This window comes from Pleomorphomonas oryzae DSM 16300 (genome assembly GCF_000422965.1).
Taxonomy (GTDB): Bacteria; Pseudomonadota; Alphaproteobacteria; order Rhizobiales; family Pleomorphomonadaceae; genus Pleomorphomonas; species Pleomorphomonas oryzae.
On the sequence record NZ_AUHB01000011.1, the window covers coordinates 1 to 109,728 of the forward strand.

A 109,728-nucleotide genomic window follows, 5' to 3' on the forward strand; every position below is an offset into this window, starting at 1 on the left:
AGGCCACTGCTGTCCGGTTTAAATTGCGAGCCCTGGGAGAACCATCTGGCTTGGGTCGATGACAGGCGGTTTTGGCGGTGTTTTGAGGTGGCAAATGGACCTCCTGTGCATGATGTTGACACGGACGAGGCGAGTAAAAGTGAGCAATCTGGAGACTTCGGTCTGGGTTGCCTGAGCCATCCTGATCAGGATGTAGGCGATGAGGGCGACGAAGATCTGGATGCGGATAGCGTTCTCGGAGGTGCCGAGGAAGTGCTTGATCCTGAGGTTCTGCTTGGCCCATTTGAAGAACAGTTCGATCTGCCAGCGCTGCTTGTAGAGGTCGGCGATCTCTTGGGCCGGGGCGTCGAGATCGTTGGTGAGGATGCGCAGGATCTTGCCGGTGGAGATGCGGACGGTGACTTCCCGCACCGGATCGCTCATGGGGTTCTGCCGTGACCAGGCGAGGCGCTCGGGCAGGAAGCCGATGCGATCGGTGAGCACGGAACCGGTCTCAGGCACCGGGTTGACCAGGCTCACCCTAAGCGGGGTGTGAGACTTGAAGCGAGTGACGATGCGGCATCCCTCGGCGTGGAGCCTGGCCCACCAGGCGAAGTCATAATAAGCGAGATCAAAGACATAGGTCATGCCGGGGATTGGCTTGAACGCCTTGGCCGGGGTGACGTCGTGTACCGTCTGGTCGGTCAGCGCGATTTCCATGGGGGCGTCGGCGTTGGGATCGTAGACCAGGTGCATCTTGGCGGCCCATAGGCCCTTGCGTTCGCTGAGCCAGGCCGCGTTGAGCGAGGACAGGCGGATGTGGGTGGCGTCGATGATCCGCACCGCCTCGCTCATCTGTCGGCGCGTCCGCTTGCTGGCCGCCTGCGCCATATGGGCGAACAGGTCGGCAAACAGCTGCCAAGGCCGCCTGGCATTGGCGTCGGACAGTGTCGATCGGGCGGGCAGCTTGGCACCGACATGGTAGAGTCGGCCTTGGTGGCTGCTCATCGCCGCCTCGATCTCGCGCAAGCTCACAGCGCCGGCCAATTGACCGAATAGAAGCGCCAGAAACTGGCTCTTGGACGGCAAACGACGGACGCGGTGGTCGGCTTTGTAGTCTTCCACAAGACGATCGAAGGTCGCCCACGGAATATGGCGCTGAATTTGATGAAAGACGCTATTGTGATGCTGCATGGCGTTGATCCCCTGCTCGTGTCCAGAACGCGGCCAAACGTCTGAAAACAAGTAGAATCAATGTCATGCACCCTGTCCAGACATTTAAACCGGACAGCAGTGGCGAAGGCGAAGGACCTCAGGCCGAAAAGGGTTCGAGGTTGATATAGGTCTCCGTCACCTCGTGAACCGCTCGACCAGCCACGGATGGACGGTCGGCGAAGCTGCTAGCACGGCGCCGGTTTTGGGGATGGCGTGGCCATCGAAGCCGCTCACCACGCCGCCGGCTTCCTCGACGATCAGCACCGAGGCGGCGTAATCGTAGGGCGCAAGCCCGTCCTCGAAGAAGGCATCGTGCCGGTTGGCGGCGACATAGGCGATCGACAGCGCCGCCGAGCCCATCCGCCGCATGGTGGCGGCATGGTCCATGATTTCCATCAGCACTTCGCGATAGCGGGCGACCGGCATGGATTTCACCTGGCCGGGGATCGGCAGGCTGGCGCCGATCACCGCATGGTCGATGTCGCGATCGATGCGGATGGTGAGCGGCGCGCCGTCGAGAAAGGCGCCCTTGCCGCGTTCGGCGTAGAACAGCTCGTCACGCATCGGGTCGTAGACGACGCCGGCGTCGATGCGGTCGCCGCTCAAGAGCGAGATCACCACGCCGAAGAAGGGAATGCCCCAGGCAAAATTGGTGGTGCCGTCGATCGGGTCGATCAGGAAGCGCGGCACGTCGGGGCCGCGGTCGCGGTTGCCGGCCTTCTCCTCGCCCTCGATCGACCAGCCGGGAAAGGCAGTGCCGAGCGCGGTGGCAATCGCCGCCTCCACCGCCACGTCGGCCGCCGTCACGTAGTCGCGCGCCCCTTTCTCATCCACCTTGGTCTGGCCGCAGGCGGCGAAATGCCGGCGGGCGATATCGCCGCCCAGGCGAGCGGCGGCAATCATGGTGGCAAGCAGCGGGGAGGGGGCGTCGATCTCGGGCATGGTTCGGACTCACCTGAAGCAATTCCAGCAAAAGTGGGAACCGGTTTTGCGTCCGGAATTGCGTGACAGCCAAAGGGATGAGCCTATTTGGCGAACAGTGGTTCGCCAGACAGACTCACGAGAAGGGTGCATCTACATGCGCCGGCAAGACGACAGTTCGGTGTCAGCCGGCGGGGGAACTCACGGCGCGGTTTGCTGTTATAATCTCAGGATATGCGGAGGGCCAAGCATGCTGTGGAAGGGACGTCGCCAGAGCGACAACATCGAGGATGTCCGCGACAGCGGCGGCGGTTTCTCCGGCGGCGGCATCCAATTTCCAAGTGGCGGCTTCGGCGGTGGCCGGCGCGGTGGCGGCCTCTCCATCGGCGGGCTGATCGTCGTCGGCCTCGTGCTGTGGTTCCTCGGCATCAACCCGCTGGTGCTGCTCGACGGCAGCATGGGCGGCGGCTCCACCATGGGCGGTGGCTCCCAGGCGATCGATCGACCGCGCGCCGGCCAGCATGACGAGATGCGCGATTTCGTCGCCACCGTGCTGGGCGACACCGAGGATACCTGGACGGAGATCTTCAAGGCGGAAGGCAAGCGCTATACGGCAACGCCGCTCAGGCTGTTCACCGGCCAGACCCAATCGACCTGCGGCTTTGCCAGCGCGGCGACCGGGCCGTTCTACTGCCCCAATGACGGCAAGATCTACATCGACCTCGGCTTCTATGATGAGCTGAAGCAGAAATTCGGCGCGCCCGGCGACTTCGCCCAGGCCTATGTGATCGCCCATGAAGTCGGCCACCACGTGCAGGACCTCTTGGGCCTGTTGCCGGCCTTCAACGAACGGCGCCAGCAGCTCGACAAGGCCGATGCCAATGCGCTGTCGGTGCGGGTGGAATTGCAGGCTGATTGCTACGCCGGCGTCTGGGGCCATTACGCCGAGAAGAAGGGCCTTCTCGAACGCGGCGACCTCGACGAAGCGCTGAACGCCGCCACCCAGATCGGTGACGACGCCATCCAGAAGCGGATGCAAGGTTACGTGGTGCCCGAGAGCTTCAACCATGGCACCTCGGCCGAGCGAAAGCACTGGTTCAAGGTCGGCTTCGATAGCGGCGACGTCAATTCCTGCGACACTTTCTCGACGGCGAAATTGTGAGGTTCTTGTTTTAAAACATATACATAGATTGTCATCCTTCGCGAAGGCGAAGGACCTCAGGAAGAAAAGAGCGAGTGAGATCTATCAGACTCTCCAGCTCGATATCGGCCGATCGCCCCATCCGGGCCGAGGTCCTTTACCTGCGCAAAGGATGACAGATTTATATATAGGAAACAAAAAGATAGCTGCCACATCGGATGCGCCTTAGGAAAGCGGCTTCGGCTTTGCGATGCTTCTCTCCGCCGTAAACCGCAGGCCGAGCACCAGCGGCACGGCGATCAGGTTGACGGCGACGGCCGACAGCCAGATCGCGCCCGGCCACGCGGGGCGGACCAGGAAATAGAGCGTCGAGAAGATGAGCGGTCCGACGACCGAGGCGAGGCTCATGGCCGAGGCCAGCACGCCCTGGAATTGGCCCTGCCTGTCATCGGCGACCAGGCGGGTGGCCAGCGACTGCAAGGCCGGCGTGCCTACGCCGGCGAGGGCGACGATGGGCATGATGACAAACACCACCCAGCCCCGCGTCGTAAAGGCCATCGCCACCAGGGCGGCGCAGGCGCCGACGAGGCCGGCGAGAACGGCGCCGCGCTCTCCCAGGAGCTTGACGGCCGGCCCCGGCAGGAAGGCCTGGGCTAGCGACTGGCAGACGCCGAAGGTCCCCAACGACAGGCCGATCCAGAGACCATTCCAGCCGAACACGTCGTTGCCCCAGAGCGCCCAGCAGGTGCCATAGACCTCGCCGGTGCCGCTCAGCACGAAGAACAGCAGGACGACCGGGGTGAGCGCCTTTGTCGACAGCGCCCATTGCAAGGGCGGCAACGGATTGAGGGCGGTGAAATCGATCCTCTCGCGGCTCGGCTGGCGCGACTCCGGCAGGACGAACAGGGCGAGCAGCAGATTGCCGGCGTTGAGCAGGGCGGCGGCGATGAAAGGAAGCCTGACCCAATAATCACCGAGGATCCCGCCGAGGACCGGGCCGAGGATGAAGCCGGCGCCGAACATGGCGTTGAACAGGCCGAAGCGCTTGGCGCGCCTATCTTCGGGCGTGATGTCGGTGATGTAGGCGGTGGCGACCGAGATATTGGCGCTGGTCAATCCGGCGATGGCCCGGCCGAGCAGAAGCAGCCAGAGCGACGGCGCGACCGCCATCATCGCATAGTTGACAGCGGCGCCGGCGAGCGAGATCAGCAGCACCGGCCGGCGGCCGAGGCGATCGCTGAGAGCGCCGAGAACAGGCGCGAAGACGAACTGCATCGCGGCATAGAGCGCGGCAAGGATGCCGATGGTGGGCGCCACGTTGACCGACTGCGTCACGTCCTCGATCAGCTTCGGCAGGATCGGGAAGATCAGGCTGATGCCGACCGCGTCGAGGCCGATGGCTGTGAAGATGACGACCAGGGGCTTGTTCATGCGAAAGCTGCGCTCACCGGTTTGCCGTCGCGGAAGACGCCGCCGGTCGGCCCATCGGCGGGAAGGGTGGCCGCCCAGACGACGCCGCGCGCAGCTTCAGCCGGCGAGCGGTCGTCGGCATCGTCACCGCGTTCGGGATGGCTGGCGACGGGACCGGGGTCGACGGCGTTGACCAGGATCGGCGTGTCGGTCAGTGCCGCTGCGAGGGTGGCGGTCAGGGCGTTGAGGCTATGTTTGGCGAGCGCGTAGGCCGGCGAGAAGACGGGGCCGCGCCGGCCGATCTGCTCGGCCGCCTCGCTGGTGAGGTTGACGATGCGGGCGGTGGGCGCCCGCCGCAGCAGCGGCAACAGTGCCTGGGTCAGGCCCCAGCAGCCGAACACGCTGACGGCGAAGATGGCGTGGAGCGCTTCGAGATCGACGTCGAGCGCCGAGCGGGTGCGGAAGTCCGGCATGGCGCTGGCGTTGTTCACCAGCACGTCGAGATGGTCGAAGCTGCCCGCGAGGCGGTCGGCCGCGTCGTGGATGCTGACGGGTTCGGAAAGATCGAGCCGCAAGGCGCTGGCGCTGAGGCCGGCGCGACGCAGTTCGGTGGCCAGTGCTTCGGCCTGGCTCAGGTCTCTCGCGGTCAGGATGACGTGGTGATCCTGCTCGGCGAGCCGGCGGGCCACGGCGAAACCGAGGCCGAGCGGACGGCTGACGCCGGTGATCAGGGCGATTTTGGATGTCATGAGGGGGCTCTTCGGAGGATGAAGTACACCGTTGATGTGTACTGAAACCAAATTTGTACTGAGTATATATATTGATAACCGAGCGCTGTCAATTCGCATGTACTCAGTACAGGAATCGGACTACCAATAGTGGCATGCAGACCCCACCCGACCGCCGATCCCGCAAGCGCCTGGCCACGCGACGGGCCATTTCCGAGGTTGCCGACCGCCTGTTCCAGGAGCGCGGCTTTGATAACGTGACGGTGGACGAAATCGCCGCCGCCGCCGATGTCGGGCGGATGACGGTGTTCAACCATTTCCCGCGCAAGGAAGACATGTTCTTCGACCGCGACGAGGAGGGGCGGGAGACAGTGCGCGCGGCGTTGCGCCAGCGGGAGGCGGGGGTATCTCCCGTCGAGACCCTGCGTCGGGTTGTCCATCGGCTGATTGCCGACAAGACGCCTTACTTGGAGTTTTCAAGCCGCAGCGAGGGCTTCATCGCCACTGTCGAAGCCAGCACCACGCTGAAGGCGCGGGCAAGGGCGATTCGCGACGAGCTCACAGAGGTCGTGGCCCTGGCCTTGGCGGAAAGCGTCGGTACGGCGCCCGATGATCCCGAAGTGCGAATGGCCGCCGGCCTCATCCTCGCCACCTGGACCGTGGCCTTCCTGGAGGCGCATCGGCATTTCCGCAAGACGGGGAACAGCGAGGCGGCAGCAGCGCTATTCCTGGCGCTGATCGACCGGGGAAGCGCCGGCGTGGCCGCCGCGCTGGCCGGCACGCCCTACGCGTGAGCGATGAGCTATCTCGGAGCGCTATATCGGCCGCCAGCCCAATTCTGCATGAGGTCCCCGCTTTCGCGGGGATGACAGATTTATACAAATGAAAACAGTTATATAGTTCTGTCATCCTCACGCATGCGAGGACCTCAGGACGAGAAGGCGAGGAGGGATGTATCAGGCTGCTCACGTGTCTTGAGCATCCTCAAGCCGAAGAGCGCGAAGCGCTGATACAGTGCCATCTCCTTCCTTGTTGACGTCTGCTTGCTCGATGACGTACATAGGTACATATGTACCAAACGGAGCAAGCTATGACCGGACCGGTGGTGGAGCGGGTGCAGACGGGCATTCGCATCGAGAAGCGTATTCTGAAGGTGCTGAAGGCACTGGCCGAGCATGCCGACATCACGCTGGGCGATCTCGTCGAGGGCATCGTGCTGCATGCCTTCGAGGGCAAGACGCCGTTCTCGCCAGAGACGCTGGAGGTGATCGCCCAGCTCAAGGCCATCTACGGCCTCGATCTCGATGCCGGCGCCAGCCACAAGCTGATCGAACGGGAGGAGGGCGACGGTGACTGACCTTCTCCTTGAAAACCGGCGGGCCAACGGTTTCGTGCTCAGCACCGCCTTCCTCGACGCGGCCGGCCTCGGCATGGTGCTGCCGGTGCTGCCGGCGCTGATCGCCGCGCTGACTGGCCAGGGCATGGGCGCTGCGGCGGTGGAGGGTGGACGGCTGACCTTCGTCTACGCGGCGATGCTGTTCCTGTTCTCGCCGCTGATCGGCGGCCTGTCCGACCGGTTCGGTCGGCGGCCGCTTTTGATCCTCGCCGTCGCCAGCTTTGCGCTCGACAATCTGATCTGCGCCCTGGCGCCGTCGCTTGCCTGGCTCTATCTCGGCCGTCTTCTATCGGGCATTTCCGGCAGCACCGGGCCTGTCATCGGCGCCTATATCGCCGATACCTCGGCACCCGATGATCGCGCCCGCCGGTTCGGTCAGGTCGGCATGGCCTTCGGCGCCGGCTTCGTGCTGGGGCCGGCTCTCGGCGGCCTCGTCGGCGAACTGTCGCCACGGGCGCCTTTCCTGGCCGCCGCTTTGTTGGCCGTCGTCAATGCGTTTGTAGGCTGGGCGTTCCTGAAAGAGAGCCTGCCGGTCGAGCGCCGGCGTCCGCTGGTTGTCGCCAAGGCCAACCCATTTGGCGCGCTGCGTTTCATCACCGGTGCCGCCGGCATCGGCCTGCCGATCGTCGTGCTGGTGCTGATGCAGGTCGCCCACGACTCGCTGCTGGCGGTCTGGACCTTCTCGCTGAAGGAGCGTTTCGGCTGGGGCGAGCGGGAGATCGGCCTCAGCCTGACGCTGGTCGGCGTCGTCATGACGGCGGTGACCGGCCTCGTCGTCGGTCCCTCGGTGAAGCGCTTTGGCGAACACGGCGCGGCGATGGTCGGACTTCTCGTTGCCGGTATCGGCTTCCTGGGCTTTGCGTTTGCCACATCCGGCCTGATGATCACGCCGTTTATCGCCGGCTTCGCCTTCATCGGCCTCGTCGGGCCGTCGCTCTCCGCGCTGATGAGCCGGCGCGTCGCCGCCGATCGGCAGGGTGAATTGCAAGGTGCGATCGCCGCGGTCAAGGGCGTCACCATGGCGCTGGCGCCGATCCCGATGACCGAGCTGTTTGGCTATTTCACATCGGACGCAGCGCCCATCCGTTTTGCCGGCGCCCCGTTCCTGCTGTCGGCTGTCTTGATGGCGGCGGCACTCGTCGTGATCCGGATCGATCGGAGGGTGTCGTCCCGATGAGTTGCGGCGAGGGGCGGCGGTCTGCAACATCACTCTAGTGTAGCGGAAACTTGTGGCTGCAGAAATCGTACTCACGCTTAATTTTCGAATACAATGAATGGTTTAATTGAAAATCATATGTAGTTATATGCGCGCGCTACTCTGATATAGCTTGTGATAAGCCGAAAGCTATTATGTGAATGATACTTACATCGACGAATTGATGTGGTGGTAACCCCTTCGAAAGATACTGTCCCCTATGATAGGACGTGTATAAGTTCTGCGACCAAGCCGGCACTACTGGGTGGTGCGGCGGTCTGAGATTGTTCGTCGAAGCTCTGCCCGAAGTCGGGCTTGTATTCGGCACTAATGCCTCTCCCAGACGGAGTCGCAGAAGGCGTTGCCGAAGGGCGAAACGACTTCACCGTCTAAAATGGCATCCCCACACATCGCGTACCGACCAGTCATCGGCGGTCGCGCAAGAAGGGTTCTATGCGGACGACCGAAGCCACCGAAATGGTGCCCACTGCTTTCTCTTTCACCTGCAATCGCTTGGTGATATTCGCCGTGCTCGCCTTTGCCGTGGTCACGCTCTCCTTGATCGCGCCGGGCCGGTTGATGCGCGCCAAGCGCGGCCGCTCGTGGATCAGTCTGCTCGATCCGATGGGCGACCCCGCCGCCCGCGCCGAATGGATCTGGAGAATCGTCGGATTTGTCCGCGCGCACGGCGGTGGGGCGGTGTTCTACCAAGTGGCGGCGCGCAAGCTCTCCCGCTATGTGGACTTGGGTCTGTCGGTTTTCAAACTGGGTGAAGAAGCGATCGTCGATCTCTCTGTGTTCGATATCAAAGGCTCGAGGCGCAGCAACATGCGGGATGGTCTCAACCCGCTGCTCGCCTTGGCCGATGTGATCTTCGTGATCGGTGGCGGCTTGCGAGGAGTGGTCGCCGAATGAAGCGCGTCCTGAGTCTTTTGGCCGGTTGCATCGTCACCCTTGTCATCGCCATCCCAATCGCCGCCTATTTCGTGCTGTTTGCCCGCCTCGACTCCGGCGATCCGAAAATGCTTGCGGTCGGCGAGGTGGTTGCACCACGCGGCGCGGCAAGCGGCATCGCCTTCTATTTGTCAGGCGCCGGCGGATACTCTCTATGGGACGGCATTGCCGCGAGACGGCTCGCCGCCGAAGGCAACATCGTTGTCGGCATCGATACGCCGAAGACACTCGAGAAAGGCGCCGGGGCGGCGAAAGACTGCGTCTATTTCGTCTCCGACATCGAACAGGTGAGCCACGACCTTCAGCGAACTCTCGCTTCGTCGCAGTATTATTCGCCGGTCATTGCCGGCGCCGGCCTTGGCGGCACGTTCGCGCTGGCGCTCGCCGCGCAGACTCCGGACGCCACCATTCTGCGCACGATCGCCGTCGATCCATTGCGCGTGCTGCCCATCGGCAAGGCGCTTTGTTCGGCCGCCCCGTTTGAGAAAGCCGCCGATGGCAAGGGCATGATTTACGGCTTGCAACCAGGGGTACTGGCCGATCCGATCGATGTCTATGCCACCACGGCCGCTGACTCTGACGGCCTTGCTCACGTCGATGCACTGCGCGCTGCCGGCTTCGATATCGGCCGACATGACACACAGCAGGCGGCGGCAACGGCATTGCGTCTGGCCATTGCCCGCGCCACCGATAGCGTCAAGACGGGTGACGATGCCTTTGCCAAGCTACCGCTGACGATCCTCGCCACCGAAGCCAAGTACGACACCATGGCGATCATCTTTTCCGGCGATGGTGGCTGGCGCGACATCGATGCCCAGATCGGAGGCGCCCTGAAGGCCGCGGGCGTGCCGGTCATCGGCGTGGATTCGTTGCGCTATTTCTGGAATGAGGTCCAGCCTGGCGAGGCCGCCGTTGACGTCAATGCCCTGATCACCGCCTACAGGACGAAGTGGCATGTCTCCAAGGTAGCGCTCATCGGCTATTCTTTCGGCGCCGACGCGCTACCGGCGATCTATGATGCCTTGCCGGTTACGTCGAAGCCGAGCGTTTCGCTGCTGTCGCTCTTGGGCTATTCGGGCGCCCGTCAGTTTGAAATTCAGGTCGCCGACTTCATCCCTCTGGCGTCCACCAAATCGGTGTCGACAACCCTCTCAGACCTCAGAAAGGCGCCCGCCTCGATCGTCCAGTGTGTCTACGGCCGTGACGACAAGGAAAGCCTCTGCGGCAAAATCGGTCTGTCCGCTGCCGAGTTGGTGCAACGTCCTGGGGGGCATCATTTCGATAATCACTATGCCCCCATCGCCGCCGCCATTCTGAAGCGGCTGATACCTGCTGCGCCGGATTCCAGTTCTTGGCCCCGGAACGATTTTGTCCAGATACGCGGAGACGAAGGGCATGCGGACGGCCGTCTGGTGCCCGAGTTCAGCGCCGAAGCCGGGCGAAAGCGACCGGTCGCGGGGGATGCCAAGCCAGCTACGGCGGGGTGACATCGTTCTTGGCCAACCGGAGAGGGCGCCGCGGCCGAGCATCACGCCGGAGATCGGTTGCGGAATTGGTGTTCCTAGCCGTTTGGACCGTCGGGAGACGCGGCGACAAGCTGTTGCAACAGCTCGATGAAATGGCTGGTGCGGATGCCCTTGGGGTTCTGCGCCTGATCGACGGTTTCAGCGACGACCAGATGCTTTGACGGCACGATGGCGATTGTCTGCCCGCCGAAGCCGGAGGCAAAGGCCGCTCCCAGACCGAATACGTCCGGATTCAACGTCCACCAAAGATAGCCGTATCCCTGGCTCGCGTGGTCGGTGCGGGAATAGGCGGTGGTGGATTGGCTCACCCATGAGGCGGGGACAATCTGTCGCCCACTCCACCGACCATCATCCAGATAGAGCTGCCCGAAGCGGGCTGCGTCTCTGGCGCTCAGCCGAAACGGATAGGCAGGGTGAATGGAGGACCGTTCGGTCACATACTCGCCATCCCCTGCCGAAAAATCCTCCATGCCGATCGGCGTGGCGATGCGCTCGGCGAAACTGCGGAAAATGTCCTCGCCGGTTTGTTGTCGGTAGATGGTGCCGAGGGCGTTGAAGTCCCAGTTATTGTAGAACCAGAAAGTGCCACGGGCATGGCTCCCGCGCTCCGGTCGCTTCTTGCGCATGTCGGCGGTTTCGTGGGCGGCGACATGGTAGATGCCCGATCTCGCCATCAGCAGATCGCGCACCGTCGCCTGCTTCTCCGCGGGCGTGAGAGACGGCGGCTTATCGTCGATGCCGAGATCGGCAACGGTACTGTCGAGCTTGATCCGTCCCTCGGATATCGCGATGCCGTAGAGGGCGCCGAGCAGGCTCTTGCGGACGGAAGCAAGGTTCACCTTGCGGGACACATCGCCCCAGCTGGCGACCACCTTGCCGTCCTGAACCACCATGACGGCCGTCGGCTTCAGGCTAGCGGCATAGTCCTCGGCGGCTTTCAGCTTCTCGATGGACCACCCCGCCGACGCGGGATCGACGCTTTGCCATGGCTGGGCCTGAGCGGCGCCAGCCTGAACGACCATCAACAGGCAGAGAACGGTAACAATAATGCGCATCGTTGGCAGCCTTGGGTCGTCCGATTGAAAACGGGTTCATCGGGATACTCCAGGCAATTTAAGGCACAATTCCGGACGCAAAACCGCGACCCATTTTGCTTGGACAGCTCCAGTGACCGGCCTGCCGGTGAATCCGGCCGTCGCGGTCAGCGCTGATGAGTCGAGGCGATTGCCGTCGTCAAGGGCATCACATGGAGCTGGCACCCATCCCGATGAACGGGCTGTTCGGCTATTTCATCTCCGACGCCGCGCCCATCCGCTTTGCCGGCGCGCCGTTCCTGCTGTCGGCGGTGCTGATGAGAATGGCGCTCGCGGTTGTCGTCGTGGATCGGCGGGCGCATCGTCATGAATTACATAACGAAAACAGGATATGATATCCGGCTTCCCGTGTGTCGCAAGGCGAGGGTATGACTTGTTATCCACACGCAGGGCGCTTAAGTGGAGGCTGGCCTCCTGCGAGGGCCGGGCATTCTGAGTGCCGAAAATGCTCCTGACCTTGTGGATTGTCGTGGTCTTGTCAGCGATCCTTTTCTCATATCTCTATGCCGATACGCGGCTCGTCATAAGGCAATTTATCCCGCTGGAATTCCAGGGCCCAAATATCTATCCATTTCATATTCAATATTACTTATTCTCGTCTGGCGTTCCTTTGAATGTACAGAAGAAATATTTACTGTCAGAGGCATTTTCGATCGTTTTGTTTTTTTGTGTCGCCGCGCTTTTCGCTATTTACGGGAATTATATCCTGTTCGCTCTGTATGGAGTGGTGTCCATATACGGACTCTGGAACCTGATCCGCGATTACCGGCGCTTTCTCAAATCAATTTCATGACGCTCAGCGGTTTGGTCTAGTTGGGCCGGTGTCGCCAATACACTCTCCTGCTGGCGTCAGCGTTGACGGTGCCGGCACTCGCGGCGATTCCATCGGCCGGGCGGCGCACAAATGAAAACCGGCCCGAAAGCGCGAGGCTTCGGGCCGGTTTACCGTCATTGAGGAAATGGATCACGCCCGCTCGGGCACCGGGGCTTCACCCTTCTTCTCGCGGATCAGGTTGACGAAGCGCTTGAAGAGATAGTGGCTGTCCTGCGGGCCGGGGGAGGCTTCGGGGTGGTATTGCACCGAGAAGGCTGGCTTGTCCTTGACGCGCAGGCCGCAGTTCGAGCCGTCGAACAGCGACACGTGGGTCTGCTCGACGTTATCCGGCAGACTGTCAGGATCGACGGCAAAGCCGTGGTTCATCGAGGTGATTTCCACCTTGCCGGTGGTGTAGTCCTTGACCGGATGGTTGGCGCCGTGGTGGCCCTGGTGCATCTTCATGGTCTTGCCGCCGAGGGCGAGGCCCATCATCTGGTGGCCGAGGCAGATGCCGAAGGTGGGCACGCCGGCATCGATAACCGCCTTGATGGTTGGCACCGCATAGTCGCCGGTGGCGGCCGGGTCGCCGGGGCCGTTCGACAGGAACACGCCGTCGGGCTGGTGGGCGAACACCTCTTCCGCCGTGGCGGTGGCCGGCAGCACTACCACCTCGCAGCCCTCGTCGACCAAGAGGCGGAGGATGTTGCGCTTGATGCCGAAGTCGAGGGCGACGACCTTGTACTTCTTGTCCTGCTGGTGGCCGTAGCCCTTGTTCCAGGCCCAGCTCGCTTCCGTCCAGTCGTAGCTCTGCGGATTGGTGACCTCGATGGCGAGGTCGAGCCCCTCGAGACCGGTCCACGCCTTGGCCTTGGCCTTCAGCGCCTCAAGATCGAACTTGCCGTCGGGCGAGTGGGCGATGACGGCGTTGGGCATGCCCTTGTCGCGGATCAGCGCGGTGAGCGCCCGCGTGTCGACACCGGTGATGCCGATGATGCCGCGCGAGGTCAGCCAGGCGTCGAAGCCCTTCAGCGAGCGGTAGTTGGAGGGGTCAGTGACCTCGTCCTTCAGCACCACGCCGCGCACGCCGCTTTCGGCCGCCATGTTGACGGTCTCGATGTCCTCGTCGTTGACGCCGACATTACCGATGTGCGGGAAGGTGAAGGTGACGATCTGGCCGGCGTAGGAGGGGTCGGTGAGGATCTCCTCGTAGCCGGTCATAGCCGTGTTGAAGCAGACCTCGGCCACTGCCTCGCCTCGCGCGCCGATGCCGAAGCCCTCGATGACGGTACCGTCGGCGAGCACCAGGACGGCGGTGGGCGTGGGTTCCTGCCAGGCGGCGGTGGTCATGGCGGACGCTCCTTTGGGCTGAAAAAGGCATCACGGATGGCGCGGCGGCGCACCAAAAGGCCGGCGCGGCGGACCGCCCGGCAGATCTGAGGCTACATAGGCGAGCGGGCCGGCGGCGTCAATGACGACGGCGCCTCAATGACGGGCAGTCTCATTTGCCGGTGGCGGTAACCGACCTTGTCGCGAGGCGAACGAGGAGACCGGCGGGTTGCGCCGAAGCCTGACCCGAGACCCCAATGGGACGGGTACCTCGTTTCAGGGCGATTAACCTGGCAAACTGTGGCGACCACTGCGATTCCGCGCCACACGAACAGGAGTACGTCATCATGACCTCAACCACCGCCGGCTCCTGCTTGTGTGGCACCGTCCAGTTTCAAATCTCAGGTGAGTTCGAAGCCTTCTTTCTTTGTCACTGCAAGCGCTGCCGAAAGGACACGGGGTCTGCGCATGCGGCCAACCTGTTCTCGGCAACGGCGAAGCTAAACTGGGTTTCCGGTCAGGACAGCGTCCGGACCTACCGGGTTCCGGAGACGCGTCACGAAAAGAGCTTTTGCGTGAAATGCGGATCGGCTCTTCCGGGTGTTCAGTCGGTGGGTATTTTGGCGGTCCCTGCCGGGAGTCTCGATGGCGCGATCGACATCCGACCCAATGCGCATATCTGCATTTCAAGCCGAGCGGAATGGGACGAGCATTTGGAAAACATCCCGAAGCTGGACGGTCTTCCAGGGTAGGTTCGCCACCAGGGAATCGGTTGCGGGGGAGCTCAGTTGCCTTTCAGGAATGGGCCCATGGTTTCGATCTTGTTGGTCCAGACATAGCCGTCGAAACCCTCGGGGATTTTGGCGGCCAGCTCCGGCGTGTCGATGCCGGCGGTGAAATCGCTGCCGCCATAGGGGCCGACCAGGATCACGTCGGTGTCGGCGTCGCGCATGCGCTGCATGAAGCGGTTGGGCCAGCCCCAGACATAGGGCGCGTAATCGATCGGCAGGGCAACGAGCGTGTTGCGGCAGGCGGCGGGCAGGATGCCGGTCCAGCCATAGGCCTCATAGGGAAGAAGGCAGGCCTTGAGGGAGGCCTTGTCGAACCCCTTGAGGCCAGGCACTGCTGCCTCGGCCGTCCGCGTCGGTTCCTCGCCGCCGTAGACGCCGAAGGTGGCGTCCTTTGCCTTGGGGTTGGCGTTGAGCAGGACGGCCAGCGCTTCGCCTTCCTCGACGCGGCGGCTCTTGAAGTTGACCAGGAAGGAGCCGTTGGGGAAGGCGGCGTAGACTTCGTCGAGGCGCGGCATCAGGCCGACGCCCTTGCCGCGCAAGGGATATGTCCTGCCGCCGTCGGCGGTGTAACCATAACCGACATCGAGCGTCTTCAGCACCGGCCAGGGCGTTTGTTCGGTGACGCCGTGGCCGTTGGTGCGGCAGTCAAGCGTCCAGTCGTGCAGCACGGCAAACACCTTGTCGGGCGTCAGGTGGATGTCGAGTTCGACCACGTCGGCGCCGGCGGCGAAGGCGGCGCGCATCGACGGGATGGTGTTCTCGATGAAGTCGTGGGTGGGCGGGGCGATGCGGTTCGCCGTGCAGGTCTCGGCATCGACGTCTTCATGCGAAAAGGTCTGGTGGACGCCGCGATGGGCGATGATGCGGGGCGAGTCGTTGCCGGCGGGCGCCGCCAGCCAGGAGGCGTTGAACAGATAGACGGCGCCGACGAGGACGACGACGCCCCCCAGGATTCTCTTGCCGCGCATGTCGAGCCCTCCGCGATGGACGAAGGGGTAAATTCCAAATGCGGCGCCTCTTCGGCGGTCAGCGCAGGATCCCGTCGAAGAGCGGCAGGCCGACGACGACGGCGAGGGCGATCAGGATGAGGCAGATGTGGCGGAACGTCATCTCGGAGGCGATGCCGAACAGGCGCGAGCCGCCCCAGAGGCCGAGGCCATAGGCGGGCGCCGTCATCAGGCAGAGCGGCACCAGGGCCGAAACGAACAAACCGCCCCAGAGGTAATTGAGCAGCGTCAGCGTCGTCGACACCTCGAAATAGAGCACGATGTTGGCGCGGACGATGTTGGCCGGAATGGCGCCGCCCAGCCAATAGGCGATCACCGGCGGTCCACCGACCTGGCTGGCGCCGGAGAACAGGCCGGACAGCGCGCCAACGCCGACGGTGAGTGGCGCCTTGGGCCGGCCGTGATAGCGCCAGCCGGTGAGCAGCAGGACCAGAAGAACGGCGCAGATGGCGATGATCGCCCAGCGGATGGTCAGCGGATCGAGGTGGGTGAGGAGGTAGACGCCGGTGGGCACGCCGACCAGCGCGCCGAGCGACATGACTGCCACCTCGCGACGATCGGCCCGGCGGAAGGCGTCCGGCACCAGGCCGACGGTGGTGATGGCGTCGATGATCAGGATCACCGGCGCGGCGAGGCGCGGGCCGATCAGTGCGCTTGCCACCGGCATGAAGATCAGTGCTGCGCCGAAGCCGGAAAAGCCACGGGCAAGGCCGGCGACGAAGGCGGTCAAGATAAGGAGCGTCAGCGTTGCGGGGGTAAGATCGGCGGGAATCCACATGAACGGCGACTCGGAACGGCGCCGGCGCGGCGTCCACCTGTCCTAGCGCATCGCCGGGAACCGTGGAAACCGGTTTTCGCGGGCCGGGCAGGCTGCCTAGAGCGCTGTTCGATCTGATTGAATCAGATCGGCGCTCTAGGCTCTTGTTTATCAAGCATCATCTTCTCGATCCTCGTTTCACTCCGGTCGGATGATGCTCTAGGCGATCTTCGCCGAGGCCGGTTGGCCGAGAGCGGCGCGGATGTCGTCGGCCATCTGGTGCTTCAGCGCGTAGCGGCGAAGCGTTTCCGCCCGTTTCTTCGAGGGGATATCTTCGACCGCCTTGAACTGCGTTTCCAGCGGCAGGACGAACTCGCCGTCGTGTCGCCGCTCGCCGCCGAGATCGGTCCAGAGGTCCTCGAAATCGGCTTTGACCAGGCCCTTCGGATCTTGGCCGGCCTGGACGTGCCGCTTTTGCGATGGGGCGAGGATGGCCGAGACGGCGAAGATGGAGCCGATGGTCTGCGCCGCCGCCATGGCGAGATCGCGCGGACGAAGCTGATGCAGATCCTTGGTCACCTCGCGGGTGAAATCCTTGGCTCCTTCGCCCTTGGCGCCCTGCAGGGTGCCGACCAGGAAGACGAGCTGGCCATCCCGGCGACAGAAGCTGCCGGCCAGGCAGCAGACGCGTCGCTGATCCCGGCGCAGTTCGATCAGCATCTCTCCCTCGCGCATATGCAGGGCGCAGGAGGTGAGAACCAGATGATAGTCGGCGCCGGAACGGCCGCGAAGGGAAGCGATCGTCGCCTCGCTGGCGCAAAGATCGAGCAGCCGCTGCCCGGCGGGGCAGGACAGCATGAGCTCGTAGTGGTCGCGCAGGCAGTTCAGGCGGTCGCGCAGCCGCCAGCCGAGGCGCATGTATCGAGAAAAGGGTTTGGCGGCGATGAAGGGATGGCTGGCGACATAGTCGCGTAGCGGCGCCGTGGCCTCGATATGGCGGAACCACTCCGACGCTGACCGCCGCCACCAGAGGCAGCGCAGGAGAAAATGCACCCGCCGCCGCAGCGCATCGCTGCGCATCGACGGGTAGAGCAGCGTCGCCCGATCAAGGCACATTCCGACGAAGGAGGGGTTCATGGTTGAGAAATATCTCTAAGTATCTATCCCGCAACCTTTTGGTGAGTTTCTTGGGGCGGAGTCAAGGACAGAAAGAAGAATTTTTCCTTTAAGACAGATATGTAGTGGGAATATGGCGAAACAACTTATGCTGGTTATGGCTAAGTAGAAGTACCGGATGACTTGCATGTGGCTCCAAGAGGGCTGGAAACAGTTTGCAGGGAAGCTCTGGGGCGGTCAAGCCGCGGTGGAACCGCCACGCCGGCGAGTGGCGACGCTGCGACCCGATCGTCGATGGGCTAGGTCGGACCGCTGGCGCGTGGCAGGCCGGAGACTACCTCGTCGAGCACCCGACGGACCCGTTCGGGGATGTGGCGGCGGGCTGGGAAGACGGCGTGGAGGTCGGCGCCCGCCGCGTGCCAATCGGGCAGGACGCGGACGAGGCGGCCGGTGGCGAGATCGTCGGCGACATCGAGCCAGGAGCGGATTTCGAGGCCGAGGCCGGCCAGCGCCCAATCGTGGATCACCTCGCCGCTGGTCGAGGAGAGATGCGCTTCGAGATGCACCGTCCGTTGCTCGCCGCCGGGGCCGACGAAGCTCTGGTCGCGCCCGGCGTCCGAGCCGATCAGCAGCATGCGTCGCGTCGTCAGATCGTCCGGCGAGCGTGGCGGTTCGGTGGCGGCTAGGTAGGACGGCGCGGCCGCGACAATGCGGCTGTTGGCGGTGAGGCGTCGCACCACCAGGCCCGGTCCGCCGGACACGCCGTAGCGAAAGGCCAGATCGATGTTGTCGCCGACCAGATCGACGATGGCGTCGGTCGGGTGGAGATGCGGCCTGAGTTCGGGGTGGGCGGCGGACAGGCGGGCCAGTACCGGCGCCACGAAGCGGCGGGCGAAGGCGACGGGCGCGGTGATGCGGATGGGGCCGGCCATGGCGCGCGCCGCGCCACCCACCGCCGCTTCCGCTTCGCCGAGGTCGGCGAGGATCCTCAGCGCGTCGGCATGAAAGCGCAGGCCCTCGGGCGTCGGCGCCTGCTCGCGCGAGGTACGGGCGATCAGCCGGGCGCCGAGGCGGCGCTCCAGGCTGGCGAGCTCCTTGCTGACGGTCGGCACCGACCGGCCGAGGGCGCGGGCAGCAGCGGAGAGGCTACCGCTCTCGACGATGCGCACGAAGGTCTCGATTTCCCGCAGCCGGTCCATCGCCATCCTTTCCGATTTCGAAAAGATCCATGTTCGGTTCGCTGTCTACCGCAGCTTATTGGAAAAGGCGATCCTGTCTCCATCAACACAGGAGATCGTCATGACCAAGCTTTCCAACACCCTCGCCCCTGCCGGCCTTTCGGCCATGGTCGCCTCGGCTGCTGCCTCCGACCTGCCGGTGCCCGCCCTATCGACGGTGCGCGGGCCGGCCGAGGTGGTGACCGCCGCTCGCACCTACGCCGCCTTCTGGAATACCGGCGATCCGGCGCTCGCCCATGCGGCGCTGTCGCCAGACTTCATGGACCGCACGCTGCCGGAGGGGCGGCCGCAGGGCGTCGCCGGGCCGATCGCCGCCTCCGCCGCCTTCCGCGCCGCCGTTCCGGATCTCAAGGCGGAGATCGAGGATCTGATCGTCGCCGACGATCGCGCCGTCGTCCGCTTGCATTTCACCGGCCATTTCAGCGGGCATTTCCAGGATCTGGTGGGCGACGGCCGCGCCATCGATTTCCACGCCATCGACGTCTATCGCGTTGCCGGCGGCCGCATCGCCGAGAACTGGCACCTCGAAGACAACCTGACGCTGCTCACCCAGCTGGGCAAGATCGGTAAGTGAGGATTTGAGGCCGGCGATCCCGAGGGCTGGCTCTCGGGATCGCAACGCTCATTTAGCGCCGGTAACGCGCCAGATCACATTGCCGACGTCGTCGGCGACCAGGAGGCCGCCGCGCCCGTCGGGTGTGACGCCGACCGGCCGGCCCTGGGCTTCCCCCTTGGCGTCGATGAAGCCGGTAAGCACGTCACGTGGGCTGCCGGCCGGCTTGCCGCCGCTGAACGGCACGAAGATCACCTTGTAGCCGGCGAACGGCTTGCGGTTCCACGAGCCATGCTGGCCTACGAAGGCACCGGCCTTGTAAGGCGCGGGCAGGCCGCTGTTGCCGGTGATCGACAGACCCAGCGAGGCGGTGTGGGCGCCCAGCGCGTAATCGGGCACGATCGCCTTGGCGACGAGATCGGGCCGTGGCGGATTGACGCGGCTGTCGACATGCTGGCCGAAATAGCTGTAGGGCCAGCCGTAGAAGCCGCCGTCCTTCACCGAGGTCATGTAGTCCGGCACCAGATCGCTGCCGATCTCGTCGCGCTCGTTGACCGAGGTCCATAGCGTGTTGCCGGAGAAGCTGAGGCCGTTGGGGTTTCGGAGGCCGGTGGCATAAGGGCGATGGGCACCGGTGCGGATATCCACCTGCCAGATCTGCGCCCGCCCGTCCTCGGCGGCCATGCCGTTTTCGCCGACATTGCTGTTGGAGCCGATGCTGGCGTAGAGGAAGCGGCCATCCGGGCTGGCGACCAGGTTCTTGGTCCAGTGATGGTTGATGGTGCCACCGGGCAAGTCGGTCAGCTTGGTGCCGGGGCTGGTGATGGCGGTCGCGCCCCGCTTGTAGGGGTAGCGCATGATGGCATCGGTGTTGGCGACGTAGAGATTGCCGCCGACCAGCGCCATGCCATAGGGCGAGTTCAGGCCGGTGAGGAAGGTGCTGCGGACATCGGCGACGCCGTCGCCGTTGGTGTCGCGCAGCAGGATGATGCGGTTGGCGCTCGGCCCGCCGGCGCCGGCATGGGCCATCAGGCGGCGCATGACGAAGCCCTTGAGGCCGGGGCTGTCGTCGGGCTTGGGCGGCGCCGCCGTTTCGGCCACCAGCACGTCGCCGTTCGGCAGCACCAGGACGTTGCGCGGATGGTCGAGGCCGGTGGCAAAGGCCGTGACCTTGAGGCCCTCGGCCGGCGTCGGCATGCCGCCAGCCGGCCAGCCGACGGCCGGCGCGACGTTGACGGTGGGGACGGCGCTTTTCACCGGTTGGACGATCTGCGGCGTCGGCCCGATGTCGGCACTGGGTGGCAGCAGCGAATGTTCGGCGCAGCCGGCGAGGCCGAGTGCGGCGAGCGGCAGAAGGAAACGCATCACCGGCGTGGTGACGCGCTCTGCAACACCGAAACCAGACATGCCCAGGTCCTCCGTCCCATAGGGGAAATTACGCTGGGCGCATTGGCGCGGACTGTCAAGCGTGAGGCGCGGTTGCCGCCGGCTCTTCCTCGCCTGTTGCCTTATTGCGCGGGAATGGCCTTATCCAGGAAAGCCGAGATCCGCTCGGCGACCTCACGGTGAATAGCTTCCCGGCCCCTCGTTCCGCCATCCTTGCAGACGATGCCGTCGCCGGGCGTGTCCTGCTCGATCAACTCGACGGCGCCCGGCTTGCAGAGCTGCATGAAGCTGAAATGCATGGCGTCCGGGATTTCGATGTAGGTTGTGGTTGTCTTCGGCAGATTCTCGGCGAGGTAGCCAGATTCCAGCTTGGCCGGCAGATCGCCGATGTCGATGCCTGCGCCGAAGATCAGCACCGGCACGTGGACGGTGGCGAGGCTTTCCGGGGTGAAGCCACGGGCCAGCCCTAGATCGAGCGAGACGACGGCGCCAATCCTGGCATCGCCCATGTAGGTGTCGAGGGAGGCGGCGTTTGCCTTGGTGATGCCGAGCTCGGCGGCAAGGCCGCAGGTGCGCGGGTTCGGCTGTGCCTTGCAGTCCTCAAGGAACCGGTCGGGGCTAAAGCGCGCGCCGGCCAGGGCGGCCACCGTCCAACCACCGAGAGAATGGCCGACGGCGGCGATGCGATGCAGCGCGATAGTCCCGGCCAAGGTTGGATCGCCGGTCAGCGCATCGATCACCCGGCTGAGATCGTGGGGGCGTTCCCAGAGCCTGGCGGCCTCGGTCGGGGATTTGTCGAAGGTCGTGGTGCCCGGGTGGTCGGGCGCGGCAACCACATAGCCCTGATGGACGAGCTCTCCGGCCAGCCAGTTGAGGTTCCGCCAGTTGCCGCCGTAACCGTGGGACAACACGACGAGCGGGCGCGCCTCGCCGAGCGGCTTGGCGTTGGTGACGGCGGAAATGCCGTGGAAGACGCGGTTGGCGCCGACCTCCGCGACTGGCTCCGCGTTATCGGTCGGATACCAGAGGCTGATGTGCAGCGGCCGGCTGCCGCCATTGTCCGGCAGGGTGGTTTCCTTGAAGCCGATGGCGTCGGCGGCTTGCGCGGCGGACACGTAAAAGGCGGCCAGCAGGATGGCGGGTAGGACGGATCTGCGCATGGGTTCCTCCGGCAAGGATTGAGTGGTTAGTCCTTGCCGGATGCCGAAGCAACCGGAGACCTCGAACATGATCGAGGACCGATTTGAGGCCGCGTTTACAGCGCCTTTTCGATCGCCGCGACGATGATGTCGGCGTCGGGGGCGGTGTCGGGGGAGAAGCGGTCGATGACCTTGCCGTCGCGGCCGATCAGGAACTTTTCGAAGTTCCAGAGCACTTCCGGCGCCTCGTTGGGCGTGATGCCGTGGCCGCGCAGGCGGGCGCGGAAATCGGCGCCGGGCAGGGCGCGCGCCTCGGGCTTCTCAGCGGTCAGCGCCTTGTAGAGCGGGTGCTTGTCCGGGCCGGTGACGGCGATCTTGGCGAACATCGGGAAATCGACGCCGAAGGTGGTCGAGCAGAAGGTGGCGATCTCCTCGTTGGTGCCCGGCTCCTGTCCCTTGAAATCATTGGCCGGGAAACCCAGCACCTCGAAGCCGCGATCCTTGAAACGCTTGTAGAGGCTGACCAGCACCTCGTATTGCGGTGTCAGGCCGCACTTGGAGGCGGTGTTGACGACGAGCAGCACCTTGCCGAGCCAGGGCTTCAGCGTGGTGGGCAGGCCGTCGAGCGTGGCGAGCGGAATATCAAACAGAGCAGCGGTCATGGGATGGTTCCAGTTCAGAAGGGTTTCACGGTCATCAGGCCATAGAGGCCAATCAGGATCGCCACCTGGATGAACAGGCAGGCGGCAAGCGTGCCGGTGGCGCCGGCCGCCATGGCCCGGCGGCCGCGCACGCCGGCCATGCCGTGCAGCCAGACGCCGACAAAGCCGATCCAGGGGAAGAAGAAGGTGATCCAGCCGCCCATCCAGGCGAGGATCAGGCCGAAGATGCCGGCAAGGCCGACGGTGGCCGCCGCGGCGCTATAGAGCGGCTTCCAGATGCGGCGCTGCGCCGGCTGATGGCGGAGCGCCGGCCACAGGGCGGCGATCGCCCAGGCCACGGTGGTGATGCAGCCGATGATGGCGAGGCCGCGATGAATTTCGAAGAGGGCAGGGTACATCGGAGCTCCCCAGGACGATGGTTCAAACGGATCGGCGGAATCGGTCCACCTGAAATCTGGTGTTATCTGTTCAGGATGCCGCCGTCTTCGCAAGATGCCGTGACCGAGAGGGCGAAGGATGGAGGCACTGCAGCCGATATATCTGCCGTTTGCTCCGTTCTGCCTGAGGTCCTTCGCCTGCGCGAAGGAAGACAATCTATCATATTGTTTTATTATACAAATCTCCTGTCATCCTGCGCGCAGGCGCAGGACCTCAGGCCGGATAAGGTGAGCGGCCTATATAGATGTTACGCGTGCGAGGGACATACGTCCGCTCGTCGAGCTTTCCATCGATAGTCCGCTCTGACTATATGACGGCCATGCGCTTTGAACCGTCCCTTCTCGACCAGATCCGGGCCCGGCTGCCGATCAGCCAGGTGGTGGGGCGGCGCGTCACCTATGACAAGCGCAAGAGCCAGCCGGCGCGCGGCGATTTCTGGGCCTGCTGCCCGTTCCATAAAGAGAAGACGTCGTCCTTCCATTGCGACGATCGGCGCGGCATCTACCATTGCTTCGGCTGCGGGGCGACCGGCGACCACTTCAAGTTCCTGACCGAAACGGAAGGGCTGACCTTCCCCGAGGCCGTCGAGCGGTTGGCCGAGGAAGCGGGCGTGACGCTGCCGAAACCCGATCCGCGCGACCGCGAGCGCGAGGCGGTGCGGGTCGATCTGGCCGGCGCCTGCGAGATCGCCGCCAAGTTCTTCGAGCAGAAGCTGCGCTCGCCCGAGGGCAAGCCGGCGCGCGACTACATGCTGAAGCGCGGCATTCTCGAGAAGACCTCCATCGAGTTCCGCTTCGGCTATGCGCCCGATGAGCGGGACGCGCTGAAGCGCCACCTGATCCAGAACGACGTCAAGGAAGAGACGGGCGTTGCCGCCGGCCTGTTGATCAAGCCGGAGGACGGCCGCCCCGCCTACGATCGCTTCCGTGGCCGGCTGATGATCCCCATCCACGACGAGCGCGGCCGCGTCGTCGCCTTCGGTGGCCGCACGCTCGACCCGGAGGGGCAGCCGAAATACCTCAACTCACCGGAGACGCCGCTCTTCCACAAGGGGACGATGCTGTTCAACGTCCACCGGGCACGCGAGGCGGCGCACAAGTCGGGGACGATCATCGTCACCGAGGGCTATATGGACGCGATCTCGGTCTATCAGGCCGGCATCCGCAACGTCACCGCTGCCCTGGGGACGGCCTTCACCGAGGACCACATCGCCCGCCTGTGGCGGTTCGCCGCCGAGCCGGTGATCTGCTTTGACGGCGACAAGGCCGGCGTGTCGGCCGCCCACCGGGCGATCGACCGCATTCTGCCGGCGTTGAAGAGCGGCTATTCCTTCAACTTCTGCTTCCTGCCGGGCGGCCAGGACCCGGACGATATCGTGCGGGCCGGCGGCGCCGACGCCTTTCTTGCCGAAGTTGCCAAGGCACGGCCCTTGTCGGAAGTGCTGTGGGACCGTGAGGCGGCCGACGCCCGCGTCGATACGCCCGAGCGCAAGGCGGCGCTGGAAGCGCGCATCGACGAACTGGTTCGCCAGATCAAGGACGAACGGGTGGCGCGGCGTTACCGTCTGGCGCTGCGCGTCAACATGTCCGAGCTGTTCTGGAGCCACGACCAGCGCGGCCGGGGTGACGGGCGCGGTGACTATCGGGGCAAGGGAAGAGGCGAGTTTCGGGGCGAAGGCCGCGGCGACTTCCGGGGCGGCGAGCGCCGCGAGGGGCAGGGGCTGGCCATCGCCGCCGAGATGCGGGCGCCCAGCGAGCCGGATCTCGCCAATATCGAGCGTGTCCTGCTCGGCCTCGCCGTCGAATATCCCGACCTCTATGAGGCCAACATGGAGCGGCTCGCCCGGCTGGATTTCCACGTGGCGGCGCTGGAGGATTTCAAGCAGGCGCTCTATCGCATCGCCGTCGACTTCGACGCGGAGTCGGTCAGCGATTTCTACGAGGGGCTCGATGCCCGCTTCTATTTCGTGCTCAACGAGGTGCACGGCGACGAGATGAAGCGAGACGATGGCGTCAGCATCGGCCGGGGCCACAAGCTCCGGGAACGGCTGCCGATCCTGCGGTTCCATCCGCCGGAGAGCTTCGTCGAGACCTGCTTCGACCTGCTGGTCGAGCGGCTGTGCCTCAGGGCGCTCGCCGCCGACATCGAGCGCGACATGAAGACGGTGACGGCAGAGACCGATGAAAATTTCACCGCCTACATCTACGAGCTGACGCGCGACCTCAACCGCCGCCGCGAGGAGCTGTTCCGTCGCGAGCAGGAGCTGGCCGAGGAAGCCAAAGCCATCCGCGACGCGACCACGGGCGGCGGCTCGTCACAATCGACGCTGTGGAAGTGAGCGGTCTGATAGCGTTATTGGTCGCTTTCCAGATCGATGTCTTGCCCCGCATAGAACATCCTTAGGATGGTGACGGTGCGATCGGAAACAGTGAAGGCGATAGTGGCCCTGCGGCGAAATCCGACGAGCCGAAGGCCGGGCCGGATATCGTCCCGCAGTGTTCCGCGTTCAGGGAATGTCTCGAAGCCCAGGCAATAGCCATAGATTTTGGCGACGTAATCCCTGGCAACTCGCTCCCCACCCCGGGGTAGGATATAGTCGTAAAGCGCAGCAAAATCTTGCCGTGCTTCGACCGCAAACACGACGGTGTAAATCATGTACCGGAGGCCGCTTTGGTGCTCCTGGAATCCATGTGCGCCTGAAGCTGGCGCCACGTCTCGGTAGCGCTTTCCGTCTTTCCCGCGGGATCGGCTTTCACGGCGTCAAATGTCGCGGCGACTTCCTCGCGTAGCCATTTTTCAACGGCGGAGTCCCTGGCGGCGAGAACGCGCAGTCCATCCCGAATGACCTCGCTTTCCGTGGCATATTCGCCGGAGCTGACCTTGGCTCGCACCATATCGGCCATGTCGTGCGGCAGGGTGATACTGAGTGATTGGGTGGTTCGCATGGGGACGTCCTTGTTTGGCTACCCTTTTACCATGCAGCACGATTAAATCCTAATGCTGTAGACTGTGATCGTTGGTCGCGCAGGCGTAGCGGCGCCACTCGGAGCACGCTCGGGCGTGCCCGCTGTCAGCCCCTGGAGTGCCCTAAAAGCCAGATCTAAACTCGCCGAATCACCCCGGCGGCACCCGAATCGTTCCGAATCACAAGATTCCCGAACGAATCACCCTTGCGGAATCCATTTGCGCCGCTAAATAAGCCTTTCCGGGGATTATCGGCGGGTCGGCAACGGCCCGCCTGTTTGGCTATGGTCTCAGCGATGCCGTGGGTTTTCAGGAGCGTCAGGGTTAAGTTGGGCTTAAGGCCTCATCCTTATTGGTAGCGCGGAGCTGCGTAACGGGACCTTTTTGTCTCGTGGCGAGTTGAGCGAGCATAGACGCAAGGCGCCCGGCGCCCGGCGGACGGCGGAGATGACAATGGCAACCAAGGCCACCGAAAACGACGAAGTCCAGGATACCGCTGGCGAAGGGCCGGACGGTCCGCTTCTCGACCTCAGCGATGCCGCCGTCAAGCGGATGATCAAGCTCGCCAAGAAGCGCGGCTATGTCACCTATGACGAACTGAATGAAGTGCTGCCGTCGGACCAGAACTCGTCCGACCAGATCGAAGACATCTACGCCATGCTCTCCGACATGGGCATCAACGTGGTCGATTCCGAGGAGGCCGAAGAGGCCCCGGCCGTCGACGACAGCCCGTCCGAGGAAGATGGCGAAGTGGGCGAGCCCACCGGCACCGCCGTCGCCAAGACCACGACCACCCGCGAGCCGACCGATCGCACCGACGATCCCGTGCGCATGTATCTGCGCGAGATGGGCTCGGTGGAGTTGCTCTCCCGCGAGGGCGAGATCGCCATCGCCAAGCGCATCGAGGCCGGCCGCGAGGCGATGATCGCCGGTCTCTGCGAGAGCCCGCTGACCTTCCAGGCCATCATCTTCTGGCGTGACGAGCTCAACGAGGGCAAGATCCTCCTGCGCGACATCATCGACCTCGAAGCCACCTATGCCGGACCGGACGGCAAGGCTGGCGCGCTGCCGTTCGAAGCCGAAGGCGGCGAAGAGGCGGTGGAAGAAGGCGCCGAGCCATCCGAGCGTCCGGCCGCCCCGCGTGGCGAAGACGGCGAGGAACGGCCCGAGGGCGAGCTGCCCGAAGGCGAGATGACCGACGAAGACGACCTCGAGAACAACGTGTCGCTGTCGGCGATGGAAGCCGAGCTGAAGCCGAAGGTTCTCGAAACCTTCGACCGCATCGCCGAGAACTTCAAGAAGCTGCGCCGGCTGCAGGAGCAGCACGTCGAGAACCGCCTCAAGAACACCACGCTCAGCCCGTCGCAGGAGCGCCGCTACAAGAAGCTCGAGGAAGAGATCCAGGAAGACGTCAAGTCGCTCTCCCTCAACGCGGCGCGTATCGAGGCGCTGGTCGAGCAGCTCTACGACATCAACAAGAAGCTGATGGGCTACGAGGGCAAGCTCCTCCGCCTCGCCGAAAGCTATGGCGTCGGCCGCGAGGACTTCCTGCGCCAGTACCAGGCCTCCGAGCTCGATCCCAACTGGATCCGTCGCGTCGCCTCGCTGGCCTCCAAGGGCTGGAAGGAATTCGTCGCCAAGGAAAAGGAAGACATCCGCGAGCTGCGTCAGACCATCCAGACGCTATCGTCGGAGACCGGCCTCGAGCCCAACGAGTTCCGCCGCATCGTCCATCTCGTCCAGAAGGGCGAGAAGGAAGCGCGCATCGCCAAGAAGGAAATGGTGGAGGCCAACCTGCGCCTCGTCATCTCCATCGCCAAGAAGTACACCAACCGCGGCCTGCAGTTCCTCGACCTGATCCAGGAAGGCAACATCGGCCTGATGAAGGCGGTCGACAAGTTCGAGTACCGGCGGGGTTACAAGTTCTCGACCTACGCCACTTGGTGGATCCGGCAGGCGATCACCCGCTCGATCGCCGACCAGGCCCGCACCATCCGCATTCCGGTGCACATGATCGAGACGATCAACAAGATCGTCCGCACGTCGCGCCAGATGCTGCACGAGATCGGCCGCGAGCCGACGCCGGAAGAGCTGGCCGAGAAGCTGGCGATGCCGCTCGAGAAGGTGCGCAAGGTGCTGAAGATCGCCAAGGAGCCGATCAGCCTCGAAACGCCGATCGGCGACGAGGAAGACAGCCATCTCGGCGACTTCATCGAGGACAAGAACGCCATCCTGCCGATCGACGCGGCCATCCAGTCGAACCTGCGCGAGACCACCACGCGCGTGCTCGCCTCGCTGACGCCGCGCGAGGAACGCGTGCTGCGCATGCGCTTCGGCATCGGCATGAACACCGACCACACGCTGGAAGAAGTCGGCCAGCAGTTCTCGGTGACACGCGAACGTATCCGTCAGATCGAGGCGAAGGCGCTCAGGAAGCTCAAGCACCCGAGCCGCAGCCGCAAGCTCCGCAGCTTCCTCGACAACTGAGGATACGGCAGGCGGAAAGAACAGGACGGCGGGTCGAAAGGCCCGCCGTTTTTGTTTGTAAAGTCCAGTTTTCGGAGTTGTCCCTGTTGGTTCATCCCGACTACCGGGTTCAAAATAGCCGTTATGATCGTAGTTGTTTATGCATTCAATTTTCTGCATATTGTGCGGCATGTTTGCTGAACGCATGGTTAGGTGCCGACTAACCTACATACTCTCGAGTTTTTCTTTTGGAGCTGACAGTTTACTCCATGTTCATGTAATGGGGACACTGTTGGCCTATCTAAAGCCGATGGTCGAGGATACCGGTGAAATCCGCCTCTGATGAACGTTCCAGCCTGAGCGGTGGATTATCACCCGGTTCCGACGGATGGTTTTATTCACCGGCATTCCCTGCGGTCTGCCTGGATGAGGCTGGCCTGATACTCGACGTCAATGACATCTTCGCACGGACCTTTGGTGTTGTCGCGGCAACGGTGATCGGTTGTCGTCTGGACAGCCTCGTAGCCGTCGAGGCACACGTTGCGCTTTCCGCCACCTTTACTGACCTTCGTGCCAATCCCCAGAACACGCGGCAGATGGACCTTTGCCTGTGCCTGCCCGGCTGCCACTCCCGCTGGTTCCGCGTTGTCTTCTATGTTCCCCGCCGGATCGGTGCGCCATCAGATCAGGTGTGCATTGCCGCTCAGCTGTGCGAGATCGACGACCTCACGACGCGTGCCCAAGGCTTGGCCGATCTTGCCCAAAGCTGGAACGAAGCGATGGGCGCGGCCAAGATCGGCATCTGGGATGCCGATTTGGTTTCACGCGTCAGTACCTTCTCCGACATGTGGTACCAGATCAGGGGGCTGAAGCGGGGCGATCCGGCTCCGGCCAGACATGATGAGATCCTGGAGTTCATCCATCCGAGCGACCGCAAGCATGTGATGGAAGAGTTCGCCCGCCAGCGGCTTCCCGATTTCAAGGAATGCCGATACGAGTATCGCTACAAGCATAGCGACGGCCGCTGGATCTGGATCGAGTGTCGCGGCTCGTGCGCGCAGAGGGTCGACGGCAAGGTTGTCCGCATCATCGGCTCCGATATCGACATCACGGAACGCAAGCTGGCTGAAGAACAGCTCTCGCTGGCGACCAACCGCCTGCAACTGGCCATGGAAGCGTTGCGGGTCGGCGTCTTCGATGCCGATTTCAGCACCGGATACACCTACTGGGACGCGCCGACGCGGGCGATCTACGGCGTCGCCAGCGACCAGCGGATCGAATTTGGCGGCCTATGGGAGAGCTTGCTGTACCCCGATGATCGCGATCGCGTTCTCAGGGCCGTCGACGAGCACATCACCAAGCTCACACCCTACGACAACCAGTTCCGCATCATCCGGCCCGACGGCTGCGTTCGCCATATTCGGACGCGCACGCTGCCCTTCATCGACGTCGACGGCAGCAAGCGAATGATCGGCATCAACTGGGACGAGACCGAGGATATCCTGCTGCGCCTCGACCTCGAACGGGCCAAGACACTGGCCGAGGCCCGCAACCGTGAGCTCGAGATTGCCAAGGCCGAGATCGAACGCATTGCCATGCTCGACCCGCTCACCGAGCTGCCGAACCGGCGCTTTCTCGACCACCGCATGTCGGAGTTGGCTGCCCAAGGTTTTGACTGTGAACACGGCCTCGCCATCCTGCATATCGACCTCGACCGCTTCAAGCAGATCAACGACACCTTCGGCCACAGCGTCGGCGACGCCGTGCTCCAGCACGTCGGTCGCCTGTTGCAAGGCGAGGCGGGAGGCGACGGCCAGGTCTTCCGCATCGGTGGCGATGAATTCGTCATGGTCCGGCTGTTCGACGGCGATTACCCATCGCTCGAAGCGATGGCAACGCGGCTCGTCGAGATCCTGCGCCGGCCGGTGACCGTGCGGGGGCACGACTGCCGCTTCGGCGCCAGCATCGGCATCGCCATTGGCGTCGGCAAGGACATCGAGCCGCAGCAGTTGTTGCTCAACGCCGACATCGGTCTCTACTGCGCCAAGAGCGGGGGCAAGAACCGCTGGGAGTATTTCCGGCGCGAATCGCACGACCGCATGATCCTGACCAAGCACATCTCCGACGACATCCTGCGCGGCCTCGAACGCGACGAGTTCAAGCCCCATTACCAGCTTCAGTTCCGCGCCGGGTCGCTCGACATTACCGGAGTCGAGGCTCTGGCGCGCTGGTACCACCCCGAGCGGGGCATCCTGACGCCCGACAAATTCGTCACCATCGCCGATGAGCTCGGCATTCTGGGCGAGATCGACGGCGTCATTCTCAAGAAGGCGATCGCCGATTGCCAGTTGCTCGAACAGTCCGGCATCCACATCCCCAAATACTCGGTCAATGTTTCGGCCGGCCGACTGCGCGATCCGCACCTGGCGGAAATCCTGGCGGCCTTGCCGGCCGAGCGTTGCCCGCTCTCGTTCGAACTTCTGGAATCGATCTTCCTTGACGAGCTGGAGGATCAGGTTGCCGTCAATATCGCCCATATCCGCAAGGCCGGGATCGGGATCGAGATCGACGACTTCGGCAGTGGTCACGCGTCGATCACCAGCCTGCTGCATTTGAGGCCGGACGTCATAAAGATCGATCGCCAGCTTGTCAGTACCATTCCGACCTCGGCCGAGCGGCGGTCGCTGATCGGCGCCATCATCGAGATGGGGCATTCGCTGGGGGTGACGGTGGTCGGCGAAGGCGTCGAAACCAAGGAACACGCTCATTGGCTGCACGTGCTGAAGTGCGACCTTCTGCAAGGTTTCGGATTGGCGCTTCCCATGCCCGCCAACGAACTCATCAACTTCATTGACGCGCAGTCCTGGCGACAACACTGCGTCGCGCCGGCTGCTTCCTTGGGCGTAGACTGAACACTCCCTATCGAGGCCAGGGCGCTGCGCAAGCTCCGGCATCCGGGCCGCTTCAATGCTTATGGTCTATTGCCGCGGCAAGTTTCGCTCGTGTGGCCTCGATACTTCGGGCAAAAACCGCCGTGTCGTCCAAGGCTCGCGCGAGCACCAGGGCGCCTTGTATGGCGACGACTGTTTCCTCGGCCAAGGCGTGGGCGAGATCGGGGCTGCAGCCAGCTCTTTCCAGCGCCGAGGCCAGCGCCGATCGCCATTCGGCGAAGTAGCCTTTCACCGCTGCGGCGAAGCGGTCGCGGACATTGTCGAGGGCGAAGGCGCCGACCAGGCAGATGCGGCGGCCAGAGCGGAAATAGTCGTCGACCGCGCGGAGCATGCCGTCGATGGCGGCGCGCGGGTCGGTGGCCTCGCGCAGCGGCTTGTAGATCTCAGCCTCAAACCACCGGTCGATCTCCTGCAGCACGGCGGCCGCCATCTCCTCCTTGCCGCCGGGGAAGAAGTGATAGAGGCTGCCCTTGCCGAGGCCGGTCCTCTCGCCGATCACCGAGAGGCTGGCACCATCGAAGCCATACTCGCGGAAGACTTCCGCCAGCAGGGGTACGACATCGGCGCGTTCGGCGATGGTCTTTGCCATGTCTACAGCCCAAGTTCGGTAAGGCCGGGATGGTCGGCCGGGCGGGGCGCCGACCGGTCCCAGAAGAACTTGCGGTCCGATTCCCGGATCGGCAGGTCGTTGATGCAGGCATAGCGCCTAGCCATCAAGCCGTTGTCGTCGAATTCCCAGTTTTCATTGCCATATGCGCGGAACCAGTGGCCGGAATCGTCGCGGTATTCATAGGCGAAGCGGACGGCGATGCGGTTTTCCGCGGTGGCCCACAGCTCCTTGATCAGTCGGTAGTCCAATTCCCGCGTCCACTTGCGGGTGAGGAAGGCGACGATCTCATCACGCCCGCTAATGAATTCGGCGCGGTTCCGCCAGCGGCTGTCCGGCGTGTAGGCGAGCGATACCCGCTTGGGATCACAGCTGTTCCAACCGTCCTCGGCGGCGCGCACCTTGAGGATGGCCGTTTCCTCGGTGAAGGGCGGCAGGGGCAGGCGTTGCTCGGTCATGGGATACCTCGTTATGTACCTATTGGTAAACTATGGAACGATCGGTACAATAGAGGGGTGGGCCTGTCAATCCATCACCATCCCTAGTCGCGAAGATGACGGGCAAGGGCGTCGATACCCGATCGGCCGCACTGCCGCCCGAAACGGGGATAAGGATGGGCTGAGACCTGGGGAGGCCGGACTTGAAGACGCCTGCAAGATCATCCCGTGCGCCGTTCCTGAAATCGCTGTCGTTTCGCAAGGGCGAGGAGAGCGACGACTACCCGTTCTCCGTTCCGCTGTTCTCGCGCGATTTCGACATGCAGTTCCTGAAGCCGGTATCGATCTTCGTCGGCGAGAACGGCGCGGGAAAATCGACGCTGCTGGAGGCGATTGCGCTCCATTGCGGCTTCAACGCCGAGGGAGGTAACCGCGATCATCAGACCCACGGCCGAAGCGACGTCGATCCGGTGCTCGACCGCATGCGCTTCTCCTGGCTGCCACGGGTGACGACGGGTTTCTTCTTCCGGGCCGAGAGCTTCTTCGCCTTCGCCAACTATATCGATGACGCCTATGGCGGCCGGGGCGCGGACGGCTACAGTCTGAGCGGTGGCGGCTCACCGCACCAGCAATCGCACGGCGAGGCGTTCCTGGCGCTGTTCTCCAAGCGACTGGGCGGTCGTGGCGTCTACATCTTCGACGAGCCGGAGGCGGCGCTGTCCCCGTCGCGGCAGATGACCTTCCTCACCATCCTGAGACGGATGGAACTTTCGGGGCAGTGCCAGATCATCATGGCGACGCACTCGCCGATCCTGATGAGCTATCCATTCGGCGAGCTGTTCTCCTTCGAGAACACCGGTGAACTCCGGGAGATCTCCTTCAAGGCCAGCGAGCACTGGAAGCTCTACGGCCGCTTTCTCGCCAACCCCGAGAAATTCCACGAGGCGCTGTTCGAGGACGAGGCGTGAGGGCTAGGGCGTTAGGCCGCATCCGCTTGTCCGAAAAGTCTGCAACTTTTCGGGCGGATGCTAGCGCCGCACCAGCGCGGTCAGCTCGGTGACCAGCGCGTCGAACACTGCACGGCAGCGGGTGTTGCCGCTGAGGTCCTCGTGCATCACCACCCAGGTCTCCAGGTCTTCGTGGAAGGCGTCGGGCAGGACGCGCTGAAGGTCGGGTTCGGCGTCAGCGATGATGGTCTGGCAGATGCCGATGCCGAAGCCGGCGCGGATGGCCGTGAGGTGGGCGATGTTGCTGTCGACGCGCAGCGCGAAGCTGGCCCGGTCGAGGCCGGGATGGCGCTCGGCGAAGGCGCGGATGGCCGGCGTCTCCGCGTCATAGCCGATGATGTCGTGATGCTTGAGATCGTCCATGCTCTTGGGCGTGCCACGCCGGGCGAGATAGTCTCTGTGGGCGTGCAGGCCCACCGGAAAGCTGCCGACGCGCTTGGCAATCAGTGTCTGCTGTTCGGGGCGGACCATGCGGATGGCGATGTCGGCCTGGCGCTTCAGGAGGTCGTCGACGGCGTTGGAGAGCGACAGTTCGATGGTCAGCCGTGGGTAGCGCTGGCGGAGGCGCGTCAGGATGGCTGGCAGGTGGATGATGCCGACCACTTCGCTGGCGCTGATGCGGACGGTGCCGTCCACCTCGCCGCTGCGGCCCTCGGCGGTGCGCAGGAGGGCGGCAGACGTGGAGGCCATCAGTTCGGCGAAGGGTCTGAGCTCCAGCGCCGCGTCGGTGGGCGACAGGCCGCGCGACGTGCGCAGGAACAGTGGCGCGCCCACCGCCTCTTCAAGCGCGTCGATATGGCGGGCAATGCTCGGCTGCGTCAGGCCGAGTGCCCGCGCCGCGCCGGACAGCGAGCCCTCGCTGAGTACGGCGTTGAAGGTGCGGTAGAGATCCCAGCTCGGTTCCTGGCTCATATATTTTCGTATAGCATATGCACGGTTTCAGGCAATTTCGTTTATGCTTCGATAGGGCCATCTTCATTTCATCAGCAAATGGAGATGCAAGATGACCAGCAAGATAGCTCTCGTTCTCGGCGCCACCGGCGGTATCGGCGGCGAACTCGCCTCTCAACTGGCCTCCGGCGGCTGGCAGGTGCGGGCGCTCAACCGCAATCCTGACAGGGCCGGCAAGGATGGCCGCTTCCAGTGGATCAAGGGTGACGCCATGGTGGCGGCCGACGTGATGGCCGCAGCCAAGGGCGCCGCGCTGATCGTTCATGCGGTGAACCCTCCCGGTTATCGCGACTGGGACAAGGTGGTGCTGCCGATGCTCGACAACTCCATCGCCGCCGCCGAGGCGAATGGCGCCCGGATCGTGCTGCCCGGCACCGTCTATAATTTCGGCCCCGACGCCCTGCCGGTGATCACCGAGGACGCGCCGCAAAATCCGCTGACCCGCAAGGGCAAGATCCGTGGCGAGATGGAGCGGCGGCTAAAAGAGGCGGCAGCGCGCGGCAAGGCCACGGTGCTGATCGTCCGCGCCGGCGACTTCTTCGGCCCGACGGCGGCCAACAGCTGGTTCAGCCAGGGGCTGGTGAAGGCCGGCAACCGCCCCAAGGCGATCACCTACCCCGGCAAGCGCGGCGTCGGCCATCAATGGGCTTATCTGCCAAACATGGCCAAGACCGTCTTGCAATTGGTGGAGCACCAAGGCCTCGACGATTTCGCGACCTTCAACCTGGGCGGCCATTGGGACCCGGACGGCACCGCGATGATCGGAGCGATCCGCCGCGCCCTCGACGAGCCGTTCATGTCCGTGAAGGGCATGCCCTGGCTGATCATGCGCCTTGCCTCGCCCTTCGTGCCGTTCCTCAAGGAAGTCATGGAGATGCGCTATCTCTGGAAGGTGCCGGTACGGCTCGACAATGCCAAGCTGGTGGCAACGCTGGGTTCCGAGCCGCACACCCCACTCGAGGAAGCGGTGCGAGCGACGCTGAAGGCAACGGGATGTCTTGAGGGTGGGGCTTCGGAGCAGGTGGCGAAGGGTGCCAAGCTATCGAGGGTTTGAGCGAGAGCCTAGAGGGGGAGACCTATATCGGCCTCCCACTTTATCCTGCCTGAGATCCTTCGCCTTCGCGAAGGACGACAGGATTATATAAATAAAAACATATATATAGATTGTCTTCCTTCGCGAAGGCGAAGGATCTCAGGCCGAAAGGGGCGAGCGGTCGATATCGGTCTCGACGCCGGCGGTGCCTGGAGCGGCAGATGCTATCCTGCCGTCGGATGGACAAACAAAACGCCATGACGGAAGAATGGGTCGCGATGGGGGAGGCCCTGGAAGCGGCGGTCGCGTCGCTCTCTTGGCGCGAAGGGTTGGCCATGATGAAGCGCTCGAACGAGGCTGGCAGAGTACGGGACGAGGCTGTGGCGTCCTCGCCGAAGCCGCTCATGCGGCAGCGTCCCCTGATCGGCTCGTCCGGACGGTTTGCCATCGGGGCGGCGATCGGGGCCGGTCTGGTGGCACGTTCGGCGGTGCGCGGCGGTGCCGATTTCATCCTGGCGCTGAGTGCCGGACGGGTTCGGGTCATGGGGGCGCCATCGGTCGTCTCAATGCTTCCCATCCATGAAACCAACGCCTTCGTGGCGGATTTCGCCAGGGCCGAAATACTGGGCCGTGTCGATGTCCCCGTGCTGTTCGGCGCTTCCACCCTCGATCCACGCACCGATATTCCGGCGCTTGTCCGGCAAATTGCGTCGTGGGGGTTCGATGGCGTCATCAACTTCCCCAGCGTCATTCTGCTCGACGACGAAGCGCGGGCTCGGATGGCCCGGGCCGGCCTTGGCTGGCAGCGCGAGGTCGAGCTGATCTCAGCGGCGAAGGACGCCGGTCTCATCGCTGCCGCCTACGTTCGGACGCCCCAACAGGCGACCGACATGGCGACGGCGGGCAGTCGGCTCATCTGCGTCAACTTCGGCTGGACGGCTGGTGGCTTTGCCGGAGAGCCGGCCACGCAGGATACTGCCGGCGCGGCCGCCGAGGCAAAGGCGGCTTTCCGGCAGGTGCGGCGGCTCAGTCCGAAGACGCTGTGTTTTGTCGAGGGAGGGCCGATCGTCACGCCCCAGGCGGCGGCCGAGGTTTGCCAGGCTAGCAATGCTGATGGCTACATTGCCAGCTCCACGCTCGATCGCATTCCGCTGGAAACGGCGGTGTCCGATGCCGCCACGGCGTTCAAGGCGGTCGCCGGTCTGACGCGCAAGGTCGAGGCGCTGAAAAATGAGATGCTGGGCGACGGGCGCCGGTTCGGCCTGTTCGGACGTTCGGCGGCCATGACCCAGCTGGTTCGCATGATCGAGCGCCTCGCCGACAGCGACCTGACGGTGCTGATCCAAGGCGCCAGCGGCACCGGCAAGGAACTGGTGGCGCAGGCGCTTCACCGGGGCAGTCGGCGGCGCGATTGTCCGTTCGTCGCGGTCAACTGCGCCGCCATCCCGCGCGACCTCATGGAAAGCGAGTTGTTCGGGTTCGAGCGGGGCGCCTTTACCGGCGCCAACCGGTCGCGCGTCGGCCGCTTCGAGGAGGCCAATGACGGAACGCTGTTCCTGGATGAGATCGGCGATCTCGATCTGTCGCTGCAAGGCAAACTGCTGCGCATTCTTGAAAGCGGCGTGGTCGAGCGGCTCGGCAGCAACCAGCCGCATCGCCTGAACGTCCGGGTGCTCTGCGCCACGCATCGCGATCTCAGGGCGATGAGCGCCGACGGCCGCTTCCGCGAGGATCTGTTCTTTCGCCTGAGCCAGCTGGACGTCCGCGTTCCCGCCCTCTCCGAGCGGATCGACGACATTCCGCTGTTGGCGCAGAAATTCCTGTCGGATTTCGCCTCCCGCCATAGCGCAACCCCCAAGGTCATCGACAACATCGCCTATCAGTTGCTGATCGGTCATTCCTGGCCCGGCAACGTCCGCGAATTGCGCAATGTGGTGCAACAGGCGGCGATCCTGACGGACGGCGAGGTGATCGGCGCCGCCGATCTGGTGCCTTTGCTTGGCAAGAAGGCCGATGGTCTCGTGGTGGCCAAGCCTCAAGCGGTGGCGCTGGTCAACGACGGTCTGGGGAAGTCTTCCCTGGTCACCGTCGAGACCGAACGGGAGTGGATCCTCGAGGCGCTCCGCCGCAATCGCTTCCGGCGTGGCGCCGCCGCGCAGGATCTCGGCCTGTCGCGCAAGACCCTCTACAACAAGATCCGGCAATACGGGATCGAGTGATCGCCCTTAGCCTGCGGATTTCTCGCGGCCGCTGACCGCCCACTCGACGACGCCATCGCTGGCGGCGATCAGCGGGGCCAGAAGGGGGCCGTAGCTCGGGTGGCGAAACGCCAGGACGGTTGCGTCCGGCGCGGCTTCGCGGATGGCCTGTGCGGTGTCCAGGGCGATCGTGGCGGCATGGTTCCGGCTCGCAGGATCAGCCTCGACGGGTGCCGGATAGACGAGCAGTTGGCGTAGGCCCGCCGCGATCGCCTGACGGGCCTGCGCACCGGTTGCCACCACGGCCAGAACGTTCAGACCGAGCTCCGCCGCGCGCGCCAGTGTTGCCAGTTCGCTCGCATAGTCGACGCCGGCATGGCTCAAGGCCTCCGCGAGACCGTCGGTGATCCGGGCAACCGTCGGAAGGTTGACCACCGCGCGGACGCCCGCGTCCTGAAGCAGGCCGACAAGCATCGGTGCTGGCCGAAACGGATCGGCGGCAAGAATACCGGCAAAGATCTTGTCGTCATCGCCGAGCGTGCCGGCCGCTGCCAGCATCGCGCCGTTGGCGTCGCCGATCGGCAGGCAACCGACCATATCGGCCTCGTCCACACCGAGCCCGGCGAAGTGAGGGCAGACGATCTGAAATCCGCCCGAACGCCGGGTGACCCGATCGACGATTTCTCCGCTTTTCAACACGACTCCCCCTCCTGATTTCCAGATCGCCGACGCCCGGTCGGTTGGTTAAGGCCGCGTTAACGATTGGGTAAAAATGGGTACATTTGAGTAGCTCTTTCCTCTTTACCCATCGGCTGTGGGAAAATCGCCTGATATTTGCGGGTCTGCCTCATGGCACGGCACTTGCGTTCTTTTTAGTCAGGGCGGGGAGGAAAGTCCGCCTCATTTCGGGAGGAAATGTAGATGCCATCGTCATCCGATGCTGGCCCGGGCGTAGCTTACGTCGCGGGGACCTTCGACACCAAGGGGCCGGAGCTCACTTTCATCGCCGATTGCTTGCGGGCCGCCGGCGTTCGCGCCGTCACCGTGGATCTCGGCACGACCGGCGCGGCGTCTTCGGCCGACATTTCGGCCGCGACGGTTGCCGGACATCATCCCGATGGGGCCGCCGCCGTGTTCACCGGCGATCGTGGATCGGCCATCGCGGCGATGACGCTGGCGTTCCGCCGCTTCGTCACGTCGCGCGCCGATCTCGGCGGGTTGATTTCAGCGGGCGGCTCCGGCGGCACGGCTCTGGTGACGCCGGCCATGCGCGATCTCGCCGTCGGCGTTCCCAAGGTGATGGTGTCCACCATGGCGTCGGGCGATGTCCGCCCCTATGTCGGTCCGTCCGACATCTGCATGATGTATTCGGTGACCGACGTCTCGGGCATCAACCGCATCTCCGAGCAGGTTCTGTCCAACGCCGCCAATGCGCTTGCCGGCATGATCGTCCACCATCGCAAGCCCAGCGCCGCCGGCAAGCCGGCCATCGGTCTGACGATGTTCGGCGTCACCACGCCGTGCGTCCAGGGCGTCACCGCCGCCTTGTCCGATCGGTATGACTGCCTGGTCTTCCATGCCACCGGCACCGGCGGTCAATCGATGGAGAAGCTCTCGGACTCCAGGATGTTCGCCGGTGTGATCGACATCTCGACCACCGAGGTGTGCGACTTCCTGATGGGCGGTGTTCTCGCCTGCACCGAGGATCGTTTCGGCTCGATCATCCGCACCAAACTGCCCTACGTGGTGTCCTGCGGCGCGCTGGACATGGTGAACTTCGGCGCGCCGGAAACGGTCCCCGCCCACTACAAGGGCCGCCGCTTCTACCCGCACAACCCGCAAGTCACGCTGATGCGCACCACGGCCGAGGAAAACGCCCGCATGGGTGTGTGGATCGGCGAGCGGCTGAACCGGATGGAGGGGCCGGTGCGCCTGCTGATTCCGGAAGGCGGCGTCTCGATGATCGACCGGCCCGGACAGCCCTTCTACGACCCCGAGGCGGACAAGGCGCTGTTCGACGCGCTGGAGCGGACCGTCGTTCCGACGGCGAACCGTCGCCTCATCCGCCGTCCCGAACACATCAACGATGCCGGTTTCATTCAGGCGCTGGTCGCCAACTTCCTCGAAATAGTCTGATCAAGGAGACTTCATCATGCCCAAATTCACCCGTGCGGCCCTGCTCGACAAATACCGCAAGATGATCGCCGCCCACGATCCGATCGTCGGCGGTGGCGCGGGGACGGGGTTGTCGGCCAAGTGCGAGGAAGCCGGCGGTATCGATCTGATCGTCATCTACAATTCCGGCCGCTATCGCATGGCGGGTCGTGGATCTCTGGCCGGTCTGATGGCCTATGGCAACGCCAACGACATCGTCGTGGAGATGGCGTCCGAAGTGTTGCCGGTGGTCAAGCACACGCCAGTGCTGGCCGGCGTCAACGGCACCGATCCGTTCATGCTGCTGGAGCCCTTCCTGCGCAAGCTCGGTGACCTCGGCTTCTCGGGCGTGCAGAACTTCCCGACCGTCGGCCTGATCGACGGCGTCTTCCGGGCCAACCTCGAGGAGACCGGCATGGGCTATGGCCTGGAGGTCGACATGATCGCCAAGGCGCATGAGCTCGACATGCTGACCACGCCGTATGTGTTCGATCCGGAACAGGCGCAAGCGATGGCCAAGGCCGGTGCCGACATCATCGTCTGTCACATGGGCCTGACGACCGGCGGCGCCATCGGTTCCAAGACGTCGCGCAAGCTCGAGGACTGCCCCAAGCTGATCAACGAGTGGACGGAAGCGGCGCTCAAGGTCCGCAAGGACGTGATCGTTCTCTGCCATGGCGGGCCGATCTCCGAGCCGGACGACGCCAACTACATCCTGAAGAACTGCCCGAACTGCCACGGCTTCTATGGCGCTTCGAGCATGGAGCGCCTGCCGACCGAACGGGCCCTCACCGACCAGACCAAGCGCTTCAAGACGATCCGTCGCAGCTGACGCCGGGTCGCCTTGCCGCGGGATTTGCCTGCTTCCGCCCGGCCGTTTCCGGCCGGGCGGAAGGAGCTGGCCGCACGGAGGGTTGAAGCAAGGCGGCTCACCCGCGGCGGGAGGTTTTCAGCATATCTGGGAAAAAAACGGGAGGAAACACAATGAGCAACAACGCAGCCGCCGTCGAGACACCTGGGCCGGTGGTGATCAACCGGGTTCCGCTCTGGCTGGCAGTGGCCATCACGGTGGTGATATCGCTGCCCTTCGGCCTCTGGTTCGGAAAATACAACTTCACGCTCTGGTGCGCGTTCATCGCCTGGGCAGAGTATTTCGCGCTCGGCGCCAAGCCAAGGGCCATCCCAACGATCCTCATCAGCTTCGGCTACGCGGCCGTGCTGACCGGTCTTTCGCTGGCGATCATTCCGATCTTTGGCTTCCTGCCGACCATGGTGACGCCTGGTGATATTCCCACGGCGGTGTCGCTGTTCATCGTCATCGCCTTCATGGTCTATTCGATGAAATGGTCGCATCATTTCATCGATGGCAGCCTGCCGTTCTTCAACGGCATCTCGATGGGACTGGCCGTCTTTTTCACCAGCTCCTACCCGCAGTTGGGGCCGGCCAGTCTGATGCCGATCACCGCCGCCATCTGGGCGACCGCGATGGCCGCCTTCGGCATCCTGCTCGGCGTCATCACCGTGCTGCTGCAGTTTCCCGCCAAGCGGTAGACGCTACGGCGTTGAGCCAGCAATCCGTCCGAAGGTGATCCGGACCTCATGAAGTCGATCGTCTGTGGCGTCCGAGGGCCACAGACGATCGATTGCGTGTCATCACTCTGCCGGGCTTTCCACCGGTGTCGGCTCGCTCTGCCGCCGGGATGCCATGGTGCGCAGCTTTTCGCAGCCGATGAAGATCACCGGGGTGATGTAGAGGGTCAGGAACTGGCTGACGATCAGGCCGCCGACCACGGCGACGCCGAGGGGCTGGCGGAGTTCGGCGCTGGCGCCATGGCCGATGGCGATGGGCAGCGTGCCGAGCAGGGCGCAGAAGGTGGTCATCATGATCGGCCGGAAGCGGCGTGTCGCCGCCTCGTGGATGGCCTCCTTGGCCTTGGCGCCATCCTCGCGCATCAGCTGCAGGGCGACGTCGACCATCATGATGGCATTCTTCTTGACGATGCCGATCAGCATCAGGATGCCGATCAGCGCGATGATCGACAGGTCCATGCCGACGAGCTTCAGGGCGAGCAACGCGCCAAGCGCCGCCGACGGCAGGCCGGAGAGAATGGTCAGCGGGTGGATGAAGCTCTCGTAGAGCACGCCGAGCACCACATAGATGGTGAGGATGGCGGCGACGATCAGCAGCGGCGTGTTGGACGTCGATTGGGCGAACACCTGCGCCGTGCCGGCGAATGAAGTGAACACGGTGGTCGGCAGGCCGATCTCCTGCTTGATGCTGTCGATGCGGGCGGTGGCGGCGCCGAGCGACACGCCCTGCGGCAGGTTGAAGGAGACGGTGATCGAGGTGAGCTGGCCCGTCTGGTTGACGGTGACCGGACCGGACTTGCGATCCACCGTGGCGAAGGCGGTGAGCGGCACCAACGCACCGGTGGTGCTGGAACGAACCTTGAGCTCGGACAGCCGATCGTTGCTCCAGGCGAGGTTGGGATCGTATTCCAGGATCACCGAATAGCTGTCGCCGGTCGACTGGATGTCGGCGACCGATTGCTCGCCAAAGCCTTCGCCCAGCGTCTTGCGCAGCGTCTGGGCGTTGATGCCGTACATCTCGGCTCGGTCGCGGTCGATGACGATGCGCGCCTGCAACGCGTTGTTCTGAAGGTCGGTGGCCACGTCAGTGAAGTTGGCGGTATCCTCAGCCATGGCAGCGCGCAGGCGTTCGGCCCAGTCGGTCAACTGGCCGGAATCGAGCGACTGGACCACCAGCTGATACTGGCTCTGGCTGGAGCGGCCGCCGAGGCGCAGGCTCTGCGACGGGGTGACGAAGCTCTGCAAGCCGACGACGCGGCCGAGCGACTGGCGCAGCCGGCTGACGATGACGTCCATGGAATCGCGTTCGGCCGCCGGCTTCAGCTGCACGTACATGTTGGCCGAGTTGAGCTGCGACGAGCCGACCTGGGCGTTGACGTGGGCGACGGCCGGGTCGCGGGCGACCACATCGGCCGCTTGCTTCTGCAGGATCGCCATGGCGTCGTAGGAAATGTCCTGCCTGGCCTGGGTGGAGATGGAGAGCTGGCCGATATCCTCCTGCGGCAGGAAGCTCTTGGGCAGCGAGGCGAACAGAAAGGCCGAGCCGGCGAAGGTGGCGAGGAACACCAGCACCATGGGCAGCGGGTGGCGCAACGTCCAGCCGACGCTGCGGGAATAGCCGCTCAGTACCTTGGAGAAGCCGATATCGAACAGACCGGCCGGGCTGTAACGGGCGGTGGGCGCACCGATATTGACCGGCAGGCGGGCGGCCAGCGTCGGCGTCACGGTGAGCGACACCAGCGCCGAGGCGGTGATGGCCAGCGACACCACCATGCCGAATTCGGTGAACAGCCGGCCGACCACGCCGCCCATCAACAGGATGGGCAGGAAGACGGCGATCAGCGACAGCGACATGGAGATGATGGTGGAGGTGACCTCGGCCGAGCCCTTGAAGGCGGCCTCCATCGGCTTCTCGCCCTGCTCGATGTGATGGACGATGTTCTCCAGCATGACGATGGCATCGTCGACCACGAGGCCGACCGATAGCGTCAAGGCCAGGAGCGACATGTTGTCGATGGAATAGCCGAGCACATACATGGCGCCGAAGGCGATCAGGATGGACAGCGGCACGGCGATGGCGGGAATGGCCGTGGTGTAGAGCTTGCCGAGGAAGAGATAGATCACCAGGACGACGAGGCCGATGGTGAGCAGCAGCGTGAACTGCACGTCGGCGATGGCGGCGCGGATGGCCACCGAGTTGTCGTTCATCAGCGACACGTTGACCCCAGGCGGCAACTGGGCGGTGATGGCCGGCAGGGCAGCCTTGATGGCGTCCACCACTTCCACGGTGTTGGCGTCGGGCTGGCGCTGCACGGCCAGCGTGATGGCGCGCGTGCCATCGTACCAGCTGGCCTGATCGCGGTTCTCGACGCTGTCGATGACGTTGCTGACGTCGCCGAGGCGGACGGGGCCGGCCTTGGTGGAGGAGACGATCAGCGTGCGGAAGCCGTCGGCCGAGGTGAGCTGGGTGGGCGCGTCGAGCGTGATGGTCTGCTGGGCATTGTCCATGCTGCCGACCGGCGACTGGTTGTTGGCGTTGGCGATGGCGGTGGCCAACTGGTCGAGGCCGATGCCGCGGGCAGCGAGGCGGTCGGGGTCGGCCTCGACGCGGACGGCATATTTCTGCGAGCCGAACACCTGCGCCTGGGCGACGCCGTTGATGGTGGAGATGGCCGGCGACAGCACGTTCTGGGCCAGCGAGTCGAGCTCGGTGAGCGGCACCGTCGGCGAGGTGACGGACAGCAGCAGGATCGGCATGTCGGCCGGGTTGACCTTCCGGTAGCTCGGGTCGGAGGTCATGTTGTCGGGCAGGCGGCGGCGGGCGACGTCGATGGCCGATTGCACGTCGGCGGCGGCGCTGTCGATGTCGCGGCTGAGTTCGAACTGCAGGGAGATGGAGGTGGAGCCGAGCGAGGACCGGGCCGAGATGGTGTCGATGCCGGAGATCGTCTGGAACTGCTTGATCAGCGGCGTTGCCACCGCCGTCGCCATGGTCTCGGGCGAGGCGCCGGACAGCTGGGCGGAGACGGTGATGGTGGGGAAGTCGACGCGCGGCAGGGCCGCCACCGGCAACAGGCGGTAGGCGAAGAAGCCGGCGAGCGACAAGCCGATGGCGAGCAGGATGGCGGCAACCGGCCGCCGGATGAACAGGGCCGGGAGGCTCATTATTGCGCCTCCGCCGTGCTGGTCGGCTTGCCGGCCTTGTCGCGGTGTTTGCCAGACGCAGATTGGCCGGCATCCGACTGGGCGGCGCCGGGCTGGCTGGCATCCGGCTTGGCCGCGTCGGGCTTTCCATTGGCGGTCTCAGCGGAGGCGTCGATCACCTTCATACCCTCGGCAAGGCGCACCTGGCCCTCGACCACCACCCGCTCGCCGGCGGCGATGCCGGCGGTGAGGCCGGAGCGGTCGCCGGCCGACAGGGCGACGGTCACCGGCCGGACGGCCACCGTGTTGTCGGGGCCGACGACGTAAATGACGTTGCCCTGCTGCGTCGCCTGCAAGGCGACGGTGGGCACCGAGACCACCGGTGTCGAGCCGATGGCGGCCATGACGGCGATCGACTGGCCGGGCACCAGCCGGTCGGCAACGCCGTGGAGTGTTGCCCGCGCCGTGAAGGTGCCGGAGGTGGGATCGACCGAAGCGTCGATGAAATCGACGGTCCCGGTGAAGGCATCGGTGCTGCCGAGTGGCGTGACGGAGACCTTGATCGGCTTGCCGGCCGCCTGCGCGGTGCGCACCAGCGAGGCGTCGCTTTCGGAGATCGCGAAGGTGGCGTAGAGCGGATCGATGCGGGTCAGCCGGACGATGGCGGTCTGCGGCTGCACCAGGCTGCCGATCACCACCTGCAGCGCGCCGAGGCGGCCGTCGAACGGTGCGCGGATGGTCTTCTGGTCGAGCGTGACGAGATCGGATTTCAGCGTCGCCTGATCGACGGCGACGGTGGCCTCGGCGGTCTTGACGGTGGCGTTGGCGTCTTCCAGCGACTGTTGCGACACCGCCTCGTTGCTGAGCAGCTTCTGCTGGCGGGCGGCGGTTTCCTGGGCGTGTTCCAGCGTCGCCTGATCGCGGGCCAGCGCCGCCTGATCCTTCTCGACGGTGGCCTCGGCGATGCGGCTGTCGAGACGGACCAGTACGTCGCCGGCCTTCACGTCGGTGCCGTCCTTCACCAGGATTTCGGTGACGAGGCCGGAGGTCTCGGTGGATACCGTCAGGTTGGCCGGCGAGGCGATGGTGCCGATGGTGCGGCGCTCGATCGGCATGTCCTCGGCGCTGGCGGCGACGGTGGACACACGCGTCGGCCCACCGGAGCCGCGGCGGCCGCCGCCCTGTCCGGATGCCTTGGCCCCGGTTTGGCCCGAACCGCTGCCGGCGGCCTGACTGGCGCCGTTGGCTGCCGAGGCATCGCCGTTCGCATGTTGCTTATGGCCGTTGCCGGTGGTGGCGGGATCCTTGACGTCGGCTGGGGCGGCCGGCGCCGCGCCCGGCGATACGGCGGCGAGCGCCTGGGAGACATAGGGCGCGGTGGTCGAAACGATGTCTTCGCGCCAGTAGAGGCCGGCCGCGATGGCGGCGACCAGTATGATCCCGAGCGTCTTCTTCATCGCCAATGGTCTTTCGTGTCGTAAGTCCATGGAGCGCGCCGTCGTGGGAGGTCGACGGCGTTCGCCCCATGCATGCCATGTGCCGCTCTGGCGGTGCCGGAAGGCATGTCAGCGTAAGCGGTTTTCCATTGCGAATGTCAGAACAACTGTGGCGAATCGTGGAAATTGCGACCCTTGATACAGATTGATGCACTTTTGTCGGATTGACAGGTGAATTCCGTCTTGCGCGGACCTCTCCCGCCGGTGACCGCCGGGCCGGTTACGCCGGTCTCAACTGGCGGATTTGCGCGACATTCTAGCCCGGCGGAGGACAGAGGGCGAGCCAGACCTAAGCCGTCCCGCCGCGAGCCGTCTTTGGCGCTGCCCGGTCGGCTGGCTTCGACAATCTCCGGCCGTTTACAGTCGCCCTAAATAGGGATATCCATTGTCCGTAATAGCTCCTGGCATGCCTGACCGTGGAACGCGTTGATGATCCTGAAAAGCCAAGTCGAATGGGCGCTGCATTGCTGCGCCATTCTCGCCGGCCTGCCCGAGGGACGGTATCTCTCCACCAAGGCGCTGGCGGAGTTCCATGGTCTGCCGAAGGAATATCTCTCCAAGGCGCTGCAAAGCCTGTCGCAGGCGGGGCTCGTTCATACGACCCTCGGCCCGTCCGGAGGCTATCGCCTGGCAAGGTCGCCGGAGGAGCTGACCTTCCTCGACATTGTCGAGGCGGTGGAAGGCAAGACGCGGACCTTCGTCTGCAACGAGATCCGCGCCAACAATCCCTGCCGCCCGAAGGATCATTGCGACAGCGCACCCTGCGCGATTGCGCGGGTGATGTGGGGGGCGGACGAAGCCTGGCGCCAGAAGCTGCGCAGCGTCACCCTTGCCGATCTCGGCCGGACGCTGGCACAGGAGCTCCCCCCGTCGCTCTGGCAGGACACCATCGACTGGGTGGAGGATCGCGCAGGGTAGGGTACGCCGACAGCCGGAGCGGGCTTTCGCCACGCACCGGCTGCGGGCAGGGCATTTGCCGGGGCTTAGTTCAAGCCGGCCTTGTCGAGGCCATAGAGCTTGTCGGCCGAACCGGGCACCGCCTTGAAGGAGATGGCGAGCCGGTTCCAGGCGTTGATGACCATGATCGAGAAGGTCAGGTCGGTGATTTCCTTCTCGGAGAGCTGGCCGCGCACGCGCTCGTAGAGCTCGTCGGGAATGCCGCCTTCCGGCAGCCTGGTCACCGCCTCGGTCCAGGCTAGCGCCGCCCGCTCGCGCGGGGCGAACAGGTTCGATTCCCGCCAGATGGCCACGTGGTAGAGCCTCAGCTCACTCTCGCCGTGGATCTTGGCTTCCTTGACGTGCATGTCGAGGCAGAAGGCGCAGCCGTTGATCTGCGAGGCGCGGATCTGCACGAGGTCGCGGAGTTTCAGCTCGATGGAGCTGTCCTTCAGCGCCATGCTGAGGTCGGACATCTTCTTGATGAGTTCGGGGGCTTGCTGGGCGTAGTTCAAGCGTTGGGTCATGGTCTTTTCCCTTCAATCAAGGATATATCATATCCTTATGGATATTTAATATCCTTAATCTCTGGACGGTAAAGCCGTTCCGTCATAAGCTCCGGACATAAGGCCTATGCGGGGAGCGAACAGGGATGGATATCGTTGGCGCGCTCAGGACATTCCTGCGGGTGGCCGAGACGGGATCGTTCTCGGCGGCCGCCATCGATCTCAAGTTGACGCAGCCGGCGGTTTCCCGGCAGATTTCGGCGCTTGAGGCGCACCTTGGCGTACGCCTTCTACATCGGTCGACCACGGCGCTGGCGCTGACCTCGGAAGGCGAGCGGACCATCCCGATGGCGCTCCGGGTCGTCGAGGCGGTGGAGGCGCTCGGCGAGTCCGCGGGTCTCGCGGGAACCATCTCCGGCAAGGTGCGGCTCTCCCTGCCGGCGCCGCTGGGGCTGTTCATGAGCGATCGGTTGGGCACGCTCCTCGATCGTCATCCCGGGCTGCATGTCGAACTCATGTTTCGCGAACAGCCATCCGATCTGGTGGGAGAGGGTATCGACATCGAGGTGCGCCTCGGTCCCATCGACGACCCAAGCCTGATCGGCCGCAGGATCGGCTGGACCACTGCCTTTCTGGTCGCTGCGCCGGCCTATCTTGAAAGGCGAAGCTCGCCGCAAACCCTCGAGGATCTGAACGGCCATGACTGCATCTGTTACAGGCGCGGCGGCGACGGCCACGCCTGGCTGTTCTCCAACGGGGCTGAGGATGTGGCGGTGCGGATCGTGCCGCGCCTGGTGATGGACAATGCGGTGGCCGTCCACCGCGCCGCGCTGGCTGGCGCCGGCATCACCATCCTCACGCATATCCTGGCCGTGCCGGACATCGAAAGCGGCCGTCTTGTCAGTCTGATACCGGACTTTCCGCCAGCCCGCCTGCCGATCAATCTGGTCTACCCGTCGCGCCGCAACATGCCGCTGCGGGTCAGAACCGTGATCGATTATCTCGTCGCGGCGGTGCGGGACGATCCATTGATGGCGTCGTCCTCGGCGCCGGAAGCCTGAGCGCTCAGCTCTTTTTGGCGGCCTGCCTCGCCTCCTGCACCATGGCGAACACCTTGCGCGCGTCATCGATGCCGATCAGCTGTGGCGACGTATCGAAGGCGGGTGACCAGTAGCCCGAGAACCGCCGTTCGCCGTCATAGTTTCGGGGCGTATCGAACAGGATCGTTCCCTTCCCCTCCTTCTCCTCGACGAGGTTGACCGGGCCGATCTGGTCGTGCGCCACGGCGGTGAGCTTGGGGAACGGACGCTTCCTGTTGACGAGCACGCGCCTGTCGGTCACCGCGTAGACGATGTTTCGGCGCGCCCAGGCATCGAGGAAGAAGCGGCCGACCATCAGATAGAGGCCGATGATGACGAAGGGAATTCCCCAGAGCCGGAAGAAGAGGGGCGCGCCATCGGTCATGACCGACACCTCCCAGAAAATGGCGAAGCCGCCCCATAGGATCGAGAAGGGGATCATGAACAGATCCTTGGACGTGAAGCGGATGCCCTGCTCGGGCGCGCCCGACCACAGGACTCTCTCGTGCGGCAGAAGCAGATGCTCGATCTCTGGGGACGCCATGGCGGTCTCTCCGGTGAGGCTGGTGGCCGTGCCAAGTTAACACGCGGCGATGACGCGAGGCTGCACACCTCCGGGGCCAGCCTCACTCCGGCCATAAAAAGCCGACTTGACGACGTACCGACTAGTTGGTATGTGTTGTTGCGAGGAGGAAGCAATGGCAACAAGCGCTGCAAAACCCGATGCCCGGTCGAAGCTCTTGGACGCCGCGCTGACGGTGATCCGCACCAAGGGTTACGCGTCGACCACGGTGGACGAGCTCTGTGCGGCAGCGGGCGTGACCAAGGGCGCCTTCTTCCATCACTTCAAGACCAAGGACGAGCTCGGCGTCGCCGCGGCCGACTACTGGTCGGAGACCACCGGGGCGATGTTCGCCGCGGCGCCCTATCACCAGCTCGCCGATCCGCTCGATCGCTTCCTGGCCTATATCGATTTCCGCAAGGGGCTGCTGCAGGGTGGCGTGCCGGAGTTCACCTGCCTGGTCGGCACCATGGTGCAGGAGACCTACGAGACGGCGCCGGCCATTCGCGACGCCTGCGACCGCAGCATCAGCCGCCATGCGGCAACGCTCATCGCCGACATCGAGGCGGCGATGGCCGAGCGTGGCATGACGCCGGCGTGGACGGCCCAATCGCTGGCCCTGCACACGCAGGCGGTTCTGCAGGGCGCATTCATCCTCGCCAAGGCCAAGGGTGGGGCAGGGGTGGCGGCCGACAGCGTCGACCATCTCAAACGCTACATCGAATTGCTGTTCGGCCGGACGCCGAAGAGCATCACCTGAGCCTTCCAGTGAGGACGGTCACCGGAACGCTTTCATACGACCCTGAGGTTCAAGAGGAGGAAACTGACATGACCGATCTGGTAACGTGCCTGTGGTTCGACCACGGTGAAGCCCGCAGGGCGGCGGAATTCTACGCCAAGACTTTTCCCGACAGCCATGTCGGCAAAGCCGGCAACGCACCCAGCGATTTTCCCGGCGGCAAGGCCGATGTCGAGCTGACAGTGGACTTCACCGTGCTCGGTCGGAAATTCATCGGCCTCAATGGCGGGCCGATGTTCAAGCCGGACGAGGCGGTCAGCTTCATGGTGATCACCGAAAGCCAGGAGGAAACTGACCGCTACTGGAACGCCATTATCGAGGGTGGCGGCGCCGCGAGCGAGTGCGGCTGGTGCAAGGATCGCTGGGGCTTTTCCTGGCAGATCACGCCGCGCGTGCTGCTCGACCTGATGGCCAGTTCCGACCGCGCCAAAGCCAAGCGCACCTTCGATGCGATGATGACCATGAGCAAGATCGACATCGCCACGCTGGAAAAGGCGGCTGCCGCCGCCTGATGCCAACCTGGGGGGCTTTCGATGATTCCGACCATTACGGCCTTCGAGTGCTCGCCCGATCGCGGCAGGGGCCTAGCGCGCGACATGCGCGTGCGCTGGGCACTGGAGGAAGCGAGCCAGCCTTATGACGTTCGGCTCGTTTCCTTCGACGCGATGAAAGAGGCGGCGCATCTGGCGCTGCACCCCTTCGGCCAGATTCCGACCTATGAGGATGGCGACCTCGTGCTGTTCGAGACGGGATCGATCATCCTGCACATCGCCGAGCAGGATGCCAGCCTGCTGCCCAAGGCGGCCAAGCCGAGGGCGCGGGCGATCACCTGGATGTTCGCGGCGCTCAATACGGTGGAGCCGCCCATCCTCGATCTCATGACCGCCAGGATCATCGAGAATGACAAGCCCTGGGCTCAGGAGCGCCTGCCGCTGGTGATGGATCGCATCCGCGTCCGGCTGGCTCAGCTATCCGCCCGGCTCGGCGACGCTGAATGGCTGGAGGATGCGTTTTCTGCTGGCGACCTGATGATGGTGTCGGTGCTGCTGCGCCTTAGGATGTCCGGGCTGCTCGACGAGTATCCCAACGTCGCCGCCTACGTCGCGCGCGGCGAAGCCCGCCCGGCTTACCAGCGTGCCTTTGCCGCGCAGTTGAAGGTGTTCACGGACAGGGCATAGAGGCGTATCGGGGCCATTGGCGTGGAGGCGGTGCGACGGCTCGGCCGAAGCCGGACCGCCGCACCAGGAGGCGCCGATGTCGATGTAAAATGGGGGGGGGCATTCGGCGCAGAAATGTTCTGACAATATAAAACCAGTACACCTTGAGCATATCTGCCTCGACATGATCGAGACAGTCAGTAAAATCCCCATTTTACAAGTCTAGTAGGCAAAAAATGCCTACCAGTCGCCTTGACGCAGATAACGTCGCGTCGACAGTGAATCGTATTATTACGACTTATTTAATGATTCAAGCGAGAAAATGCAGAATTCACACAATGAAACATTAACCAATTCTCATTGCGAATATATAAATATTTATTAGAATGTATTTCTGTAAATCTTTTATCATCAGTTCTATTGCACTCAAATGGTATATATTGGTTAAGAGTTTGTTATATGCTGGTTTGGTGTCAATTAAATCCGCCAAAATGGAAGTTTGATTGTGCGTTTTCTATTTTTCGCCACCGGTGGATAATGCCGAGTAGGTCTGCCACCGGATGACATGGTCCCGACGCCTTTGGCGACTTGCGATAAGTCCCAGTATTCGATGCGGGGCAGCTAGCCTCATCGCGCCTCGCGGCCATGAATTTCACTCGTCAGAGCAAATACTTATGCGAATGCGATGCATTTGCAAAAATGACCCCGTCAACCTAGAGATTCTCACTGTCATGGCAGCGCCCCGCCTTTGGTTCGGCGTTCGGATGATCGCGGCGGACAGCGGCGATCGCTGTCGGACGAATGACCGGTACCAGGTCTGAAGACGATCGGTCTGCACGGGATATTAAACTTGACTTACAATCTCAACTTTGAGATTGGCGAAGGATCGGTCCGCCACAATGGGCGATCGAGTTCCTGCATCGACGGGGCCCCTCCGGCCTCGATCACGGATAGCGCCACGACCTGTTCACCGAGGGGTAAGCCCAGCGTGTTTTCCATCTCCCATCTCGGCGTCTCCATCGCGGCAACTCCGCTGCTTCAGGATATCTCCGCCACCTTTGCGCCGGGGGAGATGGTCGGGCTGATCGGCCACAACGGCTCGGGCAAATCGACCCTCGTCAAGGTGCTGGCTCGCCAGATCGATCACCATGCCGGCGTGGTGACCTATGGCGGCAAGCCGATCGCCGCCATCGAGCCGCGCGTTTTTGCCCGCGAGGTCGCCTACCTGCCGCAGCACACTGGCGACACCGGCCTGATGACGGTGCGCGAGCTGGTCGCCTGCGGCCGCTATCCCTGGCACGGCGCGCTCGGCCGCTTCAGCGAGGCGGACGCCGCCACGGTCGAAGAAGCGATGGTCCGTACCCATGTCGACGGGCTGGCCGGCCGGGTGGTGGCAACCCTATCCGGCGGCGAGCGCCAGCGCGTCTGGCTGGCCATGCTGGTGGCGCAGAACAGTCGCTTCCTGCTGCTCGACGAGCCGACGTCGGCGCTCGACATCGCCCATCAGGTGGAGGTGCTCCAGCTGATCCGGGCTCTCGCCCATGATAACGGCCTCGGCGTGATCATCGTACTGCACGACGTCAACATGGCCGCCCGCTTCTGCGACCGGGTGCTGGCGCTGAAGGGCGGGCGGCTGCTGATCGACGCGGCGCCCGCCACCATCATGGACCGCCGGCTACTGGCCGAAATCTATGGGCTCGACATGGGCATCACCCGCCATCCCGAGCTCGGCATGCCGCTCGCCTACGTCAGTTGATGAGGGCGGACATGCAATCTCTTTCCCGACGCGCTTTCATGATGGCGGCCGGTATCGGCCTGTGGTCGCTGCCGGCCCGCGCGGGCGGCGTGGCGCCGCGTGTCGTCAGCCTCGATTACGGCCTGTCGTCGACCCTGCTGTCGCTCGGGCTGACGCCGGTCGGCATCGCCGGCGTCGACGATTGGGGGAAATGGGTGGTCGAGCCGCCGCTGCCGCCGGAGGTGGCCGATGTCGGCGACGCGCTGATGGTCAACCTGGAAGCGCTGACGGCGCTGGCGCCGACGCTGATCCTGTCGACGCCCTATCTCGACGGCCTGACACCGGTCCTCGAGACAATCGCGCCGGTACTGCGGCTCTCGGTCTACGACGCCAGCGGCGGCTCCATCCTGCCGAAAGCCGAGGCCGCAACGCGCCTCCTCGGCGATCGCATCGGACGGCGCGCCGAGGCCGACGCCTTTCTGCAGCGTGCCGACCAGCATTTTGCGCGATGCCGCGATGCCGTGCGGGCGGCCGGTGCGCCGCCGGTGGCGCTAATCAGCTTCCTCGATGCGCGGCACGCCCGCATCTACACGGCGCCCGGCCTGTTCGACGACACGCTCGGGCGCATCGGCATGCGCAACGCCTGGCCAGGGGGCGGCCAATACTGGGGCTTCGATACCATCGGCATCGAGCGACTGACCGAGATCGACGCGCCGAACGCGCATCTGATCGCCTTCGAGCCGCTGCCACGCGAGGCGCTGCCAACGCTGCGGCAAAGCCCGATCTGGAACGGCCTGTCCTTCGTGCGCGACGGCCGGTTCGCCGTGCTGCCGGAGACGCTGATGTTCGGCATGGTCAACGAGGCCATGCGGTTTGCCGGCCAGATGGCCGATTATGTGGGGCGGCTCAGATGAGCGTTTCGGTTTCCCCGTCGCCGGTGCGGCGCCTTCGACATCCTGCGCCGTTCGCGGCGGTTCTCATGGCCTTGGCCGGGTGGTTGGCCTGGGCGGAGATCGGCCCACTGATCGCGGCCAGCGCGCAGTCGCCGGTGGCGGCGCTGATGCTGATGAACTCGGCCTTGCCCCGACTGGCGGTGGCGCTTCTCTCCGGCATGGCCCTCGGCCTCTCCGGCGCGCTGTTCCAGCTGGTGCTGAAGAATCCGCTGGCCTCGCCGGCCACGCTCGGCGTGTCGGCCGGTGCCAATCTGGCGCTGGTGATCGCCATGCTGTTCGCGCCCGCCCTGATGGGCTTCGGGCGCGACGTGGTGGCGCTCGCCGGCAGCGGCATCGCGGCCGGCATCGTGTTGCGCCTCGGCGCCCGGCGCGACTTCTCGCCCTTCGTGCTGATCCTCGCCGGCCTCATCGTGTCGCTGTGGTGCGGCGCGCTGGCCGCCATCCTGATCCTGATGAACGACCATTATGTCGCGGGGCTGTTCATCTGGGGCGCCGGGTCGCTGTCGCAGCAGAGCTGGGATCCGGCACTGTCGCTGCTGCCGAAACTCATGGTGGCGGCGCTGCTGGCCGGCCTGATGATCCGGCCGCTGTCGCTGATGGAAGCCGGCGACGTGACGGCGGCGGCGCTGGGCGCCCGCGTGCCGCGCCTGCGCTTCCTGGCGATCACCATCGCCGTGGTGCTGGCGGCGCTGGTGACCAGTACGGTGGGGGTGATCAGCTTCGTCGGCCTGGTGGCACCGGCGCTTGCCCGCCTCAGCGGCGCGCGTCGGCCGGCCGGCATTCTCGTCTGGTCGAGCGTGTTCGGCGCCGGCCTCTTGGCGGCCACCGACGGCTTGGTGCTGTGGACGACCGGGGCGATGAAGGATTTCGTGCCGACCGGCGCCGTCACCGCCGTCATCGGCGCACCGCTGCTGCTGGCGCTGCTCGGCGGGCTGAAGGCGCACCACCGGCCGCTGCCGTCGGCCCGTCCGAGGCCACTGCCGGCGCAAGGCCTGCGGCGGGGCAGGGGGCGCTGGATTTGGTTGGCGGCGGGGTTTCTCCTGCTGCTGGCCCTGGCGCTTCTGGTCGGCCGCGCGCCGCTCACCGGTGGATGGAGCTTGCCGGCCGTGCCTGTATTCGGCGACATCCTGGCGCTGCGCCTGCCACGCGTCGTCGCGGCACTGTCGGCCGGCGCCATGCTGGCGGTGGCCGGCGTCATCCTGCAGCGGTTGACCGGCAACGAGCTGGCCAGTCCGGAAGTGCTGGGCATCAGCGCCGGATCGACGGTCGGCGTCACCGTGTTGCTGTTCGTCGCCGTGCCGACGCTGCCCCTGCAACTGGTCGCCGCATCGCTGGGCGCGCTGGCCGTGCTCGCCGCGATCTTCGCGCTGGGCCTCGGCACGCGCTTCGAGCCCGAACGCCTGTTGATGGCCGGGGTGGCGCTGAGCGCGCTGGTGGATGCGGTGTGCGGCGTCATCGCCGTCAACGGCGATCCCCGCGCCATGATCCTGCTGCGCTGGATGAGCGGCTCGACCTATTCGGCCAACCTCACGCTGTCGCTCACCGTGCTGGCAGTCGGCCTGCTGCTCACCACGGCCGCGCTCGCCATGCGGCGCTGGCTCGACATCCTGCCGCTCGGAAGCGAGACGGCGTCGGGCGTCGGCATCGATCTCGGCCGCGCCCGCTTCCTGCTGTTCCTGGTGGCCGGCATCCTGAGCGGCGCGGCGACGCTGGCCGCCGGTCCCCTCAGTTTCGCCGGGCTGATGGGGCCGCATATCGCTAGGGAGCTGGGGCTCAAGCGGGCCGGTGCGCAGATCGTCGGCGGCGGGCTGGCAGGCGCCGGCATCCTGGTGCTGGCCGACTGGGCGGGCCGCAACCTCGCCTTCCCCTATGAGATGCCAGCCGGCCTCGTTGCGGCGCTGATCGGAACGCCTTTGCTGCTGGCCTTGATCCGGAGGCGATGAGTCAGGACCGCCCCTGCGGCAGGGGGCATGTGGCGCCGCAGCCACCGACGCCGGGCACCAGATAGCGCAGGCAGCAGACCTTGCGTTGCGACTGCACGGCGTCGCCGACGGAGATCCGCTTGATCGACCCGTGCAGCGGATTGTCCGCGCCGCTGGTGAGCTTGTAAGGACTGAACAGCTCCAAGCCCTTGGCGGCTTCGTCGCCCGGGTCGAGTTCCCTGGCGATCCAGTCGATGTAGCCGGCGGCGTTGCACCAGAGAAGGCGCGGCGAAAGCCGGCAGCGGCCGCTCATGAAGGCGATGGCCGGAGAGAGGTGATCCTCGATCATCGGACGCAGGGCTTCGCTGGCCCTGAGGCCGAGCGTGACCTTGCCGCCGCCCGGCAACAGGAAGGCTTCCGGCAATCCCGTGTCGGGCGCGGCGATCAGCTGGAGATCGTCGAGCGCCAGCGGCAGGACGACGCCGAGCCGCCGCCACAGGATGACCGGGACGATGGCCAGCGTCGAAAAATAATAGAGCGACCACAGCGACACCACGGCCCGGCGATCGGCACTGGGATATCGGGCCATAAGCGGGGCAAGCGCCTTGTCGAAGCCATCGGCGGTGAACAGGTCGCGGCAGGCGATCGCCCCGCCGCCCGGTGGAGCGGCGAGGCGCAGCTTGCCCTGGAGATGGCCGGCCAGCGCCGGTTCGGCGCGGGCCAGCAGGTCGTCGAGGTCGGCCGCCATGTCACCAGTTGTATTTCAGCGTGCCGAACACGGCGCGGCCGTCGCCGTAGAAGTCGGTGCCGTAATAGGAGGTGGCGACGTACTTCTCGTCGAAGAGGTTGGTGGCGTTGACCTGGAGCGTGACGTTGTCAGTCACCTTGTAGGCGGCCATGGCGTCGAAGACGATGTGGGAGGCAACCTTCACGGTGTTGGCCGCGTCGCCATAGGTCGAGCCGACGTAGCGCGCGCCGGCGCCCAGCGTCAGGTCGCCCAGCTTGCCGGTGCCGGGGATGGTGTAGTCGAGCCAGGCGGAGGCGATGTGGTGCGGCACCCGCTCGGGCGTGTTGCCGACAAGGCTGCTATCGCCGTCGCCGGTGATCTCGCCATCCCAATAGGAATAGGCCAGCGTGGCGTTGAGCCGGTCGAACACCTCGAACTTGCCTTCCAGCTCGACGCCGCGCACCCGCACCTCGCCGATCTGCTTCTGTACCGTGTGGGCGTCGTTCCATGAGGGCACGTTGGTCTGGGTCAAGTCGAAGAAAGCCAGCGTGAACAGGCCCTTGAAATCCTCCGGCTTGAACTTCAGGCCGACCTCGTATTGCGTGCCTTCCTGGGGTTTCAGCGATCCGCCGACCGCATAGCCGTTGGCGCTGGGCGCCACCAGAGGCTGGAAGGATTCCGAATAGTTGGCATAGGCGGAGAGTTCGGGCGTCAGCAGATAGCTGGCGCCGAGCCGTTTGGTCAGGGCGTTTTCCGTCGAATGATCGCTGGTGCCGCTGTCGAGATAGTCAGCGGTGCTGTCGACAGTGTCGTAGCGCAGGCCGCCGGTCAGCGTCAGCTTGTCGAACAGCGTCAGCTCGTCCTGGGCGTAGATGCCGAGGGCGCTCTGCTTGACCTTCCAGTTCACGTAAGGCGCCGGGTGGACGCAGGAGAGGCCGCAATAGGTGGGGTTGTAAATGTCGATCGGGCCGGCGGTGCCGTAGACGATGTCTTCCCGCGTGTTGTCGTAGGTGAAGTCCGAACCGACCAGCAGCTTGTTGCGGGCGCTGCCGATGTCACGGTCGTATTGCAGCTGGTTGTCGATGGCGAAGCGGTTGGAATTGCCGTCGGCACCGAAGGAGGTGCGGTCGGCGGTCGGGTCGGCCGTGGCGCCATAGACCTCCTGGTAGTCGAGATCGGTGTGCGAGTAGCGCGCGTTCTGCCGGAAAGTCACGCCATTGTCGAAGCGGTGCATGAATTCGTAGCCGGCGTCGGCCTGGATGGTGTCGAACCTGTTGTAGTCGGGTTCGCCCAGGAAGGTGTCGATGTCGATGTTGACGCCGTGAGGAATGCCGCGTGCCGGCGCGCCATTGCGCTTGGAGAAATCGGTCAGGAGCGTCAGGCTGGTGGTGTCGTCAGGGCTGTAGGTCAAGGCCGGCGCGACGTAGAGGCGGTCGTCCTTGGAATAGTCGTAGCTGCCGTCGGCCTTCTGGCCCTTCACCGTGATCCGGTAGGCCCAGGGGCTGTCGGGCGAGAAGGGGCCGCCGATGTCGAGGCCGGTCTCGACATGGTTGTCGGTGCCGAGCGTGGTGTAGACCTCGCCGAACGGCGTCTTGGTCGGCTTCTTGGTGACGGCGTTGATAAGACCGCCGGGGCCGTTGAGGCCGAACAGCGTCGACGTCGAGCCCTTCAACACCTCGACCCTTTCGAGGCCGTAGGGTTCGAGCCGGGCGGCGGTATACCAGGCGGGAATGCGCGCCGGCAGGCCGTCGCGATAGGTGCCGAGGGCGGTCTGGTCGAAGCCGCGAATGCGGTAGTAGTCGTAGCGGTCGTCGGAGCCGAACTCGTCGACCGACACGCCCGAGGTATAGGACACCACCGCCTGCATCGACTGTGCCGCGCGCGTCTCGATTTCCTTTTCGGTGACGACGGACACCGAGTTGGCGCTTTTGAGGATCGGCGTATCGCTCTTGCTGGTGCTCTGGGCCGAGCCGGAGACGATCGATTTGGCCGGGTTGTCGCCCGTCCCCGTCTCGACGACGATCGGTTCGAGATCGGTGGACGATTGGGCGGCGGCCGGTGGCGCCGAGAGTGCGGCGATGACGGCAAGGCTCGCTCCAGACATGAGTCTGCCGGCACCGCGACCGGCTGGCCGCAGCTTGTGGTTTCCTATGGCTCGATACACGGAGCCCCCCTTTGAACTGTCCCGGCATCCGGATCAGGATGTCAGGATAAATATGAGTCTATAACTCCACTTTGTATGGGCGGGGGTGTTCCCGTCAACGTAAAAGGCGAAATTTAGAGGTGTTTTAAATTGGCTATCACCTTGTCCACAAATATAGATTTTGAATAATTCCAATATGGAAAGGTGTGCCTGGGCGGAGACGAGGCTCTCCGCCAGCAATGCTTGGGATCGGCTCGCAGCGGTTGGCGGCTCTCGGCGCGGTCTCGATGTCCTTGAGCGCTGTTCGATCTGATTGAATCAGATCGGCGCTCTAGGTTTTTGTTTGCGAAGCATCATCTTATCGATCCTCGTTTCACTCCGGTCGGATGATGCTCTTGGCCGGCATCGGTTTGCCGAACAGGTAGTCCTGCGGCTCATGACCGCGCCTCGGTTCTCGGCAGGCTGGCCATCAGGCTGCGGTCGATCTTGGTTCAGCGTCGCCCGGCCTATTCGGCCTTAAGCGCCGTCACCTCAACTTCGACCTGAAAGTCCGGTCGCGTGAAGCCGGAGACGATCAGCAGCGTCGAGACGGGGAAGGGCGCACGCGTGTAGCGGTCACGCACCGCCATATAGACCGGGAAGTCTTCGCGCCGGGTGACGAAGCCGTTGATGCGGATGACATCGCCGAAATCCATGCCGGCGTCGGCGAGGATCGCCTTGATGGCTTCGAAGCAGAGGACCGCCTGTCCTTCGATATCCTCGGGAATGACGCCGTCGGGCGTGATGGCGAGCTGACCTGAGGTGACCAGCAGTCGCCCGGTTGCCGGCAACGACAGGCCGTGGCTGTAGGCGCCGAACGGGCGGGCCACGCTTGGAGGGTTGTGCGGGGTCTTCATCGGATGCTCCCCTCCCTCGGGATTGACCGGATTGCGGTCAAAGCGCTGCCATCGCTCGCGCCACGGTCTTCAGGTAGCGGGCGCGGGTCTCCTGCGTATTGTTGTTCATGTCGTAAAGCGGCAGCAGGCGGCAGCTGCCGCGGGGATGGATCTGCGCCCGGATGACCCGCTTGACGATCTTGCCCGGCGGATCGCCGGCGAGAAAGGTGCGCAGCGCAGTGCCGCCGTAAGTGAGACAGGCCGCCACCTTGCGAATGTGGTGCAACCTCGACTTCAGCTTGCCATCGATGAGGTCGAAGGAGACACCCGGCAGCCACACCCGATCGAAATACCCTTTCAGGATGGCCGGAAAGCCGTAGTTCCAGATCGGCGTGACGATGACCAGCGCCTCGGCCCGGTCGAGCCGCTGGCAGTAATCGGCCACCAATTCCATGTTCTCAGGGTGGTTGTGATAGGTCAGCCGGTCGTGGCGTGACATCACGGGATCGAAACCCTCGGCATAGAGATCGCAGTCGTCGACGTCGTGGCCGGCGGCGACCAGCGCCGTGCGGGCCGTCTCATGCACGGCGGCGCCAAAGCTCGACTCCACCGGATGGGAGAACAGGAGCAGGACCTTCATTGGCTCGCTTCCAGCTCGGCAAGACCAGGAAAGAGAAACGGCCGCCCGGAATTGAAGTCGAAGTCGGGGTTTTCCCAGGCGATCATCTTGCCCGGATTGAGCAACCCCTTGGGATCGGTCTCGTGCTTGAAGGCGAGCTGCACCGTGTCCGTCCGCTTCATGCCGCCTTCCTCAAGCGTGTAGCGATGCGGATTGAAGATCGGGCAGCCGTTGTCCTCGTGCAGGCGGATGATTTCCTCGAGCCTTTCCTCGGTCGTATAGCGCACCAGCGGCAAGCCGGCACACTGGATCTCACCGTCGAACTTGATGAATTCGAGATGTCCGATGACCTCGTCACCGAACAGTTCCACGGTGCGCGCCACCTTGGCGAGATGATCCGGGCTGGCGTACTGGACCTGAAGGTAGGTGAAAGTCGGCTCGACCTTGATCGCCCTGAGCGTCGTGTGGTTCCAGCAGAGCTCGTAGATGTCCGGCACGCCCTTGAGGTCCGCTTCCTGGTCGGCGCGGAACATCACCTCGGCCTTGCGCAGGACGCAGAAGGCGGCGAAGGCATCGATCGACATCGGCGCCACCATCACGGCGACCACCGACTGTCCCTCGCGCAGCCACTTCTTGTGTCGGCTGAAATAGAGATGCGGCGTCGGCGCGGCAATGACCGCCAGCTCCTTCAGCAGGATGCCGTTCTGGTGCGCCAAGAGGTCGGCGAATTTCGCGGCTTCGAGGAAGTCATCGAAGCCGACAAGGGCGTCGATCCAGTCATAGGCAGGCGCCAACGGCATCTCCACTTCGGTGATGATGCCGTTGGTGCCGTAGGCATGGGCAACCTTGTGCAGGTCGAGCCCGGTCAGTTCCAGCACCCTCGGCTCGGCTTCCATGGTGACGATGCGCAGACGCAGGATATTGCCGAAATCGCGCAGGCCGCCCCAGGTGATGGAGCCGACGCCACCGGATCCTCCCGCGACGAAGCCGCCGACGGTCGCCGTCTTGTGGGTGGAGGGATGAAAGCGCAGTTCCTGCCCGGACTGCGCCTGGCATTCCTCATCGAGCTTGGCCATGACGATGCCGGACTCGCAGATGACCCGGCCGACGTGAATTTCCTTGACCCGGTTCATGTTGGCCATGCTGAGCACGATGCCGCCGGAGAGCGGCATGGCCTGGCCATAGTTGCCCGTGCCGGTACCGCGCGCGGTCACCGGCACGCCATGGGCATAGGCAACCTTCAGAACGCGGATAACCTCTTCCTCGCTTTTCGGCGAGACGATCAGATCGCCGGTGACGGCGTCGAGCTGGCTCTTCAGCACGGGGGAGTACCAATAGAAATCCCGGCTCTTCATCTGAACAAGACGGGGATTGTCCTCGATGGCGATCCCTTCGAGCGCGGTCTTGATCGCATCATAATCAGGCATGATCGGCCCCCAGAAGGCTGTCGAGTTCACGATAATCGGGCATGCGGCGGTCGATGGCCCGGCCGCCGCGCAGCACCACCCGGTCGGACTGCGGCCGCGACAGGAATTCGCTCCAGCGCCGGGCGGAAAACAGTACGAGATCGGCGCCGCCGCCTTCGGCGAGACAGCCGAGTTCCGGGCGGCCGAGGATCTCTGCCGGCGAGCGGGTGATCACTCTGGGCGCGTGGTCCAGCGGATGATCGAGATGCAGGATGCGCACCGCTTCGCGGAACACCTCCACCGGATCGAGGTCGCCATAGGCGTAGAACGGGTCGCGCGTGTTATCCGATGACACTGCCGTGCGAACGCCGGCCGCGGCCAGCTCCTTCAGCAAAGTCACACCGCGCCAGCGGGGCGTGCGATGGGGATGGCGGTCCTGAAGATACATGTTGCACATGGGCAGCGAGACGACGGAGAGGTCGGCCCTGGCGACCAGATCGATCACGTGTTCCGTGGTCTCTTCGTCCTGACGGGCGAGCGAGCAGCAATGGCCGACGTTCACTGCCCCCTCAAAACCATGGCGCAGCTTGGCGCGGGCAATCGAGGCCAGCGTCAACACCTCTCGATCTGCGGTCTCGTCAACATGCAGGTCGATGTCCAGGCCCGCCTTGGCGGCGGTCTCGAACAGCAAATCGAGTTGCGCCTCGATCTTGGGGTGCAGAAAGGTGACGCCACCCAGAACACCGCCCGCCTCGCCGACCACCTCAACGAGGTCGGCCAGATAGGTGGCGTCCTCCATCAGTTCCAGCGGAAAAAGTGCCACGGCCTGCAGTTCGATGCGGCCACGCCAACGCTCGCGCATGAACTTGAACACCTCGAAGGAAATGCGGTGCTGGGGCGCCAGACTGTCGAGATGGGTGCGGATCAGCTGCGTACCGTGGGCGTAGGCGGTGCGCAGCGAGAAATCCATGCGCGCCGTCACATCTTCAGCCGACCAGTTGGCGACGCGATCGGAGCCGACAGCCTCCAACGCACCGGCAAAACTGCCGTCCGGATTGGGCCGGCGTTCCCAGATATGCCCCTTGTCTAGATGGGTGTGCATGTCGGTGAAGCAGGGCCAGACCAGCCCGCCGTCGAGGTCGACTTTCTCGATGTCGTAGGGAAGCGCGGTCTCGGCGGGCAGTATGGCGGCGATCCGCCCGTCATCGATGATGACATGCGCCGGGATCAATCCTTCCCGCACTGGCCCCGCCAGCGGCTTGGAGAGCAGCGCCGTCGGCAGCGTCGCATTGGTCAGGGCGAAGCGGGACACATCTGGCGTTGCGACAAAATCGGCGGACATCAGTTCTCTCTTTTCAAACTGCTTTCGTGCCAGCGGTGAAGCAAAAGCCATGAAAGGAAGGACGTGAGCGCGAAGATTGCGATCCCCAGCGCCGACAGCATGATGAGCGCCGCAAAAAGCCGGGGAATGTTCAGTCGGAACTGCGCTTCGAGAATGCGGAAGGCGAGCCCCGATCCCACGCCGCTGGAGCCGGCGGAGAACTCGGCCACGACGGCGGCGATCAGCGACAGGCCACCACCGATCTTGAGGCCGGTCATGAAATAGGGCAGCGCCGTCGGCAGTTTCAGATGCCAGAGCGTCTGGAAGCGGTTGGCGCCATAGAGCTCGAACAGATTGAGATGGTTATGGTCGACGCTCTTCAGCCCCTGCACCAGGTTGGAGAGGATGGGGAAGAAGGCCACCAGATAGGCGCAGATCAGCAGCGCCGATTGTGTCGTTGGGGCGTAGATGAGGATCAGCGGCGCGATGGCGACAATCGGCGTCACCTGCAGCACGACGGCGATCGGGTAGAAGATCAGCTCGAGCCAGCGGGCCTGCACCAGGAGGATGGCAAATACCGTTCCGCCAAGAAGCGCCAACCCCAGCGACATGAAGGTGATCTTGGTGGTGACCACGAAGGCCGGCCAAAGGGTCGGCCAGTCCTTGACGAGCGCAATGGCGACGGCAATCGGGTCGGGCAGGATATAGGGCGGAATATTCTCGACGTGGACGATCAGATACCAGACCAGCAACAGCGCCAGGACGACACCGACGGGAATGGCTATCCGGATCAGCCGATCCATCTGCTCGCTGCGTTCACCGTTTTCCATCAGTGCGCCCCCTCGTTGCCCATGGCGGCTGCCAGTGAATGAGAAACTCTCTCGCAGGCGAGACGATAGGATTCCGAGATGCGAAAGTCGGCGTCCCGCTCTATGCCGACATTGACCGGGAAATCCTCGTGGATGCGCCCCGGCCGGGCCTTCATCACGACGATGCGCGAGGACAGGTAGGCGGACTCAAAGACAGAATGGGTGACGAAGACCACCGCCAGGCCATTCGACTTCCAGAGCTCCAGGACTTCGTCGTTGAGCTTCTGCCGGGTGATCTCATCGAGCGCCGCGAAGGGCTCGTCCATCAAAAGCAGTTTGGGGCGGGTCACCAGCGCGCGGGCGATCGACACGCGCATCTTCATGCCGCCGGATAGTTCACGCGGATAGGATTTGGCGAAATCGGCGAGGAATACGGTTGAGAGGGCCTCCTCGATCCGGGACTGCGCCTCCTTGCGCGAGATGCCCTGCAGCTGAAGCGGCAGGTAGACATTCTCGGCCACGGTGCGCCAGGGCAGCAGCGTCGGCTCCTGGAAGACGAAGGAAATATCACCGTCCGGCCGGCCGTGACTTGTGATGCGCGAGGCCGGCCAGTCGATGTTACCCGAGGATACGCCACCCAGCCCGGCCATCAGGCGCAAGGCGGTCGACTTGCCGCAGCCGGACGGTCCGAGCAGGCTGACGAACTCCCCGGCTCGGACGGTGAGCGACACGTCTGCAAGCGCCGCGGTGCCGTTCGAGAAGGTCTTGGAGACCGAGGCCATGGTCATCAGCGGCCGTGTCGGCTGGGGAGGCGTCAATGTTGCCCTCTCGGTGGGAGTGTCTGCCCGAAATCGCTGGGGTGCGAACATACGGGACCTTTCAAGACGACATGAGGAACAGAAGCGTCACGGTCCGATCATCCGCCTGCGGCGACGACGGTCGAACCGTGCGGGATCGTTCGCTGTCGGTTCACTTCTTCAGGGACATGCCGACGCCCTTGCAGACGAACTGGGTCGTGAAGGCCTTGGTGTAGTCGGTGTCGGACTTGAACACCTTGATCGCCACCATGGTGTCGAAGAACTTCTTGTACTTGGCGTCGGTCATGCAGCCGATGCCCTTGTCGAGCGCTTCGCCCGATTCCAGAATGCCGTGTTCCTTCATCTTGGCGATGGAAAAGGCGATCTGCCCGTCGGTCATCTCGGGATTGTCTTTTTTGATCAAGTCATTGGCAGCCGAATTGTCGCCGTAGAGATAGGTGTACCAGCCCTCGATCGACGCATCGACGAAGCGCTGCACCAGATCGGGATTGGTTTCCACCAGCTTCGATTGGGTGGCGATCGTGGTGGAATAGGGTGCGAAGCCCTGGTCGGCCAGCAGGTAGACCTGGGGCTTGAAGCCGGCCTGACTTTCGACCGCATAAGGTTCGGACGTCAGATAGCCCTGCTGGACGGATTTCGGATCGGCGATGAAGGGCGCGGAGCTGAAGGTATAGGGCTTGTATTGCTCATCCTTGAAGCCGGTGTAGTTGGCCTTCATCCACTCGAAGAAGGTGGTGTAGCCCTCCTTGCCGAGGAAAATGGTATCGGCCTTGGCGAGGTCGGCGAAGGTATCCATGCCGACACCGGGGTGGGCCATGAGGATCTGGGGATCCTTCTGGAACATGGAGGCCACATCCATGATGGGGATGCCCTGCTCGACAGCCGATAGCTCACCCATGCTGCCGCCCATGTAGAACTCGATCTTGCCGGCAACCAGAAGCGCGCTGTTGGCGGCGTTCGGCCCACCCTGGACGATGGTCACGTCGAGGCCGTGCTTGGCATAGGTGCCGTCGGCAACCGCTTGGTAGAAGCCACCATGCTCGGCCTCAGCCAGCCAGTTGGTGCCGAAACTCACCTTGTCGGCGGCAAGCGCCCCGGACGCGGAGGCGATCAAGCCGACGGTACATAGCGTGAGGAAGCTGGTGTTGCAGCGCATTCGGAGTCGTCCCCTTTATCGCTCCTCCCCGGAAATCAGGGGGATTGAACGATACTGCACCACTTGCATCGAGCCGTGAAAAGCATCTAATTGCGCACGCTTTGATGCCTTTTTTGCACAGTTCGGTTTTCTGTTGCTGCAATAGGCATCCTGCCTAAGCATTGCGCAGGAGGTGAACATGTTGCACTCACGCAAGCTGCTTTACATCAACGAAATCGCTCGCTGCGGTTCGATCCGCAAAGCGTCGGAGCGGATGAATGTGGCCTCCTCGGCCATCAACCGGCAGATCTTGGCGCTGGAAGAGGAACTGGGCGCGCAGATTTTCGAGCGACTGCCGCGTGGCCTGAGGCTGACGGCGGTCGGCGAGCTGTGCATCGAGCACGTGCGGGAAGTTCTCAAGGATTACGACAAACTGCAGGCGCGCATCCGGAACCTCAAGACGCCGCAGATGGGCAAGGTGTCCATCGTGACGACCATCGGGCTCGCGGCCGGTCCGCTGCCGCACCTGATGGGCAAGTTCTTCGCGGAATATCCGCGCATCCGCGTTCTGCTGCGCGGCGATGGCGGCATCACCACGTCCATGCCGGTGGTCTCCGGCGAGGTCGATCTCGGCCTCGGATTCAACATTCCCGCCCTGCCCGGCATTCGCAGCCTTGCCAATTTCGACGTGCCGCTGGGGGCAGTTTTCGCCCCCGAACACCCGCTTGCCAAGCAAAGCCAGGTGAGCTTGGCCGATCTTGTCGAGGAGAAGCTGGTTCTTGCTCTGCCCGGCACCTCGCTGCGCGACGCGATCAATCTCGCCTTCTCGCCGTTGACGGTGACGGTGGAGCCACTGCTTGAAACCAACTCGACGGAGATGCTGCGGACCTTGCTGCGGCAAGGCCCCTTCGTCAGCATCCTCAACCCGTTGGACGTGCTCATGGACTGCCGAAGCGGCAATCTCGTCTATCGTCCGCTGTCGGACGCCCACATCAGGCCGCAGCCAATGAAGCTCTTGGCACGCGCCAGGGCCACACTTGACGCGGCGACCAGCATCTTCGTCGAGTTTCTGATTGCCGATCTGATTGAGATGATCCGGGAGGTTTCGGCGGGAACGGCCGGTCAACCGGTATAGAGATTGGCTAGGGGATAGCTGATGACGTCGCCGATCAATTCGACAAAGCGCTGCGCTACGTAGCGGCAATAGGCCTCGCCCTTGCCTGCATCGGCATTGGCGGCATTGCCAACCACCCCATGGGGGTTGAGATCATGGGCGACCCAGGCCAGCGCATGCGGCGGCAGCGGTTGCAGATATTTGCTCTGGGTCTTCATCCATTCGGCCCTGGACGCAAAATTCTGGGCCTTGTCCATGTGAACGAGATCCGGCCGGAAATAGAGCATCATCGACGTCTCCACGTCGCCGCCGTGGATACCAAATGCCATTTCGTGAGCGCTGAACAGGCCCTCCGGGCTACCGAACCGGCTCCATTGCGTGGCGACCGCGACCATGCCGAAGCGCACGCGCATCTCGCGGGCGACGATACTCATCAGGTCGAGGTTGCCGCCATGAGAGTTGACCATGATCAGCTTGCGGACGCCGGCTTCGGCGACCTTCTGGCCGATGGCCGTCCACATCTGAATCAAGAGTTCGGCCGGCAGCGACAATGTCCCCGGCCCGAACACATGCTCGTTGGCCTTGCCGATTTCCTGCGTCGGCAGCACGAAGACGTTGTAGTCCGCCGGCAGAAGCTCGCGCACCAAACCCAACATGCCGTTGGCTATGGCGACATCCGTGGCGATCGGCAAATGCGGCCCGTGCTGTTCGGTGGAGGCCAGCGGCAGGATCGCCACCGTCGTGTCGGGGTCGAGCCCGGCGAATTCGAGACTGGTCAGTTCGTTCCAGTAGAACCGCTGCGCCATGGCACGCCTCCTTGGGATTGAAGTTCCCTCAACAGCTAGGCAAAGACGCGGGCATGGAAAAGCATCAATTTTCGCTCCAACATGTGCCTATTTGAGAGCGCTTCGGATATCCGCCGATCAGCGCCGATCCCAGGAACCGGTTCGGGCCTTCATCGACGCATCACGGCACATGTTGCAGATCTCGGGCAATGCGAGGGGATGGCTGTGCGTCCCAGCCTTGCCCTCGCTGCCGCGCCGTCTTATTGCTGGGGCACGCGAAAACGGAGGAAACCCATGTCGTTCCTGAAAAAACTGTTCGGCCTCGGTGACAGCGCCCCGGCGGCGGAAAAACCGGCCGAGACGCAGGAGTACAAGGGCTTCAAGATTGCCGCGACGCCGTTCAAGGACGGCGGCCAGTGGCAGCTCTGCGGCGTGGTCAGCCTCGAGGAGGATGGCGTCGTGCGCGAGCACCGTTTCATCCGCGCCGACAAGTTCTCCGACGCCGACACGGCCAAGGAAATGGCCTTCGAGAAGGGCCGGCTGATCGTCGATCAACTCGGCAAGTCGGTCTTCAATTAACGCTTCGGTGGCTCCACCGCCTCCGCCTTCATGCGCAGGCGATGGCGCTGGGCCTTGACGCGGTTGCCGCAGGAATCCATGGCGCACCAGCGGCGCTTCTGCGAGCGGCTGGTGTCGAGGAAGACGCCGCCGCAGGGATCGGCCTCGCACATGCGCAGCGTGCCGGCGTGCGGCAGGGCCAGGAAGGCTCCGATGGCGAGCGCCGTCCGGGCGAGCGACAAGGCCATGTCGGCGCCTGCCAGCGTGTCGGCCGGCAGGCCGGCAATCGCCAGGGGCGCGCCGAGCGCCTTGGTGACCAGATGCCGCACCGCGTCGAGCGGCTGGCTGAGGTCGGTCGGCAGCTCCGTGCGCGTCGCCTCAGCGAGATAGATCTTCCAGATATCCCTGAGCCTGACGGCGGCCGAGAACACGTCGGCCGCCTGAAGCGGCATGATGGCTTCGGCGTCCCGAAGGCGGTCGTGTTCGGCCCGGGACAGCAGCCCGGCGACGACCGCCCAGTCGATCAAGGCCCTGTAGCCGGTGAGAAAGTCGATCTCCCGGCCATCGCGCCAGTGGCGGGTGTTGGCGAAATCGAGCGCCGCGTCGCCGCCCAGCATCCTGAGCCGCCCCAATTCGGAGAAATAGGCCGGCACCTCGTCCATTGATCGATCTTGCTTCATCGTGTAACCTCTTATGGGGTTACTTAAGTGTGTCGTTGCGTCTTTCAAAGTGTTCAGCCCACCATAGCGAGGGGAACCATGCGACGCATTCAATTGTTTCCGCCAGCTTTTGCGCTTCTGGCCGTGCTCGCCGGACCGGCCGCCGGTTTCGAGCCGAGCGACATCTACACGTCCCAGGTGGTGGTGAGCGGGCAGGGCGAGGCCAACCGCATCACCGGCTTCGGCGTCTGCCTCGAACGGGTGCTGACGCGTGTTACCGGCGACGTCGAGCTGGCCGGCAAGCCGGCCGCCAAGGTGGCGAGGGCCAAGGCGGCTGATTTCGTCGCCGCCTATTCCTACCGCGATCGGCTGGAGGGACGGCCTGTTCACGACGAGCAGGGCACCTACGACCGGCCGCACAACCTCACCTGCCGCTTCAAGACCGCGCCGCTCGACAAGCTGATCACTGAACTCGGCGGCAAGCCCTGGCTGATGCGCCGACCGGTGATCGCCGTGTTCCTCGATGTGGAGAAGCCGGCCGCCCACTATACGGTGGCCGCCAACAACGCCCGCGATCTCGCCATGCGCCAGTCGTTCGGCAACGCGTCCAACCTGATCGCCCTCGACGTGGTGTTCCCGCCGGAGACGGCGGCGCTCAACCTCAGCGCTGCGGAGCTCGATCCGGCGTCGCCGGAGCTGAAGCAGGCGGCCGAGGCGGCGGGCGGCGATCTGCCGCTGGTCGGCCGGCTCAGCTGGAGCGATGCCGATCATGGCTGGGTGGTTAACTGGGCGCTGGAGCAAGGCGGCGCCGTTCATCGCTGGTCGGTGCGCGGCGTCAGCTTCGACGATGCGTTCCGGACGGCGCTGTGGGGCGCGGCGCGGCTGCTGTCGGAGAGCGGCGAACCCACGACGAATCCTCAATAAGCAGCAGTTGCATAGGCCCGGTGGTTGGCCTAAGACCCGGATTATTGCTTATTATTCTGCCCGGGAACCACCGCATCATGTCGGACGAGCCGCACGGCGAACTCACCATCCGCACCATCGCCATGCCCGCCGATACCAACGCCAACGGCGACATTTTCGGCGGCTGGCTGATGAGCCAGATGGACTCGGCCGGCGGCATGGCGGCGGTGCAGCGCTGCGGCGGCCGGGTGGTGACGGTGGCGGTCAACGCCATGGTGTTCCACCGGCCGGTGAAGGTGGGCGACATTCTCTGCGTCTACACCGACATCTTCCGCGTCGGCCGCAGCTCCATGCATATCCGCATCGAGGTCTGGGTGCGCCGGTTCATCACCGACAAGCACGAGAGGGTGACCGAGGGCGAGTTCACCTATGTGGCGATCGACGAAAACGGCCGTTCCCGGCCGGTCGATCCGGTCTGCTGATAGCGAATCGGCGGCCTTTGGGGCCGGCTAAGCCCCGCGGATTTTTCGTGTGCCCCTATGGCATGCAAAATCCGCGAATGGAATCGACGCGCCGAAAGGCGCGCCGATCTCTGCGTTGCGTCGGAGATGCCGTGATTACTTGGCAGCCGGCTCGATTTCCCAGGTGATGTTGACGGTGGCGCGGATGTCCTGCTCGCCGGCGGAGAGCGGCACCGAGTCCGACTGCGGGGCGGCCTTGGCCATCATCATCGGCATCGGCGGGTTCGCCTCACCGCCCTCGGAGATGGCGAGGATGCGCTTCAGCGTGAAGCCGCCCGTCTTGGCGTAGAGGTCGGCGCGGGTCTCCAGCTTCTTGATGGCGGCGACGCGCGCCGCATCCATCAGGCTGTCCTGGTCATCGACGGTGAAGCTGATGCCGCGCACGTCGTTGGCGCCGACGCGGATCACCTTGTCGAGCAGGCCGCCGGCTTGGGCGATGCCGTGCAGCTTGACGGTGACGGCGTTGGAGACGCGGTAGCCGGTGATCTTCGGCGGCGCCTGCGTGCCGTCGGCCTTCTGCGGCGGATAGCTCATCACCGGGTCGATGGTGAAGGAGGAGGTGGCGATGTCCTTGTCGGCGACGCCGGCATCCTTGAGGGCCGCCAGCGCCTTCTGCATCGCCGCGTTGTTGGCGCTGAGCGCCGCGTCGGCCGTCTCCGATTCCTTGACGACGCCGATCGACACGATGGCCATGTCGGGGGCCACGCTGACGATGCCGTCGCCCGACAGCGTCAGCGTGGCCGTTGCCGGGGTCGTGTCGGCGGCGAAGGCGGCGGCGGGCAGCAGCGCCAGGCCGGCGGCGACCAGGAGCGGGCGGGAAAAGGCGATCATCGTCAGTCTCTCCGTCACGTGTTTTCGGGGCCAGCCCCGAGAGCAATCTCAATCGGGGAAAACCCCGATGGGCGCCGACCATCGCCCGGCATTGAGGCGGATTCGTGAGACCCTGCCAAGAATAATGATGTGCGGATTGGACTTTAGCCGATCCGCGCCTGCCGCGTGGCGGCGTCGGCGAGCGTATTGTACTGGCCGTCGACGAGGCGAAGAATTTCTCGCTCGACCATGTCGGCCAGCGTGCCGTCCGGGTCGCGGTTCCTGAGGCGCGCCACGTCGAAATCATGGCCGGGGCCGCCGAACTCCGAGCGATAGGCGACGGCGGCGATCTCCCAGTCGTCGCCGTCGTGTTCCAGGGTCACCACGCAGTCGATGCCGCCGATGAGTACGCCGGCCCGGCCGATCAGTTCGACATGGGTGGGCACGTCGACGGCCTCGCCCTCAAGGTTGGGGCCTTCGAAGCGATCGGGATAGGCGGCAAGGCGATTGGCCCAGATGGCATCGGTATTGAGCAAGACGGTCTCCATGGAGCCGGACCTTCGTGCCGATGGGCAGGAAGGTGGGCGTATGGAGCAATGATGGGCTGGGACGGGTTTATTTCATCGAATGAAAATGGTTTATTGCCCACTATTGGGCGCCGCTAGTGGGCTCTTCGAGCGCTGCGTGAGCAGCTGCAAGACGCTATATCGGCGTTGTGCTTTATCCTGCCCGAGGTCCTTCGCCTGCGCGAAGGATGACAGAATTATATAAGGATGCCAATCGGTTGACCGCTCGGGCGGCTTCCATCAAGCTGTCATCCTTCGCGCAGGCGAAGGACCGGGACGAGAAGGCGCAACGGTTCCTATAGAGCTCCGAACCCGGATGTGGCCTACATCCGCGACCACTTGCCGATCACCAGCCCAATCACGCGGACCAGTTCGGCCGGGCGGCGCTTGGGGGGCACGGCGATGTTTTCGGAGATGATGTCGACGGTGCGCGGGTTGTCGTCGTGGTTGAGGCGCAGGCGCTTCACCGAGGGGCCGTCGCCCTCGTCGATCACGTAAATTTCGGCGTCCTTGATGTCGCTCACCGCCGTGTCGACGGCGACCACATCGGACGGGTTGAGGATCGGCTGCATCGATGTGCCGATCACCGGAATGAAGATGACGCGGGCCGGATTGGCGCCCAGATGGGCGCGCGGCACCACCCATTCGCCGGTGACGAGGTGCCCCGACTGGATGCCGCCGGAGCGCAGCGTCAGCACCTGGCCGGACGAGCCGTCGCCGGCGCCGGCCCGCGCATCCACCTCGGCCGAACCACCGGGCAGGCGGGCCTGCCAGCCTTCCGTCCAGCCGTTGTCGTTATCTTCGTCGAAGGGGATGTGTTCGGGCTCCCCCTCGTGCGTGACGAGGTCGGGTTCGCTGAGGATCTCGTTCATGCGGACGCCCAGCACCTCGGCCAGGACGCGCGCCTTCTCGACGCCCGGCTCGCGGCCGCGCTTCAGGATATCGCGCACATAGGTTTCGCCGAGCCCGGCTTTGAGCGACAGGGACTTCATGTTGAAACCCTTTTCGCGCATCAGGCGTTCGAGACGTGATTTCCATGTCTGTTCCATACTTGGGATTATGCCCATTGTTTAGGGACCCGTCAACGGGTTTTTGCCCATTGACATGATGGAATTTTGCCCATTACAATCTATGCATGAACCCGATAACCGAACTTCTCTCCCGCATTGAGTGCTACTGCGCAGCGCGCGGCATCAGCGAGAGCACCTTTGGCCTCTATGTGGTCAACGACGGCAAGTTCGTGGCGCGGGTCAGGGCCGGTGGCTCGATGACGCTCAAGACCTTCGAGCGCGTCGAGGCGGCCCTCGCGTCCGATCCCGGCGGGCAGCCTCCCGGCCCGCCGGGCACCTCATGAGACCGCCCGGAGATTCTACTCCAGCGGCTGTCTAGCGCGCCTCACTGGAAGCGAATTTCGAAAGCGGTCCCTAACGAATAGCCGGCCCGGCTGATCGGGCGGTTCCAACCAACAGAATTCGACGGCCGACGGGCTCGTCGTGGGGCGGGGGAGGCATGCGTCTCCAACGGCGCACCTCCCCCATGCTCCCTTTTCAGAGGACCAGGAGATTCCGATGGCAACGCTCGATCGGCAGCTTCGCAACGACGCGGCTCCCGGCCTGCTTCCCAAGGGGGATTATCAGGCGGAGGTGGTGGAGAGCGTCATCGTTCCCACCGCCTCGGGCAGCGGCGAGATACTGAAGCTGACCTTCGAGGTGATCGCCGGCGATTTCCGGCGTCGGCGCGTCGTCGAGTGGCTCAACATCGTCAACGACCACGCCACGGCGCAGCGCATTGCCCAGGACAGGCTGGCCCGCCTCTGCGTCGCCGCCGGCCTTGCCGGCATCGCCGACAGCGAAGAGCTGCATGGCATTGCCGTGGTCATCCGCGTCGATATCCGACCAGGAAGCAGCGGTTACGGCGACCAGAACATCATCAAGGACTATCGAGCGCTGGCGGCCGTCAAGCCGCCGTCGCGCCGACCGGCGGTGACCGGCGGCCGTCCTTGGGATCCCTGAGTCCTCCTCAAGTTCCCCTTTGACAAGTCCGATCCACCCCACATCGCACGGAGGCGTGACGATGACCGCCGAACCCATGCCTGACGACAAGACCCTGATCGCGCTGAAAGCCGCCGCCGGCGTGCTCGAAGCCATCCGTCCTTATTGCCTTCTGGAACTTTCGACCAAATACAGCGTATCGCACGACGGCCACCGCCTCGGCGCCTTTACCATCGACGAGGCGCTGGACATGGCAGACGCGGCGCTCACCCCGGAGAGCCGGCGATGAACCACCCGCTGCGTGGCACCTTCGTGGGCAATTCCATCGTTCGCCTCGCTGACGAGGGCGTGCCGATCGGCGCGCTGAGCCGCACCTTCAAGATCCCCTATGACAGCGCCCACGGCATCGTGCGGCAGGCGATCGAGGATGGGATCATCGTCGACATGCCCCAGGCCGACTGGCCGGCCGGCTCGCGGCTGCGCAAACCGACCACCGCGCTGATCCGCCTCGAAGAGCGGCCGGACTTTCTGATGACCTGCAAGACGCTGTTCGGCCTCACCCCGGCGGAAAGCCGGCTGCTGCAATGCCTCATGCAGGCGCGCGCCTGCACCAAGCCGCATCTTCACGCGGTGGTGGCGCCGGAGGCCGAGCCGAAGATCATCGATGTGTTCGTCTGCAAGATCCGCGCAAAGCTCCGGAAATTCCATGTGAGCATCGAGACCATCTGGGGCCAGGGCTATGCCATGTCGGAGGACAGCAAGCGCCAGTTGATGTCGCGGATCGGCGGCGCTTGCCAATGAGGGACCGACGGGAGGCGTCAGGGCCAGCGGATCATCGGATAGGCGGCCCGCACATCGGCGATGGCGCGCCGAATGGCGATCTCCCGATGGCCGCCGCTGAGGCCGGGGTCGGTGGGGGCCGCGCGGAAGGCGAGGTCCCAGTTGGCCTTGGTGTCCGCATCCTCGGGGAGCGGGATGAACTCGAAATGCACGATGCCGATCGGGCCATGCATGGCGGCGGCCAGCTCCTGCACACGGGCGATCGCCTGCCGGGGCGTGATTGTCTGCCAGCTGTCGGCGTTGGCGCGGGTTTGAAAGTTGTCCATCACAAGAGTGTCCTTGGTTGGACGAGGAAGCGAACGATGCCGTGGTCGGGGTCTGTTGCCGCGATTCTCACGCCGAGCCTTATGCCCTCGTGGTTCAGATTGAGGCGCCCGGAGGCGCCGATCATCAAAGTCAGATCTTCTTCGAGACTGGCCTTGCCTTCAACGATCAGACTGCCGTCGCTGCGAAACCAGGCGCTGGTTCGGAAAGCGAGCGGAATGGGACAGCGCCCCTCGAGTTCGAGGCGGACGCTTCTGATTGACATGCCTGGTACAATCAGTGGTCGTTCTCCCTTCAACGATGCAGAGTGCGCGGCGGCGGGAACGACATCTAGAAAGCCGGCAAATGACGGCCTTTCTCACGACAGGTTAAGAATGTCTTATTTGTTCCCAAAAGGGAAGCGCAATTTTTGGTGGTTGCCACTCACCTTTTGGCGGATGGCGGCATGAGACCTCCCGCCTCGCGTCATTTTGCCACGTGCGGCATCTGCCAGCGGCGGGCCGACGGCATCGGCTATGCGCCGGAGGGACGGATGCCGGCGGTCTGGGTCTGCAACGAATGCGGCCCCGAGCGAGCCCGGCAGGCCACGCGCCTTCGCGCCTTCGATGCTGTTGAAAGGCAAGCCTTTCGCATCGCGGCGCGGCGGGCCGGCGAGTTTCTCGACACCATCGGCAAGACCGATTTCGCCCTGCTGACGCGGGAGGAATACGAGGGCTTTCTCGGAGCCTTCCAGGCGCATTTCGTGACGGAGATCCGCCGGCTGGTCGAGGGCGAGGCGATCGGCTGATCATGACGCGGCTGTCGACGCCCTTTGCCATCGCCGACCTGCCGCCGGCCCCCAACCGGGCGCTGGCGCTCGACCTGGCGCGGGCGGGCCTTTCCGTGTTCCCGGTGCGCGGCGCCGGGCCGGATGCCAAGAAGCCGTGCCCCTCGGTGCGTTGGGGTGAGGACGCCACCACCGATGTCAAGGCGATCGACGGCTGGTGGCGGCGCTGGCCGGATGCCATGCCGGCCATCCACTTGGGACGCTCCGGCCTTCTGGTGGTGGATCTCGACCGGCACGATGGCGGCGAGGACGGCATCAAGGCGTGGGACGAGGTCAACCGGGGCGTCGAGGCGCCGGCCGTCGATACGCCGTCGGGCGGCCGCCACATCTATTTCCGCCAGCCGGAGGGCCGCGCCCATGGCAACCGCGAGGGGCTGCTCAAGGGGCGCGGCATCAACATTCGCGGGCTGGGCGGTTATGTGGTGGCGCCCGGCGCGCTGCGCGCCGACGGCGAGGGCGCCTATCAGCCGGTGCCCGCCGGGGCGCTGATGGCGGCGCCCGCCGTGCCCGACTGGCTCTACGCGCTGATCGATCCCCCTCCGGCCTCTTGGTCGGAGGTAGCGCCAAGGCTGGAGCCGAGGCAACAGCCCTACGCGGCAGCCCCGTCATCGCCCCCAGACGCTCGGCTGCGCCGCTATGCCGACAAGGCCATCGCGGCGGAGATCGACGCCCTCGGCGCCGCCGGCAAGGGCGGCCGCAACAACCAGCTCAACCGCAGCGCCTTCGCCCTGGGGCAGATGGTGGGCGCCGGCTGGATCACGGAAGGGGCGGCCATCGCGCAGCTGAGCTCGGCGGCCGAAGCTTGCGGCCTTGCCGCCGATGACGGCCTGCCGGCCTGCCTTGCGACGATCCGCAGCGGCCTCAGGAAAGGCCGGACGATGCCGCGCGAGGCGCCGCGCGACAGCCGGCCCGAACCGCCGCGCGCGCCCAGTGGCCCGCGCCGCCTGGTCAAGGAAGGCAGTGGCGCGGTGGTCGACCAGGAGACCGGCGAGGTGGTGCATGAGGGCAAGCGCGCCCGCGCCGCCGTGGAATTTCCCGACGCGCTGACCCATGTGCCCGGCCTCGTCGGCGACATCACCGACTGGATCTGCGCCACCGCCCGCCGGCCCAACCGTGTCCTAGCGCTCGGCGCGGCGCTGACGCTGGTGGGCACCGCCATGGGGCGCTTCTGGGCCGGGCCGACGCTGAGCTCCACCGTGCTCTACATGCTGGCGCTGGCGCCCTCAGGCGTCGGCAAGGACCACGCGCTGCAGCAGATCAAGCGGCTGCTCGCGGCCGCCAAGATGACCCGCACCATCGGGCCGGACGAGTTCATCTCCATGCCGGCCGTCATCCACTTCATCGAGCGCGAGCCGCTATCGCTCTGCCCGATGGACGAGTTCGGCGCCTTCCTCAAACGCATCAACGCCAAGCGCGCCTCCGGTTTCGAGCGCGGCATCTCCAAGATCATGCGCTCGGTGTGGGGCACCAACTTCGGCCTGATGACCACGCCGGAATGGGCGGCGACGCCGGCCCGCACCATCCGGGCGCCGGCGCTGTCCATCTACGGCGCCTCGACGCCGGAGGATTTCTTCGAGGCGCTGGACGGGGGCGACGTTTCCAACGGCTTCCTCAACCGCTTCACCCTGCTCACCGTGGCGAGCCGCACCGAGGATCGCGAGCCGAAAGAGCCGCCGCTGGTGGTGCCCGAGAAGCTGTCGGGCAGCCTCAGGCGCCTGTTCGGCGGCGGCAACCCGCTGGTGGTCGCCTCCAAGCTGCACGAGACCGACATCGAAATCGAACCCTTCGTCATCCCCTGGGGTCCGGGCGCCGAGGCTGTTTACACCGACTTCCAGCGCGAGATCCTCGCCTGGCAGGACCGCGACGCCGACGCCGAGAACTTCATCGGCCGCGCTGCCGAAATGGCCGTGCGCATGGCCACCATCTGCGCCGGCGGCCGCGACCCGGTGATGCCCAGGATCAGCGAGGCCGACATGCAATGGGGCCGCGCCGTCGCGCTCTGGTCGGCCCGCACCCTCTACCGCATGGGCCGCCTCTACATCTCCGAAACCGACTTCCAGGCCGAGGCGAACAGGGTGCTACGCATCATCGACAAGGAGGGAGGGGAGATCAGTCAGGAGACGCTGAGGGCGCGGATGAAGAACAGGCTGAGGGCGAGGGAGCTGAGGGAGGTGATCGAGACGCTGGAGGATACGGGGGCGATCGTCAGGGAGAGCGTGGCGACGGAGGGCGGCGGGCCTAGGAAGACGCTGTATTTTTTGAGGTAAGGATATTTGTCGGTGCTTTATCGATGGGACGCACGGAGCTGTGAGATATTGCCGCCAACCGGGTTGCGACGTACAACGAATTTACAACTCAAAGCACTTATAGCCGCCCGTTCCTAGCTTTTAGTCGTGGCTGTATAGTGGCCAAGCGAACGTAACTTGTACGTCTCGCTCTAGTAGAGGCAGATAGCGAAATGTCGGAGGTAGCGTCCCGCGGTGTGCAGGGTAGTCTCGATTGTCCGCCAATGATAATTGAGTCTTCGACGGAAAAAACAGTCATGATGCTGTTGATGTGCATGGTTTTTGTATGCGGTGGCGTGCTCATTGTCGCGAAAGGACCCGTGACATCTAGGGAGTACATCGGCGGCTATGGCAGCGTAATCTTTTTTGGGTTTTGCGCCTGTGCTGCCGTTTTGCGCCTTGTCGCACCGCCGCGCCTAATGCTCTCACCCGAAGGTCTAGCCCTCTTCAACGGCTTCAGGACGCGAAGCTATGGATGGTCGGAGTTCTCAAGGTTTGTCATTTATTCCCCGGCGCGGACGAGGGCTCAGTCGGTAGGTTATGTTCGCGAAAACCGGGCTGGCGAAGAGCCGGGCTTTACCAAGCGTCTGACGGGAATAGATGGTGGCTTCGGCGGGGGCTGGTCGGTAGGTCCGTCCACCGTGGTCGAGCTGCTCAACAGCGCAAAAGATCGATGGGGCAAAGGCAGCGACGAGGGATTGACCGTGAGGTAGGTTGTCGAGTGAGATCGCATGATAACTCCTTACATAATCAGCCCCGCGACCAACGCTTGCGCCTTGGCTTGCTACCAGATGACGGCGCGGTCGTTCTTTCCTGAGGTCGATACGGATGAGATTGCCCGGATCACCGGCTGGACGCCCGGCCATATTGTCTGGGCCTTTCCGTTCTGGCTCTGGATGATGGAGCGGGGCGTCCGTATCCACGAGTATGACACGATCGATTATGCCGCTTGGGCCGAGCGCGGCATAGCCGGGCTGGAAGAGTCGCTTGACGCGGCTTCACTGGATTATGTCACGCAGCGGACCGAAGACTTGAAGGCGTGCGAGGAGCCGCTGCGGCGCTGCCTCACGCATCCCAACTTTGCCTTCTCCCGGCAGGAGCCGGATCTCGCAACGCTGCGGCGCAGCCTGTCGCCCGGTTCGGTGTGCGAGGCGGCGGTTTGCTCGAAGACACTCGATAGGGAGCCCGGCTTTTCCCTGCATAAGGTCGTGGTCCTAAAAGCGCCTGATGACCGCGTCGATCTCCACGATCCGGTCTGGCCGGGTGCATCGCCGCGCCCCTTTCGCGAGGTGGCCGTCGAGGATTTCATGGCGGCTTGGCAGTTGGGCAAGGAACTCACGGTCTACGAGCGCGACCAAGCTTGAACCGAACCCATTAGGTAGCGCGCAACTTTTATGCTAAGGTAGTGCGCAACCTTATGGAGGGCACTATGCCACGCCCCAAGCAGACAGAAGACGGGCTGACCAAGTTCCAGCGTTACCGGCAGCGACAGCAGCGCCGTGGCATGAAGCAGGTGCGGATCTGGGTGCCAGATCCCAACCGGCCGGAGTTTGCCGCCGAAGCCAGGCGGCAGGGACTTTTCTTGCGTGGCCGGGCCGAGGAAGCCGAGGCGTTGGGCTTCATCGGCTCCGCGTTTGAATGGCCCAAGGAATGAAACGCGGCGATCTCGTGACGGTGGCGGCGCAGGGCGATTATGGCAAGCCGCGCCCCGCCGTCGTCATCCAATCCGACGCGCTTGACGCTGCCGATAGTGTGCTCGTTGCCTTGCTCACCAGCACGATCGCCGATGCGCCGCTCTATCGGCTCACCCTGGAACCCACCGTCGGCAATGGCCTCAAGGCCGTCTCGCAGGTGATGGTGGACAAGGTGCTGGCCTATCCGCGTGCCAAATGCGGCCCGGTGATCGGCCGGCTTTCGCCTGAGGACATGCTGGCGCTCAACAACATGCTGCTGGTGATGATCGGCCTTGCCGACTGACCTCAAACCTTACGTCCGGTCGGCGTCGCTGTCCCAGTCGGTGAGGGTGCCGAGGGGATTTTCGGGGTCGGGGGGCGGGGCGGGGCGAGACCTTTTCTCCCACTCCGACCTCAGCAGCGCATAGACATACTCGTCGCCCCATTTGCCGTTGAACCGGTCGTTTTCCCTGAGGTGGGCTTCGCGGCGGAGGCCGAGGCGCTCGACCACGCCGACCGATCCCAAGTTGGCGGCGTCGAGGCGGGCGAAGATGCGGTGGAAGCCGAGGGTGTCGAAGCCGATGGCGAGCATGGCGGCGACGGCTTCGGTGGCGTAGCCCTTGCCGGCGTGGGCGGGGCTGAAGATGTAGCCGACCTCAGCCTGCAGCGCGTCGCGGCTCTCCAGCTTCAGCATCACTTCGCCGGCAATGGCGCCGCCGTCCTTGAGGGTGACGGCCAGCCGGTAGACGTCGCCGTCGCTCTCGAAGCGGGGGCGCAGCACGCGGTCGAACTGCTCTCTCAGAGCGGTGCCGGTGGGGGCTTCCCGGTAGAGGAAGGCGTAGACATCGGGGCGCGCGTGATAGGCGGCATACTCCGTCCAGTCGCCGGCGGCAAACGGGCGCAGCAGCAGGCGGTTCGTTTCCTGGCGCGTAGGCAGATTGACGAGATTCATCGTGGCCCCGGAACAAGGTCGTCCGCGATGATTGTGCCTTTCATGGGGGAGGCGCGCCAGACTTCCTTTGTCGCGCGCCTGTTCGCGTGAACGGCCCTTGCCGGTCGGGATCTGCCGGTGATCCCGAGGGCATGCCGGAGCCTCGATCCTCGCCTGATTTCGGAACGCAAGTGGCGCGCGATTGCGAGCCCGAGCGGTGGATGCTATTGCTTGTTATGTTCAAGTATTGGCGGATCGTGCGATGACCTTGTGCCTTTCCTCGCCCGCGAGGTTTCCGCCAATTCCACCGGTGTGCAATCTTGGCGATGATGACGGCCTGGCTTTCTCGGCCGACTCGAACGACGCCGGATCCGCCATTGCCGGCATTAACTACCGCGACCTGCTGGACCGGATCGATCACGGCTTCTGCATCATCGAAATGCTGTTCGATGCCGAGGAAAAGCCGGTCGACTACCGCTTTCTCGAGGTCAACGCCGCCTTTGAAAGCCAGACGGGGCTGAAGAACGCCACGGGCCGGACGATGCGGTCTTTCGCACCGGATCATGAAGATTACTGGTTCGAGATCTATGGCCGCGTCGCGCTGTCGGGGGAGGCGGCACGGTTCGAGCTGCCGGCGGAAAAGCTCGGTCGCTTTTACGACGTTCACGCCTTCCGGCTCGGCCCAGCCCATCTCAGGCGGGTGGCCGTGGTGTTCAGCGACATCAGCAAGCGCAAGCGGGACGAACATCGCCTGGCGCTGGTCTCCGCCGAAATCGACCATCGCGCCAAGAACCTGTTTGCGATGGTGTCCAGCATGATCCGCCTGACCAAGGCCGAGACCGTGGGCGAGTTTCGGGAGAAGCTGTCCGGCCGCGTTGCCTCGCTCGTCAGGTCGCATCAGCTGCTGGCGGCGACGCCGGATGCCGACCTCGAAGAGCTGATCGAATGGGAGATGGATGGGTTTCGCGCGGAGGGCGGCCACCGGATTGCCTGGTCGGGCCCGACCGTCCGCCTGCCCCGCCAGGCTGCGCAATCGGTTCTGCTGGTTTTGCACGAGCTGGCAACCAATGCCTTGAAATATGGTGCGCTGTCGGCGCGCGATGGGCGGCTGGACCTGTCCTGGTCGTGGGGCGAGCAGGGCCAGCTCGATCTCCAGTGGGTGGAGTCGGGCGGCCCTGAGGTGCGGCCGCCGCGGCGCCAGGGTGTGGGTACGGGCGTCATGCTGGGCGCCATCGAGCGCCAGTTGGGCGGCAAGGTTAGCTTCGACTGGCGTCCAGGCGGGCTGGTCTGCCGCCTGTCGCTGCCGAGGAGCGCGCTGTTCAAGTAGCCTCCAACGCGGCTTGCCGATCAATCGATGATCTTGTCCCGTCCCTCGCGGGCGAGGCGCGCCAGGCCCTCCTTCATCTTACGCACCTCTTCGGGCGAGTGGCCCTGCCAGTTGGTCACCTCGCCGATGATCCTCAGGGGATCGCGGGAGCGGTAGGAGAGGGTGGGGTTGCCGGGGAATCTCTTGCCGGTGAGGTTGGGATCGTCGGCGAAGGGTCCGGTGGGCTCCACCACGTAGATGCGGCCGTGACCGCTGCCGGCGGCAAGCTCGGCGCCCCAGATGGCCGCGTCCAGCGTGGCCGAGAAATACACCCAGCTGAGCGCCTGCGCTTCGGTGAAGTTCGACGCGTGACCGACGGCGATCAGATCGCCCGGCTTGAGGCTGGCGCGGGTTCCATGGAAGAAGGATTGCGCGAACACGCTGGCGGAAGCTGACATGGGCACGGGCTCCTTGGGACAGAGGGACGGCGCGATGGGGGATGCGTGGATATGGTGGTCGAGGACTGGGACTCCAATGGGGGTGCGCCATGCCGACGCCGGTTGAGATTGTGGCTTACGATGCAAGCTGGCCACGGCTTTATGAAGAGGCCGAAGCGCGCCTGAAACATCTGCTCGGCCCCCTCGTTCTGGCGATCGACCATATCGGCAGCACCGCCATTCCCGACATGCCCGCCAAGCCGATCATCGATATCGACGTGACGCTGTCGAGCCTGGCGGAGGTTTCCGAGGCCGGCCGCCGCCTGGTCGAGGCGGGGTATGAGGCGCGCGGCAACCGGTATGACGACGACGTCTGGGCGTTTCTTCTGAAAAGTGCCACGCCCCGGCTTCGGGTCTATCTCTGCCCGCCGGCAAACAGAACGCACGAGCGCCGCCTGGCGTTCCGCGACTATCTCCGCCATCATGATGCCGCCGCCGCGGCCTACGCGCTTCTGAAGGCGCAACTTGCCGAGCGGTTTGCCTATGACGGCGATCGCTACACAGCGGAAAAGAGCGGCTTCGTTCGGCAGATCCTGGCGATGGCCGAGGAGACTGCGCCTGGCGGTTCCCGCCGATCCGGAAATGGATCATAAGCGGGTTTCGCGATCTGCTTATCGATCATGCCGCACAGCGAGGCCTGCCATGCCCACGCCAATTCAAGCCATCCTGATCGCCGGCACGTCGCATGTCGGCAAGTCGACGCTGGCCGAGAAGCTGGCGGAACGTCTCGGCTGGAACGGCTTGTCGACCGACAAGCTGGGGCGGCATCCGGGGCGGCCGTGGCTGGGTGTGCCGGCGCCCGTCACCGAGTTCTACGAACGGCTCACACCCGAGACGATCCACTGGTTCCTCAAGGTGCACCACGAGAACATGTGGCGGCAGGTCCGGCCGATGATCGAGGCGGAGCGGGCGGCCGGGCGGCGCTTCGTGCTGGAGGGGGCCGCGCTCAGGCCAGAGTATATCGCGCCGCTGCTCACCGACGAGATGGTCGGCGTGCTGCTTCATGCCGATGACGGCTTTCTGCTGGCGCGCATGCGGGCGGCGGCCAGCTATGAGGGGCGCGACGCCGGGGAGCGGCGGATCATCGATGCCTTCATCGATCGCTCGATCCGGGAAAACGCCGCCCTGATGGCGGCCTCGCAGGAGGTGGGGCTCAGGATGGTCGACGCCGCCGACGCGCACGCGGTGGCGGCCCTCGCCGACGAACTGGTCGAACGGGCGGCGGGCTGATCCTGCTCAGACGCGGCGGTCGGGCTTTGAAGGAGCGCCGAGCACCAGTCGCTCGGCGAGGAAGCCGAACAGGAGGCCCACCGTCGCCCAGATCACCGCCTGCAGGCCGAGCGCGGCCAGGCGGAAGCGCCAGAGCAGCACGGCGGAGAAGCCGTCGGGCACCTCGTTGACCTCCGGCAGCAGCGCCATCACCACGGCGATTGCCAGCACATAGGCAAGGCCGGCGACGATGGCGGCATTCCAGGCGCCGAGGCGGGGCCGCATGCGTCGCGCCAGGGCGAAGGCGGCGATCATCAGCGCCAGCGAGACCAGGAGCATGATGAAAAAGAGCTGGGTGCGGTCGCCGATGGTGTCGGCGGCGCCGACGGCCGGCGGATTGGCCGGGTATTTGACGACCGGCACCAGGATCACCGCCACGAAGCCGCTGAGCGCCATGATGGCGGCGAGCGCGCGGACGCCGAGCCGGCTGAAGCGGCCATAGACCACCGCGAAGGCCAGCGCCAGAATGCCGCCGAGCGCCGCGCCATAGACGACGACGCCGGTGAGCAGGCCGAGGCCGGCCTGCGTCGCCCGGCTGACCATCTCGGGCTCGGCCGCGTCGTGCGCGGCGCCGGCGTGCTCCTCGAAGGCGATGGCGACATCGATCAGCGGCTCGCCGTAGAGGCGGGCGAACAGAAAGGCCAAAAGGCCTCCGACCACGCCGGCAATCATGCCGCGCAGCAACAGCTTACCGGTCATGATGGTGGCTCCTGCCAATTCGCGAAGATGCTGACGCATCCGCTCATTGAAGTCATTGCCGATTTCTCATTTGCATCGGGGGCGTGAGAAATCGGCAAGCGGAATACCAAGCTGCATTTTCAATGCACTTGGTATCAGTGGCAGGGGAAACCGAGCAGGTGGCGGCCATCGTGCACGAACTCATGCACGGTGGAGCCGCTGAACATGGCCATGGCGCCCTGTTCGGTGCCGACGAAATAGACCATCAGCATGAGCATCAGCCCGGCGAAGGTCGCCCAGGGCATGACTTCGCCGAGCGGAATGGCCACGGGCTGGGCGGTAGCGGTGCGGGAAAGAGCTGACATCTAGGCCTCCTGGGATGACGCGTCCCTTGAGCGAGTGCTCAAGATTTTTTGCCGGGGCAGCCGCTTTTCGATCGGGTTTAGCCAACCCGATCGGCGGGTGCCCTCGACGGATCGATGCGAGGCAGGTCTGGCTCACGGGCTTCCCCGATGACAGTGGCGCGACCGCTCCGGAATTTCACCGGCTTCCGCTTAGCATCGCCGTCACCTTCGGCTAAGCGCACATGCCTGTCAATCGCAATTCGGTTGCCTTGGAAGGGGTCTGCTGCTTTACTTTCGGTGCGACGTCCGATGCACGACGGCGATCCGCTTGGTTTGCAGAGGTACCCGATGGCTGCTCGCTTGACGCTGATCTCGGTGCCGACCGGCAATGATCGCCGCGCACCGCACTTTCCCGGCCGCGACCGGCTGGACCTGCCGGCCGAGGGCTTGCCGGAGGCGGTCAGCCGCTGCCTTGCCGATGCCGACCGTCTTGTTCACCCGCCCGAGATCGCCATCGGTGCCGGCCACCCGGCGCCGGTCGAGACGACCAAAGCGTTGTCCGACCTCGATTACGGTAACTGGACGAACCGGGCGATCGCCGACATCGCCGGCGCCGAGCCCGCCGCCTTCGAGCTGTGGCGGACGGACATGACGGCGGCCCCGCATGGCGGCGAGTCCTTTGCCGTGGCCCGGCAGAGGGTCGGCCGCTGGCTGGCCTCGCTGGCGGAGACGCCCGTCGTGGCGCTATGCCCGACAACGATCGTCCGGCTGGCCCTGGTGACGGCCCTCGAGGCACCCTTGCCGCTGATCTGGCGGCTCGACCCCATGCCGTGGTCGGCAACCGAGCTGACGCGCCATGGCGGCCGATGGGCGCTGCGGCTGACCTGAGATTTCGACTCGTCTCCGGCTTGGCTGGGCTCTTGCCGTAAATGTATCCATTTGTTGCCAACCGCCCGGCGACGACGGCTTACGACAATTTGCCACACCCACACCATCGAAAGCGCCCAATTCGGGCGTTTCCTCTGCGCCTCGCGGACGTGAGGTGACATCATGCGATGCCTTCCGAAAATCAACGCCGTCTATTGGCTGTGCCTCATTCTGGCGAGCCTGTTCGGCGCCAACCTCGGCGATTTTCTGGGTACTAGCCTTGGCCTCGGCCATCTCGAGGGTCTGCCCCTTCTGGCCGTCGGCTTTGCCCTGGTGTTCCTGGCCGAACGCTTCCTGAAGCCCACGAGCACGCTCTATTTCTGGGCGGCGATCGTTATCAGCGGCGCGGCGGCTGCCAACGTGGCCGACGCCTTCCACGATTTTCACATCCGCCTCGCCTCGGTGCCGGCGGTGTGCCTGTTGTTGGCCGTGATGGTGATCGTCTGGCGGGCGCGGGCGCCCTATAGCGAGGACCAAGGCTTCATCCCGGTCACCGGCTATTACTGGGTCACTCTCGTCGTATCAGGCGTGCTGGGTGCCGCGGCCGGCGACGCCGCCGCCTATCCGCTGGGCTTCGGCGATCTGGGGGCCGTGATGACCTCTGCCATTCCACTCGCCTTCCTGCTCAGCATTGGGCGCAAGGGGCTCTACTCAGACCTCGGCTTCTACTGGCTGGCCTTTGTGTTTGTCGTGGCCACCGGCGCGACCAGCGGCGACCTGTTGGCGCATTCGCTCGGACGCATCGGCCTCAGCACGGCGCTGAGCGGCGCCGCGTTCCTGGCTTTCGTCGTCATTGCCTACGAGACGCGGACCTGCAACCGCAGCTTCGAGGTGCAGACCGCGACGACCGCCCTTTCATGAGGGCTGAGAGAGGCTGCCCCTGCATCGAGCCCGACTCTGCATAGAGCATCATCCGACCGGAGTGAAACGAGGATCGATAAGATGATGCTTCCCCAATAGAACCTGGAGCGCCGATCTGATGAATTCAGATCGAACAGCGCTTCAGGCGCCGGTGGACTCCCATGGACTCCCATCGCCGACCGGCGAGCGCTGCCTCGGACTGGCAGCCGAGGCGGCTGGAGCACCCGCCGATCAGTGTTCATGAACCTGACCGGCGGGTGCTCAAGTTCAGCCGTGGCAGGCCGGCTGGCCCGGAGCACCGCAGGGCGGCTTCTTTTGCTGCGGCTTGGCCGGCGCGGCTTGGGCCGGCTGCGGCGCGTGGGCCTGCGGCATTATCTTCGGGGCGTGGGCTACCATCGGCGCAGCGGCATGCGGCTGGACGTTCACCGGCGGCCGGCCGACATCCGGGGCGCGCGCCGGAGCCCTGGCTTGAGCGTTGACGGGAGCTCTGGCGATGGCCGGGCGCATCTGCGTCGCCTTCGGCGGCGCGAAGCTCGGCGCAGTCCGGGCCGCCTTCGGCCGCAGGCTGGGCGCGTTGGCGATTGTTGCCGGCGTCCTCGGCTTGAAGCTGGGCGCGTTGGCGATCGCCCCCGGCGACTTCGATTTCAGGTTGGGCATCACCTGCGGTGCCGGCGCCTTGGCCATGTGCTTGTGGCCTTTCGGCTGCGGCGGATTGGCCGCGACCGGGAGAGCCTGACCGTCAGCGCCGGGCAGGGCATGCGCGCCTTTGCGGCCCGATGGGGCTGCCGGGGCTTTGACGGCGGAGGTCGTGTCGGGCAGAGGCAGCTTGGCGACGTTCGGCTTGGCTGCGCCGGCTGGCGTTCCATTCGGCTGGGCTTTGTTGAACGGGGCGCCGTTCGGCTGGTTGGGCTTGGGCTGAGCGTCGGTCACCTGCGGCGCGATCGGCGGCAGTTTGCCAGCCTGCGGCAGCGGCTTGCCGCCGAGGCCGGGAAGCGTGTGGGCGGCGGCGTTTCCAGCCTCTGGCTTGGCCGGGGCCGCCACCGCCTCGCTGGCTACCGGCGCCCGAGCGACCGCCTTGCCAGAACTATGTTGCGCCTTCTTCTGCACCGACGGCGGCAGGGCGACATGCAGCGCCGCCGCGCCGGCCGCGCCGAGAACCGCCGCGCCGACGAGCGTCTGTCCTGTCGTCAGACCAGTGCTCTGGCCGGTCGTCTGGCCGGCCGCTGCCGGCGGCGCGTTGACCGTGGTGTTGTCGATGGTCACGTTGTTGATGACCGTCTTGTGGATGTCATTGAAGATGATGTTGTTTTCCGGCGGCGCCACGTTGCGCGGCGGCTCCACCCATTGCGGCACCGGCACGAACACCGGTTCAGGCAGCACGTAGACCTCGGTGGGCGGCGGCGGTGGCGGCAGCGTCACGAACTCTGGCGGCGGCGGCGCCAGAAAAATAGGCGGCGGCGGTGGCGCGTAGCCGAAATCCGGGTCGCCGAAATAGATCACCGGCTGTTCGACATAGACCACTTCCGGCGGCGGTGGCGGCGGCACGTCATAGGCGATCACCGCGAAGGTGGGAGGCGGCTCCAGTGCCGCTTCGAAATGGGTCAGACGCCGGCGGGCGTCCCACACATGCGGGCCGTGTGGATAGCGGCGGAGGTAGGACCAGTAGGCCTCCTGCGTGTCGGCCTGCCAGGTCTCGCGCCAGGTGATCGCCTCGCGGCGGGCGGCGACGATGGCGCGGACGCGCTTGGCCATGGCGTCATTCGGATAGGCGGCGAGGAAGTCCTCGTAGCCGCTGAGCGTGTCGCGATCGAGCGCGGCGAAATAGGCGTCCTTCTCGTCGAACTCGCGGATCGGCTTGCTGCGGATCGTCGCGTCGCTTTCGGCGACCGGAGCCGGTGCGTCGGGAGCGCGATCGAAGAAGGTGAAGGGCGCGGTGAATTTCGAAGCGTCCCAGGCCACCTCGGCACCCTTGGTCAGGTCGCTGACGCGGAGGCGCGTGCGATCGAACACGTCGGCGAGCGGCAGGCCGCCGGTGCGGATCATTTCGGCCAGCGCGTGCGCATAGGCGCCGTAGGGGCCGTTCTCCTGGGGCGCCACCGTGCCGGGCGCCGCGTTGAAGGCGATCAGCTGGTTGGGGTCGGGGTCGACCAGCGCCAGGCCGCCGGCCAGTTCCGGCGCCCCAGATTGCGAGCCAGAGACAGATTGCGGGAACGGATAGCTGCGGGCGGCGTCGAGCACCACGATGCTGCCGTGGTTCTTGAGCGTGGCCAGCGACTTGGTGAAGTCGGACAGCCTCATCGCCTGGATCGGCACATCGGTGGCGTTGGCGATCTCAGCATCCACCGGCAGGAAGTAGTTGTCGCCCTGGTATTGCAGGCCGTAGCCGGCGAGGTAGACGAAGACAACGGCGTCCGGCCCCGCCGCGCTGGCCTTGCCGAGGAAGTCGCGCATGGCGTCGCTGAGGCCGTTGTGGTCGAGGTCGCGGGCGCCGATCACGTCGAAGCCGGCGGCCTGCAGGGTCTGGGCGATCAGGCCGGCATCATTGGCGGTGGTCGGCAGGGCGCCGGCCGTGTAGGCGGCGTTGCCGACCACGAAGGCGATCCGCTTCTCCGGGCCGCCCTGACCGGAAGTGTTCTGTGCCCGCGCCTCTCCGACAAGCGCGACGCAGAGCAGTACGAGGGCGAGGAGCGCCGAGACGGCCGCGCCAACGGCCTCCAGTCTCCAGCGTCGGGACGACACAGATGTTGCAAGACGAGACATGCGCGCCTCCATCCACCCAGCCCGGATACAGGGCAGATAACGCCCGAACTCGCGTCCGGTTCACCGCCCTTCGTTCTTTTCCGCTCCGGTCTTCAAACCGCGCCTCAGGCTTGTAGGCGGGCAAGATGAAGCGGGGCTGAAGGAAGTGGGGCGGGCAGGTGGCCGACTCCGCATAGTCGCAGGTGGACTCCCATGGACTCCCAAGAAGTTGGGCAGCCGAGGCACCGATCTAGAAACGTGACGACTTTCCAGAGCAGGGCGTGGACGGCGGCTTTCCGGTCACTGGCTTGACCGAGCCGCCACCGCCCTGCTGGCCGCGGGCACTGACCGACCGCACGCCAGATCTCAACGAAGCCATTTTTCGAGCCGGCGTGGCAAGGCAACGCGTCGCGCCGGAAGGCGTGCCGACGCGCGTCTGCCCGACATGACGACCCATCGGAGCAACCGCGCGCCGGCTTTGCCACCGCGTCAGCCTTGTAGGAGCGGGACCTGAAGCGAAACTGAAATTAGAGGAACAAGTGACCGGGAGCGTCTCCCCCCGCTTCCCGCCCTCGAAACCAAGACTACCCTATTTCAACGTTGCGTTGCCGAACCGAAGAATTAACATGTACTGGCTTGATGGGGGCTATCGTGGGGTTGCGGTCGGCTATTTGCGCGGCGTGTGTTCTGCTTGGGTCTGTTGGGGCGGCGATAGGCGTTACTGTCGAGCACCTTCCCATGCAGGGCGTTCCGCCAGTTTTGCTGGTGAAGGGAGAATTCGTCTTTTCGGACGATCCCTCGATACTGGTTAGAGAAGCCAATGCTACCGGGGCCAAGATCGTCACCTTCGATAGCGAAGGCGGCAACATTATCGCCGCGATGGCTTATGGTCGGGCCATTAGGGCTCTTGGCCTAGCCACTCTTCAGCTGCGGTCCTCGCAATGCGCGTCGGCTTGTGCGCTGGCATTCGTCGGCGGCGCTTTGAGACAGGCTCAGCCGGGGGCTATCGGAGTCCACCAGTCCTCGTTCTCGCCAGACAGTCAACTCGACGGCCAAGCCGCTGTGTCGGCGATTCAGGTTATGACGGCTGAGATCATGACCTACTTTATCGAGATGGGAGTGGATCCGAAATTATTGCAGCTCAGCCTTTCGGTCCCACCAAACGATATGCGCTATCTCACCGGCGCTGAAATGGAGCAATACAAGATCACCTCAACTGGGGGGCTTGATTTACAGCCTGATGCCTTGGTGGGCCAAGCATCAGCTCCCGCCGTCGCGAGCCCGGCAGGTAGTGGAAAGCCAGTCGAGCCGACCATCGAGGATAAGGCTTTGGCATTCATGGCGCGGTATCACGACACGTGGTCGCGTTCGAACACTGCCGCGTTAGCATTCCTGGAGACCGCCTATACCGACACCATCGAGTTCTACGGAAAGACCGTCAGCAAAGAATTCGTTCTCGATGAAAAGCGCAAGTTTGCAGATCGGTGGCCGAAGCGGGCCTATAGTGTACGCTACGGCTCCGAGCACGTAACCTGCTCTGGTCCCTGCACGATGACAGGCATCGTGGAATGGTTCACCGAGAGCCCGGCCCGCGCCCGAATGACGTCGGGTATCGCCGAGTTCACGTTGGTGTGGGATGCATCGGCTGGCAAAATCATGTCAGAGAGTGGCCAAGTTCTGGCGACGGACAAGGGCGTTTCGGAGCCTCATCGCATCATCTCGCAGTGGCTAGACGAAAATGCTAGATGCCGGGGTGGATCAGGCGACTCCAGTGAGACGTGGAAAGCCTGCGACCGCCGCAAAGCGATTTCGGCAAAGCTTGAGGCCGTGGGATGGTGCTATGGCCGTCCCGGCGAAGCGGGGTACCAGATGAACTGGCATCGGTGCGACGATGGCGGTGAGATCGCGTCGGCGGATGCCAAAGCTGCGGGGGCAACGAGCAAGACAAAGTTCAGCCCAGCCGACTATCCGGCGAAGGTTATCTTTACCGGCCAGACCCGGCTTCCCGACTTCAAAGGCCGGGACAGGGATTTCAATACATACCGGACGCGAATTCGGGACGGTATGCGCGTGGGTCCGAATTATGCCGGGCAATATTCGGTGATTCAGATCGGTTGTGGGACCGGTTGTTCGTTCGTCATTGTCGGCGACAACCAAAGCGGTCGGCCCATGAACTTCCCGCGCGGCGGCGAAGACAACATGTACCTCCAGCTTCAGTTCAGGCTCGATAGCCGGTTGTTGGCAGCTCAATGGGCCAATTACGACAGCGGCAAATGCTACGTCGAATGGTTCGATTTCGAGGGTGAGAATTGGAAGCCTCTCGCCAAGATCGAGGCTGGAAATACGGACGCTTGCTATAAGGACATTGCAGAGAACATCAGGTGATTGCGAAACCCTTGCCCCCATCCCCCTTCCTGCGCTATCTCTCCCCTCGGTCGGCAGTTCACCGAGGCGTCGCTGTTCCCGCTGGGAATGCTAAACCTGCCCAATTGAGCCATTGACGGACACCCTCTCGTGCCGCGTCGTAAGGCAGCGACCACGACAATCTCTCGATTTCGGCACGCCCTGAGGATGAGTCATGTCTACGATCAAGTCTCAATCGGCCGACGCGCGTCGGTCGCCTCGTTTCATTCCGCTCACCGACAAGCCGCCTGTTTTCACGACCGACACGCCGCTCGGCGTCATCCAGCACACCGATGGCGGCGAGGGGCCGGCCTTTCTGGCGCTGCATGGCGGCATGGGCGGCTATGACCAGAGCCTGGTGCTGGCCGAGACGCTGCTGGGAAAATCGCCCGCTTACCGGGTGATCGCCGTTTCGCGCCCCGGCTATCTCGGCACGCCGCGCGCCTCTGGCAACAGCGCCGCCGAGCAGGCCGACCTGTTTGCCGCCCTGCTCGACAGGCTCGGCATCGAGCGGGCGGTGGTGGCGGGGGTGTCGGCCGGCGGCCCCAGCGCCATTGCCTTTGCCGCCCGCCATCCCCAGCGCTGCGCCGGGCTGATCCTAGTGTCGGCGGCGAGCGGGCGCTTCGATATCCCCGAGTATGTGCTGAAAAGGCTGAGGTGGTTTGGCTGGCTGGTGCGCGTGCCGGGCCTCATGTCGCTGCTTGCCTGGCTGCGGGGGCGGCAGCCCGAGACGGCGGCGGCGCGGGCGATCGGCGATCCAGCGCTGGCACGGAAGACGCTCGACCATCCGGAGGCCGGGCCGCTGCTCATCTCGCTCCTTGGCAGCACCTTCGAGCGGATGGCCGAACGGATGCCCGGCACGCTGGCCGAAACCATGGCCTTTGCCGATCTGCCACCGCTACCGTTTGGCGAGGTGTCGGCGCCGACGCTGGTCATCCATGGCGATGCCGACAAGGTGGTGCCGTTTTCCCATGGCGAGCAATCGGCGCGGCAGATCGCCGGGGCGGAGCTCTGCGTCATAGCCGGTGGCGGCCACACCAGCCTCCTCACCCATATCGATGAGGTGCGGGCGAGGGTGAAGGCATTTCTGGGGCGGATTGGCCGCTGAAACAAGACGTAGCTGTGGGGTGCGCGGCCACTCTTGGCCACGTGCCCCGTTCTGCCCGAGGCCACCCCATGCGCGGGGCGGCAAATCATGGGAACGAGACAAATGGATGGGGCGCTCTCGTTCTCTTGTCTAGACGAGATGGAAAATACTCGCGACGACCAAGAAAAGGATGAGATGGGCGAGGGCGGCGAGCGGAAGATAGACCAGTTTCTTGGCGGCCTCTGACTGGTAGGGAAAGAATCCGAGTTGCCCGAAGAAGAAACCGGCAGGGAGAGCTGCAAATGATATGACGCAGTATGCTTTCCAGAACGTATCCCCGGGCGAGTCATATATCATGCCGGACAATAACGCGACGAAAGCGGTTATGATCGCCAGCACGATGTAGGAGACAACGCGTAAAACCCACATAGGTCCATCCTCGATGGTCCCCGGGGTTATAAGCCTGATGGCAATCCCTCGCCACTGGGTTGTATGGCTATGGTTTACCGGCCAGAGATCGTAATTCCCACGTGCGTCAAACCCACCCAGCCCCGGCGCTGCCTTCTCAGCTCGGCATGGCGGAGGCGCCGAAGGGGATGACGATCCCGCCCCTGAGGCCTTCGGGCGCGTAGGTCAGGTCGACCTTGCCTTGGGGCAGGGCGGTCTGGATCAGCCTGGTGCCGAAGCCGGCCTTTTCCGGTGGCTTCACCGGCGGGCCGCCGCTTTCGACCCAGGTGATCTGCAACTGGCTTTCCGCTGTCGCGAGCTGCCAGGCGATCGACACACGCCCCTCGGGCACCGACAGCGCACCGTGTTTGGCGGCATTGGTGGCGAGCTCGTGCAGAACGAGGCCAAGCGATGTCAGCGTGTTGGCTCCGAGAATGACGGCGCCGTCGGTCTCGATCCGCACCGCCTCGGGGTTGGTGGCGTAGGGGGACAGGACGCGCTCGATCAGCGCCCGGAGGTCGGTGGTGGCATTGCCGGCAAAGCCGACTTCCTGCGCTTCCACCAGCGCCCCGAAGCGGCCGAGGAACTCGTCGCGGAACTGGTCGGCCGATCGATCTGCCGTCGGGGCCTGGCGGGCGATCGACCGCGCGACGCTCAGCAGGTTTTTCATGCGATGCTTCAGCTCGCCGAGCAGCATGTCCTTTTCGGCGTCCCGGTGGTCGCGCTCGGTGATGTCGACGATGGACAGCAGCATGGTGTGGCTGCTGTTGTCGGGGTGATGCAGCATGCGGGCAGTCAGCAGCATGACCTTGCGGCCGAGGTGGGGGAAGTCGTGTTCCACCCGGTAGTCGATCAACGCCGTGCTCTTGGGGATGACCTGCTTCAGCAGCGTTCTGAGCTCGGCAATATTCCATTGGCCGTCGCCCAGTTCGTAGATGGGTTTGCCGATCGTCTCGTCGCGATCGACCTTGAACACCTCGAAGAAGGCGCGGCTGGCGTTCTGGACGCAGAGGTTTTCATCGAGCAGCAGCATGGGATCGGCGACGGTGTCGACAATGCCCTGCGCCTGAACGTGGCTGGTGCGGAGAAGGCGATAAAGGTCCTCCATATTCATGCTGAACACCTCCGTCGGTGGCCAGGTTGCAACGGCGCCGAATCTAAATCCTGAGTGACAACAAGAGAGTGCGGGTAGGCGGCGGGACGCGAAAAGCCACGTTTTATACGAGACGCTCGAAGCGCGCCGAGGTTCCCCTGGCACGCTGATTTTTTGCTTCGGCGCGCTTCGCTCGGTCGGCCCGGCTCTGCCTGGCGCTTGCCAATCCAGGATTGCAGGCTTCCTCTCCGGCCGCCGGAGCTCGCACGGCAGGGCGGCGCGAAGCGCATCGCCATGAGTGGCGGAAAGCCAAGCCTAGCGCAGCGAGCAATACATCTGTTGCCTTGCCGCCTCACTCGCCGGGTCACTATAATCAGACCACTTCCGCCCATTTATGCACACGTGTAGCGTGCTGCCTGGATTGATTCGACAGTTCCATCGATCGGAGCCGCCATCATGCAGTTTGGTGTTGGTCATCGTGCCTCTGTTGCCTTGATGTTTGTTGCCATCCTCGGCGGTTCGCTCCCGGCCGAAGCCGCCGATGCCACCGCCTCCCGCGTGTTGTCGGGTTGGTCCGTCTATGGCGGCGTCGGCGCCAGCAATGCCGGCCTGTTCACCACCGGCGACGTCAATGGCGCGCTGATCAACGCCGAGGTGCGGGCGCCAAAACTCGATGCGCCCTGGTGGCTATTCTCGCCACGGCCGACGCTGGGCGTCGACATCGCCACCAAGAACGAACTGATCAGCGACGCCTATGCCGGCCTCACCTTCACCTTCGCAAAATATGGCGACCTGTCCTTCGAGGGGCAGCTCGGCGGCTCGCTGAATGACGCCAAGCTGAAGGATGACCCGTCGGGCCGCCGACTTGGCTGTCATGCGCTGTTCCACCTCGGCCTCGACCTCGACTGGCGAGTGACGGAAAACTGGTCGGCGCAGCTTTACGCCAGCCACATCTCCAACGCCGATCTCTGCGACCGCAACGCCGGCTACGAGAGCGCCGGTCTGCGCGTCGGCTATCACTTCTGAACCAGGGACGAGAGCAATAACGAAGCGCGGCGGAACAAACCGCCGCGTTTTGCGTTGGTGTTGGGCATCATCAGGAGATACCGCACCATGACGCTCCGCTTTGCTCGGTTCAAATCTCTGGCCATGGCCCTGGCGCTCCTCACGCTGGCCGCGCCGGCTACGGCGCAGGACATGCCGACGGCGCTGCCCAACAACTACGTGCTCTCCGACATCCTCAACAGGCAGCGGGTGGAGACGGCAATCGGCACCGACCGCAGCACCGACCCATCGGCCGGCTCGTCCGCCCGGCGGGAGGCTCCGGTCAGGGTCATCACCAAATATCACGCGTCGCGTGAGGTGAGCGCCCGCGTGCGGCGCCAATTTGCCGAATGGATGTCGGGCCTTGCCGGCGCGCCGGGCGGCCGCCGCATCGCCGCCTCCATGCGCGACAGCGATCCGGTACGCAGCTGGGCCAGGATCGTCGGCGACGACGAGCTGAAGCCCGGCGACATGGCCGACGCCGTTACCGCCTACTGGATTCTCAACTGGGTGATGGCCAACGACGCCGACAGCACCCGCGACGAGGCCCAGGGGGTGCGCCGCCAGGTGCGGCGGATGATGGCCTCGAGCCCCGGCTACGGGCGGCTGAAGGAGGCCCAGCGCCAGGAGATTTCCGAGGTGCTGATGCTGAACTTCCTGATCCAGCACGCCGCCTTTACCGACGCCAAGGCGCGCGGCGACAGCGAGACTATCGACCGGCTGGGCCAGGCGGCCGTCGCCCGCTTCAAGACGGAGATGGGGGTCGATCTCAATGGCCTCAGGCTGACCGACGCCGGCTTCATGCTCATCCGCCAGGATGCCACCGGCGCCACCGGCGCCACCAGCGCGACCGCTCCGTGAGGGCAGCGGCGATTTTTTACTTGCGCTAGAGCATTCGACGACCAGATTGAAACATCTGGTCGCCGAGCGAATGCTCCAGGGCCTGCAAAATCGGCAAACGGGTATGCCACGCCGTCGCACGCCAGGGATCATCGGACTGAGGGAGATGCCGATGCCGAACACATCGCTCGCCGCGCTGACGATCGTCGCCGGTCTGTCCATAGGGGCCTGCACGCCGTCGGTGCCGCCGCCACCACCGGCCAACGCCGTGGCGCTGGTGGGGCCCGGCGCCTATGACCTGCGCATCGACGACGTGACGCAGGAACTGCGCGATGCCCTGGAGGCGCGTCACGGCCCGCTGGAGTTCAAATCCTACAAGATCCCGCTTCCGACCGCTTGGGCCACCATCAACGCCTATTATCAGGGCGCGCTCTCGAAGTGGAAGGCCGAGCCCGCCCTTCCCAAGGCCATCCGCGCGGCGCATGGCCGGGCGTGGCAGCAAGGGGGGACGCTGTTCGCCATCGCGCTGATCGACAAGCCGGTGCCGGGGGAGGATCGCGATTACAAGGTGCTGGTGGTGGCGACCAACCCGCAGTAGGTCGTTCTCAGCCTGCGCGGGTGCCGCCGAACTGTTCCGGTAGCATGTTGTCGAAACGGGGATCGGGCGGAAGTTCCGGCGGAGCGGGAAAAGATGGACTGCCGTTGACTGGTGGTTCGGCGATATTGCGCGCCGAAGCTGGGCCAACCCGGCGACATAATTCATCCAATCAATGCTCATCATCACACGGGGGCAGACGCCGGCCCCAGCGGAATGGCGATCTTCGTTTCAAGACCGGTCGGCGCATAGTGCTGCTTGACCTCGCCCAAGGCGATGGCGGTGTGGATCAGCTTGCAGCCGTAGCCGGTGACGGCCGGCGGGGTGACCGGGGGGCCGTGGCTTTCCACCCACCAGAGGCGCAGATGCTTGCTTTCGTCGTCGAGCAGCCAGCCGATCGACACCTTGCCGTCCGGCACCGACAGCGCGCCGTATCGGGCGGCGTTGGTGGCCAATTCATGCAGGACGAGGCCAAGCGCCATCAGCGTGCTGGCACCCAGAATGACTGCCCCGGCGGCCTCGACAACCACGGCCTCGGGGGTGCCGAGATAGGGCGCTACGATGCGTTCGATCAGCACCTTGAGATCGGTGGTATCGTTGCCGGCGAACCCCACCTCCTGCGCTTCCACCAGCGCGCTGAAGCGGCCGAGGAAGTCGTCGCGGTATTGCTCCGCCGTGCGGTCCTTGGTGGTGGTCTTGCGGGCGATGGCGAGCGATACGCTGAGCAGGTTGCTCATCCGGTGCTTGAGCTCGCCGAACAGCATGTCCTGTATGGCATCCCGCTGGTCGCGTTCGGTGATGTCGACCAGCGACACCAGCATGGAATGGCTGCCATTGTCGGGGTGGTGCAGCGTGCGCGCCGTCAGCAGCATGGTTTTCCGGCCAAGGTCGGGGAACTCGTGCTCCACCTTGTAGTCGATGAGGGCGGTGCTGCGCGGGATGACTTTGAGCAGCAGATGGCGCAGTTCGGCAATATCCCATTGTCCGTTGCCCAGCTCATAAAGCGGCTTGCCGATCGTCTCGTAACGGTCGACCTGGAACACACGGAAAAAGGCGCGGCTGGCGTTGAGAACGCAGAGGTTCTCGTCGAGCAGCAGCAATGGATCGGCGATGGTATCGACGATACCCTGGGCCTGAATGTGGCCAGTGCGGAGAAGCCGGTAGAGATCCTCCGTGTTCATGCCGCGCACTCTCTACTGAAGATCTTCCTGTAGAAAGGGACAATCTACAATCGGATCGACGAATTTCTGGCCGGTTGAATGACGTAATTTCTATCGGGACGTTCCCTATAAAGACGCACAGAACTAGCGGTGGTTCCTGAAAACCGCACCGCCCGCCGATTTTCTGAATCGATCCGGCAGATTTGCCCGATATTTTCTTGGAAAAGCGCGCCGCGCCGCCTAATGCGCTGCCAGCGCCTGCATCAATCGGCCAGCGAAGCGGGGCCAAGCGGGATGACGATTTCCACCTCGAGGCCCTCAGCGGCAAACACCTGACTGACCTTTCCGACAGCAATGGCCGAACGGATCATCTTGCTGCCGAAGCCGGCGGTTTGCGGCGGCGTGACCGGCGGTCCGCCGCGTTCGATCCAGACGATGCGGAGTTCGTGCACCGCCTCGTCGTTCTGCCAGCCGATCGACACCCGACCCGTCGGCACCGACAGGGCGCCATATTTGGCGGCGTTGGTGGAGAGCTCGTGCAGAACGAGGCCGAGCGCCATCAGCGTGTTCGGCCCGAGGACGACCGGCGGACCAGCGACGATCATCACCGCTTCGGGGGTCGAGTAGGGGGCGAGCAGGCGCTCGATCAGCAACGCCAGGCCGGTCGCGCCCTGCTCGGCGAAGCCGACGTCGTGGGCATCGGCCAAGGCGCCGAAACGCCCCAGCAGGTCCTCGCGGTATTCTTCCGCCGTCCGGCCCTCGGTGGTGGTGCGACGCACGATGGATTGCGCCACGCTGAGCAGGTTCTTCATGCGGTGCCTGAGCTCGCCGAACAGCATGTCCCTGGTGGCGTCGCGGCGGGTGCGCTCGGTGACGTCGACGATGGACAACAGCATGGTGTGGCTGCCGTTGTCGGGATGATGCAGCGTCCGCGCTGTCAGCAGCATGGTCTTCCGGCCGAGACCGGGAAAATCGTGCTCGACTTCATAGTCGATGATGGCCGCGCTGCGGGGGATCACCTCGAGCAGCAACAGGCGCAGGGCGGGAATGTCCCACTGGCCATCGCCCAACTCGTGGATGGGTTTGCCGATCGTCTCGTAGCGGTCAACCTTGAATGTCTCGAAGAAGGCGCGGTTGCCGCTTTGGACGTGCAAACTCTCGTCCAGCAAGAGCATGGGGTCGGCGACGGTATCGACGATGGCCTGCGCCTGGACGTGGTCGGTGCGAAGGAGGCGGTAGAGATCTTCCACGTCCATGACGATCGCCGCTCCCGAAAAACCCAGATTATAAACAATCCGCCGGGCCTACAACCGGAATAGAGGGAAGCGAAGCGGACTTTGGGCCGAGCCGGAACCCGCCGCCCCATTCTTCGTTCATCCCCGAGGGATCGGGCATTTTTCAAGCCTTCGGGCTGCCCGATGCCGGATGATCGGGGAACCGCGATGTTCGACACGTTCAAGCTGGAGATGATCAAGCTGCCCGAGGCGACGCTGCGCGTGCGCCATGGCGGCTCCGGCCCGCCGCTTCTGCTGCTGCACGGCCACCCACGCACCCACACCACCTGGTACAAGGTGGCGCCGCTCTTGGCCCGTGACTTCACGGTGGTCTGCCCCGACCTGCGTGGTTTCGGTAAATCGTCCAAGCCCATCGATCCGCATCACAGCCACGAGACCTCGTCGAAGCGGGCCAAGGCGCGCGACTGCGTCGACCTGATGAAGCATCTCGGCTTTGGCGCCTTCCATATCGCCGGCCACGATCGCGGCTGCTACACCGCCTTCCGCACCGCCATGGACCACCCGCAGCAGGTGCTGAAATTCGCCGCGCTCGACGGCGTGCCGATCCTCTCGGCGCTCGAACGCTGCGACGCCCGCTTTGCCGCCCGCTGGTGGCACTGGTTCTTCTACGCCCAGCCCGACAAGCCGGAGCGCGCCATCCTCGCCGATCCCGACGGCTGGTACGGCGGCACGCGGGAGGCGCTCGGCCCCGGCAATTACGAGGATTATCGCGCGGCGATCCACGACCCGGAGACGGTGCGCGGCATGCTCGACGACTATCGCGCCGGCCTCTACGTCGACCCGCTGCACGACCTTGATGACCAGGAAGCGGGCTTGAAGCTCCGCTGCCCGGTGCATGTGGTCTGGTCGAAGCAAGACGACATCGAGGAAATCTACGGCGATCCCCTCGCCATCTGGCAGCCTTGGGCCGAACTGCCGGTCACCGGCGCCGGCCTCGACTGCGGACATCATATGGCCGAGGAGGCACCCGAGGAGCTGGCGAACGAGCTGACGGCGTTCTTCATGGATGAAGGCGCGTGAGGGCACGTTGCTCTCGCTCAACGAGCCCTATAGCAGCGTTGCGCCCCATTCTGCCCAAGATCCTTCGCCTTCGCGAAGGAAGACAGTTTATGTATTTGTTTTAATTATATAATTTTGTCTTCCTTCGCGAAGGCGAAGGACCTCAGGCGGGATAGAGCTCTGGGGAAGTATAGGGCTCCTTATCTCCCATCCTCCCAGGCCCTTGTTGCCTCAGCTGCCGCCTCGGGCCGGTCGCAGATCAGCACCAGCCGGTTGTGGTGGTCGGAATACTGGGTGAGGATGTTGACGCCGGCGTCGGCTAATGCCCGGGCGATGGCGCCGAGCTGGCCGGGCGTGCCTTGCTTCAGTCGGCGGATCAACGGCTCGTGCAGGGCGACGACCCGGATGCCTGCGGCCTCCGCCGCCGCTTGCGCCGCCTCGCCATCCTGGAACAGAAAGTGCGCCACCGCCCGGTCACCCTGGCCGAACACGCCGCCGCCCTCGAAGGAGACGCCGGCGCGGCCCATGGCTTCGCCGAGGTCGGCGAGAGCACCGGGGCGGTTGGCGAGATCGAACTCCAGGTCAAACATGCTGGCTCCTGTCTTCTTACGACGCAACTCCGGACGCAAAACCGGCGACCACTTTTGCTGAAATTGCTCTAGGCATGAAAGGCGCGGCTGTCGGCGGGCGCCTGGTCTCGCTCGGTCATGCCGTAGTCGCGCAGCACCTCGGCCACCCGCAGGCGGTAACCGGCGAACACGTGGTCGCGGCCGGCGGCCTGGGCACGGCGGTGTTCGGGCAAGGCGCGCCACTGGGCGACAGCGGCCTCGTCGCGCCAGAAGGACAGCGACAGCAGATGGCCGGGCGTCGAGAGGCTCTGGAAGCGTTCGATGGAGATGAAGCCGTCGATTGTCTCGAGGAGGGGACGCAGCTCGGCCGCCCAATCGAGATATTCGGCCTGGGTTTCCGCCAATGTTTCCACTTCGAAAATCACCGCGATCATGGACGCCTCCTTTCGTCTTGTCATAAGCCGGTGGCGTTCGCCGATGGTTCGGTTATCATCGAACCATGACAGAAGGCCCCGACATCGCCCGCATCGCAGCCCTGGTGGCCGATCCGGCCCGCAGCTCCATGCTGCTGGCGCTGATGGACGGCCGCGCGCTGACCGCCACAGAGCTGTCGAGCCTTGCCGGCGTCACCAAGCAGACGGCCAGCAGCCATCTCGCCAAGCTGGTGGATGGCGAGGTGCTCCAGATGGAGGCGCAGGGGCGGCACCGCTATTTCCGCCTGGCCGGCGCCCATGTGGCGGCGCTGATCGAGGCGCTGATGGTGTTTACCTCCGACGCCGCCGCGCCGGTCCGCACCGGGCCCAGGGAGCCGGCGCTGAGGAAGGCGCGCGTCTGCTACGATCATCTGGCCGGTGAAATGGGTGTGGCGCTCTACGACCGGGCCCGCGATGCCGGCTGGCTGGCCGACGATCTCGGCGTGACCGATAAGGGCTGGTCGAAGTTCTCCGCCATCGGCGTGACGCCGGACAGCCTGCCGCGCAGCAACCGCCCCCAATGCCGCGCCTGCCTCGACTGGAGCCAGCGACGCCACCACCTCGCCGGGATGATCGGCAAGGCGACGCTCGACCGGTTGTTTGCGCTGAGTTGGGCACGGCGGTTGCCGGCTTCCCGCGTGGTGGCGTTCACGCCGGAGGGCGAGCGGCGGTTTCGGGAATGGATCGGGTAGAGACCGATATCAGCGTTACGTTCAATTCTGCCTGAGGTCCACCCTGAATTCATATGTGAATTCAAGCGGCCTGCGCGAGGATGACAAACCTATATATTTGTTTTCATTATATATAATGCTGTCATCCTCGCGCAGGCGAGGACCTCAGGCAGGAAGAGGTTCGAGGCTACTATCAAGCTCCATCCCCTACATGCCCCGATCATCCAGTGCCGAGGTCAGCGACTTGAAGCGCCTGAGCACGTCGCCGGCGTAGGGATTGGCGGCGAGGATGGCGTGGCGGACTTCCGGGGCGTCGTTGCGGACCATGTCGACCGCCGACATCATCAGCTCGAAACTCGCCGTGGTGAGGCGCGTGGGGTGGAGATCCATTTTCAGCAAAAGACTCGCCACCAGATGCGTTAGCCCCTGCACCTCGGCGGCGTCGCGGTCGTGCTGTTCGGGCGTGGTCATGATGACATCGAGGCCGAGCCGGCGGCAGAAGGCGGCGACGCGGAAGCGGCGGCCGCGCAGCGGGCAGATGGCAATGCGCGCGCCGCGGAGCCCCGCGCGGGCGCTCACCGGCCCGAACAGCGGATGGGTGGCGACGATATCGACGTGATCGGGCAGCGTCTCCAGCATGATCGTGGCAGGCTCGACCTTGACGCTGCCGACGTCGAGCACCAGCGCGCCGGGGGTGAGATGCGGCGCCAGGCGGACCGCCACGCCGTGCATCTCGCTCACCGGCACCGCCAGGATCACCACCGGGCAGGCGGCGGCGACTTCCAGGGACACGATGGATGCGTCCAGCGCAGCGGCTCGGGCCGCGTCGGGGGCGATATCGTAGACCAGGATGGGGAAATAGGCGCGGAGATGCTCGGCGATCAGTTGCCCGAAGGCACCAAAGCCAATGAGGCCCACGGGCCTGTCCGATCGTCTTTGGGAAGCGTCTGACATGACATCCTCACGCTGGCGAGCCCGCCAGGGGGAGTGTCCTTCGACTTCAACCGCTGGTCAGGCCGCGGTTGAAAAAGCAAATGATGCCCTCGCCGCTATGTCAGCAGCGCATAGTACAGACCGGAAATGGGCAGGGTCACCATCATGACCGTGCGATAGCAACCCGGCCCCTGCAAGTCAATGCGGCGGGCGAGGCGGACGGTCAGCGTTGCCGCTCAATTCTTGGGCGTGAAGTCTTCGAGCCGTAGCGGAACCGGCCTGTAACCGCCGATGTCCGCGATGTCGTAGTCACGCGCAAGGTCCGCGGCGATCAGAACGCGCCCCGACTTCTGCATCCGCTCCGGATCTCGCCAAAGCGCCGCGATGACGTGGCCGATGAAGGCTGGCGATTCCGAGTTGGAGAGGTCGAAATACTGGGCGTTCTGCATCACCGCCTCGGTCCGCACCAGGCCCGGATAGAGCGACACGGCGGCGACGTTCGAGGACCTGAGATCGTGCGCAAAATCGGCCGCCATCTTGTCGGCGCCCGCCTTGGCGATGCCGTAGATCGCATTGCCCTCGTAGGTCTGGGCGGCCCAGAACGAGATGTTGACGATCAGCCCGCTCCGCGCGGCGACCATCATGGGAGCAAGGGCGCGCGAGGTGATGAAGGCCGCGCGCAACGCGGTGCCGATCATGGCTTCCCAGCGCCAGACGGGCTGTTCCCAGAAGGGGCGCGGCCAGGTAAACGCGCCGTCTTCCTCCATGCGCTCGTAGCCGGGCCAGGCATTGTTGACCAGGATGTCCAGCTGGCCGCCGGTCCGGATCGCCGCCGCCACGGCCTCGGTGTCGGCATCGTCGCGATGGTCGCATTGATGAATGACCAGCGTTCCCGGCAGTTCAGCGGCTTCGGCCTCCAGCGATTGAAGCGACCCGATCCGCTCGGAGCCGGCCTCGAAGCGCGTCCGGCCGGTGACATGCACCACGGCGCCCTCTTCGAGCAATGCCAGCGCGATCCCGCGCCCGACACCGCGGCTTGCCCCGGTGACCAATGCGACGACGTCTTTCATCCGGGTGGCGCTACCTTTCCGCCACCATGGCCGGGGCGACATTGCTGTCGGCGAGGAACTGCTGGAAGGCGGCTTCCGAGCCGTTGAAGACGTTGCGATCCGCCTTGCCGTTAATGCCGGCGACGCGGCCGGTCGATGTGTACTGCCAGAAGTGCCAGGGGCGGCTGCCGTAGCGCTCATGCGGCTCGGCGGCGGTGGAGCGCACCCACAGCGGATAGTTGGAGAAGGCGCCGTCAGCCAGCCGGTCCTGGTAGAAATCGATGGTGGTATAGATCACCGGTCGCTTGCCGTAATAGGCCTCGACGGCGTCGAGGAAGGCCTGCATGTCGGCATGCAGCGTGGCGGCCGGCGGGCGCTTGGTGCAGGTGGGCGAGGTGGGCGTCCACTCGATGTCCAGCACCGGCGGCAGGGCGTTGGGGTCGCGCGGCACGTTCTGGATATACCAGGCAGCCTGCTCGGCGCCGGAGCGGCAGTGGTACCAGAAGTGATAGGCGCCGCGCAGCACGCCGGCCTGGGCCGCGCCGACATAGTTGTCGGCAAAGCGCTGGTCCACCCGGTCGCCGCCCTCGGTGGCCTTGATATAGGCGAAGCGGATGTTGTCGGCCTTCACCGCGTTCCAGTTCACCGCCTCCTGGAAATAGGAGACGTCGATGCCCTCGACGGCGGTCTTGGACGGCTGGCGAATCTCGAAATCGGCGCCCTTGCGGGTGGCGGTGCGCACCGGTGCGTCGTCCATGCTGAGCGCCGAACAGCCGACGAGCAGGGCCGAGAGCGCCAGAACAGCCGAGCGGAAAGCAAACGAGCGGGACTTCACCATCAACAAGCCTCTTGCGCGGGATCCGGCGCAGCGGCGCACGCTCCCTCGGCGCCCATCATCCCAGCACATGGATAAGGATTTGTTAACCACGACGAGTGGGGGTGGGCAGAGCCGGCAAGATTGGACGGCATCGCCAGCTTTGTTGTGAGGGGAGGGCGTTTGTTCTATATTAGTTTCCCTAATACCAGATCGCAGAGCGGCTGAGATGTCCCAGGCGATTTCGCAAGTGCTGACGACCGTGAACGCGCCCTATAGCGTGAAGGTGTCGGCACATGAACTCGCCGCCAAGCTTCAGGACCCGTCCAGCGCCACCAGTTTTGACGCCTCGGCCTTTGCGTTCTTCTCGGAAGTCAGCCCCAAACTTCAGACCGAATTCTTGGAAGAGATGGGTGTGAACATGGCCGATGTCATCGCGGTGGCCACCTTGTTCTCTGCAGCGGCTGGCTACAAGTTGCCGCTGGCCGCCTGAAGCGGCTCCCCTGTAATCCGTAGTTCACATATCTTGACGCAGCTGGAACTGTGAACTACAGTTCACACATGTTCGAAGTCCGCAAAACGGCCGTCTTTGCGAGTTGGCTCAAGTCTCTCAAGGACGTTCGCGCGCAGGCCCGCATCTTCATGCGGATCAACCGCCTTGAGGCTGGTCTGTTGGGAGACGTCAAGTTCTTCAACGGGATCGGCGAGCTTCGCATCGACTATGGCCCCGGATACCGGGTTTACTTCGTCCAGCGCGGAAACGAAATTGTCATCCTGCTTTGCGGTGGTGACAAGAGTACGCAGAGCAAGGACATCAAGCAGGCCATCGACATGGCTAGGGAGCTCTGAATGGGAGTCGAGACAACCAAATGGGACGCCGCCGAGTTCCTGATCAGTGACGAGGCGATCGCCGCCTACCTCGAAGCCGCCTTCGAGGATGGCGATCCGAAAATGATCGCCGTTGCCCTGGGTGACATCGCCAAGGCCAAGGGCATGTCGGCCATTGCCAGGGAGGCCGGCGTGACCCGCGAGGCGCTCTACAAGTCGCTCAGCGACCGGGGCGATCCCAAGCTGTCGACACTGATCGGTGTGATGAAGGCGCTTGGGCTGCGGTTCACGGTGACCAAGGCGGATGAGGCGGCCTGACCTTCACCCCCCCCCCTCATCCCCTGTAGCGCAGCGCCTCGGCCAGGACGCGCAGGGCAGGGGAGGCTTGGCGGCGGCTCGGGTAGTAGAAGTGGTAGCCGGAAAAGGGCGTGCACCAGTCGTCCAGCACCTGGACGAGGCGACCGGCCTCGATCAGGGCGCGGGCGGTGTCTTCCATGACGAAGGCGAGGCCGAAGCCGTCGAGCGCCGCCTGCAGCCCCTGTGGCGTCGAGTTGAACACCAGTTGCCCCTCGCCGCGCACCTTCAATTCCTGTCCATCCTTCTCGAATTCCCAGGCATAGAGGCCGCCGTAGGTCGGCAGGCGGGTGTTGATGCAGCGGTGGGCGACGAGGTCGTGCGGGGTGGCCGGCGCCGGATGGCTGGCGAAATAGGCGGGCGATCCCACGACGATCAGCCGCAGCTCCGGCCCGATGCGCACGGCGATCATGTCTTTCGCCAAGTGCTCGCCGAGGCGGATGCCGGCATCATAACGCTCGGCGACGATGTCGGTGAGGCCGTAGTCGACGATCACCTCGACGGTGATGTCGGGATAATCGGGCAGGACTTCCCTGAGCTTCGGCCAGAGGATGGTGGTGGCCGCATGTTCGCCGGTGGTGATGCGCACGGTGCCGGCCGGCTTGCCGCTGAGGGCTGTGACGGCAGCAAGCTCGCTGTCGATCTCGTCGAGCCGTGGGCCGATGGAGTTGAGCAGCCGCTCGCCGGCCTCGGTGGGCGCCACGGCGCGGGTGGTGCGCGTCAACAGGCGGATGCCGAGCCGCTCCTCAAGGCCGCGAATGGTGTGGCTCAGCGCCGATTGCGACACGCCGAGCTGAGCGGCGGCGCGGGTGAAGCTGCGTTCGCGGGCAACGGCGAGAAAGGCGACGAGGTCGGAGAGGATCGGCTGGCGCGGCATTCATGAGATCTCCTCATGTGTCTATGCGCGCTTGCCAGGGAGTCGGCAAGCCGGTGGCGAAGATGGATTGGCGAGAAAGGCATTTCCGGGCGGTGTCGCCGGGCCTCATTCATGAGCCATGCTCATGACGGCATGCCGTTTGGCATGGCTAATCGCGGGGGATGCCGGCTGATAGGGTCCGTTCATGCCGAAGCCACGCTGCTTCCGGCGACGCGACAGGTCGCGTTCCCTATTCCGGAGATATCATGCCCCTCAACGTGCTCGGCTACGCCGCCCGCTCGGCGACGACGCCTCTCGCCCCCTTCCGCTTCGAGCGCCGCGACCCGCGTCCCGATGACGTGACGCTGGAGGTGCTCTACTGCGGCGTCTGCCATTCCGACTTGCACAACGCGCGCAACGACTGGGGCTTTTCCAGCTACCCGGTGGTGCCGGGCCACGAGATCATCGGCCGCATCACGGCGGTGGGCAGCAACGTCACCAAATTCAAGGTCGGCGACACCGTTGGCGTCGGCTGCATGGTGGATAGCTGCTTTGGCTGCGACCCCTGCGAGAACGGCGAGGAGCAGTATTGCCCGCACTGCGTCTACACCTACGGCCACGTCGACCCGAAGGATGGCCGCGTCACCTACGGCGGCTATTCCGAGCGCATGGTGGTGACCGAGCGTTTCGTGCTGAAGGTGCCCGACGGGCTCGACCTCGCCGGCGCCGCGCCGCTTCTTTGCGCCGGCATCACCACGTGGTCGCCGCTCCGCCACTGGAACGTCGGCAAGGATAGCAAGGTGGCCGTCGTCGTCCTCGGCGGCCTCGGCCACATGGCGCTGAAGTTTGCCAAGGCTTTGGGCGCCGACGTCACGCTGTTCACCCGCTCGCCCGGCAAGGAAGCCGATGCCCGCCGCCTCGGCGCCGACCATATCGTGCTCTCCACCGATGTGGGCGAGATGGCGGCGGTGGAAGGGCGCTTCGACCTGATCGTCGATACCGTTCCCTACGTACACGACGTCAATCCCTACATACCTTCGCTCGCCGTCTCCGGCACGCTGGTGCTGGTGGGCTATCTCGGACCGCTAGAGCCGGCGCTCAACTCGGCGCCGCTGGTCATGCGCCGCAAGGCGGTGGCCGGCTCGCTGATCGGCGGCATCCGCGAAACGCAGGAGATGCTGGATTTCTGCGCCGAGCACGGCATCGTCGCCGACATCGAGACCATCCGCATGGACGAGATCAACTACGCCTACGAGCGCATGCTGAAGAGCGACGTCAAGTATCGGTTCGTCATCGACATGTCGACACTCTCCACCTGACTTGAAACTCACCTGGGGCGGGCAACTGACCCCAGGCTATGTATCTGTTTCATATATATAATACTGTCATCCTCCGCGAAGGCGGGGGACCTCGGGCCGAAAGGGGCGAGCGGAAGATATAGGGCGACTCGTTGCTTTGCGGGCTCGGGTGTTGGTGAGGGCGGATGATATTCGCCGTCCGCCCCATCCTGCCTGAGGTCCTCTGCCTTCGCAGAGGATGACATGTAAATTATGTATATAAAACAATCTGATAGCTTATCGCTGGGGCCGGGCAAAGCCTGCGGCAGGCAGCTACAGCCCCTTCAAGGACAATCAATGACCAAGGTTCTGATCCTCGGCGCCAACGGTCAGTTGGCCCGCCATACGACAAAGGCTTTCCTCGAAACCACTGGGGCACGGTTGACGTTGTACCTGCGCCGGGCGGAGCGGCTCGCCAACCCCGATCCGGCACGCGTTGCCATCGTCGACGGCGACGTGCTCGACCGGGAAAAGCTTGAAACGGCGATGGCCGGGCAGGATGTCGTCTATGCCAACCTGGCCGGTGACATGGCGCGGCAGGCGCGGGTGATCGTCGATGCCATGCAGGGCACCGGCCTCAAGCGGCTGATCTTCATCAGCTCGATGGGCATCTATGGCGAGGTGCCCGGCGAGCGTTATCGCAGCGTGCTCGATCCCTATCGCGACGCCGCGCTGACCATCGAAGCGTCGAACCTCGACTACACGATCCTGCGGCCCGGCTGGTTCACCCGCGATCCGGCCATTCGCTATCGGCTGACGCAGAAGGGCGAGCCGTTCCGCGGCCACGACATTTCGCTCGCCGGCCTCTCCGACCTGATCGTCAAGCTGGCGACGACACCTGACTTCCACATCCGCGAAAGCCTCGGCGTCAGCGACGCCTGAAAGGAAATCCCATGCAGATCATCCGCACCGGCACGCGCCCGTCGATGAAAGGCCCGGCCGACTGGTTCACCGGCTCCGTCCGCATCGATCCGCTCTATCCGGCCGCCGCGCCGGCCCGGGCGGCCGGCAACACCGTCACCTTCGAGCCGGGCGCGCGCACCGCCTGGCACACCCATCCCTTGGGTCAGGTGCTGATCGTCACCGCCGGTCTTGGCCGCGTCCAGTGGCTCGGCGGGCCGATCGAGGAGATCCACCCCGGCGACGTCGTCTGGTTCGAGCCGGGCGAGAAGCATTGGCACGGCGCCGCGCCGGACACCGCCATGACCCACATCGCCATTCAGGAAGAGCTCGATGGCAAGGCCGTCGACTGGATGGAGCAGGTCAGCGACGACCAATATGCAGCCAAGGGCTGACAGGAGATTTCAATGCAAAAGCGTATTCTCGGCAATGGCTTGGAAGTATCGGCCCTCGGTCTCGGCTGCATGGGCCTCAGCTTCGGCTACGGTCCGGCCACCGATCGCAGCGAGGCGATCAAGCTGATCCGCGCCGCCCATGAGCGCGGCGTCACCTTGTTCGACACCGCCGAAGCCTATGGGCCGTTCATCAACGAGGAAGTGCTGGGCGAGGCGGTGGCGCCGTTCCGCGACGATGTGGTGATCGCCACCAAGTTCGGCTTTCCCGGCGGCGAGACGGCCAAGGGCCTCGACAGCCGGCCGGCCAACATCCGCGCCGTGGCCGAGGCGTCATTGAAGCGCCTCCGCACCGACCGCATCGACCTCTTCTATCAGCACCGCGTCGATCCGGCCGTACCGATGGAGGATGTCGCCGGCACCGTCAAGGCGCTGATCGCCGAGGGCAAGGTGAAGCATTTCGGCATGTCGGAGGCGGGCGCTGCCAGCATCCGCCGGGCGCATGCCGTGCAGCCGGTGACGGCGCTGCAGAGCGAGTATTCGCTGTGGTGGCGCGAGCCGGAAGCCGAGATCCTCCCGACGCTGGAAGAGCTCGGCATCGGCTTCGTGCCGTTCAGCCCGCTCGGCAAGGGCTTCCTGACCGGCGCCATCGACGACAAGACCAGCTTTACCAAGGACGACTTCCGCAACGTGGTGCCGCGCTTCTCGCCGGAGGCACGCAAGGCCAACCAGGTGCTGGTCGATGCCATCGGCACCATCGCCGAGGGCAAGGGAGCGACCAAGGCGCAGATCGCGCTCGCCTGGCTGCTGGCGCAGAAGCCGTGGATCGTGCCTATTCCCGGCACCACCAAGCTCAGTCGCCTCGAGGAAAACCTTGGCGCGACGGCCATCGAGCTCACGGTCGACGACCTCCAGACGATCGCCAAGGCGCTCGACGCGATTTCCGTCGAAGG

Annotated in this window: 114 protein-coding genes (1 of these 114 only partly in view); 59 read left to right on the forward strand and 55 right to left on the reverse strand. The window is 64.6% G+C overall.

Annotated elements, in window-relative coordinates; translation table 11 throughout:
* Positions 1-18: 18 nt before the first annotated feature.
* Positions 19-1,173 carry an IS4 family transposase gene (locus tag G522_RS27395; protein WP_036839706.1) on the reverse strand — a complete coding sequence of 385 codons (1,155 nt, stop codon included), beginning with the start codon at positions 1,171-1,173 and terminating at the stop codon, positions 19-21.
* A 156-nt stretch (positions 1,174-1,329) separates the two neighbouring features.
* A complete protein-coding gene (locus G522_RS0117375) occupies positions 1,330-2,136 on the reverse strand; it encodes an inositol monophosphatase family protein (protein WP_026792134.1) in 807 nt (268 codons plus the stop codon).
* A 229-nt stretch (positions 2,137-2,365) separates the two neighbouring features.
* Between G522_RS0117375 and ypfJ the strand changes: the two genes are divergently transcribed.
* Positions 2,366-3,277: a KPN_02809 family neutral zinc metallopeptidase gene (gene ypfJ / locus G522_RS0117380; protein WP_026792135.1), complete on the forward strand. Its 912-nt coding sequence runs from the start codon at positions 2,366-2,368 to the stop codon at positions 3,275-3,277.
* A gap of 204 nt (positions 3,278-3,481) precedes the next feature.
* On the opposite strand, the gene G522_RS0117385 is transcribed toward ypfJ, so the two are convergent.
* A complete protein-coding gene (locus tag G522_RS0117385; RefSeq protein WP_026792136.1) occupies positions 3,482-4,687 on the reverse strand; it encodes a TCR/Tet family MFS transporter in 1,206 nt (401 codons plus the stop codon).
* Positions 4,684-5,415, reverse strand: coding sequence for an SDR family NAD(P)-dependent oxidoreductase (locus G522_RS0117390; protein WP_026792137.1), 732 nt, complete (start codon positions 5,413-5,415; stop codon positions 4,684-4,686). Before G522_RS0117390 ends, G522_RS0117385 begins: the two co-directional genes overlap by 4 nt.
* A gap of 134 nt (positions 5,416-5,549) precedes the next feature.
* Here G522_RS0117390 and G522_RS0117395 point away from each other — a divergent pair, with 134 nt between their 5' ends.
* From G522_RS0117395 to G522_RS27400, 5 genes are all read left to right on the forward strand, one after another.
* Positions 5,550-6,188, forward strand: coding sequence for a TetR/AcrR family transcriptional regulator (locus G522_RS0117395; protein WP_026792138.1), 639 nt, complete (start codon positions 5,550-5,552; stop codon positions 6,186-6,188).
* A 296-nt stretch (positions 6,189-6,484) separates the two neighbouring features.
* A complete protein-coding gene (locus G522_RS0117405; RefSeq protein ID WP_026792139.1) occupies positions 6,485-6,751 on the forward strand; it encodes a hypothetical protein in 267 nt (88 codons plus the stop codon).
* Complete coding sequence (locus G522_RS0117410; protein ID WP_051228737.1) at positions 6,744-7,967, forward strand: MFS transporter; 1,224 nt, start codon at positions 6,744-6,746, stop codon at positions 7,965-7,967. Before G522_RS0117405 ends, G522_RS0117410 begins: the two co-directional genes overlap by 8 nt.
* 471 nt (positions 7,968-8,438) lie before the next feature.
* The gene (locus G522_RS0117415; protein WP_026792141.1) at positions 8,439-8,900 is read left to right on the forward strand and encodes a phosphatidylglycerol lysyltransferase domain-containing protein; all 462 of its coding nucleotides are present in this window, start codon (positions 8,439-8,441) and stop codon (positions 8,898-8,900) included.
* Positions 8,897-10,426 (forward strand): AcvB/VirJ family lysyl-phosphatidylglycerol hydrolase, encoded by a 1,530-nt coding sequence (locus G522_RS27400; protein ID WP_051228739.1) that lies wholly within the window; start codon positions 8,897-8,899, stop codon positions 10,424-10,426. The genes G522_RS0117415 and G522_RS27400 overlap by 4 nt, the downstream gene beginning before the upstream one ends.
* A 74-nt stretch (positions 10,427-10,500) precedes the next feature.
* On the opposite strand, the gene G522_RS0117425 is transcribed toward G522_RS27400, so the two are convergent.
* Positions 10,501-11,520, reverse strand: a complete 1,020-nt coding sequence (locus G522_RS0117425; protein ID WP_026792142.1) for a serine hydrolase domain-containing protein — start codon at positions 11,518-11,520, stop codon at positions 10,501-10,503.
* Positions 11,521-11,711: 191 nt separating this feature from the next.
* Here G522_RS0117425 and G522_RS0117430 point away from each other — a divergent pair, with 191 nt between their 5' ends.
* Entirely contained in the window at positions 11,712-11,894 is a 183-nt protein-coding gene (locus G522_RS0117430) for a hypothetical protein (RefSeq protein WP_026792143.1), read from the forward strand.
* 629 nt (positions 11,895-12,523) lie between these two features.
* Here the strand turns inward: G522_RS0117430 and carA are convergent.
* The gene (gene carA, locus G522_RS0117440) at positions 12,524-13,723 is read right to left on the reverse strand and encodes a glutamine-hydrolyzing carbamoyl-phosphate synthase small subunit (protein ID WP_026792145.1); all 1,200 of its coding nucleotides are present in this window, start codon (positions 13,721-13,723) and stop codon (positions 12,524-12,526) included.
* A gap of 326 nt (positions 13,724-14,049) precedes the next feature.
* Here carA and G522_RS0117445 point away from each other — a divergent pair, with 326 nt between their 5' ends.
* Positions 14,050-14,454: a GFA family protein gene (locus G522_RS0117445; RefSeq protein ID WP_026792146.1), complete on the forward strand. Its 405-nt coding sequence runs from the start codon at positions 14,050-14,052 to the stop codon at positions 14,452-14,454.
* Between the two features lie 32 nt (positions 14,455-14,486).
* Here G522_RS0117445 and G522_RS0117450 read toward each other — a convergent pair whose 3' ends face one another.
* The 4 genes from G522_RS0117450 to G522_RS0117465 form a co-directional block, all read right to left on the reverse strand.
* The gene (locus G522_RS0117450; RefSeq protein ID WP_026792147.1) at positions 14,487-15,461 is read right to left on the reverse strand and encodes a glycerophosphodiester phosphodiesterase family protein; all 975 of its coding nucleotides are present in this window, start codon (positions 15,459-15,461) and stop codon (positions 14,487-14,489) included.
* 58 nt (positions 15,462-15,519) lie between these two features.
* The gene (locus G522_RS0117455) at positions 15,520-16,278 is read right to left on the reverse strand and encodes a sulfite exporter TauE/SafE family protein (protein ID WP_026792148.1); all 759 of its coding nucleotides are present in this window, start codon (positions 16,276-16,278) and stop codon (positions 15,520-15,522) included.
* A 198-nt stretch (positions 16,279-16,476) separates the two neighbouring features.
* Positions 16,477-17,394, reverse strand: coding sequence for a VirK/YbjX family protein (locus tag G522_RS0117460; RefSeq protein WP_026792149.1), 918 nt, complete (start codon positions 17,392-17,394; stop codon positions 16,477-16,479).
* 278 nt (positions 17,395-17,672) lie between these two features.
* Positions 17,673-18,572 (reverse strand): LysR family transcriptional regulator, encoded by a 900-nt coding sequence (locus G522_RS0117465; protein WP_051228741.1) that lies wholly within the window; start codon positions 18,570-18,572, stop codon positions 17,673-17,675.
* Between the two features lie 100 nt (positions 18,573-18,672).
* Here G522_RS0117465 and G522_RS0117470 point away from each other — a divergent pair, with 100 nt between their 5' ends.
* Entirely contained in the window at positions 18,673-19,185 is a 513-nt protein-coding gene (locus G522_RS0117470; protein ID WP_051228743.1) for an ester cyclase, read from the forward strand.
* A gap of 48 nt (positions 19,186-19,233) precedes the next feature.
* Here G522_RS0117470 and G522_RS0117475 read toward each other — a convergent pair whose 3' ends face one another.
* The 4 genes from G522_RS0117475 to G522_RS29115 all read right to left on the reverse strand — a co-directional run bounded on the left by G522_RS0117475 (position 19,234) and on the right by G522_RS29115 (position 22,749).
* Positions 19,234-20,571 (reverse strand): PQQ-dependent sugar dehydrogenase, encoded by a 1,338-nt coding sequence (locus G522_RS0117475; RefSeq protein ID WP_051228745.1) that lies wholly within the window; start codon positions 20,569-20,571, stop codon positions 19,234-19,236.
* Between the two features lie 101 nt (positions 20,572-20,672).
* Entirely contained in the window at positions 20,673-21,710 is a 1,038-nt protein-coding gene (locus G522_RS0117480; protein WP_026792153.1) for an alpha/beta hydrolase family protein, read from the reverse strand.
* A gap of 95 nt (positions 21,711-21,805) precedes the next feature.
* Positions 21,806-22,351, reverse strand: a complete 546-nt coding sequence (locus G522_RS0117485) for a glutathione peroxidase (protein WP_026792154.1) — start codon at positions 22,349-22,351, stop codon at positions 21,806-21,808.
* Positions 22,352-22,365: 14 nt separating this feature from the next.
* Positions 22,366-22,749 (reverse strand): hypothetical protein, encoded by a 384-nt coding sequence (locus G522_RS29115; protein WP_051228747.1) that lies wholly within the window; start codon positions 22,747-22,749, stop codon positions 22,366-22,368.
* 359 nt (positions 22,750-23,108) lie between these two features.
* On the opposite strand from G522_RS29115, the gene dnaG reads away from it, so the two are divergent.
* Entirely contained in the window at positions 23,109-25,127 is a 2,019-nt protein-coding gene (gene dnaG, locus G522_RS0117495) for a DNA primase (RefSeq protein ID WP_036839929.1), read from the forward strand.
* A gap of 14 nt (positions 25,128-25,141) precedes the next feature.
* Here the strand turns inward: dnaG and G522_RS0117500 are convergent, their stop codons facing one another.
* Positions 25,142-25,444: a type II toxin-antitoxin system RelE/ParE family toxin gene (locus tag G522_RS0117500; RefSeq protein WP_026792156.1), complete on the reverse strand. Its 303-nt coding sequence runs from the start codon at positions 25,442-25,444 to the stop codon at positions 25,142-25,144.
* Positions 25,441-25,734, reverse strand: coding sequence for a type II toxin-antitoxin system ParD family antitoxin (locus G522_RS0117505; protein ID WP_026792157.1), 294 nt, complete (start codon positions 25,732-25,734; stop codon positions 25,441-25,443). The genes G522_RS0117500 and G522_RS0117505 overlap by 4 nt, the downstream gene beginning before the upstream one ends.
* Before the next feature lie 472 nt (positions 25,735-26,206).
* On the opposite strand from G522_RS0117505, the gene rpoD reads away from it, so the two are divergent.
* Both rpoD and G522_RS27410 read left to right on the forward strand, forming a co-directional pair.
* A complete protein-coding gene (gene rpoD / locus G522_RS0117510) occupies positions 26,207-28,240 on the forward strand; it encodes an RNA polymerase sigma factor RpoD (RefSeq protein WP_026792158.1) in 2,034 nt (677 codons plus the stop codon).
* A 305-nt stretch (positions 28,241-28,545) separates the two neighbouring features.
* Positions 28,546-31,131: an EAL domain-containing protein gene (locus tag G522_RS27410; RefSeq protein WP_051228749.1), complete on the forward strand. Its 2,586-nt coding sequence runs from the start codon at positions 28,546-28,548 to the stop codon at positions 31,129-31,131.
* A gap of 52 nt (positions 31,132-31,183) precedes the next feature.
* Here the strand turns inward: G522_RS27410 and G522_RS0117520 are convergent, their stop codons facing one another.
* Both G522_RS0117520 and G522_RS0117525 read right to left on the reverse strand, forming a co-directional pair.
* Positions 31,184-31,759, reverse strand: coding sequence for a TetR/AcrR family transcriptional regulator (locus tag G522_RS0117520; RefSeq protein WP_026792159.1), 576 nt, complete (start codon positions 31,757-31,759; stop codon positions 31,184-31,186).
* A gap of 2 nt (positions 31,760-31,761) precedes the next feature.
* Positions 31,762-32,235, reverse strand: a complete 474-nt coding sequence (locus tag G522_RS0117525; protein WP_026792160.1) for a nuclear transport factor 2 family protein — start codon at positions 32,233-32,235, stop codon at positions 31,762-31,764.
* A 182-nt stretch (positions 32,236-32,417) separates the two neighbouring features.
* Here G522_RS0117525 and G522_RS0117530 point away from each other — a divergent pair, with 182 nt between their 5' ends.
* Complete coding sequence (locus G522_RS0117530) at positions 32,418-33,182, forward strand: AAA family ATPase (protein ID WP_036839869.1); 765 nt, start codon at positions 32,418-32,420, stop codon at positions 33,180-33,182.
* Positions 33,183-33,242: 60 nt separating this feature from the next.
* Here G522_RS0117530 and G522_RS0117535 read toward each other — a convergent pair whose 3' ends face one another.
* The gene (locus G522_RS0117535; protein ID WP_026792162.1) at positions 33,243-34,133 is read right to left on the reverse strand and encodes a LysR family transcriptional regulator; all 891 of its coding nucleotides are present in this window, start codon (positions 34,131-34,133) and stop codon (positions 33,243-33,245) included.
* A gap of 91 nt (positions 34,134-34,224) precedes the next feature.
* On the opposite strand from G522_RS0117535, the gene G522_RS0117540 reads away from it, so the two are divergent.
* Complete coding sequence (locus G522_RS0117540) at positions 34,225-35,226, forward strand: NAD(P)H-binding protein (protein ID WP_026792163.1); 1,002 nt, start codon at positions 34,225-34,227, stop codon at positions 35,224-35,226.
* 236 nt (positions 35,227-35,462) lie between these two features.
* The gene (locus G522_RS0117545) at positions 35,463-37,424 is read left to right on the forward strand and encodes a phosphoenolpyruvate hydrolase family protein (protein WP_169453548.1); all 1,962 of its coding nucleotides are present in this window, start codon (positions 35,463-35,465) and stop codon (positions 37,422-37,424) included.
* A 6-nt stretch (positions 37,425-37,430) separates the two neighbouring features.
* Here the strand turns inward: G522_RS0117545 and G522_RS0117550 are convergent, their stop codons facing one another.
* Positions 37,431-38,102 (reverse strand): phosphoenolpyruvate hydrolase family protein, encoded by a 672-nt coding sequence (locus G522_RS0117550; protein ID WP_026792165.1) that lies wholly within the window; start codon positions 38,100-38,102, stop codon positions 37,431-37,433.
* Between the two features lie 222 nt (positions 38,103-38,324).
* Between G522_RS0117550 and G522_RS0117555 the strand changes: the two genes are divergently transcribed.
* From G522_RS0117555 to G522_RS0117565, 3 genes are all read left to right on the forward strand, one after another.
* Positions 38,325-39,539, forward strand: a complete 1,215-nt coding sequence (locus G522_RS0117555; protein ID WP_026792166.1) for a Tm-1-like ATP-binding domain-containing protein — start codon at positions 38,325-38,327, stop codon at positions 39,537-39,539.
* Positions 39,540-39,555: 16 nt separating this feature from the next.
* On the forward strand, positions 39,556-40,389 hold the full coding sequence (locus G522_RS0117560) for a phosphoenolpyruvate hydrolase family protein (protein ID WP_026792167.1): 834 nt from the start codon (positions 39,556-39,558) through the stop codon (positions 40,387-40,389).
* Positions 40,390-40,541: 152 nt separating this feature from the next.
* Positions 40,542-41,108 carry a DUF1097 domain-containing protein gene (locus G522_RS0117565; protein WP_026792168.1) on the forward strand — a complete coding sequence of 189 codons (567 nt, stop codon included), beginning with the start codon at positions 40,542-40,544 and terminating at the stop codon, positions 41,106-41,108.
* A gap of 102 nt (positions 41,109-41,210) precedes the next feature.
* Here G522_RS0117565 and G522_RS0117570 read toward each other — a convergent pair whose 3' ends face one another.
* The gene (locus G522_RS0117570; protein ID WP_026792169.1) at positions 41,211-44,312 is read right to left on the reverse strand and encodes an efflux RND transporter permease subunit; all 3,102 of its coding nucleotides are present in this window, start codon (positions 44,310-44,312) and stop codon (positions 41,211-41,213) included.
* A complete protein-coding gene (locus G522_RS27415) occupies positions 44,312-45,748 on the reverse strand; it encodes an efflux RND transporter periplasmic adaptor subunit (protein ID WP_051228753.1) in 1,437 nt (478 codons plus the stop codon). The genes G522_RS0117570 and G522_RS27415 overlap by 1 nt, the downstream gene beginning before the upstream one ends.
* Positions 45,749-46,216: 468 nt before the next feature.
* Here G522_RS27415 and G522_RS0117580 point away from each other — a divergent pair, with 468 nt between their 5' ends.
* A complete protein-coding gene (locus tag G522_RS0117580) occupies positions 46,217-46,705 on the forward strand; it encodes an RrF2 family transcriptional regulator (RefSeq protein WP_026792170.1) in 489 nt (162 codons plus the stop codon).
* 65 nt (positions 46,706-46,770) lie between these two features.
* Here G522_RS0117580 and G522_RS0117585 read toward each other — a convergent pair whose 3' ends face one another.
* Complete coding sequence (locus G522_RS0117585; protein WP_026792171.1) at positions 46,771-47,250, reverse strand: carboxymuconolactone decarboxylase family protein; 480 nt, start codon at positions 47,248-47,250, stop codon at positions 46,771-46,773.
* Positions 47,251-47,375: 125 nt separating this feature from the next.
* Between G522_RS0117585 and G522_RS0117590 the strand changes: the two genes are divergently transcribed.
* On the forward strand, positions 47,376-48,290 hold the full coding sequence (locus tag G522_RS0117590) for a LysR family transcriptional regulator (RefSeq protein ID WP_026792172.1): 915 nt from the start codon (positions 47,376-47,378) through the stop codon (positions 48,288-48,290).
* A gap of 4 nt (positions 48,291-48,294) precedes the next feature.
* Here the strand turns inward: G522_RS0117590 and G522_RS0117595 are convergent, their stop codons facing one another.
* Entirely contained in the window at positions 48,295-48,852 is a 558-nt protein-coding gene (locus G522_RS0117595) for a hypothetical protein (protein WP_026792173.1), read from the reverse strand.
* A 154-nt stretch (positions 48,853-49,006) separates the two neighbouring features.
* Here G522_RS0117595 and G522_RS0117600 point away from each other — a divergent pair, with 154 nt between their 5' ends.
* From G522_RS0117600 to fhuB, 6 genes are all read left to right on the forward strand, one after another.
* Positions 49,007-49,630, forward strand: coding sequence for a TetR/AcrR family transcriptional regulator (locus G522_RS0117600; protein ID WP_026792174.1), 624 nt, complete (start codon positions 49,007-49,009; stop codon positions 49,628-49,630).
* A gap of 68 nt (positions 49,631-49,698) precedes the next feature.
* On the forward strand, positions 49,699-50,181 hold the full coding sequence (locus G522_RS0117605; protein ID WP_026792175.1) for a VOC family protein: 483 nt from the start codon (positions 49,699-49,701) through the stop codon (positions 50,179-50,181).
* 21 nt (positions 50,182-50,202) lie between these two features.
* The gene (locus G522_RS0117610) at positions 50,203-50,847 is read left to right on the forward strand and encodes a glutathione S-transferase family protein (protein WP_026792176.1); all 645 of its coding nucleotides are present in this window, start codon (positions 50,203-50,205) and stop codon (positions 50,845-50,847) included.
* A gap of 967 nt (positions 50,848-51,814) precedes the next feature.
* Positions 51,815-52,582 (forward strand): ABC transporter ATP-binding protein, encoded by a 768-nt coding sequence (locus G522_RS0117615; RefSeq protein WP_026792177.1) that lies wholly within the window; start codon positions 51,815-51,817, stop codon positions 52,580-52,582.
* 11 nt (positions 52,583-52,593) lie between these two features.
* Positions 52,594-53,475, forward strand: a complete 882-nt coding sequence (locus G522_RS0117620; RefSeq protein WP_036839873.1) for an ABC transporter substrate-binding protein — start codon at positions 52,594-52,596, stop codon at positions 53,473-53,475.
* A gap of 65 nt (positions 53,476-53,540) precedes the next feature.
* Positions 53,541-55,457 (forward strand): Fe(3+)-hydroxamate ABC transporter permease FhuB, encoded by a 1,917-nt coding sequence (gene fhuB / locus G522_RS27420; RefSeq protein ID WP_051228805.1) that lies wholly within the window; start codon positions 53,541-53,543, stop codon positions 55,455-55,457.
* A 1-nt stretch (position 55,458) separates the two neighbouring features.
* Here fhuB and fhuF read toward each other — a convergent pair whose 3' ends face one another.
* The 9 genes from fhuF to G522_RS0117670 form a co-directional block, all read right to left on the reverse strand.
* Positions 55,459-56,184 (reverse strand): siderophore-iron reductase FhuF, encoded by a 726-nt coding sequence (gene fhuF / locus G522_RS27425; RefSeq protein WP_051228755.1) that lies wholly within the window; start codon positions 56,182-56,184, stop codon positions 55,459-55,461.
* A 1-nt stretch (position 56,185) separates the two neighbouring features.
* On the reverse strand, positions 56,186-58,267 hold the full coding sequence (locus G522_RS0117635) for a TonB-dependent siderophore receptor (protein ID WP_051228757.1): 2,082 nt from the start codon (positions 58,265-58,267) through the stop codon (positions 56,186-56,188).
* A gap of 545 nt (positions 58,268-58,812) precedes the next feature.
* Positions 58,813-59,202 carry a RidA family protein gene (locus G522_RS0117640; protein WP_026792180.1) on the reverse strand — a complete coding sequence of 130 codons (390 nt, stop codon included), beginning with the start codon at positions 59,200-59,202 and terminating at the stop codon, positions 58,813-58,815.
* Positions 59,203-59,239: 37 nt separating this feature from the next.
* Positions 59,240-59,821 carry an NAD(P)H-dependent oxidoreductase gene (locus tag G522_RS0117645; protein WP_026792181.1) on the reverse strand — a complete coding sequence of 194 codons (582 nt, stop codon included), beginning with the start codon at positions 59,819-59,821 and terminating at the stop codon, positions 59,240-59,242.
* Positions 59,818-61,227: an FAD-binding oxidoreductase gene (locus G522_RS0117650; RefSeq protein ID WP_026792182.1), complete on the reverse strand. Its 1,410-nt coding sequence runs from the start codon at positions 61,225-61,227 to the stop codon at positions 59,818-59,820. Before G522_RS0117650 ends, G522_RS0117645 begins: the two co-directional genes overlap by 4 nt.
* Positions 61,220-62,548: a cytosine deaminase gene (locus G522_RS0117655; RefSeq protein WP_026792183.1), complete on the reverse strand. Its 1,329-nt coding sequence runs from the start codon at positions 62,546-62,548 to the stop codon at positions 61,220-61,222. The genes G522_RS0117650 and G522_RS0117655 overlap by 8 nt, the downstream gene beginning before the upstream one ends.
* Positions 62,548-63,357, reverse strand: coding sequence for an ABC transporter permease (locus G522_RS0117660; RefSeq protein ID WP_036839876.1), 810 nt, complete (start codon positions 63,355-63,357; stop codon positions 62,548-62,550). The genes G522_RS0117655 and G522_RS0117660 overlap by 1 nt, the downstream gene beginning before the upstream one ends.
* Positions 63,357-64,124: an ABC transporter ATP-binding protein gene (locus G522_RS0117665; protein WP_051228759.1), complete on the reverse strand. Its 768-nt coding sequence runs from the start codon at positions 64,122-64,124 to the stop codon at positions 63,357-63,359. The genes G522_RS0117660 and G522_RS0117665 overlap by 1 nt, the downstream gene beginning before the upstream one ends.
* Before the next feature lie 181 nt (positions 64,125-64,305).
* Positions 64,306-65,310, reverse strand: coding sequence for an ABC transporter substrate-binding protein (locus G522_RS0117670; protein WP_026792186.1), 1,005 nt, complete (start codon positions 65,308-65,310; stop codon positions 64,306-64,308).
* Positions 65,311-65,488: 178 nt separating this feature from the next.
* Here G522_RS0117670 and G522_RS27430 point away from each other — a divergent pair, with 178 nt between their 5' ends.
* Positions 65,489-66,424, forward strand: a complete 936-nt coding sequence (locus G522_RS27430; protein WP_036839877.1) for a LysR family transcriptional regulator — start codon at positions 65,489-65,491, stop codon at positions 66,422-66,424.
* Here G522_RS27430 and G522_RS0117680 read toward each other — a convergent pair.
* Positions 66,412-67,209 carry a creatininase family protein gene (locus G522_RS0117680; protein ID WP_026792187.1) on the reverse strand — a complete coding sequence of 266 codons (798 nt, stop codon included), beginning with the start codon at positions 67,207-67,209 and terminating at the stop codon, positions 66,412-66,414. The genes G522_RS27430 and G522_RS0117680 overlap by 13 nt on opposite strands.
* Before the next feature lie 273 nt (positions 67,210-67,482).
* On the opposite strand from G522_RS0117680, the gene G522_RS0117685 reads away from it, so the two are divergent.
* A complete protein-coding gene (locus tag G522_RS0117685) occupies positions 67,483-67,767 on the forward strand; it encodes an HlyU family transcriptional regulator (RefSeq protein WP_026792188.1) in 285 nt (94 codons plus the stop codon).
* Here G522_RS0117685 and G522_RS27435 read toward each other — a convergent pair.
* Positions 67,764-68,426 (reverse strand): CGNR zinc finger domain-containing protein, encoded by a 663-nt coding sequence (locus G522_RS27435; protein ID WP_084633259.1) that lies wholly within the window; start codon positions 68,424-68,426, stop codon positions 67,764-67,766. The two genes, G522_RS0117685 and G522_RS27435, sit on opposite strands and share 4 nt — an antisense overlap.
* Before the next feature lie 78 nt (positions 68,427-68,504).
* Here G522_RS27435 and G522_RS0117695 point away from each other — a divergent pair, with 78 nt between their 5' ends.
* Together G522_RS0117695 and G522_RS0117700 are read left to right on the forward strand one after the other, a co-directional pair.
* Positions 68,505-69,329: a DUF2066 domain-containing protein gene (locus tag G522_RS0117695; RefSeq protein ID WP_036839879.1), complete on the forward strand. Its 825-nt coding sequence runs from the start codon at positions 68,505-68,507 to the stop codon at positions 69,327-69,329.
* A 77-nt stretch (positions 69,330-69,406) separates the two neighbouring features.
* A complete protein-coding gene (locus G522_RS0117700) occupies positions 69,407-69,790 on the forward strand; it encodes an acyl-CoA thioesterase (RefSeq protein ID WP_026792190.1) in 384 nt (127 codons plus the stop codon).
* Between the two features lie 135 nt (positions 69,791-69,925).
* Here the strand turns inward: G522_RS0117700 and G522_RS0117705 are convergent, their stop codons facing one another.
* From G522_RS0117705 to G522_RS0117715, 3 genes are all read right to left on the reverse strand, one after another.
* The gene (locus tag G522_RS0117705) at positions 69,926-70,660 is read right to left on the reverse strand and encodes an SIMPL domain-containing protein (protein ID WP_026792191.1); all 735 of its coding nucleotides are present in this window, start codon (positions 70,658-70,660) and stop codon (positions 69,926-69,928) included.
* A 143-nt stretch (positions 70,661-70,803) separates the two neighbouring features.
* Positions 70,804-71,187: a hypothetical protein gene (locus G522_RS0117710; protein ID WP_026792192.1), complete on the reverse strand. Its 384-nt coding sequence runs from the start codon at positions 71,185-71,187 to the stop codon at positions 70,804-70,806.
* Between the two features lie 341 nt (positions 71,188-71,528).
* Positions 71,529-72,218: a LexA family transcriptional regulator gene (locus G522_RS0117715; RefSeq protein ID WP_026792193.1), complete on the reverse strand. Its 690-nt coding sequence runs from the start codon at positions 72,216-72,218 to the stop codon at positions 71,529-71,531.
* Between the two features lie 122 nt (positions 72,219-72,340).
* On the opposite strand from G522_RS0117715, the gene G522_RS0117720 reads away from it, so the two are divergent.
* The 4 genes from G522_RS0117720 to G522_RS29125 all read left to right on the forward strand — a co-directional run bounded on the left by G522_RS0117720 (position 72,341) and on the right by G522_RS29125 (position 73,997).
* The gene (locus G522_RS0117720) at positions 72,341-72,559 is read left to right on the forward strand and encodes a hypothetical protein (RefSeq protein WP_026792194.1); all 219 of its coding nucleotides are present in this window, start codon (positions 72,341-72,343) and stop codon (positions 72,557-72,559) included.
* A gap of 214 nt (positions 72,560-72,773) precedes the next feature.
* Positions 72,774-73,217 (forward strand): DUF669 domain-containing protein, encoded by a 444-nt coding sequence (locus tag G522_RS29120; RefSeq protein ID WP_051228763.1) that lies wholly within the window; start codon positions 72,774-72,776, stop codon positions 73,215-73,217.
* Positions 73,218-73,278: 61 nt separating this feature from the next.
* Complete coding sequence (locus G522_RS0117735; RefSeq protein ID WP_026792196.1) at positions 73,279-73,485, forward strand: hypothetical protein; 207 nt, start codon at positions 73,279-73,281, stop codon at positions 73,483-73,485.
* Positions 73,482-73,997: a helix-turn-helix domain-containing protein gene (locus tag G522_RS29125; protein WP_051228765.1), complete on the forward strand. Its 516-nt coding sequence runs from the start codon at positions 73,482-73,484 to the stop codon at positions 73,995-73,997. The genes G522_RS0117735 and G522_RS29125 overlap by 4 nt, the downstream gene beginning before the upstream one ends.
* Positions 73,998-74,014: 17 nt before the next feature.
* On the opposite strand, the gene G522_RS0117745 is transcribed toward G522_RS29125, so the two are convergent.
* Positions 74,015-74,302, reverse strand: coding sequence for a hypothetical protein (locus tag G522_RS0117745; protein WP_026792197.1), 288 nt, complete (start codon positions 74,300-74,302; stop codon positions 74,015-74,017).
* Positions 74,302-74,565, reverse strand: coding sequence for a hypothetical protein (locus G522_RS0117750; protein ID WP_026792198.1), 264 nt, complete (start codon positions 74,563-74,565; stop codon positions 74,302-74,304). Before G522_RS0117750 ends, G522_RS0117745 begins: the two co-directional genes overlap by 1 nt.
* Before the next feature lie 180 nt (positions 74,566-74,745).
* Between G522_RS0117750 and G522_RS0117755 the strand changes: the two genes are divergently transcribed.
* The 6 genes from G522_RS0117755 to G522_RS0117780 all read left to right on the forward strand — a co-directional run bounded on the left by G522_RS0117755 (position 74,746) and on the right by G522_RS0117780 (position 79,388).
* A complete protein-coding gene (locus G522_RS0117755; protein ID WP_026792199.1) occupies positions 74,746-75,087 on the forward strand; it encodes a hypothetical protein in 342 nt (113 codons plus the stop codon).
* A 2-nt stretch (positions 75,088-75,089) separates the two neighbouring features.
* A complete protein-coding gene (locus tag G522_RS29130; RefSeq protein ID WP_051228767.1) occupies positions 75,090-77,393 on the forward strand; it encodes a bifunctional DNA primase/polymerase in 2,304 nt (767 codons plus the stop codon).
* A 275-nt stretch (positions 77,394-77,668) separates the two neighbouring features.
* On the forward strand, positions 77,669-78,124 hold the full coding sequence (locus G522_RS0117765; RefSeq protein ID WP_026792200.1) for a PH domain-containing protein: 456 nt from the start codon (positions 77,669-77,671) through the stop codon (positions 78,122-78,124).
* Between the two features lie 78 nt (positions 78,125-78,202).
* Positions 78,203-78,775 carry a hypothetical protein gene (locus G522_RS0117770; RefSeq protein ID WP_026792201.1) on the forward strand — a complete coding sequence of 191 codons (573 nt, stop codon included), beginning with the start codon at positions 78,203-78,205 and terminating at the stop codon, positions 78,773-78,775.
* 65 nt (positions 78,776-78,840) lie between these two features.
* Complete coding sequence (locus G522_RS0117775) at positions 78,841-79,065, forward strand: antitoxin MazE-like protein (protein WP_051228769.1); 225 nt, start codon at positions 78,841-78,843, stop codon at positions 79,063-79,065.
* On the forward strand, positions 79,062-79,388 hold the full coding sequence (locus G522_RS0117780) for a type II toxin-antitoxin system PemK/MazF family toxin (RefSeq protein ID WP_026792203.1): 327 nt from the start codon (positions 79,062-79,064) through the stop codon (positions 79,386-79,388). The genes G522_RS0117775 and G522_RS0117780 overlap by 4 nt, the downstream gene beginning before the upstream one ends.
* A 9-nt stretch (positions 79,389-79,397) precedes the next feature.
* Here the strand turns inward: G522_RS0117780 and G522_RS27455 are convergent, their stop codons facing one another.
* Positions 79,398-80,036, reverse strand: a complete 639-nt coding sequence (locus tag G522_RS27455) for a GNAT family N-acetyltransferase (protein ID WP_084633262.1) — start codon at positions 80,034-80,036, stop codon at positions 79,398-79,400.
* 247 nt (positions 80,037-80,283) lie between these two features.
* On the opposite strand from G522_RS27455, the gene G522_RS29135 reads away from it, so the two are divergent.
* Entirely contained in the window at positions 80,284-81,342 is a 1,059-nt protein-coding gene (locus G522_RS29135) for an HWE histidine kinase domain-containing protein (protein ID WP_156886982.1), read from the forward strand.
* Positions 81,343-81,362: 20 nt separating this feature from the next.
* On the opposite strand, the gene arr is transcribed toward G522_RS29135, so the two are convergent.
* Positions 81,363-81,779: an NAD(+)--rifampin ADP-ribosyltransferase gene (gene arr / locus G522_RS0117795; RefSeq protein WP_026792204.1), complete on the reverse strand. Its 417-nt coding sequence runs from the start codon at positions 81,777-81,779 to the stop codon at positions 81,363-81,365.
* Between the two features lie 89 nt (positions 81,780-81,868).
* Between arr and G522_RS27465 the strand changes: the two genes are divergently transcribed.
* Together G522_RS27465 and G522_RS0117805 are read left to right on the forward strand one after the other, a co-directional pair.
* Positions 81,869-82,411, forward strand: a complete 543-nt coding sequence (locus G522_RS27465) for a GrpB family protein (protein ID WP_051228773.1) — start codon at positions 81,869-81,871, stop codon at positions 82,409-82,411.
* Positions 82,412-82,460: 49 nt separating this feature from the next.
* Positions 82,461-83,048, forward strand: a complete 588-nt coding sequence (locus tag G522_RS0117805) for an AAA family ATPase (RefSeq protein WP_026792205.1) — start codon at positions 82,461-82,463, stop codon at positions 83,046-83,048.
* Between the two features lie 6 nt (positions 83,049-83,054).
* Here G522_RS0117805 and G522_RS0117810 read toward each other — a convergent pair whose 3' ends face one another.
* Together G522_RS0117810 and G522_RS0117815 are read right to left on the reverse strand one after the other, a co-directional pair.
* Positions 83,055-83,786 (reverse strand): CbtA family protein, encoded by a 732-nt coding sequence (locus G522_RS0117810; protein ID WP_026792206.1) that lies wholly within the window; start codon positions 83,784-83,786, stop codon positions 83,055-83,057.
* A gap of 134 nt (positions 83,787-83,920) precedes the next feature.
* On the reverse strand, positions 83,921-84,130 hold the full coding sequence (locus G522_RS0117815; RefSeq protein ID WP_026792207.1) for a CbtB domain-containing protein: 210 nt from the start codon (positions 84,128-84,130) through the stop codon (positions 83,921-83,923).
* A gap of 327 nt (positions 84,131-84,457) precedes the next feature.
* Between G522_RS0117815 and G522_RS29140 the strand changes: the two genes are divergently transcribed.
* On the forward strand, positions 84,458-84,997 hold the full coding sequence (locus G522_RS29140) for a histidine phosphatase family protein (RefSeq protein ID WP_169453550.1): 540 nt from the start codon (positions 84,458-84,460) through the stop codon (positions 84,995-84,997).
* A 162-nt stretch (positions 84,998-85,159) separates the two neighbouring features.
* Positions 85,160-85,897: a hypothetical protein gene (locus tag G522_RS0117825; RefSeq protein ID WP_026792208.1), complete on the forward strand. Its 738-nt coding sequence runs from the start codon at positions 85,160-85,162 to the stop codon at positions 85,895-85,897.
* 267 nt (positions 85,898-86,164) lie between these two features.
* Here G522_RS0117825 and G522_RS0117830 read toward each other — a convergent pair whose 3' ends face one another.
* Positions 86,165-88,657 carry a caspase family protein gene (locus G522_RS0117830; RefSeq protein WP_084633263.1) on the reverse strand — a complete coding sequence of 831 codons (2,493 nt, stop codon included), beginning with the start codon at positions 88,655-88,657 and terminating at the stop codon, positions 86,165-86,167.
* Positions 88,658-89,374: 717 nt separating this feature from the next.
* Here G522_RS0117830 and G522_RS0117840 point away from each other — a divergent pair.
* Together G522_RS0117840 and G522_RS0117845 are read left to right on the forward strand one after the other, a co-directional pair.
* Positions 89,375-91,021, forward strand: coding sequence for a COG3904 family protein (locus G522_RS0117840; RefSeq protein WP_245586687.1), 1,647 nt, complete (start codon positions 89,375-89,377; stop codon positions 91,019-91,021).
* 193 nt (positions 91,022-91,214) lie between these two features.
* A complete protein-coding gene (locus tag G522_RS0117845) occupies positions 91,215-92,147 on the forward strand; it encodes an alpha/beta fold hydrolase (protein WP_051228777.1) in 933 nt (310 codons plus the stop codon).
* A 129-nt stretch (positions 92,148-92,276) separates the two neighbouring features.
* Here the strand turns inward: G522_RS0117845 and G522_RS0117850 are convergent, their stop codons facing one another.
* On the reverse strand, positions 92,277-92,555 hold the full coding sequence (locus G522_RS0117850) for a hypothetical protein (RefSeq protein WP_026792212.1): 279 nt from the start codon (positions 92,553-92,555) through the stop codon (positions 92,277-92,279).
* A 136-nt stretch (positions 92,556-92,691) separates the two neighbouring features.
* Positions 92,692-93,687 carry an HWE histidine kinase domain-containing protein gene (locus G522_RS0117855; RefSeq protein ID WP_026792213.1) on the reverse strand — a complete coding sequence of 332 codons (996 nt, stop codon included), beginning with the start codon at positions 93,685-93,687 and terminating at the stop codon, positions 92,692-92,694.
* Between the two features lie 435 nt (positions 93,688-94,122).
* Between G522_RS0117855 and G522_RS29145 the strand changes: the two genes are divergently transcribed.
* The 3 genes from G522_RS29145 (at position 94,123) to G522_RS0117870 (ending at position 96,148) form a co-directional block, all read left to right on the forward strand.
* Entirely contained in the window at positions 94,123-94,692 is a 570-nt protein-coding gene (locus tag G522_RS29145; RefSeq protein WP_026792214.1) for an acyloxyacyl hydrolase, read from the forward strand.
* 87 nt (positions 94,693-94,779) lie between these two features.
* The gene (locus G522_RS0117865; RefSeq protein ID WP_026792215.1) at positions 94,780-95,571 is read left to right on the forward strand and encodes a DUF6683 family protein; all 792 of its coding nucleotides are present in this window, start codon (positions 94,780-94,782) and stop codon (positions 95,569-95,571) included.
* Between the two features lie 151 nt (positions 95,572-95,722).
* Positions 95,723-96,148: a hypothetical protein gene (locus G522_RS0117870; protein ID WP_026792216.1), complete on the forward strand. Its 426-nt coding sequence runs from the start codon at positions 95,723-95,725 to the stop codon at positions 96,146-96,148.
* Positions 96,149-96,330: 182 nt separating this feature from the next.
* On the opposite strand, the gene G522_RS0117875 is transcribed toward G522_RS0117870, so the two are convergent.
* Together G522_RS0117875 and G522_RS0117880 are read right to left on the reverse strand one after the other, a co-directional pair.
* Positions 96,331-97,326 (reverse strand): HWE histidine kinase domain-containing protein, encoded by a 996-nt coding sequence (locus tag G522_RS0117875; RefSeq protein WP_026792217.1) that lies wholly within the window; start codon positions 97,324-97,326, stop codon positions 96,331-96,333.
* Between the two features lie 242 nt (positions 97,327-97,568).
* Positions 97,569-98,561 carry an HWE histidine kinase domain-containing protein gene (locus tag G522_RS0117880; protein ID WP_026792218.1) on the reverse strand — a complete coding sequence of 331 codons (993 nt, stop codon included), beginning with the start codon at positions 98,559-98,561 and terminating at the stop codon, positions 97,569-97,571.
* A gap of 186 nt (positions 98,562-98,747) precedes the next feature.
* On the opposite strand from G522_RS0117880, the gene G522_RS0117885 reads away from it, so the two are divergent.
* On the forward strand, positions 98,748-99,620 hold the full coding sequence (locus G522_RS0117885; protein WP_026792219.1) for an alpha/beta fold hydrolase: 873 nt from the start codon (positions 98,748-98,750) through the stop codon (positions 99,618-99,620).
* A gap of 179 nt (positions 99,621-99,799) precedes the next feature.
* Here G522_RS0117885 and G522_RS27480 read toward each other — a convergent pair whose 3' ends face one another.
* Both G522_RS27480 and G522_RS0117895 read right to left on the reverse strand, forming a co-directional pair.
* The gene (locus G522_RS27480; RefSeq protein WP_036839884.1) at positions 99,800-100,189 is read right to left on the reverse strand and encodes an ACT domain-containing protein; all 390 of its coding nucleotides are present in this window, start codon (positions 100,187-100,189) and stop codon (positions 99,800-99,802) included.
* Between the two features lie 68 nt (positions 100,190-100,257).
* Positions 100,258-100,602 (reverse strand): antibiotic biosynthesis monooxygenase family protein, encoded by a 345-nt coding sequence (locus G522_RS0117895; RefSeq protein WP_026792220.1) that lies wholly within the window; start codon positions 100,600-100,602, stop codon positions 100,258-100,260.
* Between the two features lie 65 nt (positions 100,603-100,667).
* Here G522_RS0117895 and G522_RS0117900 point away from each other — a divergent pair, with 65 nt between their 5' ends.
* Complete coding sequence (locus G522_RS0117900) at positions 100,668-101,333, forward strand: ArsR/SmtB family transcription factor (RefSeq protein WP_026792221.1); 666 nt, start codon at positions 100,668-100,670, stop codon at positions 101,331-101,333.
* A 186-nt stretch (positions 101,334-101,519) separates the two neighbouring features.
* Here G522_RS0117900 and G522_RS27485 read toward each other — a convergent pair whose 3' ends face one another.
* The 3 genes from G522_RS27485 to G522_RS0117915 all read right to left on the reverse strand — a co-directional run bounded on the left by G522_RS27485 (position 101,520) and on the right by G522_RS0117915 (position 104,132).
* Positions 101,520-102,266, reverse strand: coding sequence for a prephenate dehydrogenase/arogenate dehydrogenase family protein (locus tag G522_RS27485; RefSeq protein WP_036839886.1), 747 nt, complete (start codon positions 102,264-102,266; stop codon positions 101,520-101,522).
* 215 nt (positions 102,267-102,481) lie between these two features.
* Positions 102,482-103,315: an SDR family NAD(P)-dependent oxidoreductase gene (locus tag G522_RS0117910; RefSeq protein ID WP_026792222.1), complete on the reverse strand. Its 834-nt coding sequence runs from the start codon at positions 103,313-103,315 to the stop codon at positions 102,482-102,484.
* Between the two features lie 10 nt (positions 103,316-103,325).
* On the reverse strand, positions 103,326-104,132 hold the full coding sequence (locus G522_RS0117915) for a glycoside hydrolase family 25 protein (protein ID WP_051228779.1): 807 nt from the start codon (positions 104,130-104,132) through the stop codon (positions 103,326-103,328).
* A gap of 205 nt (positions 104,133-104,337) precedes the next feature.
* Between G522_RS0117915 and G522_RS0117920 the strand changes: the two genes are divergently transcribed.
* The 3 genes from G522_RS0117920 to G522_RS0117930 all read left to right on the forward strand — a co-directional run bounded on the left by G522_RS0117920 (position 104,338) and on the right by G522_RS0117930 (position 105,254).
* A complete protein-coding gene (locus G522_RS0117920; RefSeq protein ID WP_026792224.1) occupies positions 104,338-104,601 on the forward strand; it encodes a hypothetical protein in 264 nt (87 codons plus the stop codon).
* Between the two features lie 68 nt (positions 104,602-104,669).
* On the forward strand, positions 104,670-104,957 hold the full coding sequence (locus tag G522_RS0117925; protein WP_026792225.1) for a type II toxin-antitoxin system RelE/ParE family toxin: 288 nt from the start codon (positions 104,670-104,672) through the stop codon (positions 104,955-104,957).
* Complete coding sequence (locus G522_RS0117930) at positions 104,958-105,254, forward strand: addiction module antidote protein (RefSeq protein WP_026792226.1); 297 nt, start codon at positions 104,958-104,960, stop codon at positions 105,252-105,254. It abuts the gene before it with no gap.
* Positions 105,255-105,270: 16 nt separating this feature from the next.
* Here G522_RS0117930 and G522_RS0117935 read toward each other — a convergent pair whose 3' ends face one another.
* On the reverse strand, positions 105,271-106,167 hold the full coding sequence (locus G522_RS0117935) for a LysR family transcriptional regulator (protein ID WP_026792227.1): 897 nt from the start codon (positions 106,165-106,167) through the stop codon (positions 105,271-105,273).
* Between the two features lie 245 nt (positions 106,168-106,412).
* Here G522_RS0117935 and G522_RS0117940 point away from each other — a divergent pair, with 245 nt between their 5' ends.
* The 4 genes from G522_RS0117940 to G522_RS0117955 all read left to right on the forward strand — a co-directional run.
* The gene (locus G522_RS0117940; RefSeq protein ID WP_026792228.1) at positions 106,413-107,465 is read left to right on the forward strand and encodes an NAD(P)-dependent alcohol dehydrogenase; all 1,053 of its coding nucleotides are present in this window, start codon (positions 106,413-106,415) and stop codon (positions 107,463-107,465) included.
* A gap of 315 nt (positions 107,466-107,780) precedes the next feature.
* Positions 107,781-108,365 (forward strand): NAD(P)H-binding protein, encoded by a 585-nt coding sequence (locus G522_RS0117945; RefSeq protein ID WP_026792229.1) that lies wholly within the window; start codon positions 107,781-107,783, stop codon positions 108,363-108,365.
* Positions 108,366-108,376: 11 nt separating this feature from the next.
* Positions 108,377-108,778: a (R)-mandelonitrile lyase gene (locus G522_RS0117950; protein WP_026792230.1), complete on the forward strand. Its 402-nt coding sequence runs from the start codon at positions 108,377-108,379 to the stop codon at positions 108,776-108,778.
* A 12-nt stretch (positions 108,779-108,790) separates the two neighbouring features.
* A protein-coding gene (locus G522_RS0117955) for an aldo/keto reductase (RefSeq protein ID WP_026792231.1) crosses the window boundary here: on the forward strand, positions 108,791-109,728 show its 5' portion. Its footprint extends 43 nt past the window's final position; the window shows 938 of its 981 coding nt (coding positions 1-938); the start codon lies at positions 108,791-108,793; the stop codon falls past the right edge of the window.

Excerpts from the sequence above, each read along its gene's own strand:
- G522_RS27395 (WP_036839706.1), bottom strand. The coding sequence starts at position 1,173 with ATGCAGCATCACAATAGCGTCTTTCATCAAATTCAGCGCCATATTCCG.
- G522_RS0117375 (WP_026792134.1), bottom strand. The coding sequence starts at position 2,136 with ATGCCCGAGATCGACGCCCCCTCCCCGCTGCTTGCCACCATGATTGCC.
- ypfJ (WP_026792135.1), top strand. The coding sequence starts at position 2,366 with ATGCTGTGGAAGGGACGTCGCCAGAGCGACAACATCGAGGATGTCCGC.
- G522_RS0117385 (WP_026792136.1), bottom strand. The coding sequence starts at position 4,687 with ATGAACAAGCCCCTGGTCGTCATCTTCACAGCCATCGGCCTCGACGCG.
- G522_RS0117390 (WP_026792137.1), bottom strand. The coding sequence starts at position 5,415 with ATGACATCCAAAATCGCCCTGATCACCGGCGTCAGCCGTCCGCTCGGC.
- G522_RS0117395 (WP_026792138.1), top strand. The coding sequence starts at position 5,550 with ATGCAGACCCCACCCGACCGCCGATCCCGCAAGCGCCTGGCCACGCGA.
- G522_RS0117405 (WP_026792139.1), top strand. The coding sequence starts at position 6,485 with ATGACCGGACCGGTGGTGGAGCGGGTGCAGACGGGCATTCGCATCGAG.
- G522_RS0117415 (WP_026792141.1), top strand. The coding sequence starts at position 8,439 with ATGCGGACGACCGAAGCCACCGAAATGGTGCCCACTGCTTTCTCTTTC.
- G522_RS27400 (WP_051228739.1), top strand. The coding sequence starts at position 8,897 with ATGAAGCGCGTCCTGAGTCTTTTGGCCGGTTGCATCGTCACCCTTGTC.
- G522_RS0117425 (WP_026792142.1), bottom strand. The coding sequence starts at position 11,520 with ATGCGCATTATTGTTACCGTTCTCTGCCTGTTGATGGTCGTTCAGGCT.
- G522_RS0117430 (WP_026792143.1), top strand. The coding sequence starts at position 11,712 with ATGGAGCTGGCACCCATCCCGATGAACGGGCTGTTCGGCTATTTCATC.
- carA (WP_026792145.1), bottom strand. The coding sequence starts at position 13,723 with ATGACCACCGCCGCCTGGCAGGAACCCACGCCCACCGCCGTCCTGGTG.
- G522_RS0117445 (WP_026792146.1), top strand. The coding sequence starts at position 14,050 with ATGACCTCAACCACCGCCGGCTCCTGCTTGTGTGGCACCGTCCAGTTT.
- G522_RS0117450 (WP_026792147.1), bottom strand. The coding sequence starts at position 15,461 with ATGCGCGGCAAGAGAATCCTGGGGGGCGTCGTCGTCCTCGTCGGCGCC.
- G522_RS0117455 (WP_026792148.1), bottom strand. The coding sequence starts at position 16,278 with ATGTGGATTCCCGCCGATCTTACCCCCGCAACGCTGACGCTCCTTATC.
- G522_RS0117460 (WP_026792149.1), bottom strand. The coding sequence starts at position 17,394 with ATGAACCCCTCCTTCGTCGGAATGTGCCTTGATCGGGCGACGCTGCTC.
- G522_RS0117465 (WP_051228741.1), bottom strand. The coding sequence starts at position 18,572 with ATGGACCGGCTGCGGGAAATCGAGACCTTCGTGCGCATCGTCGAGAGC.
- G522_RS0117470 (WP_051228743.1), top strand. The coding sequence starts at position 18,673 with ATGACCAAGCTTTCCAACACCCTCGCCCCTGCCGGCCTTTCGGCCATG.
- G522_RS0117475 (WP_051228745.1), bottom strand. The coding sequence starts at position 20,571 with ATGTCTGGTTTCGGTGTTGCAGAGCGCGTCACCACGCCGGTGATGCGT.
- G522_RS0117480 (WP_026792153.1), bottom strand. The coding sequence starts at position 21,710 with ATGCGCAGATCCGTCCTACCCGCCATCCTGCTGGCCGCCTTTTACGTG.
- G522_RS0117485 (WP_026792154.1), bottom strand. The coding sequence starts at position 22,351 with ATGACCGCTGCTCTGTTTGATATTCCGCTCGCCACGCTCGACGGCCTG.
- G522_RS29115 (WP_051228747.1), bottom strand. The coding sequence starts at position 22,749 with ATGTACCCTGCCCTCTTCGAAATTCATCGCGGCCTCGCCATCATCGGC.
- dnaG (WP_036839929.1), top strand. The coding sequence starts at position 23,109 with ATGCGCTTTGAACCGTCCCTTCTCGACCAGATCCGGGCCCGGCTGCCG.
- G522_RS0117500 (WP_026792156.1), bottom strand. The coding sequence starts at position 25,444 with ATGATTTACACCGTCGTGTTTGCGGTCGAAGCACGGCAAGATTTTGCT.
- G522_RS0117505 (WP_026792157.1), bottom strand. The coding sequence starts at position 25,734 with ATGCGAACCACCCAATCACTCAGTATCACCCTGCCGCACGACATGGCC.
- rpoD (WP_026792158.1), top strand. The coding sequence starts at position 26,207 with ATGGCAACCAAGGCCACCGAAAACGACGAAGTCCAGGATACCGCTGGC.
- G522_RS0117520 (WP_026792159.1), bottom strand. The coding sequence starts at position 31,759 with ATGGCAAAGACCATCGCCGAACGCGCCGATGTCGTACCCCTGCTGGCG.
- G522_RS0117525 (WP_026792160.1), bottom strand. The coding sequence starts at position 32,235 with ATGACCGAGCAACGCCTGCCCCTGCCGCCCTTCACCGAGGAAACGGCC.
- G522_RS0117535 (WP_026792162.1), bottom strand. The coding sequence starts at position 34,133 with ATGAGCCAGGAACCGAGCTGGGATCTCTACCGCACCTTCAACGCCGTA.
- G522_RS0117540 (WP_026792163.1), top strand. The coding sequence starts at position 34,225 with ATGACCAGCAAGATAGCTCTCGTTCTCGGCGCCACCGGCGGTATCGGC.
- G522_RS0117545 (WP_169453548.1), top strand. The coding sequence starts at position 35,463 with ATGACGGAAGAATGGGTCGCGATGGGGGAGGCCCTGGAAGCGGCGGTC.
- G522_RS0117555 (WP_026792166.1), top strand. The coding sequence starts at position 38,325 with ATGCCATCGTCATCCGATGCTGGCCCGGGCGTAGCTTACGTCGCGGGG.
- G522_RS0117560 (WP_026792167.1), top strand. The coding sequence starts at position 39,556 with ATGCCCAAATTCACCCGTGCGGCCCTGCTCGACAAATACCGCAAGATG.
- G522_RS0117565 (WP_026792168.1), top strand. The coding sequence starts at position 40,542 with ATGAGCAACAACGCAGCCGCCGTCGAGACACCTGGGCCGGTGGTGATC.
- G522_RS0117570 (WP_026792169.1), bottom strand. The coding sequence starts at position 44,312 with ATGAGCCTCCCGGCCCTGTTCATCCGGCGGCCGGTTGCCGCCATCCTG.
- G522_RS27415 (WP_051228753.1), bottom strand. The coding sequence starts at position 45,748 with ATGAAGAAGACGCTCGGGATCATACTGGTCGCCGCCATCGCGGCCGGC.
- G522_RS0117580 (WP_026792170.1), top strand. The coding sequence starts at position 46,217 with ATGATCCTGAAAAGCCAAGTCGAATGGGCGCTGCATTGCTGCGCCATT.
- G522_RS0117585 (WP_026792171.1), bottom strand. The coding sequence starts at position 47,250 with ATGACCCAACGCTTGAACTACGCCCAGCAAGCCCCCGAACTCATCAAG.
- G522_RS0117590 (WP_026792172.1), top strand. The coding sequence starts at position 47,376 with ATGGATATCGTTGGCGCGCTCAGGACATTCCTGCGGGTGGCCGAGACG.
- G522_RS0117595 (WP_026792173.1), bottom strand. The coding sequence starts at position 48,852 with ATGGCGTCCCCAGAGATCGAGCATCTGCTTCTGCCGCACGAGAGAGTC.
- G522_RS0117600 (WP_026792174.1), top strand. The coding sequence starts at position 49,007 with ATGGCAACAAGCGCTGCAAAACCCGATGCCCGGTCGAAGCTCTTGGAC.
- G522_RS0117605 (WP_026792175.1), top strand. The coding sequence starts at position 49,699 with ATGACCGATCTGGTAACGTGCCTGTGGTTCGACCACGGTGAAGCCCGC.
- G522_RS0117610 (WP_026792176.1), top strand. The coding sequence starts at position 50,203 with ATGATTCCGACCATTACGGCCTTCGAGTGCTCGCCCGATCGCGGCAGG.
- G522_RS0117620 (WP_036839873.1), top strand. The coding sequence starts at position 52,594 with ATGCAATCTCTTTCCCGACGCGCTTTCATGATGGCGGCCGGTATCGGC.
- fhuB (WP_051228805.1), top strand. The coding sequence starts at position 53,541 with ATGGCCTTGGCCGGGTGGTTGGCCTGGGCGGAGATCGGCCCACTGATC.
- fhuF (WP_051228755.1), bottom strand. The coding sequence starts at position 56,184 with ATGGCGGCCGACCTCGACGACCTGCTGGCCCGCGCCGAACCGGCGCTG.
- G522_RS0117635 (WP_051228757.1), bottom strand. The coding sequence starts at position 58,267 with ATGTCTGGAGCGAGCCTTGCCGTCATCGCCGCACTCTCGGCGCCACCG.
- G522_RS0117640 (WP_026792180.1), bottom strand. The coding sequence starts at position 59,202 with ATGAAGACCCCGCACAACCCTCCAAGCGTGGCCCGCCCGTTCGGCGCC.
- G522_RS0117645 (WP_026792181.1), bottom strand. The coding sequence starts at position 59,821 with ATGAAGGTCCTGCTCCTGTTCTCCCATCCGGTGGAGTCGAGCTTTGGC.
- G522_RS0117650 (WP_026792182.1), bottom strand. The coding sequence starts at position 61,227 with ATGCCTGATTATGATGCGATCAAGACCGCGCTCGAAGGGATCGCCATC.
- G522_RS0117655 (WP_026792183.1), bottom strand. The coding sequence starts at position 62,548 with ATGTCCGCCGATTTTGTCGCAACGCCAGATGTGTCCCGCTTCGCCCTG.
- G522_RS0117660 (WP_036839876.1), bottom strand. The coding sequence starts at position 63,357 with ATGGAAAACGGTGAACGCAGCGAGCAGATGGATCGGCTGATCCGGATA.
- G522_RS0117665 (WP_051228759.1), bottom strand. The coding sequence starts at position 64,124 with ATGACCATGGCCTCGGTCTCCAAGACCTTCTCGAACGGCACCGCGGCG.
- G522_RS0117670 (WP_026792186.1), bottom strand. The coding sequence starts at position 65,310 with ATGCGCTGCAACACCAGCTTCCTCACGCTATGTACCGTCGGCTTGATC.
- G522_RS27430 (WP_036839877.1), top strand. The coding sequence starts at position 65,489 with ATGTTGCACTCACGCAAGCTGCTTTACATCAACGAAATCGCTCGCTGC.
- G522_RS0117680 (WP_026792187.1), bottom strand. The coding sequence starts at position 67,209 with ATGGCGCAGCGGTTCTACTGGAACGAACTGACCAGTCTCGAATTCGCC.
- G522_RS0117685 (WP_026792188.1), top strand. The coding sequence starts at position 67,483 with ATGTCGTTCCTGAAAAAACTGTTCGGCCTCGGTGACAGCGCCCCGGCG.
- G522_RS27435 (WP_084633259.1), bottom strand. The coding sequence starts at position 68,426 with ATGAAGCAAGATCGATCAATGGACGAGGTGCCGGCCTATTTCTCCGAA.
- G522_RS0117695 (WP_036839879.1), top strand. The coding sequence starts at position 68,505 with ATGCGACGCATTCAATTGTTTCCGCCAGCTTTTGCGCTTCTGGCCGTG.
- G522_RS0117700 (WP_026792190.1), top strand. The coding sequence starts at position 69,407 with ATGTCGGACGAGCCGCACGGCGAACTCACCATCCGCACCATCGCCATG.
- G522_RS0117705 (WP_026792191.1), bottom strand. The coding sequence starts at position 70,660 with ATGATCGCCTTTTCCCGCCCGCTCCTGGTCGCCGCCGGCCTGGCGCTG.
- G522_RS0117710 (WP_026792192.1), bottom strand. The coding sequence starts at position 71,187 with ATGGAGACCGTCTTGCTCAATACCGATGCCATCTGGGCCAATCGCCTT.
- G522_RS0117715 (WP_026792193.1), bottom strand. The coding sequence starts at position 72,218 with ATGCGCGAAAAGGGTTTCAACATGAAGTCCCTGTCGCTCAAAGCCGGG.
- G522_RS0117720 (WP_026792194.1), top strand. The coding sequence starts at position 72,341 with ATGAACCCGATAACCGAACTTCTCTCCCGCATTGAGTGCTACTGCGCA.
- G522_RS29120 (WP_051228763.1), top strand. The coding sequence starts at position 72,774 with ATGGCAACGCTCGATCGGCAGCTTCGCAACGACGCGGCTCCCGGCCTG.
- G522_RS0117735 (WP_026792196.1), top strand. The coding sequence starts at position 73,279 with ATGACCGCCGAACCCATGCCTGACGACAAGACCCTGATCGCGCTGAAA.
- G522_RS29125 (WP_051228765.1), top strand. The coding sequence starts at position 73,482 with ATGAACCACCCGCTGCGTGGCACCTTCGTGGGCAATTCCATCGTTCGC.
- G522_RS0117745 (WP_026792197.1), bottom strand. The coding sequence starts at position 74,302 with ATGGACAACTTTCAAACCCGCGCCAACGCCGACAGCTGGCAGACAATC.
- G522_RS0117750 (WP_026792198.1), bottom strand. The coding sequence starts at position 74,565 with ATGTCAATCAGAAGCGTCCGCCTCGAACTCGAGGGGCGCTGTCCCATT.
- G522_RS0117755 (WP_026792199.1), top strand. The coding sequence starts at position 74,746 with ATGAGACCTCCCGCCTCGCGTCATTTTGCCACGTGCGGCATCTGCCAG.
- G522_RS29130 (WP_051228767.1), top strand. The coding sequence starts at position 75,090 with ATGACGCGGCTGTCGACGCCCTTTGCCATCGCCGACCTGCCGCCGGCC.
- G522_RS0117765 (WP_026792200.1), top strand. The coding sequence starts at position 77,669 with ATGATGCTGTTGATGTGCATGGTTTTTGTATGCGGTGGCGTGCTCATT.
- G522_RS0117770 (WP_026792201.1), top strand. The coding sequence starts at position 78,203 with ATGACGGCGCGGTCGTTCTTTCCTGAGGTCGATACGGATGAGATTGCC.
- G522_RS0117775 (WP_051228769.1), top strand. The coding sequence starts at position 78,841 with ATGCCACGCCCCAAGCAGACAGAAGACGGGCTGACCAAGTTCCAGCGT.
- G522_RS0117780 (WP_026792203.1), top strand. The coding sequence starts at position 79,062 with ATGAAACGCGGCGATCTCGTGACGGTGGCGGCGCAGGGCGATTATGGC.
- G522_RS27455 (WP_084633262.1), bottom strand. The coding sequence starts at position 80,036 with ATGAATCTCGTCAATCTGCCTACGCGCCAGGAAACGAACCGCCTGCTG.
- arr (WP_026792204.1), bottom strand. The coding sequence starts at position 81,779 with ATGTCAGCTTCCGCCAGCGTGTTCGCGCAATCCTTCTTCCATGGAACC.
- G522_RS27465 (WP_051228773.1), top strand. The coding sequence starts at position 81,869 with ATGCCGACGCCGGTTGAGATTGTGGCTTACGATGCAAGCTGGCCACGG.
- G522_RS0117805 (WP_026792205.1), top strand. The coding sequence starts at position 82,461 with ATGCCCACGCCAATTCAAGCCATCCTGATCGCCGGCACGTCGCATGTC.
- G522_RS0117810 (WP_026792206.1), bottom strand. The coding sequence starts at position 83,786 with ATGACCGGTAAGCTGTTGCTGCGCGGCATGATTGCCGGCGTGGTCGGA.
- G522_RS0117815 (WP_026792207.1), bottom strand. The coding sequence starts at position 84,130 with ATGTCAGCTCTTTCCCGCACCGCTACCGCCCAGCCCGTGGCCATTCCG.
- G522_RS29140 (WP_169453550.1), top strand. The coding sequence starts at position 84,458 with ATGGCTGCTCGCTTGACGCTGATCTCGGTGCCGACCGGCAATGATCGC.
- G522_RS0117825 (WP_026792208.1), top strand. The coding sequence starts at position 85,160 with ATGCGATGCCTTCCGAAAATCAACGCCGTCTATTGGCTGTGCCTCATT.
- G522_RS0117830 (WP_084633263.1), bottom strand. The coding sequence starts at position 88,657 with ATGTCTCGTCTTGCAACATCTGTGTCGTCCCGACGCTGGAGACTGGAG.
- G522_RS0117840 (WP_245586687.1), top strand. The coding sequence starts at position 89,375 with ATGCAGGGCGTTCCGCCAGTTTTGCTGGTGAAGGGAGAATTCGTCTTT.
- G522_RS0117845 (WP_051228777.1), top strand. The coding sequence starts at position 91,215 with ATGTCTACGATCAAGTCTCAATCGGCCGACGCGCGTCGGTCGCCTCGT.
- G522_RS0117850 (WP_026792212.1), bottom strand. The coding sequence starts at position 92,555 with ATGTGGGTTTTACGCGTTGTCTCCTACATCGTGCTGGCGATCATAACC.
- G522_RS0117855 (WP_026792213.1), bottom strand. The coding sequence starts at position 93,687 with ATGAATATGGAGGACCTTTATCGCCTTCTCCGCACCAGCCACGTTCAG.
- G522_RS29145 (WP_026792214.1), top strand. The coding sequence starts at position 94,123 with ATGCAGTTTGGTGTTGGTCATCGTGCCTCTGTTGCCTTGATGTTTGTT.
- G522_RS0117865 (WP_026792215.1), top strand. The coding sequence starts at position 94,780 with ATGACGCTCCGCTTTGCTCGGTTCAAATCTCTGGCCATGGCCCTGGCG.
- G522_RS0117870 (WP_026792216.1), top strand. The coding sequence starts at position 95,723 with ATGCCGAACACATCGCTCGCCGCGCTGACGATCGTCGCCGGTCTGTCC.
- G522_RS0117875 (WP_026792217.1), bottom strand. The coding sequence starts at position 97,326 with ATGAACACGGAGGATCTCTACCGGCTTCTCCGCACTGGCCACATTCAG.
- G522_RS0117880 (WP_026792218.1), bottom strand. The coding sequence starts at position 98,561 with ATGGACGTGGAAGATCTCTACCGCCTCCTTCGCACCGACCACGTCCAG.
- G522_RS0117885 (WP_026792219.1), top strand. The coding sequence starts at position 98,748 with ATGTTCGACACGTTCAAGCTGGAGATGATCAAGCTGCCCGAGGCGACG.
- G522_RS27480 (WP_036839884.1), bottom strand. The coding sequence starts at position 100,189 with ATGTTTGACCTGGAGTTCGATCTCGCCAACCGCCCCGGTGCTCTCGCC.
- G522_RS0117895 (WP_026792220.1), bottom strand. The coding sequence starts at position 100,602 with ATGATCGCGGTGATTTTCGAAGTGGAAACATTGGCGGAAACCCAGGCC.
- G522_RS0117900 (WP_026792221.1), top strand. The coding sequence starts at position 100,668 with ATGACAGAAGGCCCCGACATCGCCCGCATCGCAGCCCTGGTGGCCGAT.
- G522_RS27485 (WP_036839886.1), bottom strand. The coding sequence starts at position 102,266 with ATGTCAGACGCTTCCCAAAGACGATCGGACAGGCCCGTGGGCCTCATT.
- G522_RS0117910 (WP_026792222.1), bottom strand. The coding sequence starts at position 103,315 with ATGAAAGACGTCGTCGCATTGGTCACCGGGGCAAGCCGCGGTGTCGGG.
- G522_RS0117915 (WP_051228779.1), bottom strand. The coding sequence starts at position 104,132 with ATGGTGAAGTCCCGCTCGTTTGCTTTCCGCTCGGCTGTTCTGGCGCTC.
- G522_RS0117920 (WP_026792224.1), top strand. The coding sequence starts at position 104,338 with ATGTCCCAGGCGATTTCGCAAGTGCTGACGACCGTGAACGCGCCCTAT.
- G522_RS0117925 (WP_026792225.1), top strand. The coding sequence starts at position 104,670 with ATGTTCGAAGTCCGCAAAACGGCCGTCTTTGCGAGTTGGCTCAAGTCT.
- G522_RS0117930 (WP_026792226.1), top strand. The coding sequence starts at position 104,958 with ATGGGAGTCGAGACAACCAAATGGGACGCCGCCGAGTTCCTGATCAGT.
- G522_RS0117935 (WP_026792227.1), bottom strand. The coding sequence starts at position 106,167 with ATGCCGCGCCAGCCGATCCTCTCCGACCTCGTCGCCTTTCTCGCCGTT.
- G522_RS0117940 (WP_026792228.1), top strand. The coding sequence starts at position 106,413 with ATGCCCCTCAACGTGCTCGGCTACGCCGCCCGCTCGGCGACGACGCCT.
- G522_RS0117945 (WP_026792229.1), top strand. The coding sequence starts at position 107,781 with ATGACCAAGGTTCTGATCCTCGGCGCCAACGGTCAGTTGGCCCGCCAT.
- G522_RS0117950 (WP_026792230.1), top strand. The coding sequence starts at position 108,377 with ATGCAGATCATCCGCACCGGCACGCGCCCGTCGATGAAAGGCCCGGCC.